Below are 113,412 nucleotides of genomic sequence, written 5' to 3' on the forward strand. Positions count from 1 at the left end.
TGACCACTGCCCAGGTGGCCATGCCACCCAGCTCGACGTCATCCAGGGTACCAAACCGTCCATCGGCACCGAGGTCACGGTTGGTGATCAGTTTGCCGGTCGCCACCGGGCCGTCCGGAGTCGAGACATAGGCGCGCAGGAACACCTGGTGCGACGGGTGCGAACTGTAGGTCTGGTTCTGGTCGACAAAGGGGCTGGTCAGGTTCAAGTGACGATGCACATCGTCAGCGGTGTTCATGATGCCGTCAGCGCCCGCGCCCACCGCCACATTGTCGGCACGGGTCAGCACCAGGAAATTGGTGGTTCCTCCAGGAACGAACAGCGGGTCATCCGGTTGCAACGGGATGAAGACCGTCCCTTGGTTACCCTTCTGCACCAGGTCCAGGCCATGGTCGAAGAACTGACCGAAGAAGGTGAACCAGGAGTTGAATGGCGCGGAAAGGCCCTCATCCGGCGTGGTGTTGGGGATGAAGAAGACTTCTTTGTCATCCAGCGTGCCGAACTGCCCATCGAGCCCGGGGCTGATCACGGGAAGCGCGCCACCATTGGCCTCTACCGCCGCCGGGTTGCTGGCGGTCTGATCGACGATCAGGTTGGAGATGATCCGCGGATCCGCATCCACCACATTGCCAGCGATCGGCCCCGTGGTGGCGTAGTTGTTGTTGGTCAGCAACCCACCGGGTGCAGGGCCATTGAGGTCGAAGCTGTCATCGCCTTCGTTGCGAAAGACCTGGTCGAGCATCAGCGGGAAGAATTCATCCGCTGCGCCAAAACCATCCTGCCCTGGGAGCAGGTGGTTGAAGGAGCCATCGATGGTTCTCAGGCCCCAGGGCACCTGGGCGTTTGGCAACAACGCGGAAAGATCCTGACCAGCCGCATGGGCTTCAGCGATGAGGATCTGCTGGAGAATGAACTCGAGGTCAGACTGAATGAAGTTGGCCATTTTTTGAATCCTCAGTTCCGACAGCAAAAAGTCAGGCTGAATCACATCCACGCGGGAGCGATTCCACGTTCGAAATGGAGATGTTGTTCAGAAGACCGGATCGAATCCGCGAACGAAGCCGCTGAACCCTTACAAAGGCTCAGGTGTCAGGGAGTGATTCGGATCGTTGGCGCGCCGCACTGCAATTGGTGGCGGCCTGGCTCAGGCAGAGGGAGGTCCGTGGACCCGGGCGGAAATGAATGCGTGCATCGGCGGGTGTGTCCCCCTCCAATGCAAAGACGAGTCGATAGCCATGACGACGTTCTCCCTAGCAGATCAATCAGGCTAAGGCTGCAACGTCCCTTTTCGGATGCAGTCTGCCAAAAAACAGTCACGCTCACTTACATCCTGACTAAAGTTCCGCCCCCAACCAGTGTCAAGTAATTGTCAATAAGTATTTCCAAATGTAACTGAATACTAAGTGCATGAAATTTGTAGAAAAACTTCATTTATCTGCGATGAACGGCTCGACACCCATCGTCCTCCCCCCTCCCAGCGCCTCGAGAAACACCTCTCGCTGGCACCAGAATGCCCGTTCTAGAGCGGCCCAGAACAACCCAATCCACTTATCACAGGAAAACAACCGTTAGCTCATATGGTCAAATCGAGCTAAGTGAAGGCATCGATCTTGCTTGTAGCGCAAACCAGCGCGCGTTCGATACGACGAAATGCTGACGCGTCGGTCGTTAGCAAGCTGGCAGGCAAGTAGCGAGGCAGAGCAACGGGGGGGAAACGCGGAAGGCTCCGTTCGCAAGCAAGAATTCAGTGTTCCATTGCTCGTACAGAGACTCTGGCCCAGTCCCAAACTTGACGCAGGCAGAGCCAGAAGAAACGGGGTGAAGTGCCTGGCACTTCACCCCGTCAGGGGAGCTAGAGCTGATCAACCCGCCAGGATGAAGTCGCTCTGGTTGATGGTAGCGGCATCGGCAATACCCACCAGGGTGATGCTATCGGCACCGATGGTGACCACGGTGCTGCCGGCTACTCCAGCGATGCCCACATTGGCGCCGAAGGTGGCCGCCGTGATCCCCAGGCTCTCGATATTGAGCCGATCCTGGCCCCCCAGCGGGTTGGCATCGAAGTCCGCGATCGTGTCCTGGCCGAAGCCCGCACCGAACACGAAGATGTCATTGCCAGCCCCGCCGACCATGTAGTCGTTGCCGCCCATGCCGAAGATGGCATCGTGGCCCGATCCGCCGACAATGGTGTTGTTCAGCGCGTTACCGAAGGCCATGTCGAAGTTGCCAGTGCCGCCGAAGAACAGCCCCTCGAGGTTCGCCCCCAGCTCGAACACCGACAGCGAGGTCGACACCGAGTCGATCCCGGCGCCGGCCAGCTCCAGGACCACATCCCCGGCCTCGGTCACCTCGTAGAGGTCGTTGCCCAGGCCACCGGCCATGAAGTCGGCCCCGGCGCCACCGATCAGCACATCATTGCCGGCGCCACCCACCATCAGGTTGTCGAGTTCGTTACCGATACCGAGGAAGTTGCCGCTGCCACCATAGAACAGACCCTCGAGGTTCGGCCCGAGGACATAGGTCAGCAGCGAGGTCGACACCGTGTCATGCCCGGCTCCGCTCAGTTCGTTCACCACATCCCCGGCGTCGGTGACTTCATAGACATCGTTGCCCAGACCGCCGCGCAGGGTGTCGGCTCCGCCACGGCCGATCAGCACGTCGTTGCCACTGCCGCCCACCATCAGGTTGGCCAGATCGTTACCGATACCGGTGAAGTTGGCGCTGCCGTCGAAGTACAGGTTCTCAACATTGGCCCCCAGCGTGTGGCTGGCCAGCGATGTCACCACCAGGTCCTGCCCGCCGCCGGCCGCCTCGAGCACCACATCCCCGAGGTTCTCGACGTTATAGCCGTCATTGCCCTGGCCACCGACCATCATGTCAGCCCCGACGCCACCGATCAGCACATCGTTGCCGGCGCCGCCTACGATGACGTTGTTCAGCGCATTGCCGGTGCCGACGAAGTTGCCGCTGCCGCCGAAGAACAGCCCTTCGACGTTAGCCCCCAGGGTGTAGCTGCCGAGCGAGGTCGACACCGTGTCATGTCCGGCACTGCCCGCTTCAACCACCACATCCCCGGTATCGGTGACTTCATAGATATCGTTGCCCAGACCGCCAATCATCGCATCGGCCCCGGCCCCGCCCATCATCACGTCGTCGCCGGCATCACCGTTGAGGGTGTCGTCGCCCAGCCCCCCGAACAGCGTGTCGTTGCCGTCGAGGGCATTGATCAGGTCGGCGCCGATGGTGCCGACCAGGTTGTCAACACCTGGCGTGCCAACGATCAGGGCGCCGACTACCGCCGTCGCAGCAGACGCGAGCGAGTTGATCGTGCCGAAATCATCGGTGAAGGTGGCGATGACCCGCAGTTGCTGGCCGACCTGCGTCGCAGTCGGCGTGAAGCCACGGTTGGTCGCCCCGGCGATGTTGGTGAAGGTCACGCCGTCGCTCGAGGACTGCCACTGGTAGGTGAAGATCGCGGTGGTGAGGCCATCCGGATCGTCGATGGTACCGGGCGAGGCCGCCAGCGACAGCGACTGGGTCGGCGACATGTCGCTGATCGCCGGAGCGCCGGTAGCCGCGTCCGGGGCTGGGTCAGCCAGGATCGCTGCGCTCGGTGCCGAGAACGCCGTTTCCAGCACACCATTGGCGTCCTTGTAGATCGCCTTCACGCGGATCGACAAGCCGGCCAGGTCAGCCGTGGGTTTGAACCGTTCACCACTGGCACGCGAGAACGCGCCAGCAGCAATCGAGGTGATGTCGGTGAAGATTCCGGAACCCGGCGCGGTCTCTACTTGCCAGTAGTAAGACACCGGCCCGGTAACGCTACCGCCTGGATTGTCGCCATCCGTGACCTGCGCAATGAAAGCCTTGAGACTTGAACCCACCTCAGGCGTCGCGTCATTGATCGTGACCTCACCCAGCGGTGAAGCATCCATTCCGGGAGTCAGGTCGAGCATGCCATCGGCAAACTGCAGTCGCTCGACATTGGTGAGACGGTCCACACCGTCACGGCCGGCTTGAAGGTCAGTCACGGTGACCGAACCATCGGCATTGAGGGCCACGTCGTACTCGGAGTTGAGTCCCGAGAAGACCGCAGTGTCGAAATCGGCCGCTCCCGTCAAAATCTCCCGCACGATGACCAACTGGCCGGCGTGGTAGGTGCCATTGAGCATCTGCGGCACCATCTCGGTCATGCTGTTGAAGCTGGCGATTTCCGGCCCGCTACCATCCAGGTTCTGACGAACGCTGATGCGCACGTTCAGCCATTTGTCACCGTCAATCAGGTCATCGCCGCCACGGCCCTCAAGGATGTCGCTACCGCTGCCGCCCAAGATAATGTTGCCGCCATCGTAGAAGGTGACGCCGGCTCCCAGGAACTCCTGCAACCCGGCTATCAGCGCGATGTTGGTCAGGACGCTGCCCTTGGCACCTGCAGTGGGTAATGTCGTGGCATTGGCATTATCGCCCTGCAAGATATCGGCGAAGGACGAACCGGACAGCCCTTCGACGAAGTCGAAGCGCGTCAGCACCGAGGCACCGGAGCCCGGCACCAACGGTTGGTCGAAGAAGATACCATTGATATCGATGGTCACACCCTTGGTGTCATTCTTGAACGTGGCCCAGTCGTAGCCGGAAGCACCGATGTACCGGTCTCCCTGACCCGTACTGCCGACCATGATGTCGTCGCCGCCTTCGGCATTGAACTTGTCGCCCTCACCGGCACCGATGTACACATCATTCCCGGCAATGGGGTCATTACCGGCAGGGTCGAAGTTGTCGCCCGGTGCCCCATCCGAGGTTCCGAACTCGATCCAGTCGTCGCCCTCGTTGCCCATGTCCTGCTCGTTGGCCTTGGACCCCAGGATGAAGTCGTTGCCCTGGCCACCGAAAGCCTCGCTGGCGTCTTCACCGGTGATGATGAAGTCGTTGCCGAAGCCGCCAAGGATCAGGTTGACACCGTTGCCACCGTGGATGACATCGTTGCCGTTGTCGCCCTTGATGTTGTCGTCCCCCCCAAGGTCCGTGATGATGTCGTCACCATCGCCCCCATTGAGGAAATCGTTGCCGTAGCCGCCATCGAGACGGTCATCGCCGCCGTCCCCGTAGAGAGTGTCGTCACCTTCACTGGCGCGCAGGATGTCATTGCCCGCAGAACCACCGAGTACGACATGGTCCGGTCCGGAGTACTGGAGGTAATTGGTATCGGCGCCTGGCGTAGCCGGGTTGTCGCGGCTCACCAGCGCTAGCAATGGATCGCCGCTGAGCGGGTCTGAATTACCGAGTATTCCGTCCGCGCCTGCCACGTCATCTGCAGTGCCCTGGATACCATCCAAACCTGGGTCATTGAGCCCTGTGTGTTGCAGGAGCGGATTGACCTCCAGCGTATAGGCCGGAGTCAGGAAGACGATGCCCGGGAGGTGGGTGGCTTGGGTATTCGCCATGATCAGCTTGGCGAAGGAGTTGCCTTCCAACTCAGCGTTGAAGTTCATGCCGGCGGTGCGCTCCAGGTAATAGAAGCGGTCACCATCCTGCAATTTCTCCAACTGGTTCTCGAACACGAAGTTGAAGGTCGAGCCGAGCATGCCGCCGAAGGGCGTGACCTGCTCGGCCAGGCCACCGATCCAGAAGTCGATGTTGTCGACCCCGGTCGTGGCTGCCGGTCCATTGAGGAAGTCCAGCCGGTCGGCTGGGGCACCTGCCCCGCCGAGAACGATGGCGGTCGCTGCCGCACGCTTGTCGGCCAGCGTCGTGGCGCTGGTGATGGACGCGTGCGTGCCATAGGCCGCGATGAAGTTGATCACGGATTCCGCGTGCTTGAGATGCAGCACCAGGTCAGCCCAACTGGTGTAGGGCTTGAGGTTGATGTCGCCGGTCGCCTCATAGAACTGCGCACGCGCGTGGTTCAGTGAAGCCACGCCGGTGTCGCGGCCGCGGGCAATGTTCAGCGCCGCCAGGTCCAGTGGCAGTCCCACCAGGTTATTGCGCAAGGCCTCGGTGACGAACTCATCGATCTCGTTACCCACCGTCCGGGTCACGCCACGCACGATGGCGCTGGTGGCGTCTTCCGGGGTCAAACCACTGGCCGCATAGGCCAGCGGGTTGAGGAAGGCAGCGATCAAACCCAGTTGCTGGTCGTTGGTCGGATGCAGCGGGTCGACCGTGATCGGATTGAAGCTGGCGTCGAAGCGGTCGACCGTCTCGGTCAGCATCGAGTGGCCAAAACGGTAAACCGTGTGGGCGAACTCAGCGACGATCGAGGGATCGAGGTTGACGTCGTATACCTGTGTCGGCGCGAAGAACGGGTCGATGTTCGGCTGTATGGTCCGCGCGAACTCCTCGAACACAAGGTGCTGGTACTGCATTTCGGTGCCGAACTTCGCGGTCTGGAACAACCGCTCGCCGTTCCACAGCAAGGCATTGATCTCGGCCTGGGTGGTTGGGAATGTGGTGACGGGCGTAAGCAGCCACTCGTTGATGAAGGCCAGATCATTGCTGGCCAGCACCGTGCTCTTGGTCTGCTCGACCAGGCGATTGTGCTCGGAGTGGAAGATCGCGTGCACGGCGGTCAGACCGATGTTCTCGTTGACCCGGCCGTCACCGGCCATGTAGTGCGCATCCAGCAGCTCGTTGTCATAGGTCCCCGCTGCCGGTGGGGTTCCGATGTTGATGATGGAGTCGACGTCTGCCGTCAGGCCACCGGAAGGATCGGCGCTGTGGGCAACGTCGATGAGGAACTGGTGGCCTGTACGCACTGCACTGGCCAGGCTGATACCCACGCCGCCATTGGCCGCCGGGTTGCCTTCCACCAGCACGTCATCAGCGGTGCCAGGCAATCCGTCCGGACCGACCATCACCACCTGCGGAAAGCCGTTCGGCCCCTTGATGAAGTTGCCGTAGGCATCGGTCGCCAGCAGCGGCACGTCGAACACGTCGTCGTCGGTCAGGTTGATCCCGAGGATGTCACGGGCCTGGGCCTTGACCACCGCCCAGGTAGCCATGCCACCGATTTCCACGTCATCAGCAGTACCGAACTGGCCGTCGGCTCCCAGATTGCGGTTGGTGATCAACCCACCGGTCGCCACCGGACCATCAGGCGTCGAGATATAGGCGCGGAGGAAGACCTGGTGCGACGGGTGCGAACTGTAGGTTTGGTTCTGGTCGACGAAAGGCGAAGTGGTATTCTCGTTCGCCCCGGGTACGCCACCAACCTGGGTCGCCCGGGTCAGGACCATGAAGTTGGTCGGGCTGCCCGCCACGAAGCGCGGATCGTCCGGTTGCAATGGGATGAATACGTTGCCGCTGCCGCCCTTGGTCACCAGGTCCAGGCCATGGTCGAAGAACTGGCCAAAGAAGGTCATCCAGGCGTTGAAGGGTGCGGTCAGCCCGGCATCAGGTGCAATGTTCGGGATGAAATTCACCTGTTGGTCATCCGCCGTACCGAACAATCCGTCCAGGCCCGGACTGGTCACCAGGGTCGAACCATCGGTGCCCAACGCCGCGGCCACTACCGCCGGATTGTTGTTGGTCTGATCGACAATCAGGTTCGAGATGGTGCGTGGATCGCTGTCCACCACGTTCGTCGAGGAGTTGTAGTCGGTGTTGGTCACGCCCAGGAAGGCGGCTTCGTCCTGCTCGTTGGTGAACTCCGGTGGCAACAGCCGCGGGAAGGTATTGTCCGCAGCGCCGAACTGGCTCTGATTGATACCGGAAAAGTCCAGCAGGTTGTTGAACTCACCGGTAACCGTGCGCAAACCGGCCGAGGCCCGCACGTTGGGCACCAGCGACAGCAGGTCGGCACCTGCGGCATGGGCTTCGGCAATGCGGATCTGGTCGAGGATGAAGTTCAGGTCGGCACGTACCAACTGCACGCCCCGCCCGCTTTGGGTAACCCCCGGCCCCGGGTCGATCGTCAGGGTCGGCGGTGGCGGAGTGAACGGATCGACCGCCGCGGTGGGGCCGGAGAACACCTGCTCGGTCACGCCATTGGCATCCTGATAGACGCCCTTGACCCGGATCGCCAACCCGGCAATGTCCGGAGTAATCCTGAAGCGTTCGCCGTTGGCGCTCTGGAAGGCCAGGTCGCCTGCCGGTGCAGCGACGATATCTTCAAAGATACCCGTGCCCGGCGTGCGTTCGACCTGCCAGACATAGGTCACGTTGGTGAGGGTGCCCCCCGGATTATCAGCATCGGTCACGCTCGCGCTGGATACGGTCAGGAAGTCACCGACCTGGAGCGTGCCACCATTGGTATCGGTGATCGTCAGCTGACCGACCGGCTCGGCATTCAGGCCCGGAACCAGCACCAGCGCACCATCGGCGAACTGGATGCGCTCGATGTTGGTCAGGCGATCCGAGCCATCGCGTCCAACCACCAGGTCGGTTACGGTGAACGAGCCATCACCATTGTCGACCACGTTGTACTCGGAATTGAGCCCGGTATAGTTCGCAGTGTCGAAGTCCGCATTACCGGTCAGCACTTCGCGTACAGCAACCAGTTGGCCGGGGTTGAAGGTGCCGTTCAGCATCTGCGGGATCAAGTCCAGCATGCTGTTGAAGGAGGCGATCTCAGCCCCGGTGCCATCGGCATTGGCGCGCACGCTGATGCGCACGTTCAGCCACAGGTCGCCATCGATCAGGTCATCGCCACCACGCCCTTCAATGATGTCACTACCGCTGCCGCCAAGAATGATATTGCCGGCGCCAAACTGGTCGTCAGCCGTTCCGGTGATGCCGTCCGCACCGGCGGCCGCCGCGCCGAGGAAAGCACGCAGCCCCGCGATCAGATCGAGGTTACTCAGGAAATTCCCGGTGATCGTGGTACCGGCAAGCAGCGCTGCGTCGGCATTATCGCCGCGCAGGATGTCGGCAAAATCGGAACCTGAAAGCCCCTCCACCTGAGCGAAGCGATCGAAGATCGAAGCCGGGGACTGAGCGACAGGGAAGGCGATGTGGTCACCCACTTCGCCAATGCCGAGGAAGTTCGCCAGGGTCAGGTCAACAGTAACGCCAATGTTGTCGTTCTTGTAGGTAACCCAGTCGAAGCCGGACATGCCATCCATCTTGTCCTGGGCATCACTGCCGACGAAGATGTCATCGCCACCCTCGCCGATGAACTCGTCAAAACCACCGCCTCCGATAAAGACGTCGTTGCCGACCACCTCGTCAGCCAACAACGGGCTGAAGTTGTCGCCCGGCGCACCATCCTGGGTGCCGTTCTCGATCCAGTCATCGCCCTCGTTACCGGTGGGCGGCAGGCTGGTCTTGGCGCTGTAGATGAAGTCGTCGCCGCGGCCGCCAAAGGTGGTGGACATGTCCTCGATGGTGACGATGAAGTCTTTGCCGTCGCCGCCAAGAATCAGGTTACCGGCGCCTGCCGCCATCATGTTGGCGACTTCGATCACGTCATTGCCTTCGCCACCTTCGATACGGTTGTCACCGCCCGCATCGGTGAGGATGTCGTCGCCGGCGCCGCCCATGATGACGTCGTTTCCGTAACCACCTTCCAGTTGGTCGTTGCCGCCGTCGCCGTACAGCGTGTCGTCGCCTTCGCTGGAAAGGATGATGTCATCGCCTTCGGTGCCAGCCAGCACCACATGATCAGGACCCGTATAGCGCAGGTAGTTGGTATCTGGCCCGACCGTATCCGGATTGTCGCGGATGACCAGCGGGGTCACCTCGACACCATTGATGAGGATGCCACCGGTGGGGTCTGCACGACCGTCGACACCGAGGCCGGTGTGCTGCAGCGCAGGGTTGACCTCCAGCGTCCAGGTGGGCGTCGAGAAGATGGCATTAGGCAGATGCGTGACATCAGTGTTGAGCATCACCAGCTTGGCGAAGGAGTTGTTTTCCAGCTCAGCACCGAAGTGCAGGCCAGCGGTCCGTGACAAATAGTAGAAACGATCGCCGTTCTGCAGACTTTCCAACTGGGTCTCGAAGACGAAGTTGAAGGTGGAACCGAGCATGCCGCCGAAAGGCATTTTTTCTTCAGCCAGCCCACCAATCCAGAAATCGACCTGGTCCAGGCCGGTGGTGGTCACGCCGTCCGCGCCGCTGGCCCAGGCGCCGGTGCTGTGCAGGAAGTCCATACGGTCCAGCGGCTCGCCGGCGCCGCCAAGCACCAGCAGGGTCGCTGCGGCGCGCTTCTCGGCCAGGGTAGTCGCATTGACAATGCTGGAATGGGTGCCGTAGGCGGCGATGAAGTTGATCAGCGACTCCACGTGCTTCAGGTGATCCGCGAAGTCCACCCAACTGGTGTAGGGCGTCAGCTGTTCATCACCGGTCATGCGGTAGAACTCACGACGCGCGGCGTTCAACGAAGGAACACCGGTATCGCGACCACGGGCGATGTTCAGCACGGCCAGGTCCAACGGCAGCCCCACCAGGTTGTTGCGCAAGGCCTCGGTGACGAACTCGTCGATCTCGTTACCGACCTGGCGGGTCAGCCCGCGAACAATGGCGCCGGCCGCTTCCTCTGCGGTCGGGCCGCTGGCGGCAAAGGCCAGGGGGTTGAGGAAGGCGGAGATCAGGCCCATCTGCTGGGCATTGGTCGGGTGGAGCGGGTCAGTGAGAACCGGATTGAAATTGACATCGAAGCGATCCACGGTTTCCAGCAGCATCGAGTGGCCGAAGCGGTAAACCGTATGGGCAAACTCGGCGACTATGGATGCATCGATGGTGGTGTCGTAGCCATTAGGTGCGAGGAACGCATCGACTTGCGGCTGGATGGTACGGGCGAACTCCTCGAACACCAGGTGCTGGTACTGCATCTCGGTGCCGAACTTGGCGGCTTGGAACAGACGCTCGCCGTTCCATTGCAGGGCGGCGATCTCAGCGGCGGTGGTGGGGAATACAGCCGGTGCGGTACCCGGCATCAACCAGGGGGTCAGCTCGGCCAGGATGCCAGAGGCGAGCAGTGTGCTCTTGGTCTGCTCGACCAGGCGGTTGTGCTCGGAGTGGAACACGTGGTGCACGGTGGTCAGGCCGATGTTCTCGTTGACCCGGCCATCGCCGGCGATGTAGTGCGCGTCCAGCAATTCGTTGTCGTAGGTTCCTGACGGTTGCGGACTGCCGGCGTTGATCACAGTGTCAGCGTCGGCCACCAGGCCACCGGTGGGATCGGCGCTGTGGGCGATGTCGATGAGAAACTGGTGGCCGGTGCGCACGGCATTGGTCAGGTCGAGCGGGGCCAGCCGGTTGCCTTCCACGAGAACATCATCGGCAGTACCGGCGATGCCATCGAACCCCTTCATCACCACCTGCGGCAAACCATTCGGGCCCTTGATGAAATTGCCATAGGGGTCGGTGGCCAGCAGCGGCAGATCGAATACGTCGGCATCGGTCAGGTTGATCCCGAGGATGTCGCGGGCCTGGGCCTTGACTACCTTCCAGGTGGCCATGCCACCGATCTCGACGTCGTCGGCCGTACCGAACACCCCGTCGGCACCGAGGTCACGGTTGGTGATCAGCTTGCCGGTAGCTTCCGGCTGGCCAGCCGCGTTCAGCTCATACGCGCGCAGGAATGCCTGGTGCGACGGGTGGGAGGTATAGGTCTGGTTCTGGTCGACGAAGGGCGAGGTGGTGTTCTGGTTCAGGCCCGGCCCGCCGAACTGGGTGGCGCGGGTCATCACCATGAAGTTGGTCGGGCTGCCAGGCACGAACAGCGGGTCGTCCGGCTGCAACGGAACGAACACGACATCGTTGCCGCCCTTGGTCACCAGGTCCAGGCCATGGTCGAAGAACTGCCCAAAAAAGGTCATCCAGGAGTTGAAGGGCGCGGACAGCCCGGCATCCGGCGCAACGTTCGGAATAAACAACGTCGAGGTGTCATCCAGAGTGCCAAAGATCCCGTCGAGACCGGGGCTTGCCACAGTACTGGAACCGGGTGTCTGCGCAGCTGCTGCCACAGCCGCCGGGTTATTGGCGGTGAAGTCGACGATCAGGTTGCTGATGATCCGCGGCTGCGGATCGAAAACTGTGCCACTGGTCTGCGCATAAGAGGTCGTCTGGACACCGGGGACGAAGGGGTTGTCACCCGCCGTTCGGAACACAGGATCGAGCAACCTCGGGAAAATGTTGTCTGCCGCACCAAACCCATTCTGGCCAAACAGCAGATTGTTGAATGAGCCATCGATGGTACGCAGTCCGAAGGGCACCTGGACATTCGGCAGGAGGTCAAGGAGGTCCTCGCCGTTCGCATGGGCCTCGGAGATGAGGATCTGCTGCAGGATGAAATCCAGGTCCGACAAGTTGAAGTTGGCCATTTTGCTGTTTCCTCATTTCCAAGCACACAAGGACCCACGCGTAGCTGCCGGCGGATGGCGCCACGTTTCGACAGTTCGATTCTTATTGGGGGATTCCAGGGCACCGGCTTTGCTGCTGCGAAGCTCACAAACGCAGGTTGATCAGCGCTGGCCAGGCTCTCCCCTGACGACACTGCTAGAGGTTCAGTGGTCCGGCGGCCCGTGAATGGAAGTGAGGTGACTGGTGGCTGGCGGGGAAGCCTTCCGGAGGGTCAGACGCAAGACGGTACTCATGGTGTTCTCCCTAGCTCTTATCCCCCCGGACCAATGCTGCAGTGCCCAAAAAATGCAGCCGACCCATCGTCGAAATAATTTCTTACATAAGTGACTAAAGATTCGCCAGAAAACACTGTCAAGAGACCGTCGAATCACCAAATTCAAGGCAATTAATGACCTTAAACCATTGATTAACAATGACTTGCATATGAAATATATACTTACAAAAATGATTAAATGTGAACTATTCCGCTCTCGAGAGGCCCGATCAATGGAGCAGGCCAACGCTGAAATACCCGAGATAGAGCCTTCATAAAAGACCAACCCCACTAGTCAGCCATTTGACACCGCCCGGAGGACGGAGCCAGAACTTGCCATTTTTTTGTCCGTGGTCTAGCAAAGCCGCCAAAAAGATGGCTCTCTGCCTGCTCTACAGGCCCCTTCATCCTGTCGGGGCGAAAGCGCTGGTCAAAGGGGATCGAAGATGGCTTGCCCGAAGGCGACTTGCTCGCGCCCTTCAATTACGGGCATAAAAAATGGCTCATCGCGGAATCTGGGGGAGATGCGAGTTGACAGCCGGATAGCCGGTACTCTCTCTGTAGGAGCCAGCTTGCTGGCGAACATGTGCCATTCGCGATTCGCCAGCAAGCTGGCTCCTACAAGGTTTCGCGCGCCTTCGATGTGTCACTCCGACCGACAAGTCCGCCAAGGTGGTGTTGCAGGCTGATGCGACAGAACGATTCGTGGTTCACGGACAGTCCCCATGCAGGGTGCCTTTTGGGGTTCATCATGCTTTCCGGGGAAGGCGGGAAGCCGGCGCCAGCCAGTCGATCCGCTCGGATACGCGTCCGCAGTACAGGCAGTCGACGCGACGCACCGGCAGTTGCAGCAGGACGCGCTGATCCTGCAGGTCACGATCCCGCACCTGGCGGATGTGCTGCTCGTGGATCAACGGGTTGGGTTTGGCCCACCGGCTGCAAATCGGTAAGCGCTCGGCTTGGGGTTCAAGACTGATCAGCAGGGTGTCGTGAGTGGATTGGCGACAGGCGACGACCTCGTAGCCCGGCCAGAAAGCGGCAAGATCAATAGGATGCACGGTGGCAGCAAGGTGTGGGGGATGGGATGTTTGGCGACTGCCAATCTACCCACTTCCCTGACTGTCAACTCGCATCTCCCCCAGACTTCGCGATGAACAAAAAATGCGGTGCTCCGCGGGCAGGCGGGTCACCGCAAGGGAGGAGACAGCAATCTGACGAAGTCGTTAGCAGTGAGCGTGATGTGCCCGACCCGGTCGATCTGGATATCTGCAGCAGTGTTGTTGACGTTACCCTCCACATGGATGTGATCGATTCCCCCAGTTACACCCTTGAAACCTGAAAACCTGAGCTTTGCCTGTTCGCAGAAATGTCTGCCAGTAGCATCTCAATCCTCCAGAAAGTTGAAGTCATGGTTGACGATCAAACCAGTTGCAGATTTCTGGACATCAGGTCACTGCCGACCCTACCAACCAAGACATCTCCGGCGGACCACTCGGGCACTACGTTCCAGGCTTAGTGCATTCATCGAGTCTGGCAAGCCAGCACGCCGCAAGCATTGGAGCCAGAGCGGCCGAACACCGCCCCACCATCCAACTCGTAGCCCGTGATGTGCAGGATCACAAACTGATCTGCTGCAGCAGCGAGCTAGTATCCTCCACATCAAACGCGAAGCTTCTCAGGCTATGCAGGCAGCTACCCCCTACCCTGATTCGGGCGGCTACATGGTTCGAGTAAAGCATCAAGGAGATCAGCGAATGCCCATAGATGCGAAGGTCGAACCAAATCAGCTGACTTGCGGCCGGGGCCCGGACCCGACCTTGGTCCAATCCCCCCCTGGACCAAAGCCGGGACGGAACAATAGCTGGTGGCGCCGCTTCTGCAATCGTGCAAGACGCCTGAAGCGCTCTACCCAATTCGTAATCGCGGCCAGCTTCATCCTGAGCCTGACCATGTCACTGGTCGGCAACCTGGTCGGCCAGCGCATCGAACGCGCCGCCGTGCAATCGGCAGCTGAGGCCGGTGCGCTTTACATGGAGAGTTTTCTGGAACCCTTTGTCCAGGACCTGGCTACCACTGGAACAATTTCCCCCGACAGCGCTGCCGCTATTGATCAATTGCTGCAGAACAGCTCTCTGAACCGCCATGTAGCCTCCGTGAAGATCTGGAGGCCCGATGGCACGGTTATCTACAGCACCGACAAATCGACGCTGAACCGCCAGTTCCCCACTGACGAGATTGACGAAGCCTTGCAAGGCCGGATCGTGACTGGGCTGGAGGATCTGGAGCAGGACGAGAACGTCTTCGAGCGCAGTCTCGACATGCCGCTTTACGAAATCTACGCGCCCTTGCGTGAACACGGAACGGGCAAGGTGGTTGCGGTGGGCGAGTTCTACGAGCGTGCCGACAGCCTGGAGCAGGAAATCGACACCGTACGCCTGCAGGTTTGGGCCGTGGTGGGGTCGGCCACCCTTGCGATGCTGGGTTTGCTGTTCTTCGTAGTACGCCGTGGCGAGCGCATCATCGACCAGCAGCAGATAGCACTAAAGCAACGGATGGTCGAACAGGCAATCCTGCATGCCCGGAACGCCCAACTGCAGCGCAGCATCACCAGTGCCAATCTGGAGTTTTCGCGAATCAGCGAGCTGACACTGCGGCGTCTCGGTGCAGATCTGCATGACGGCCCGGCGCAGTTGCTGACGCTGATCCTGGTGAGGATCGATGAACTGGCCCAACTCCGCGATCGCCTGAGGGAGCATGGGGAAGAGCTTGATGGCGATGCGTTGGAAACCATCAGGAAAGCCGGCCAGGATGCATTGCGTGAGATCCGTGACATTTCCCGTGGACTGGCCCTGCCGGAGATCGGAGATCTCAGCCTCGAGCAGTTGCTCCGCCTGCTGGTACAGCGCCATGAACAGCGTACCGGCACCTTTGTCGAACTGGAGTTGGAGCCACTACCGACACAGGCGTCCATGTCACTGAAGATCTGCCTCTACCGATTCGTACAGGAAGCCCTCAACAATGCCTTCCTGCATGCAGGAGGCAAGGGCCAGCGAGTCTCGGCACACCTGGCGAAAGGAGAGCTGGTGGTATGCGTGAAGGATGCTGGTGCCGGCTTTGCGCAAACGAGCACCGCCGAGGAGGAGCACGGCCGCAGGCGACTTGGCTTGGTGGGTATGCGGTACCGTGTGGAAGCCTTGGGCGGCACTTTCCAAATCGACTCCCGGCCCGGCGCAGGAACCCAGGTCACTGCACGCTTCAAGCTTCCCACCACTGAATCCGAAGCCCTGTAGCCGCTCTAGTCCGGCTTCTCCTGTGCATCGTGATCCGCCGACGGAGCACCTTCGACTTCCCACTGCCGGCGTGCGGCAGTAACCGCCTCCACGCGATTTCGTGCGTGCAGCTTCTGCATGACATTGGTCATGTAGTACTTGACCGTCTTCTCACTGAGACCGAGCTTGTTGGCCACTTCACGATTGGTCAGGCCCTGAGCCACCTCGCGGATGATCTGTTCCTCGCGATGGGTCAGCTCGATCCGGTGCCGCTCATGCTCTTGGAGCTGTCTCAGGCGGTTCAGCAAGCGGCTGGCGAAAGCCGGGGTTATGAAACTTTCACCTCCCGCGACTTTCCGGATTGCCTGTACCAACTCCGGCCCGCTAACGCCTTTAAGCACGTAGCCTTGAGCCCCCGCTTCCAGCGCTGCGTAGGCATCGTCCTCGCACTCGGATACCGTCAGCATCATGACCCGCACCCCAGGAGCGGCAGAGCTGATGGAGCGAATGGCGCCAAAGCAATCACCCGGCATGTTGACATCCATCAGCAGCACATCCGGGGCGAAGCGCACGGCAATGTCGACCGCATCATCGGCACAGCTACCTTGCTCCACCACCTGGAAGTCCGAAATGCGCTTGAGCGCCGATGCCACCCCCTGCCGCAGCAACGGATGGTCATCAACAATGCCGATCCTGATCTTGGCGGCCACTGCCAAATCCTCAAGGCTGAACAGCCATGCCCTCGCACTGACAAGAACGCATGGGGCGCTGATTCAGTATTAGCATCAACGCCGCCCACAAGCTGCGACCAAGCGGCACAACACGTCGGACGAGGCTCTTTTCCGACCAATCGCGCGGGCCATCGCGACCAAACGTCAGCCAGCCCTGAAAAAATCGACGAAAGCCCCTACGCCTGGCGCCCACCAACTGGTAAAACATCTCTCAGCACGCTCCGGAGACCGCGCTGACGCTATGTCCGGCCAAACGCACGACCGACTGATCGCCCCCTACCCGCCGCTGCTCGAACAGCCAGTTCAACTCACCCTCGCCGAATTGCACGCATCGCTCGACGCCACCATGGCGCAACACCGTGGCGGGCCAGTCTGGCTGTTTGCTTACGGGTCATTGATCTGGCGTCCGGAGTGCCCAGCCGTCGAAAGTCGCCGCGCGCGCATTCATGGCTACCACCGGGGCCTATACCTCTGGTCGCAGCTCCATCGTGGGACGCCGGAAACCCCCGGCCTGGTGCTGGGCCTCGATCGCGGCGGCTCTTGCGCTGGATTTGCTTATCGCCTGCCCGAAGAGGGACTGGAACAACACCTCTTCGCCCTCTGGCAACGCGAGATGCCCGACGCCGCCTACCAGCCCAAATGGCTCAACTGCCAGTTGGCTGGCGGGGCAAAAGTGCAGGCACTCGGCTTCGTCCTGCGACGTGAACTGTCCTGCTATGCCGGCGCCCTGCCCGACCATGTACTGCGCCTGGTCTTCACCCATGCCAGCGGCCATTACGGTAGCACTCGCGATTACGTCGAGAAGACCGTCAACAGCCTGCGCGCACATGCCATGCCGGATCGCAAGCTGGAAGATGCCCTTGTGCGCTGCTGCAAACAGGGCGTCTTCAGCTTCACTTGAATCGCACTCAACCTTCACTGGTGCGATGCGTGAGGATGTTCAGCACTACGCCGTAGGGATCGCGAACGAAGAAGCGCCGCACGCCCCAGGGTTCGTCGATGATCCCGTAGAGAATCTCCAGCTGCGCCGAACGTGCCCGCCGGTAGATCAGGTCGACGTTGTCGACCTCGATGGACAGGTCCGGCACCGGCGTGCCGGAGCCACCCTCTTCCGCCACATTGAGCTGCGGCACGGTGCTCGCGCCGGAGCCCAGGGTCATTATCCAGCCATGATCCATCACCAGATCGAGGCCAAGCAGTTTCTGGTAGAACTCGCGGGCGAGTTCCGGATCAGGGACGGCGATATTGGCCACGATGCGTAGGACGGTCATGGGCGCTCCGGCTTGTCGAAAGTGCTTGGACGGTCCAAGCATAGTCCAGCCCCTCGCCCGCTCCACGCCAGTCGTCGACCGCCCCCCTCAGGCCAGGTCGATCTCCACCGTCTCGCCGCGCAGGCGCACCGGCCAGACACGCAGGCGTTGCTCCGGGTACTCCAGGCAGGCGCCGTCATCCAGGCGGTAATGCTGCTTGTACAAAGGCGAGGCGATCACCAGCGCACCACCCAAGTGGCCGACGATGCCCCGGCCAATCACGTTGGCGCCTGAGAGCGGGTCGCGATTGTCCACCGCGAACAGGCGTTCGCCCTCCGCGTCATGCAGGTAGAACAGAGCCACTTGAGCACCGTCCACCCAGGCCACCACGCCGGAGTTCGGCACCAGGTCAGTACGGCCGCAAAGGGCCTGCCACTGGCCGCCCTGGGCCATTTGATAATCGATGCGTTGCGCGCTTACTTGGGCCATCAGACCACCTCCTCGGCTACCGGAATCAGGTTGAGCTCTGCCGCTTTCACCGGGCGGCGCTGCCCACGTTCGTTGACGAAATGGATGTCAGGGTCTCCGCGCTGGTCGTTGACGAAGGTGCGAAAGCGCTTGAGTTTTTCCGGGTCCTGGATGGCATTGGCCCACTCGCATTCGTAGCGGTCCACCACCGTCTGCATCTGCGCCTCCAGTTCCGCAGCCAGGCCCAGGCTGTCGTCAATGATCACCGCCTTGAGATAGTCCAGCCCGCCTTCCAGGCTCTCGCGCCAGACCGAGGTGCGCTGCAGCTTGTCGGCGGTGCGGATGTAGAACATCAGGAAGCGGTCGATGTAGCGGATCAGCGTTTCGTCATCCAGGTCCGTGGCGAACAGTTCGGCATGACGCGGGCGCATACCGCCGTTGCCACAGACGTACAGGTTCCAACCCTTCTCGGTGGCGATCACGCCGACATCCTTGCTCTGCGCCTCAGCGCACTCACGGGTGCAGCCGCTTACTGCGAACTTGAGCTTGTGCGGCGAGCGCAGGCCCTTGTAGCGATGCTCGATGTCGAGGGCCATCTTCACGCTGTCCTGCACGCCATAACGGCACCAGGTGCTGCCCACGCAAGACTTTACGGTACGGGTGGACTTGCCGTAGGCATGGCCGGTTTCGAAGCCGGCGGCGATCAGCTCGCCCCAGATGCCCGGCAACTCGTGGAGCTGCGCGCCGAACAGGTCAATGCGCTGGCCGCCGGTGATCTTGGTGTAGAGGTTGTATTTCTTCGCCACCTCGCCGATGGCGATCAGGCCCTCCGGCGTGATTTCGCCGCCGGGGATGCGCGGCACTACCGAGTAGGTACCGTTCTTCTGCATGTTCGCCATGAAGGTGTCGTTGGTGTCTTGCAACGGCACCAGCCAGGGCTCCTGGATCGGGCGGTTCCAGCAGGACGCGAGAATGGAGCCGATGGCCGGCTTGCAGATCTCGCAACCGACATGGCCGCGGCCGTGCTTGGCGAGCATCTCCTCGAAGGTCTCGATGCCTTCTACACGGACGATCCCGTACAGCTCCTGCCGGGTGTAGGCGAAGTGTTCGCAGAGGCTCTTGTCCACCGCCACGCCACGGGCAGCGAGTTCATGCTCGACGACCTGCTTGAGCAGCCCCGCGCAGCCGCCGCAGCCGGTAGCCGCTTTAGTGCAAGCCTTGACGCCGGCCAGATCCGTACAGCCGCCATCGATGGCGGAGCAGATCGAGCCCTTGCTGACGTTGTGGCAGGAACAGACCGTGGCGGTGGCCGGCAACGCGTCCGCGCCCAGGGCCGGGGCCGCCTCGCCCAGCGGCAGGATCAGGCTGGAGGGATCGGCTGGCAGCGTGATGCCGTTCTGCACGTATTGCAGCAGCGTGTCGTAGTAGCTGTTGTCGCCAACCAGCACAGCGCCCAGGGCCTGCTTGCCGTCGGCGGAAACCACCAGGCGCCGGTAGCTGGAGGTGGCTTCGTCGATGAAGCGGTAGCTGCGGGCGCCCGGCAGCGCGCCGTGGGCGTCGCCGATGGAGCCCACGTCCACACCCAGCAGTTTGAGCTTGGTGGACATATCGGCGCCAATGAAGGGATCGGCGGCTTCGCCGCAGAGTTGCGCGGCCACGCCGCGGGCCATCTGGTAGCCCGGCGCGACCAGGCCGTAGATGCTGCCGTTCCAGGCCGCGCATTCACCAATGGCGTAGATGTCCGGGTCGCTGGTCAGGCACTGCCCATCGATGGCTACGCCACCACGGGGTCCCAGCTCCAACCCGCATTGGCGGGCCAGCGCGTCCTGCGGCCGGATGCCGGCGGAGAAGACGATCAGGTCAGTTTCCAGAAAATCATCGCCGGCGAAGTTCATCCGGTAGCGGTACTCGCTGCCCGCGCTGATGGACTGGGTGCCCTTGGACAGGTGAACGCCCACGCCCAACGCTTCGATCCGCGCCTTGAGCGCCTGGCCACCCTGATCGTCGAGCTGCACCGGCATCAGGCGCGGGGCGAACTCCACTACATGGGCATCCAGGCCGAGGGATTTCAGCGCATTGGCCGCTTCGAGGCCGAGAAGGCCGCCGCCCACCACCACACCACGTCGCGCCTTGTTAGCAGCCGCGCGAATGGTGTCGAGGTCGGCCAGGGTGCGATACACCAGGCGCGAATCGCCCTCGGCGCCCTCGATCGGCGGCACGAAAGGATAGGAACCGGTAGCAAGCACCAGCTTGTCGTAATGCACGCAGCCCTCGGCGGTGATCACCTCGCGGCGCTCACGGTCGATCTCCAGCACCGGTACGCCCAGGTGCAGGGTGACGCCGGGGCGCTGATACAGCGCGGCCTCGCCCAGCGCCAGCGACTCGGCATCGCGCCCGGCGAAGTACTCGGACAGGTGCACACGGTCATAAGCGCGCAGCGGCTCTTCGCTGAATACATGCAACCGATAGCGGTCCAGTGCACCGCGCTCGATCAGTTGTTCGACGCAATGGTGGCCGACCATGCCATTGCCGATGACGACCAGCGTTTGCACATCATTGAAGGTAGCGACGTTGGAGTTCATAAGTAGCACCCGGACCAAGCCAATCACGTTTTCGGGGGCAAAAAAAAACGCCTGGAACCAAGGGGGTTCCAGGCGCCTTTGCCTGTTCGTTCTTGGGTGCCGCCGGGCCTCGCTGCCGGGCGCACCTTCAGGAGCCTGGGGTCCTGATGGGACCTGCGATCGCCATTGATCGTCCAGGCTGCCCAACCACCTGTTCGGGGTGGGCTCGATCAAGGCTATGCAGCGGTTGTGCCAGCTTTCGAAATACCTCGCCAATAGACCGGCCAGGCCCGTCTATTTCGGTACTTGCAGCACCAAATGACTCTATTTCAGGAAACAAGCAGCGCACCTCGGCGCGTCCACTGGCAGGCCCCAAAAAAGTGCGAGCACGCTGCCGACGCCCCAACCTTGCGCCGAACCCAGCAGCCAGATCTGGTCACAATGGGCTTTGGTTCAATGTAAGTTCAGTCGGCTAATCTGCATGGACCAATGAGTTCCGCGAGGGAACGCAATGTCATTCGTCGATGGGATAGTCGCCCAGGTTCTGATGCTGGAAACCGGGCTTTACCACGCCTACATGCGCCTAGCCGCCGGTACTGACGATGAAGCCCTGCATGACTTGCGAATCAATCTGCGCCGCTTGCGCAGCCTGCTTCGCCCGCTGCGCGGCAAGGACGACGTGACAGATCTAGACCAGGCCGCAGCCGAGGTCGGCAAAATGACTACGCCCGTGCGCGACCTGGAAGTGCTGATCCAGGAACTCCGCCGCAAGGGGCTCAACGGCCCCGCCAATGTGCGCCAGGACACCCTGGCTGCCAGCTACGCCGCGATTATCGAGAGTTCGACACTCCAGCAATTCTTTACCTGCCTGGATGAATGGCCGACGGCATTCCGTGCGGCTGAACAGGACGGGGAACTGCGCGGCATGAAGAAACGCGTACTCAATCGCCTGGAAAAACAGGTGGAATCGCTGAAAGCCGCTTTGTCAGATCCGGCCCATGACCGGCACCAGATACGCTTACGGGTCAAACGCACTCGTTATGCCGCCGACGCTTATCCTGATCTTTCGCCAATCTCGACCGAAACAGCAGCTGCACTGAAAACCCTCCAGTCGGCGCTGGGCACCTGGCATGACCACTTCCAGTGGTGCCTGAAGGCCAAACAGGAACCGGACCTTCACCCCCTGCTCCACCGCTGGCAGACGGAAGGCAATGCCGCATTGCTGCAGGCAGAAGCGGACCTGGTGCGCTTGGCCGAGTGCCTGGAATAATCCTGCCAGCTCAACCCAGACTGCCGGCGAACCGCTCGGCCAGGCGCTCGCGGGCGAATGTCTCGGTGACGAAGTCGATAAACGCGCGGGTCTTGCCCGGTAGCAAGGTGCGGCTGGCATAGTAGATCGAGATCGACCCGGCATCCGCATACCAGCGCGGCAACAGCCGCACCAGCTCGCCACGCTCCAGCCAGGGCAACACATCCGGCACCGCCAGCAGCGCGACGCCCTGATTCAGCAGCGCAGCCTCGCGCATGGCGGCAGGGTCGTTGAGCATGATGGTCTCGGGCAAGTGGGCGGCCATTTCCGCGCCAGCCACATCCCGCATCGTCCAGTGGCGCACACGGCCGGTGCGGGTCGAGCGCATCACGATACCGTCAAAGTCAGCCAGCTCCTCAGGGCTGGTCGGCACCGCACGGCCGGCCAGGTAAGCGGGCGAGGCGACGGCAATGATGTGAGCCGGTGCAACTGGCCGCGACACGACGCCCGAAGAGAGCTCGAAACCACCACCGATGGCCACGTCATAGCCCTCGGCGATCAGGTCCACCGAGCGGTTCTCCAGATGCCACTCCGGTCGCACCTGCGGATATCGCGCGCGGAACGCCGGCAGCAGCGGCAGCAGGTACGTCATGCCGAAGCTCGGCGCCATGCTCACCTTGAGCACGCCAGCCGGCTCTCCCTGATCGGCCCCCACGCTGGCAATGGCCGCCTGCAGCGCCTCCAGGTTGCCACCAATAGCTTCCAGAAAGCGCTCGCCCGCCTCGGTCAGGGTCAGCTTGCGCGTCGAGCGCTGGAACAGCCGCACGCCGATGTTGCGCTCAAGCATCGCCACATTGCGGCTCACTGCTGCCGGTGTCAGGGCGAGGCGGCGTGCCGCGGCGGAGAAGCTGCCGGTCTCGGCACTGCGGACGAAGGACTCCAGGTTGGCGAGGGTTTCCATGGGCTTCCTTAAACAAATGCTTGAAGATCATTCAATCCATTAGTGTCTAATCAAAGAGTAATCAACGAGCGATAGTGACTCCACCCCCAACCCATGGAGTTCATCGAAATGACCACTACCCTTCCCCTTGCCGGCAAGACCGCACTCGTCACCGGCGGCTCCCGCTCCATCGGCGCAGCCATCGCCAAGCGCCTTGCCGCTGATGGCGCCGCCGTCGTCCTGACCTACAGCGCATCGCCGGAAAAAGCCCTTGAGGTCGTACGCACTATCGAAGACGAAGGCGGCCGCGCCGTCGCCATTGCCGCCGACGCGGGTGATCCCTCCGCCGTACGTGCAGCTGTTGCCGCCACCGTCGAGACCTTCGGCGGCATCGACATCCTGGTCAACAACGCTGGCCTCGGCCTCGGTGGCCCCATCGAAGACATTCCCTTCGAGACCTACGAGCGCATGATCGCGGTCAATGTCACCGGCGTGTTCGTCGCCACCCAGGAAGCCGTGCGTCACATGAAGGCCGGAGGGCGGATCGTCCATATCGGCTCGTCCATGACCCACTACGCAGCCTTCCCCACCGCGTCGCTCTACACCCTGACCAAAGGCGCCGTCGCCGGCTTCAACCGCAGCCTGGTCCGGGACCTCGGCCCGCGTGGCATCACTGTCAACACCGTGCACCCTGGCCCGACCGACACCGACATGAACCCGGATGGCGGCCCGGTGAGCGAAATCGTCGGCCCCGGCATCGCGATCGGCCGCTACGGCAAGCCCCATGAAATCGCCAGCGTCGTCGCCTTCCTCGCCAGCCCGGAAGCGGCCTTCGTCACCGGCGCCGACATCATCGCCGACGGCGGTTTCACCGCCTGACCTACTGATCCCTGCCCCCACTGAAGGAGCATCACCATGAGCACCATCGGCATCATCGGCGCCGGCGCAATCGGTTCCGCCTTCGCCAAGGCCCTGGCCAATCAGGGCATCGCAGCAGTCATCGCCAATAGCCGCGGGGCGGAGTCCCTGGCGGACCTGGTTCGCGAACTGGGTCCGAGCATCAAGGCTGGAACACGTGAAGAAGCCGCCGCCCAGGACATCGTGCTGGTCGCGGTCAACTGGTCCAGGCTGCCGGAAGCCCTCGACGGCCTGCCGGACTTCGGCGGACGCATCGTGATCGACGCCAACAACCCGATCGAAGCGCCGCTGTTCAAACCCGCCGAGCTGAGCGGCCGGCTGTCCAGCGAAGCGTTCACCGACCTGGTGCCGGGCGCACGCGTGGTGAAGGCCTTCAACCACCTGCAACCACACCTGGTATCCGGTGACCCGAAAGCCGAAGGCGGCCGGCGCGTGCTGCTCTACTCCGGCGACGACGCCCACGCCAAAGCACAGGTGGGCGGGCTCATCGAGCAGCTGGGCTTCTTCGGCATCGACCTCGGGGCCCTCAGCGTCGGCGGCAGCCTCGTGCAGTTCCCCGGTGGCCCGCTGCCGGCCCTCAACCTGGTCAAGTTCGGCTGAAACCCGACTGCGCCACCCTCGGCAACTATGCTTAACCTGCTGCCTGGCAGCAGGTTGGGAGGCGCTCGACATGCAACTCATCTCCGTGAAGATCGACAAGCCGGACGACACCAATTTCGTCTTTGGCCAGACCCATTTCATCAAATCCATCGAAGACATCCACGAAGCGCTGGTGGGCGCCGTACCCGGCATCAAGTTCGGCCTCGCCTTCTGCGAAGCCTCGGGTAAATGCCTGGTGCGCTGGTCCGGCACCGATAGCGCGATGGTCGAACTGGCCCAGAAGAACGCCATGGCCATCGGCGCGGGGCACAGCTTCATCCTCTTCCTGGGCGACGGTTTCTACCCGCTCAACGTGCTGAACACACTGAAGATGGTGCCCGAGGTGTGCCGCATATTCTGCGCCACGGCCAATCCGACAGAGGTGATCCTCGCCGAAACCGGGCAGGGCCGCGCCGTGCTCGGGGTGGTGGACGGCCTGCGTCCTACAGGCATCGAAGGTGACGACGATATCCTCTGGCGCAAGAGCCTGCTGCGGCAGATCGGCTACAAGTTGTGAGGGCTGAGCCGAGCGACGGGATGTTTTTCCTGTAGGGGCGAAATCATTGGCCCTGTCTGCGCTAGCTGTTGCCAGGAATAGACCGTCGAGCGAAGCGTCTTGTAGGAGCAGGGGACGCCGAGTCCTTGCTCGCGAAAAGGTCCGATTCGCGAGCAAGCTCGCTGCTACAGCGAATGCAGCCAGTTGCAACACTTGGCTGGGACATAGCCAATTCATCCACCAAGCAGGCCTGCCCATCGCCCACCACAAACACAGCAGCCCCCTCCGGTTACGCGTAAAATGCCGCACGCTCTTCCACAGACAACGAACCATGACCCCAGAAGCTCTCGGCATCCTCCTGCAACATCTCACCACCGCGCTCAGCACCGCCCCCGACGATGTCCGCCGCCTCTTCCATGGTCGCGGCCGACGCTGGGAAGGCCTCGAACAGATCACAGCCGACTGGCTGCAAGGCGTCTTGCTGGTCTCCCTCTTTCGCGAACCCGCTGCCGACGAGTTGGCCGACTTGAAAGCCATGTTGCTGGCCTTGGCCAAATCGCCCGCCTGGCATCAGAGCAAGGCCCACACCCTGTTGCTGCAGCACCGCTACCAACTGGACAGCGCCACGGAATTTCTGGTGGGGGATGAGATCGAGGAGTGGCACATCACTGAGAACGGCCTGCGCTTCAAGCTCGACATCGGCAAGAAGCAGAACAGCGGCCTGTTCCTGGACATGCGCTACGGTCGTCGCTGGGTACAGCAGCAGGCTAGCGGCAAGCGCGTGCTCAACCTGTTCGCCTACACCTGCGGCTTTTCGGTTGCCGCCATCGCCGGTGGGGCCGAACACGTGGTGAACCTGGACATGGCCAGGGCTGCCCTTAGCCGTGGGCGCGACAACCATCGACTGAACCAGCACGACCTAGGCAAGGTTAGCTTCCTCGGCCACGAGTTGTTCAAGTCCTGGGGCAAGGTCAAGAAAGAAGGCCCTTACGACCTCGTCATCATCGACCCTCCGTCGTTCCAGAAAGGCAGCTTCGCCCTGACCCGCGACTACCAGAAGATCCTGCGACGGCTGCCGGAGCTGCTGAGTGAAAATGGCGTGGTGCTGGCCTGCGTCAATGACCCCGCCATCGGCCCGGACTTCCTCATCGCGGGCATGGCCCAGGAAGCGCCGAGTCTGCGTTTCGAACAGCGCCTGGAAAACCCGCCGGAATTCGCCGATGTCAGCTCCGACAGCGGCCTCAAGGCCCTGGTATTCGTCCAGGGCTGATCGCCTTTCCTTAAATGCAATCACTTTGCCTACCTGGCTGCATTGACAGCCGGGTAACGCCTAGCCACGCCTTCCCTCCCACCCCGTGAACGGGCGCACAGCCCTTTGCCCCCAGCCGTGCTTCAGCGCCCGGAAATTGTCCGATAAAATCCTCTTGATTATGGTTGTATAGACATGTTTATATGCGTCCATGCCCAAGCGGCAAATCCAACAACAACAGGCAACCAGTCTTCTCGGAGCCCACGATGAACAAGCCAACCCGTTTCCGTGATGTCGAAATCCGCGCCCCGCGTGGCAACCAGCTGAACGCCAAAAGCTGGCTGACCGAAGCGCCGCTGCGCATGCTGATGAACAACCTCGACCCCGAGGTCGCGGAAAACCCGAAGGAACTGGTGGTCTACGGCGGCATCGGCCGTGCCGCGCGCAACTGGGAGTGCTACGACAAGATCGTCGAGACCCTGAAAGAACTGAATGACGACGAGACCCTGCTGGTGCAATCCGGCAAGCCGGTCGGCGTGTTCAAGACCCACGCCAACGCCCCGCGCGTGCTGATCGCCAACTCCAACCTGGTGCCGCACTGGGCCAACTGGGAACACTTCAACGAACTGGATGCCAAGGGCCTGGCCATGTACGGCCAGATGACCGCCGGCAGCTGGATCTACATCGGCAGCCAGGGCATCGTCCAGGGCACCTTCGAGACCTTCGTCGAAGCCGGCCGCCAGCACTACAACGGCAACCTGACCGGTCGCTGGGTCCTCACCGCCGGCCTCGGCGGCATGGGCGGCGCCCAGCCGCTGGCCGCGACCCTGGCCGGCGCCTGCTCGCTGAACATCGAATGCCAGCAAAGCCGCATCGACTTCCGCCTGAAGACCCGTTACGTCGACGAGCAGGCCAAAGACCTCGACGACGCCCTGGCGCGCATCGCCAAATACACCGCCGAAGGCAAGGCGATCTCCATTGCCCTGCATGGCAACGCCGCTGAAATCCTGCCGGAACTGGTCCGTCGCGGTGTGCGCCCGGACATGGTCACCGACCAGACCAGCGCCCACGACCCGCTCAACGGCTACCTGCCGATTGGCTGGACCTGGGAACAGTACCGCGACCGCGCGCAGACCGAGCCGGCGGCGGTGGTCAAGGCCGCCAAACAGTCCATGGCCGTGCACGTGCAGGCCATGCTGGACTTCCAGAAGCAAGGCATCCCGACCTTCGACTACGGCAACAACATCCGTCAGATGGCCAAGGAAGAAGGCGTGGCCAATGCCTTCGACTTCCCCGGTTTCGTGCCAGCCTATATCCGCCCGCTGTTCTGCCGTGGCATCGGGCCGTTCCGCTGGGCCGTGCTGTCCGGCGACCCGCAGGACATCTACAAGACCGACGCCAAGGTCAAGGAACTGATCCCGGACGACACCCACCTGCACCGTTGGCTGGACATGGCGCGCGAGCGCATCAGCTTCCAGGGCCTGCCGGCACGTATCTGCTGGGTCGGCCTGGGCCAACGTGCCAAACTGGGTTTGGCCTTCAATGAAATGGTCCGCTCCGGCGAGCTGTCCGCACCCATCGTGATCGGCCGCGACCACCTGGACTCCGGCTCGGTCTCCAGCCCCAACCGCGAGACCGAAGCCATGCAGGACGGTTCCGATGCCGTCTCCGACTGGCCGCTGCTCAACGCCCTGCTGAACACCGCCAGCGGCGCCACCTGGGTCTCGCTGCACCACGGCGGCGGCGTGGGGATGGGCTTCTCCCAGCACTCCGGCATGGTGATCGTTTGTGACGGTACCGACGAAGCGGCTGAGCGAATCGCCCGCGTGCTGACCAACGACCCTGGCACCGGCGTGATGCGCCATGCCGACGCCGGATACCAGATCGCCATCGATTGCGCCCACGAGCAAGGTCTGAACCTGCCGATGATTGGCAAAGGAGCTTGAGAATGAACCAGCTGAACCTGAAACCCGGACACCTGACCCTGGCCCAGCTGCGCCAAGCCTACCTTGCGCCGCTGCAGGTAACTCTGGATGCCAGTGCCGCTGAGCCCATCGAGGCCAGCGTCGCCTGCGTCGAACAGATCCTGGCCGAAGGCCGCACCGCCTATGGCATCAACACCGGCTTCGGCCTGCTGGCTTCGACCCGCATCGCCCCGGCCGACCTGGAAAAGCTACAGCGCTCACTGGTGCTGTCCCACGCCGCCGGCGTGGGCGAGCCGCTGGACGATGCCATGGTGCGCCTTATCATGCTGCTCAAGGTCAACAGCCTGGCCCGCGGCTTCTCCGGCATCCGCCGCAAGGTAATCGACGCGCTGATCGCCCTGATCAATGCCGAGGTCTACCCGCACATCCCGCTCAAGGGTTCTGTAGGTGCATCCGGTGACCTCGCACCGCTGGCGCACATGTCGCTGGTACTGCTGGGCGAAAGCAAGGCCCGCTACCGCGGCCAGTGGCTGCCTGCCACCGAAGCCCTGGCCGTGGCCGGCCTGGAGCCGCTGACCCTGGCCGCGAAGGAAGGCCTGGCGCTGCTCAACGGTACCCAGGTATCCACCGCCTACGCCCTGCGCGGCCTGTTCGAAGCAGAAGACCTGTTCGCCGCCGCCACCGTCTGTGGTGGGTTGAGCGTCGAGGCCATGCTTGGCTCTCGCGCGCCCTTCGATGCCCGCATCCATGCCGCTCGCGGCCAGCGCGGACAGATCGATGTCGCCGCCGCCTACCGTGACCTGCTCACCGCCAGCAGCGAAATCGCCCGCTCCCACGAAAAATGCGACAAGGTGCAGGACCCTTACTCCCTGCGCTGCCAGCCGCAAGTGATGGGTGCCTGCCTGACCCAGCTGCGCCAGGCTGCCGAGGTGCTGCAGATCGAATCCAACGCTGTCTCGGACAACCCGCTGGTGTTCGCTGCCGAGGGTGATGTGATCTCCGGTGGCAACTTCCATGCCGAGCCGGTGGCCATGGCCGCCGACAACCTGGCGCTGGCCATCGCTGAGATCGGCTCGCTGTCCGAGCGCCGCATTTCCCTGATGATGGACATGCACATGTCGCAACTGCCGCCCTTCCTCGTGGAAAACGGCGGGGTCAACTCCGGCTTCATGATCGCCCAGGTCACCGCAGCCGCCCTGGCCAGCGACAACAAGGCTCTGGCACACCCGGCCAGCGTCGATAGCCTGCCCACCTCGGCTAACCAGGAAGACCACGTCTCCATGGCACCGAACGCCGGCAAGCGCCTCTGGGCCATGGCCGATAACGTGCGTGGCATCCTCGCCATCGAATGGCTGGGTGCCTGCCAGGGCCTGGACTTCCGCGAAGGCCTGAAGAGCTCGCCGAAGCTGGAAGAGGCCCGTGGTCAGCTCCGCGCCAAGGTCCCGTACTATCAGGAAGACCGCTTCTTCTCCCCGGATATCGAGACGGCCAGTGAACTGCTGGCCAGCGGCTGCCTGAACGGACTGATGCCGGCCAAGCTTCTGCCGAGCCTCTAATCCCAACTCAGTGAAACCCAGCCTGCTCCGGTGATGGATAAACCCACCGGAGCGGGATGGTGTCGCTCATCCATAAGAACAATGAGGAGAGCAGAAGGATGAAAGATCAAACAGGCCTGCAGCGTGGCCTGAGCGCACGCCATATCCGCTTCATGGCCCTGGGATCGGCCATCGGTACCGGGCTTTTCTACGGTTCGGCATCGGCGATCCAGATGGCGGGTCCGGCGGTTCTGCTGGCTTACCTGATTGCCGGCGCAGCGGTGTACATGGTGATGCGCGCCCTGGGGGAAATGGCCGTGCACAACCCGGTTTCCGGCTCCTTCGGCCACTATGCCAGCAGCTACCTGGGCCCTCTGGCCGGCTTTGTCACCGGCTGGACCTACGCCTTCGAGATGATCATCGTCGGCCTGGCCGACGTCACGGCGTTCGGCATCTACATGGGCTTCTGGTTTCCAGAGGTGCCCCGCTGGATCTGGGTGCTGTCGCTCGTATTCTTCCTCGGTGGACTCAACCTGTGCAGCGTGAAGGTCTTCGGCGAGCTGGAGTTCTGGTTGTCGCTGCTGAAGGTCGGCGCCATCGTCGCGATGATCCTCGCCGGATTGGGCATCATGGTGTACGGCTTCGGCATAGCCGATACCGGTGCGGCCACCGGTATTCATAACCTCTGGGAGCACGGCGGCTTCATGCCCAACGGCATCAGCGGCCTGATCGCGTCGTTTGCGGTAGTGGTATTCGCGTTCGGCGGCATCGAGATCATCGGCATCACCGCCGGCGAAGCCAAGGACCCGCAGCGGGTACTGCCCAAGGCGATCAACGCAGTGCCGGTGCGCATCCTGCTGTTCTACGTGCTGACACTCTTCGTGCTGATGGCGATCTTCCCGTGGCCGCAAATCGGCAGCAAGGGCAGCCCGTTCGTGCAGATCTTCGACAGCCTCGGCATCAGCTCGGCCGCTACGATTCTCAATATCGTGGTCATCTCCGCAGCGGTATCGGCTATCAACAGCGACATTTTCGGCGCCGGTCGCATGCTCTACGGGATGGCACGCCAGGGGCAGGCACCTGCCGGCTTCGCCAAGGTCTCGCGCCATGGCGTGCCATGGATGACCGTGGTGGTGATGGGTGTCGCCCTGCTGATCGGCGTGCTGTTGAACTACCTGATCCCGGAGAACGTCTTCCTGCTGATCGCCTCCATCGCCACCTTCGCCACCGTCTGGGTGTGGCTGATGATCCTGTTGGCCCAGGTGGGAATGCGCCGTTCGATGAGCGCTGACGAAATCGCCGCACTGAAGTTCCCGGTACCGCTGTGGCCGGCAGCACCAGCCGCGGCCATCGCCTTCATGCTGTTCATCTTTGGTGTGCTGGGCTACTTCCCTGATACCCAGGCAGCACTTGGGGTCGGGGCAGTCTGGATCCTTCTGCTGGTAGCCGCCTACTGGCTCTGGGTGCGCCCCAAGTACCAGGGAGTGCCAAGCGCCGTGGCAAATCTGGCGGACTGATGGCTAAGGCCCGGCGACGTCGCCGGGCCTTAGCCCCACCCAGGTCGAGAGCCTGGGAATGTCCTTCTGCCCGGGCAGGTCCACACTTCAATTGGTACGGCCCTCCTCTAGCGGAGGGCCTTGGCTCGAATCAAGAGACGATACATGCCATCCCACATCCACGCTTCCACGTTGCCGATCGCCAGAATGGCCAGGCAGCACTCGAGCCGGGAGAACTGAAATGAAGCATCTCTGGCATAACTGCCACGCCGTCACCATGAAGGACGGCAAGTACAGCATCATCGAGGACGCCGCGCTGGTGACCTACGCCGGCCGTATCGAGTGGATCGGCCCATACCAGCAACTGAAGTCCATCCCCTACGATGTGGAGGTCGACCTCGACGGTGCCTGGGTAACTCCTGGCCTGGTCGACTGCCACACCCACCTGGTGTTCGGCGGCGACCGTAGCGGCGAGTTCGAGCAGCGCCTGCAAGGTGTCAGCTACGCCGAGATTGCCGCACAGGGCGGTGGTATCGCCAGCACCGTGCGCGCCACTCGCGAAGCCCCCGAGGACGAGCTGCTGGCCAGCGCAACCCGCCGCGCAGAGCAACTGCTGCGCGATGGCGTCACCACCCTGGAAGTGAAGTCCGGCTATGGTCTGGACCTCTCCAGCGAGCGCAAGATGCTGCGTGTCGCTCGGCGCTTGGGCGAAAACCTGCCGCTGACGGTTCGCGCCACTTGCCTGGCTGCCCACGCGCTGCCACCGGAATACGCCGGTCGCGCCGATGATTACATCACCCACATCTGCGACGAGTTGCTTCCTGCCTTGGCCAGCGAAGGCCTGGTCGATGCCGTGGATGCCTTCTGCGAGCATCTGGCCTTTTCCCCTGCGCAAGTGGAACGGGTGTTCAAGGTCGCCAAGGGGCTGGGCCTGCCAGTGAAACTGCACGCCGAACAGCTGTCGTCCTTGCACGGCTCCAGCCTGGCCGCGCGCTACCAGGCGCTGTCCGCTGACCATCTGGAATTCATGACCGAGGAAGACGCCATCGCCATGGCTGCTGCCGGCACAGTTGCCGTGCTGCTGCCGGGCGCCTTCTACCTGCTGCGGGAAACCCAGCTCCCCCCCATCGAAGCCCTGCGTCGCCACAGCGTGCCCATGGCGGTCGCCAGTGACCTCAATCCCGGCACTTCACCCGCCCTGTCGCTGCGCCTGATGCTGAACATGGCCTGCACCTCATTCCGCCTCACGCCGGAAGAGGCCCTTGCCGGGGCAACACTGCACGCCGCACGTGCCCTGGGCTTGGCCGACAGCCACGGCAGCCTCGAAGTGGGCAAGACCGCCGACTTCGTCGCATGGGACATCCAGCGCCCAGCCGAACTGGCCTATTGGCTGGGCGGCGATCTGCCCAAGCGGGTGATTCGACACGGAAAGGAGATCAACTTTGGCTAAGGTACTGACCTTCAATCGCGGCCGAGTGCCGCTGCTGATCAGCATGCCCCATCCCGGCACCCAGCTCACCCCGGCAGTAGAGGCCGGCATGGTAGCGGCTGGCCTCGAGCTGGCCGATACCGACTGGCACATCCCGCGCCTGTATGAATTTGCCGCCGAACTGGGAGCCAGCACCCTGGCGGCCGAGTATTCGCGCTATGTCATCGACCTCAACCGCCCGGCTGACGACAAGCCGCTCTACACGACCGCCACCACAGGCCTCTACCCGGAAACCCTGTTCGATGGCGCACCGCTGTACCGCGAGGGACTGACCCCTTCTGCCAACGAGCGCGCTCGCTACCTGGCCGAGATCTGGACGCCCTACCACCAGACTATCGTCGACGAGCTGGCGCGAATGAAGGCCGAATTCGGTTACGCGCTGCTGTTCGATGCCCATTCGATCCGCTCGCTCATCCCCCACCTGTTCGAAGGCCGCCTGCCGGACCTGAACCTGGGCACCAACGCCGGCGCCAGTTGCGATCCGAGCCTGGCTGAAGCACTGGTGGCCACCTGCGGCGAAGCTCGGGACTACAGCCATGTGCTCAATGGGCGCTTCAAAGGCGGGCACATCACCCGTCACTACGGGCAGCCGGAGCAGCACATCCACGCCGTGCAGCTGGAGCTGAGCCAACGCTGCTACATGGAGGAAGCCCCGCCCTACCCCTACGTCGAAGACCGTGCACAGCAACTGCAAACTGTTCTCCGGAACCTGCTGCAAGCCATGTTGAGTTGGGGCCAGCAACGCTACGGCCGCTGATCCGCTACTCCCGGCAAACGCACTTCAACCGGCCGCCTGGCGGGTTGAAGTGCCGGGCCGTTTCAACCCGCCCCTCCATTCGGACTAGCCAGCCTGCATCAGGCGCGGAGCGGCGAGCTATGGCTTCATGACGCCCTATCGGCAGCTGGCACCGAGCGATCTCGCCCCAGCGGCCGCCACCACAAGGGGCGCCATGATCGACTTCCACACATCCAGAACCCAAGACCGCCTGCGCCAGGCCGCGCTGGACCTGTTCCTGGTCAACGGCTACCAATCCACCAGCCTGCGCGACCTCGCCAGTTCGATTGGTGTGCATGCCGGCTCCTTGTACAACCACATCGAGAACAAGCAGAGCCTACTCTTCGAGTTGATCGAAGAGTGCATGGACGACCTGCTCAACCTGACCCGGCGCCGCCTCAAACGCGCACTGCCTGGCCAATCACGGGTTCATCTGTTCATCCAGGCATTCATCGACTTCCAGGCCGGAGACAAGAAAAGACTGATTCTTCTGGGCCGAGAAAAGAACAATCTCTCCAAGGAGCAGCAGCAACGAATCTACAACCTGCGCGGTGACTACCTGGACTGCTTGAAGCGGGTGATCCATGCCGAGGCCGGCATCCCGGAACGGGAGGAGATCGAGCTGAGGTTCCTCGCCAGCAGCGTAATAGGCATGCTGGAGAGCTTCGTCCTGTGGGACCACAGCTTTCAGTCCCTGTCGAATCAGGAAGTGGTGGAGCGTTTTACCAACATGGTTGCCAGAGCGATATCCCCTCCTCGCGAACAGCGCTCTCACCTACCGGGCAACGAACCCACCAGGAAATCGCCTGCCTCCAGGCAGTTGCCGTCGCCAACGAGACACTATCCGCAAGCCGGCCCGCCGGGACGGGACGGCTGAACAGATCCCCCTGGAACGCCCGGCAGCCGTACGCCATCAGGAAGTCATCTGCTCCACGGTTTCCACGCCTTCGGCCACGACGCTCACGTTCAGATTGTCGGCCAGTGCCATGATGGTCCGCGTGATCGCCGCATCGTTCTCGTCCGTCGGCACGTCTCCGACAAAGGACTTGTCGATCTTCAACTGCTCCAGCGTCCTTGAGGAGCTCCACATTTAACGTCAGGCAAATCTCATTTCATGACAGATCGTTAACTCAGGATCATTGGGACCAATGCATTCACATCCGTTGCGCAATCCTACTTTTTCAGAGCAAACCAACGTCATCCACTACAAGCGCAAGTAAGCTCCAAACTCGAAGGAACCGCACGGCGGCTTTTCACCATCCATGATCGGGACCGTCTTGCCAAGACGGCCAGGTCGGAGCGAAAGTGCGCGCAAAAACATCGCGTAGAACCGCACACAGCGAGTATCTTCGCCAGCCTTTGGAATGTATGCGTTAAGGAAGTGTCGTCACATGATGAGAGCAACAATTCGAACCGCCATCATCTGCGCGATTGCACTTTGTTCGGCAACGGCTATCGCCAAGGTAGAAGTACAAGCCGTTCAGCATAAAACCATCGGCCTGGTACTTGCGGCCAAGATTTCCGAAGACATTGCCCCAGGTGACTATGAGGCACTGATCAGTGGCATCAGGGCCAACCCGGGCAAGTATGCGAAGAAGGTCGTGGTCCTGGACAGCATTGGTGGCAGCGTGCCCGAGGCTATCAAAATGGGTCGCCTGCTGCGTGAGACAGGTTTCGATGCCCTGGTTCCCTCCAGCAGCGTCTGCCAGGGCACCTGCATCTACCTGCTGGCCGCCGGCCGCGAGAAGACTGTACGCGGGTATGTCGGCCTGCACCGACCGTACTTCCCGAGCGGCGACTCCGCCCTCGCCGACCTCACCCACAAGGGCGTGCGCTACAACCCGACAGACTACTTCCGGGAAATGAACATTCCCACGAGTCTGGTTGAAGAGATGCAGGCGATCGAGCCATGGAAAATGCGCGTACTGACATCGGAGGACCTGGCCAGATATCGGCTCAACTAGGTTGCAGCCGGGCGGGCCAGCTTCCCCGAGGCCGACGCGCGCCTTTGCGCCGAAGTCTGCTGCCGCCGCTGTCCGTACCTATACTCGAAACACCGAGGTCGGACTTGCTGAGTGCTCCGCTGGAAAGATGGCTGCATCTCGTCTATCAGCGCACCGAGGCAGACTTCATCCCGTGATTCAACGGCGACTGGACTCAACTATGGCTGACCATGACGGTGGCTTGGTACAAGCTGAGCAACAGTGGAGGCAACTCCGCCCCTTCTGCCTCATCACTGCGCTGGTTGCTTCGCTGACGCTCCCTGGTTGCACACGCATTGGCCCCGACACTGTGACGCTGGATCGCTTCGACTACAGCTCAGCCATCGCCGACTCCTGGAAACAACAGACACTGCTCAACATCGTCAAGCTGCGCTACATGGACATGCCTGTATTCGTCGATGTCGCATCAATAGTTGCCGGTTATTCGCTGGAAACCGGAGGCAGCATCGGTGGGCAGATCTCGTCGGCCGATGCGATTCAAGGCAACAGCGTCGTGCTAGGTGCCAACGGCAAATACACGGATCGCCCCACGATTACCTACGTGCCGCTGACCGGTGAAAAATTCCTCATCGGGCTGCTGACACCCATCGATCCGAAGAATATTTTCTCCATGCTCCAGTCAGGCTATGCAGCGGATTTCATCCTGGGCCTGACTGTCGAGTCGCTCAATGGTGTACGCAATCGCTCGGCAATGGCGGGTGCCCTGCGCGAGGCTGAACCGGAATTCTTGCGTGCGCTGGAGTTGATTCGCGATATCCAGGCCGCCGGCGCCGTGGGCATGCGCGTAGAAGAGGACAAGGTCAAAGGCAGGACCGCTGTTCTATTCATGCGCCGCGATGATGTCGCTCCCGAGATTTTGGAAAAACAGAAAGAAGTCCGTCGTTTGCTTCACTTATCGGAAGGGCGCGAGCGGTTTGTGCTCAAGTATTCGCCGGCACGCGGAGAAGAGGACGAATTGGCGGTGAACAGCCGTTCGATGCTGCAAATCATGACGGCGTTTTCCAGTTATATAGATGTGCCCGAAGAGCACATCAACGATCAAAGTGCCGTGCCTACCGTCGAAAAGGGCAGTGTCGAGAATCGCGTGTCGCGAATTCTCATTCGCAGCGGCAAGGAAAAGCCCGAGCACGCATACACGACGGTGCATTATCGTGGTCACTGGTTCTGGATCGATGACACCAACTGGCAGGCGAAACGTGCACTGGCGGCCATCATGTTCTTCTTCACGCTGTCGGAGACCGGCAGCAATGACAAACTGCCTTTGATCACAATCCCAGCGCAGTGATTGGACGTGTCAGTACTGATTTATCCTGCGGTACGGCCAATAGGCTAAACCAGCACTTGGCGGGTGCTGGCAATCAGCTCATGGACCTGGCGCTCGACATGCGCCTCAATGGGTACTTCCGGACCACGGCCGCGGGGACATGGCAAGCTGGGGGTCGTTCCAAACAGTCGGCAGATCAGCGGGCGTTGATCGTACACTTCACAGCCGTGCGGGCCGAGGTGCACGCAGTTCCATTCGGCAAGCGCTGCGTCATGTTCAGCGTCGCTCTTCACGGGCAGTCGTGATAGCTCCTCGGACGACGCCGTTACCGGCCCGCAGCAATCATGGCAGCCAGGCACGCAGGCGAAGCTGGGGATCTGGCGGCGCAACTGGTCGATCTTTCGGCTGGTACAACCCATGGAACGGTCTCTCTTGTGATCGCCTGCATTCTAACTGACAGCTGACGAATGTCTTGCTCCATGTTGCCCCTGTGTGTGGGGCATCTATATGGCTTCGACCATCCTGCACCTACCTGCCCCACCGACTCACGCTGCCGCCGAGCGGTCTGCGCCTTGGGCGAACTATCGCAGTGACTTGTGGATGTACCCTTCCCACTGGTGCCGACGGCTCTGGTTGTAGCCCAGAGCAAACCAGCGATCGGTATCATCGAGCGCACGACTGAAGGTTTCGAGCACTCGCCGAATCTCGGCTTCCCAATCGCATTGATGCGACACCAGATCAGCTTCACGACGGTGTCGTTTGCGTCTGAACCCGAGTTCGTGAAGAACACCTTGCTCATCGGAACCGGCGCCATCTCGATCAATTGCTCTGCCAGCTCAATGCTTGGGCTATGCGCCTTGTGACTGAACAGGTGATAGAACGGAAGCTTGCGCAGCTGTTGCTCAGCCGCCTTGATCAGGCATTCGTTGCTGAACCCCAGCGCCCCCCCCCAAGCCCGACGTGGCCTCGATGCACTGCTTGCCTTGATCATCGTAGAAGTAGACGCCCTCCCCTCGTTCGATGATCAATGGGCCTACTTCCTGGTGCAGTCGAGCATCCGTGTAAGGGTGTAGCTGATACTCAACATCCTTCTGAGCGAGTGAGAGATCAGGCATGTTCATGATTGGGCACTCCCGTGAATTCGTGCCGACGGAGCAAGGCACTGTTGTCTATAGGCATGGCCTGCTCCTTACAGCTTGATCCACGTGGCCTTGAGTTCGGTGTATTTGTCGAACGCGTGCAGCGACTTGTCGCGACCATTACCCGATTGCTTGAAGCCACCGAATGGTGCGGTCATGTCACCACCGTCGTACTGGTTGACCCAGACGCTGCCGGCACGAAGCGCTTTGGCGACCAGATGCGCTTTGGAGATATTGCTCGTCCATACAGCAGCGGCCAGGCCATAGGGCGTGTCGTTAGCGATCTGGATCGCCTCTTCGGCACTGTCGAAGGTGATAACGGAAAGTACGGGGCCGAAGATTTCTTCTCGAGCGATCCGCATGGAGTTCAAGACGCCTTCGAAGATGGTCGGCTCGACATATACCCCGCCCGTTTCTTCCAGCGCCCGCTTGCCGCCGATCAGCAGCTTGGCGCCATCGGCATGGCCCGCCTCGATGTAGGAAAGGACGGTGTTGAGTTGCTGGGTATCGACCAGGGCACCGACATTGGTCTCCGGATCCAGGGGATTACCCGCCTTCCAGCTCTTGATCGCCTCGACAACCAGAGGCACGAAGTCGTCCTTGATCGAGCGCTCGACCAGCAGGCGCGAGCCAGCAGTGCAGACTTCACCCTGGTTGAATGCGATGGCCGCAGCTGCAGACTCCGCAGCTACCTGAAGATCAGGCGCATCGGCGAATACGATGTTGGGACTCTTGCCGCCGGCCTCGAGCCAGATGCGTTTCATGTTCGACTGACCGGCATACACCAAGAGCTGCTTGGCGACCTTGGTCGAACCTGTGAAGACCAGGGTATCAACGTCCATGTGCAGAGCCAGAGCCTTGCCGACCGTATGACCGTAGCCCGGCAGCACGTTCAGAACGCCTTTGGGGATACCAGCCTCTACGGCGAGCTGGGCAACTCGGATCGCGGTCAGCGGGGACTTCTCAGACGGTTTGAGAATGACGGAGTTGCCTGTAGCAAGAGCCGGCCCCAGCTTCCAACAAGCCATCATCAACGGGAAGTTCCAGGGAACGATTGCAGCAACGACTCCGATCGCTTCCCGAGTTACCAGACCAAGCTGGTCATGGGACGTGGGCGCCACTTCGTCGTAGACCTTATCAATCGCCTCACCACTCCAACGAAGAGCAGACGCCGAGCACGCCACATCAACATTCAGCGAGTCGCTGATCGGCTTGCCCATATCCAACGTTTCCAACAGGGCCAGCTCCTCGGCATGCGCCTCGACGAGCTCAGCAAACCGGATCATGACCGCTTTTCGACTGGCAGGTGCAAGCTGCGACCAGACTCCGGAATTGAAAGTGGCACGAGCACTCACGACAGCACGATCTGCATCCGCCTGGTCGCAGCTGGCGACCTCGGCGAGCAGACGACCATCCACCGGGCTTATGCAGTCGAACGTCTCCCCATCAGTCGCATTGGTGTACTCGCCATTGATGAATGCGCGACCTTCGATCTTCAGGGCCTTTGCTCTGGATTCCCAGTCGGTGCGGGTCAGGTTGATCATGTCGTCTCCTCTCGTCGTATTGCTGCAACGCATGGCGAATTCTGGATAAGCGCAGGCACAGGAGCTGATCCAGGTCCTTATTGAGGCAAGCCTCAGATGTTGTTCAAAAAGTCGCGCAGTAGCGCTTTGCAGTTGGCCTGGTTCTCGGGCTCTCGAGCCTGAATCTCGGCACGCATCCGCTCCGGCAGATCGCCAGCCGACGCAAGGAAGCGCTTGCCTTCTTCCGTCCCATGCCAATAAGCCGTCCAGGTGTCGAACATCTCCGCATCGATTTCCGGATGAAACTGGACCCCCATTGCCCGTCCTTTCCGATAAGCCTGGGGGGCGAGATCCGTCAGTCCCAGCAAGGTGGAGCCTGGTGGCGGAGTGAACGCATCGAAATGAAAGTTGAGCCATGGCCCTTTGTGTGCCCAGCCATCAGGCGTCTCAAGCGGCGTCCAACCAATCTCCGGAACAGCGTTTCGATAAACCTGTCCACCCAATGCTCGGGCCAGAAGCTGGCTGCCGAAGCAAATCCCTAATGTCGGAACACCCCTCGCCTGGACGGACTGGAGCCAAGTCAGTTCATTGGCCAGCCATGGCAACCGGTGATCGTAAGCAGACTCAGGACTGCCCATCACAACCGCCAGGCCGAGGCTATCTGGATCGGGCAAGCCTGCAGATACCGGAATGACCTCTAGCTGGACGCCTAGATCGGAAAACAGATCCGGAAGGCTCCCAAGGACATCGGTATCCGAGTGAGTGATGGCGACGGCACGTTCGGGTCTCATGGGGCGCTCCTGAGGGGCAAGCAAATACTTATGAAACCATATCTTAAAGCTAATTAACTGCCAATCCCTCTTCAGCCAGATGCCAAAACCGGGCCGAGTGATCACCGACGAGGGCAACAGAAAAGGTGGGCTAGAGACCGAATCGGACAAGCGGGCGTAAAAATACGGTTGAAAGATATGAAACCATATTTTAAATTGAAATCACCCCACTCCCTCGACAGGCGGCTACAGACAGCTTCCTCGGGAGAGACGAATGGCGTAGCGCTGGGCCTTGGGCTGTTGAGCCTCTGGCGAGATGTCCACTCAAGAAGCCTTTAACAAAAATCGGAGGTGTCTAAATGTCATCCAGTGTTCCAACTACGCTTGAGGCCGCCCCTTACCTAGATGTGGCTGACCCTTCATTTTCAATCCGCTCCCAGGCTGTAATCGATGCCCGTGAGGAAAGCTGGTTTGCGCGCACGCCCTACGGCATCGCGATTCTGCGATACGACGAAGTCAACGCTCTGATTCGCGATCAGCGACTGCGTCAGGGCAGTTACGCCTGGCCGGCGCACAACAAGGCGACCGGAAGCTTTGCGGACTGGTGGCTGAGAATGCTCCTGAGTCGAGAAGGCGCGGATCACTCCCGCCTTCGCCGCCTTGCCAATCCGGCCTTCTCCCCGAAGCTGGTCCGCAAGATGACCCCTGAATTCCAGGCAATGGCCAACGAGTTGATCGACAGCTTCATCGATGTCGGCCATTGTGAGTTTGTCTCCCAGTTTTCCGAACCCTACGCAACTCAGGTGATCTGCTCCCTGCTCGGCCTGCCTCGCAGTGAGTGGCGCGGGCTGGCAGAGCTCGCCGTCGATATGGGTCTGGCCTTGGGCGTCACGTTCAAGCAGGACGAGGCCAAGATCAACGCTGCGACCGACAAGCTGTTCGGCTATGCAGCAATGGCCGTCGAGAATCTCAAGAAGAACGGTCTGGGTGATGACTTCCTCAGCATGCTGGTCAAGGCCAACGAGGAAGACAAGGCAGCGCTGAGTGATCAAGAGCTGTACGACATGATTGTTCTCGCGATCTTTGGCGGGATCGACACCACGCGTAACCAGATCGCATTGGCAATGGACACCTTCATCCAGCATCCAGAACAGTGGAAGCTTCTGGGGGAACAGCCCGACCTGGCCCGCGCGGCGGTCGAGGAGGTCATGCGAGTTCGCCCGACTGTCACATGGGTAACCCGGGAAGCGCTCGAGGACTTCAACTTCCAGGGACTGGATATCAACAAAGGCACCACTGTCCACTTGTTCAGCCAAGCCGCTGGCACTGACCCCAAAGCCTTCGAGAACCCAGAGTTCGACATCACGGCCAAGCGTCAGCCGCACTTCGGCTTCGGCGCAGGCGCTCACCATTGCATCGGCCACTTCATCGCCCGAGGTGATATGACCGAAGCTCTTAGCCTGCTTGCCCAGCGACTGAAAAGCCCCTCCTACAACGGTCAAGTGACGTGGCTGCCTGATAGCGGCAACACCGGCGCCACTGCACTGCCGATCAAGTTCGACCGAGAGGTCCGATGATGGCGACTCCAACTGTGGCGATTGTGGGCACTGGCCCGTCGGGTTGCTACGTCGCGCAGGCGCTCAGAAAGGAGTGGCCTGAAGCAGAGGTCGTAATGATTGACCGACTTCCCGTGCCATACGGATTGGTGCGCTATGGAGTGGCCCCAGACCATCCGGGAACCAAGGCAGTGACGCGGCAGTTCGAAAGGTTGTTCGAACGGGAAAACATCCGATTCATCGGCAATCTCGAGATCGGAAAGGATCTTGCGCTGGATGAGTTGCGCCAGGCGTATGACATTGTCGTTCTTGCAACGGGGCTCTATGGAGACCGCAGACTCGGCATTCCGGGCGACGACCTCACGCATGTTTACGGTGCAGGTCAAATCACCCGACTGCTCAATGACCACCCTGACGAGGTCGACTTCGCTCCCCGGCTTGGCAAGCACACCGTCATTGTGGGGAACGGCAACGTCGCCATCGACCTGCTGCGTCTGATCGCCAAAACGCATGACGAGTTCGATGGGTCGGATATCTCGGACGAGTCCCTGTCACACCTGCTGGCCGACCCAGTCGAGACCATCGACATTGTCGGGCGCTCGCCCGCTGCACTGGCGAAGTTCGATACGGTGATGATCAAAGAACTGGCCAAGCTGAGCAATGTGCGGTTCAAGATCGGCCCGGACTCGTCGCTGACATCCGCCTCCAATCCGCTGGAGCACGCAAAAATCGAATCGCTTCTGGCTTTGCAAGGAATCCAAAGCGTTGCTGCAGGCCATAGGAAAATGGTGACCTTCCACTTCGGGTGGGCTCCCGAGGAGGTTCACGGCACGGATGAAGTCCAGTCGATTACCTTCGTTTGCGCTGACGGTACCGGGAAGCGCATTCAACTCAAAGCGGACAGCGTTATCACCGCCATTGGGTTCGAAGAGCGGAAAGGGACTGATCTGAGCAGGGATGCACTTACCAGCGCGGCATCACATATCGAAGCCGGCTATATGGACGCTGGTCTTTATTGTGCCGGCTGGTTCAGAAGAGGCCCGCGCGGAACAATACCTGAAAATCGAGCAGACTCTAAGCGTGTCGCGGACTCGATAGTTCAGGCAATTAGCGCCGGCACCCTCTCGATTGGCAAACCAGGATTTTCCGCAATCCCAACTGGAATAAAGGATCTCTTGGTTAGCTACGACGACTGGAAGCGTATCGATGCCAAAGAACTGCAAAGTGCTCCTGACGGAAGAGTTCGGCGAAAAACAAGAAGCAAACTTGAAATGTTGAGCATCGCTCAAGAGAACCCCCTGGGAGTCACCCAATGAAAATACAAGTACTTTTCGGCACCGAAACTGGCAACGCAGAAATGGTTTCCGATGACATCGTAGATGCTCTCGCTCATGAAATTGACATTTCTGCTGCAGACATGTCCAAGTTCCAGATCAGCGAACTGTCCCCTGAGAACTTCTACATTATCGTCTGCTCCACCTACGGCGACGGAGAGCTCCCGAACTCAGCGCAGCCTTTCTTCTCGGCCCTGGGAGCTCAAAAGCCCGACCTCACAGGTCTGCGCTTTGCCGTCTTTGGCTTGGGTGACAGCTTCTACGCTACCTACAACCGGGGCAGCGAAATCATCTCCGAGCAGCTTGTAGAACTGGGTGCGAATCAGATTGGGGAGCGTGGCCTTCATGATGCATCCAGTGGCGAACTGCCAGGCGATATCGCCATGCAGTGGGCGAAGGAAATCCTCTCGGAAATCTAAAACTCATCAAGTTAAGTGCCGCCTTGGATTCCAATCTCAGGCGGCATATTAATTTCTGAATCAACAGTCGGCGTCTGACCTCCCCTTGCCAAAGCTGCAATAAAGCCAAACAGCCGACAACCGATCAGAACTTCGCAGAAGGTAGAACATGAAACCTGAACCGCTCAAGATCTGCATCCTTGAAAATGGGCTGACGCCCGCCGACCTGATTGATGAGTTTGGATCTTATCCTGCAATGATTGAACGCTGGATTTCTCCGTTCTTGCCAGGAGCGGCCTTCACCTACATTTCCCCGGTGCGGGGAGAAGCACTCCCCAACCTTGAAGCGTTCGACGGCTACATCCTTTCAGGCTCCCGCTACAGCACTTACGAAAAAGCTCCGTGGATGTTGAGCCTTATTGACTTCCTGCAAGCGCTCAAGGAGAAACGAATCGCTGTATTTGGTATCTGCTTTGGCCATCAAATCATGGCTGATGCGTACGGTGGCCAGACGACAAAAGCCAAGAACGGCTGGGGTGTTGGGGCACAAGTCTATGAGTATGTGAACGGTGCGTCCCCTAAGGCAGCAGCCTCTTTCATTTTCCACCAGGACCAGGTCACAACCCTGCCTCCCGGTGCGTCGTGCATTGGAGGATCCTCCCACTGCACGAATGGAGTTCTCGCCTACGACTTCCCAGCCATCTCGGTTCAGTTCCATCCGGAGTTCACTACCGCGTACATTCAGGCCCTGGCAACCAAGTTCCGAGGCACATTGCTTCCGGAAGAAATCTCCAACAAGGCGCTGGATAGCATTGAGAGCCTGGAAGTCGATAACAGCCAAATCGCACACTGGGCTGCATCGTTCTTCAGGAAACATGCGTATAGCATCCCCGTCTCTTGATCCCCACTCCCTGAATCATTAAGCCTCCGCACCTTGCGGGGGCCCATCCCCGCCCACCTCCAACTGCCATTCCACCAGGCGGAATGGCCGCGCTCTGCCCCAACGCAGGACGCCAACCCAGCGATCTCAGCAGCCCCAACAGGGACCCCACCCATCGGGTTCCAGAAAAAAATCTGTTGAAAGATATAAAACCATATCTTAAATTTAATTTGTCCCTGCCAGGTGCTCACGGCAAGCCGTTAGAGCAGGGAGTAACAAGAATTAAGCAGCTGCAGAGCCTTGCGAATGCTGCGCCAGAGGAGAACTCGAATGACAGCGTTAGACCTTCACAGAGAACACAACACCAGCTCCAGCACTGCACAGGAGCTTTCCGCCCGAATTCGTGAAGCGGGTGTGGAGTACCTCTACTACCAGGTGGTCACCCTTTCCGGTCGCGTCATCGCCAAGGTTGTCCCGGCAAAGCACCTGCTCCGCAACCTGGAAAAAGGCGTTCAGTTTCACCGCACCGCCATCTCTGATCTGCAAACAACGCGCGCTGGCGAACTCCTGGGCGGCGGAGCCCAGGCTGCAGAATTCACTGCGATGCCGGATATCGACAGCTTCCACGTCCTGCCGTGGGATCGTTCCATCGGCTCATTCTTCTGCCGCCTGTATGAGCCGGATCACCGCCTGGAAAATGGCGGTGATCCGTTGGCAACCGACGCTCGTGGCCACCTGATTCGTACCCACAAAACGTTCATCGAAGAAACTGGCATGCGCCTGAAGTCGGGCTGCGAGCCCGAGATGACGTGGTTCGGCGAGAAGCTGGAAGTACAAGTCCGTCCTGGCGCCAGCCCTGCCTACCATCTGGGCAACCTGGAGCTGATGCGCCCGATCTACAAGCGCGTCATGGAGTACGCGAACGCAATGGGCCTCGACATGATCGAGGGCGATTACGAAGACCCGGGCCAGCTCGAGCTGAACTGGATGTTCGACTCCTGCGAGCTGACCGCTGATCGCCTGATGACTTATCGCCTGATCTGCCGCCAGGTAGCTCGCGAGTTCGGCGTCACAGCCAGCTTCATGCCGAAGCCGAGCACCGGCAGCATGGGCAACGGCTGCCACCACAACGTCAGCCTGTGGAAAGGCGACCGCAATGCCCTGGCCGAACCAGGCCGCCGTGAATTGCACCTGACCGATATAGGTTTGCACGCACTCGGCGGCATGCTTGCGCATGCTCCAGGTTCGATGATGATCATGGCGTCGACCGTAAACTCCTACAAACGCTTCTGGGACACCGGGCAGTTCGCTCCGACCCGCCTCAACTGGGGTATGGACAACAAGACCTGCACTGTCCGCCTCTCCGCGAACGGGCGCCTGGAATACAAACTCCCCGACGCCAGCGTGAACCCGTACCTGTCTCACTCCCTGTTGCTGGCCGCCATGCTCGATGGCCTGCGTAACAAGATCGACCCGGGCCCGTCCGAGAACAAGGACAGCTATGCGCAAGGTGGTAACTCGGCGCGCCTGCCGCTGACCCTTGGCGAAGCCGTCCAGGCTTTCGACGCCGACGAAGTCATCCGTGCTGCGCTGCCGCCGGAGATGACGTCGCTCTATCGCGACCTGAAGGCTGACGAGTGGGCCCGCTCCTGCGGCGTGGTCACTGATTGGGAACGCAAAATGTACCTGGATTACCTGCCATGAACCTGATCAACCAAGAAGCACTGCAGGAATTCCGGATCATCTGCGCCGACCTGCCTGCTCCACCCCTGTTCTGGAAGGATGGCGAGGGCTACCGGCATGGGTACGAGTCAGATCTCGGTCGCCTTCTGGCAAACACGCTGGGGCGCTCCTGCAAGTTCGCCTATCAGAACTGGGCTGACTTCTACCCTGCACTGCAGGCCGACCAAGGTGAAATGATTCTGTGTGGCCAGGGCATATCCGACTACCGGAAGACGCTCGCGGACTTCACCGAGCCCTATGCGGTCTTTGACGAGGCCGTGATGGTGCTGCGTGGCAGCCCGGTACGAAGCCCTGCTGATCTTGTCGGCAAAAAGGTTGGAGCCATCGCCAATAGCCTGAACATGGCACTGGCCGAAACCTTTACCGGCTGCATTTGCGTGCCGTTTGGCGGCGACAGCGATGACGTCCTGGGTGACATGGTTCAAGCCCTGCGCGAAGGCAAAATCGACGCGTTTGTCGACGATGACGTCGCGCTGGTACCTCTGGCTGAAGAAGCAGACCTGGGCATTGGTTTTAGCGTGCCGACCCAGAACAAGTGGGGTATTGCCGTGAAGAAGGGGAACGGGCAGTTGCTCGCAAGGGTCAACGACGCCCTGGCGACAGTGAAAGCCAACGGGCAGTTGGAACAGATCTGGCGCAAGTGGATGCCTTCCCTTAGCTACCCGTTCGGGAACAACTGACCGCAGCCCTCACCCTGCGCTCAGATGGTCAAAGCTCGCTTTGATCAGGCGGGCTTTTTGAGGCCGTTCCCGCAAGGGGCCGGCCTTTTTTCTTGCAAGTACAATCAAAACATCTGGAAAGAGGTTATAAGGGCGTGAGAGACGGCAAGTCTGATAAATTCCAACACGCTTCAGGCATACAGAGAACGAGGATTGGCGCGGGGGAATGGTCACCTGGTCACAGGTGAAAGCACTTCAGGCCAACAGAACAGGTATGAACGAAACTACGAGTGCACGTACAGCCTCTTTCATGCGGCTGCGTCAGGAAGGGCGAACCGAAGAGGTGGTACGCCGACTGATCGAGGTCATCGACCTTGGACTTTTCGCAGAGGGAGAGCAGCTACCCAGCGAGAACGAGTTGGCGATGCAATTTGGCGTCGCGACCGTAACGCTCAGGGAAGCATTGGCATACCTTCGGGAACGAGGCGTGATTGAAACCCGCCGGGGACGTAACGGCGGAAGCTTCGTCTGCCCTCCTGTCGAGATATCGGAAGACCTTCTGTTCTCTCGATTGAGTGAGATGAGCGCATTGGAACTGCGAGATCTTTGCGACGAGCACGTCGCTATCTCCGGTGCAGCTGCACGTCTTGCAGCAAGACGTTCATCAACGGAACACCACGCTCGCTTCGAGCACTACATCAAGGCACTAGGGGAAGCGACGACAAGACTGGAAAGGCGTCGCGCCGATGCGCGATTCCACATCGAAATCGCCGTAGCCGCCCAATCCGTGAGACTTACTCACGCAGAGATGAGCTTGCAAGCCGAGATTGGTGAGCTGCTATGGATTCCTGTCGAAGGCGCACAACGGCCCGAGGCCGTGCAGTACGAACATCGCGCGATAGCTGACGCGATCATTGCAGGTGATTCGAACCTGGCGGGAGCACTGGCCGAAGCTCACGTGACCCGTGGGATCAAACGTTTAATAGATCTGAGACTAAATCTTTTAGCGCAAGAAGAGGAGTGACTGGCACGTCACTTGCTCCCCGTTTCTTGAGCAAATCTGATCACGGTTTGTGTGTGAAACGTACCCACAATAACTAATATTCAACGACACGCAGCGGGACGCTAAGCCATGCCAGAAGATATTCTCCGAGACGAGCTTGATGAATGTGCAACACGCATCAACGCCTCGATCGGTAACGTATTTAGCCAACTGACCGCGCTCGCGGATGAGGTTGTCGACATCTGGCGGCGACTCAGCGCGGAAGGGAGGAAGCCTACCTCCAAGGATCTGGCCACGCTGAAGCCCAAGATCGACGCCCACCTCCAGGCCGAAAGAACCTCTGTTCATGGCACGGGGGTTGTGATCGAGCCGGGAGAACTGGCCGATCAAGAGATGTATCTGGAGTGGTGGCGAGTGGGGGCGTCGGGCAAAGTCGTTCCCATGACCCTCAACTTCAACCGTCGAAGCGAAAGCTATTACAACTATCAAAGCATGCCTTGGTTCGCCCGGCCGAGAGACACAGGGCACAATATTGTCGTTGGCCCCTATGTCGATCTGTACGGCGCCGACATGTATATCCTGACCTTCTCCATGCCTATCTATGTCGACGGCCGCTTTGTCGGCATTGCTGGAGCGGATATAGCCCTGCACCGGTTCGAGCGCGTTCTGCTCTCAAGCCTGATGAAGATGGAGCACGAAGCCCTGATCGTGACGGAAGAAGGGCGAGTCGTTGCAGCCAACACCGCCAACTGGACGGTCGGGGAAATGGCACATCATGCGTTCAACCGCGCAGAAGCGGACTGCAAGATAATCGAGCTCGGCGAAGCTGCGGCTCACTGGTCACTCATCCAGCGGCCCAATCGACGGAACATGACAGGGGCAGCATAAATCACTTTGGCTAGCTTGCGTCCGATGAGGGGCGAGGCTGCGATATAAGCACTTCGCCACGAAGCTTCGGCAGGCTATTGAACCGACTCTAACGATACCCATGCCGCTTTGAGCCCCCCCACTGATCCCTGGATAGTCTCTCCAGCAAATACAGCCCAGCTCTTTGCCTGGAACATCCAGATTCGGCAACAGCGCTATTGCCCTGATGATCTTGGGCAAGACTAGGAGTGAATTGCGTTGCCTTAGCATTTTGCACCGCATGTTTTGCCTCGAGCCTCGGCCTGTCGGTGCTGCCACGATCAAACTGCACAATGAAATATGCCCTTGAGGACAAGGGCATATCGGCATCCAAGAATAAGTGGAAGCAGGATCAGGCTTGGCGATCAGGCCGCATCCGCGCTCACCCCTCGAAAGGAACTGCCAGGAACGGCATCCCCATGCGGTGCATCGCTACGGTGATGGGGGCGAGATAGCGCCATGTAAACGAAGCCGATTGCAATTACGGCTGCCGCCGAGAGCAGGACTATCCAGTTATCGTACCAGGCTGCATCAGGAGTCCGAGGCCAGCAGATATTCACGATAGCTGCCACGCCGTACACCAGGGCACCAATATTGATCAGCAGGCCAAAGCGACCAAGCTGATATTCACCGGAGGGTTTCCATCCCTTCAGACGTGCTCGCAGGGACGCAAGGATGACCATCTGGAAGGCAATGTAGATACCGACTGACGAGAAGGAAATGATCTTCAGCAGTGCATCAGCAGAAATCATCGAGCCTACGACGATGATGCCTGGAACGATTGCAGACAGAAGCAGAGCGTAGGGCGGTACATGCTTCTCATGAGAGAACTTCGCCAGCAGAGTGCTACCGAACACCATCTTGTCGCGGGCATAGGCATAGACCAGCCGACTGGCGGCAGCCTGCAGGCTCATCGCGCAGGACAGGAAGGAAATCAGCACGACACCCAGTACCATCCAGGCGCCGACGGTGCCGAATGCAGACTTCAAGACACCCGTGACCGGGTCACCCGCAGTGCCATCGATCACAGCGCGGAAGTCCACAACCGAAAGGGTCAGCGCCAGGCACACAAAGGTTGCTGCAGCGCCACCGATGTAGATCGTGCGACGCATGGATTTGGGGATACGAAGCCCGGGATTCGGCACCTCTTCGGCGACGTCACCGCAAGCTTCGAAGCCGTAATACTGGAACACGCCAATCAAGCTCGCCGCCAAGAACGCGCTGAGGTAGGTGCCACTCCCTTCAGCACCGAACGAGTCGAAAAGGACACTGAAGTCATGATGGCGCTCGAAGATCAGCAAGTAGCCACCGACCACCAGAGCACCAAGGATCTCCGCCGTAAAACCAATGATGGCGGCCTGAGCCAAGATGCGAGTTCCCATCAAATTGATGATGGTAGCCAGCGCCAGCACAGCCAATGCACAAATTACCGTTGCTTCGGTGGTCGGCTCAAAACCAATGATTGACGCGGTGTAGGGGGCAGCACCATAGACCACACCCGCAATGGTCGAAAACAGCGCCATCACATAGACCCATCCGGTCATCCATGCCCACTTGCGCCCCCACAGGCGACGGGCCCATGGGTACACGCCACCCGCCAAGGGGTACTGGGAAACGATCTCGCCAAACACCAGCGCAACCAGCATCTGGCCAAAGCCGGCCACGAAAAGAGCCCAGATCATCGGCGGCCCTCCCAGTGCGAGGGAGGTGGCGAAGAGGGTGTAAATGCCTACGACTGGCGAAAGGTAGGTGAAGCCCAGCGCGAAATTCGCCCACAGACTCATGTCCCGCCGGAATTCAGATTTGTACCCAAGCGATGCCAGGCGTGCGGCGTCAGCATCACCGGGGATGTTCTTGTGGTGATCAGTCATCATGCTACCTCGTGTCTTTTTTGTGCTTCTAGGCAGTGACGTAGTGGATAGAGCCCTTTCTATCGATACGCAGGCTTCAGGAGATGCGCAGGTGTTTATTGCTGCACACCTCAGAAATATCTGCTTAAACATCTTATGTCAAATGAAATATCTTTTCTAACACCTAATCGCTTATGCCCTGAAAGGATAGAAATCCTGGAAAAATGACGCAAAACAGATGACCAACCTCCTGGAAAAGCCGAAAGATTACCTACCAAGCCCTCTAATCGACCTCGATTAATCATGTTATTTCATATTTTTATGACTGAGATGCCGGTTGCTTCCTAGCCGCCCTCCCCAACAAGCAGGCAGGCCACCAACTCGAGGCGTTTTATTAGCGCTGGTCTCGTCTCGCCCAATCGATTGGAGACGGCATTGCTGGATCCAGGTGCCTTCGCAGGGAGTGATTCTGGCCGCACCGGTGCCCCACGTTGACCTCGCCTCCGGTGATCTTGAAGACCACCGGCAATTTATGCGCATCCGATAGAGCCCCCCTCAACCGTCCTGCGCAGATCCGGCTTGTAGTGAATGAGTCGGCCCCAGCCATTTGCGACCATCCCAAAGCTGCCTGTCGTATCAGGCTGGAACCGGCCAGAATCCGACACACCTCTCAAACCGAAAATTTGTCCCCTTTGCGCGTGAACCTTACGTTGCGGCCCGCAGTCTTAGCCCGGCCTCGGAGTCCAGTTGCCAGCAACTCCAGCAAGACGCGTCTCCGGTTATTCCTCCGCACCTTCGACGCCAATGCCACCCATCAGAGCCGTTCGCCATCCATGCGCCAAACCGCCCGCACCTCCTGCTTTGTCTCGCTCTGCGTCATTCCGTTGCTCCCGCTGTTCGCCACCCCCGCCCATGCCAGCGGGGAAAGGCAATTGCAGACAGCAATCAACAGCTACCGTGCCCATCCCCAGCGCTGCGAGCGACGCACGGTCCAGGCGTTGGCGCCGCTGGCGCTGAAGTCGAGCCTGGCCTTGCCGGTCGGCTATAACGGCCGTTTACGGGAGGAGTTGAAGGCTTCCGGATATCAGGCCGTGACGGTACGCACCATCCGCCTGGTCGGGGCAGAGGACGCCGAGGCAGCCTTCACCCAGCTCCGGAGCGGATACTGTGGGGCCCTGCTGGATAAGCAGTTCACCGATATCGGCGTCAGTCGCAGAAGGAACGAGTGGCGGGTGGTGCTGGCGCGGCCCGTGCTTAATGAACATCTGGGTGATACGAGAGCTTCGGGCAAGGCCTTGCTGGCCCAGGTCAACGCGGCACGGGCGAAGCCACGCATGTGCGGTCGTCAGCGCTTCGCCGCCGCACGGCCGCTGGCCTGGAATTCCGCCCTGGGGGCGGCGGCGCAGGAACACAGTCGGGCAATGGCCAACGGCAACTACTTTGCACACCGAGGCCACGACGGTGACTCGCCTGCGGATCGGGCACGGGCCGCAGGCTACCGGGGCCGGCAAATCGGAGAGAACATTGCCGCCGGACAAGGCTCACCGAGCAAGGCAATGGAGGGCTGGCTCGCCAGCCCCGGGCATTGCGCGAACCTGATGAACCCGCGGTTTACCCAGGTTGGCGCGGCCTATGCGACGCAATCGCGTAGCGACGCGGGCATCTACTGGACGATGCTGTTCGGTGCGCCCTGAGTTGCGGCCACGGATATACCGCGTGCGGGCAATACCATAGTCGTTCGCGAGAACGGGACATTTTCCAGAAGGCTCATGTCGGGTCAGCTCCAGCCATTCACAACCGACAGCACCGGCCCAAATCTGCCGGTGCCGACCAGCCATTAACTGACATCCTGGTTATCAGGAGGCCGTTGACTCTTACAGTGCTTCCGCACTGAAGAAATCAGGCGTAATGTAGACCTCTCAACTTTTTATGTTTTGATCTCTACATGAAACATTGGCTTGCACTCGTCATCGGCCTGCCCACTGCCAACGCCACCGCACGCATGCGTGCCTGGCGTGCCTTGAAGGCCTGCGGCGCTGCCGTGCTGCGAGACGGCGTTTATTTGCTGCCGAATAACGCAACCTGTCACGAAGCCCTGGTAGCCATCGAACGAGACATCCTTTCCATCAAGGGCACTGCTTATCTGCTGCCAATCAACGATCCCAAGGGCGAACGCTTCATGGCTCTGTTCGACCGGGTCGAGGAGTACGCCGCGTTGCGGGTCGATATTGAAGAATGCCGTGAACAGCTGACTTCGGCGAATGCGCTGACGTCCACCAGGCAGATTCGCAAGCTACGCAAGGCGTTTGCCCAGCTCTGCGCCATCGACTTCTTCCCAGGAGACGCCCGGCAACAGACCGATGCGGCCCTGCAGGAGCTGGAGGCCGCCGTCAGCAAAGCCTTGTCGGCGGATGAGCCAAGTAGCCATGATCTGCCGATGAGGGTACTCAGCCGCGGGGACTTCCAAGGCCGTCTCTGGGCGACCCGAAAGCGCCCCTGGGTCGATCGCCTGGCCAGTGCCTGGCTGATCCAACGGTTCATCGACCGTGATGCGCGCATTCTCTGGCTCGATGCGCCCGGCGACTGCCCTGCCGATGCGTTGGGTTTTGATTTTGACGGCGCCACCTTCAGCCATATCGGCCATCGCGTCACCTTCGAGACCCTGCAAGCCAGCTTCGAACTGGAGATGCCTGGGCTGGACCGGGTCGCGGCCCTCGTCCATTACCTCGATGTGGGCGGAGCTGCGCCTGCGGAGGCGGCCGGTATCGAGCGGGTGCTGGCGGGGCTGCGTGAAACCATTGCCGATGACGATCAACTTCTGGCCGCGGCCGGCGCCATCTTCGATGGGTTGCTGGCCGCTTTCGTAAAGGATGAAAACTCCAATGAGTGAAACCACTGTGCCGCCAGCAGAGCAGGGCCAATCGAGCATCGCCCCTGTCAGCCTGCTCCAGGCGTTCCTGTTCTGGCTGAAGCTGGGATTCATCAGTTTCGGCGGCCCGGCCGGGCAGATATCGATCATGCACCAGGAGCTGGTGGAACGCCGCCGCTGGATCTCCGAGCGCAGGTTCCTGCACGCGCTGAACTACTGCATGTTGCTGCCCGGGCCGGAAGCCCAGCAGTTGGCCACCTACATTGGCTGGCTGATGCACCGCACCTGGGGCGGGGTGATCGCAGGCGCCCTTTTCGTCCTGCCTTCGCTGTTCATTCTCATCGCCCTGTCGTGGGTCTATATCGCTTACGGTGATGTGCCTGCGGTGGAAGGCTTGTTCTATGGCATCAAGCCGGCGGTGACCGCCATCGTCGTCCAGGCGGCCCATCGCATCGGCTCGCGTGCGTTGAAGAACAACTGGCTGTGGACGATTGCTGCAGCGTCCTTCGTGGCCATCTTCGCCCTCGATGTGCCGTTCCCGATGATCGTGCTGGGGGCTGCAGTGCTCGGCTATTTCGGCGGCCGGTTCGCGCCGACAAAATTCAGCGTCGGCGGTGGCCATGGTGCAGCGAAGCATTCTTTTGGCCCGGCGCTGATCGATGACGACACGCCGCCAGCGGCACATGTCCGTTTCCGCTGGTCACGCCTGGCACTGCTGCTGGTAGTCGGTGCAATCCTCTGGACCTTGCCCATGGGCCTGCTGACCGCGGCCTTCGGCTGGCAAGGCACCCTGACCCAAATGGGCTGGTTTTTCACCAAGGCGGCGCTACTGACATTCGGCGGCGCCTATGCGGTGCTGCCTTATGTGTACCAGGGCGCGGTGAGCCACTACGGCTGGCTGACCCCAGCCCAGATGATCGATGGCCTGGCGCTGGGTGAAACCACGCCAGGCCCGCTGATCATGGTCGTCGCCTTCGTCGGTTTCGTCGGTGGCTACGTGCAGCCGATGTTCGGTGCCGAGCAGGCCTTCCTGGCTGGCGCGGTGGCCGCGGCCCTGGTCACCTGGTTCACCTTTCTCCCCTCTTTCCTGTTCATTCTCGCGGGCGGCCCTTTGGTGGAGTCCACCCACAACGAGCTGAAATTCACCGCGCCGCTGACCGGCATCACCGCCGCCGTGGTCGGGGTGATCCTCAACCTGGCGCTGTTCTTCGGCTACCACGTGCTCTGGCCGGAAGGCTTCAGTGGTCGCTTCGACTGGCCCTCGGCGCTAATCGCGCTGGGGGCGGCCGTTGCCTTGTTCCGCCTCAAGCGGGGCGTAATCCAGGTGCTGGTCGGCTGTGCCCTGGTCGGGCTGGTGGTGCACTTGCTGCAAAACTGAGAGGTGGACGATGAGTCGTATCTCGATCTGTGAATTGGCGGAATGGCGGGCCGCCAGCCGAGCCTTCACCCTGCTGGACGTGCGCCGCGCGAATGCGCGGCAGGCCGACTCAGCCGAGATTGCCGGCGCGCAATGGCGTGACCCTGAGGCCGTGTTCAGTTGGAAAGATCAGGTTTTGCGCGACCGGCCAGCGATTGTGTATTGCGCCCATGGCCGCGAGATCAGCCAGGGGATTGCTGCCACACTGGAGGCACTGGGACTCGACGCACGCTACCTGATTGACGGATTCGCCGGTTGGCGCGATGCCGGCCAGCCCACCCAGAGCCTATCCACATAGGTAGCAGTTGCTTCACGAATGCTGCCCCGACGTCGCTCAATAAAGCCGCTGCGTTCGGTGCACTACACTACTGCGCGCAGCAGATGCAGGGCCATCAGGTGCCCCGGGTAGAACAAATACCCCCAGCGCTTCACGGGCCAGACGCTGAAGTTGGCCTGTTGGCGCAGCAGCCAGAGACCAAGGATAGGTGCCGCAAAAGCCGTGGTCAGGAGCAGCAGCGGGTAAAGCTGCAACTCCGCTACTCCAGTCAGCAGATGGCTCCGTGAGTTGCTCAGCACGCACAACACCGCGGGCAACAGCCATAGCCACCCAGGCTGTTTGATCGCCAACAGCAGTGCAGCAGGAATCAGCGCACCGATGAAGCCATACATCAGCGGGGCACTCAGCATATAGGCCAGGACGGCAGCAGCCGAGGCCATCACGGCGCCGGGCAAGGTCTGGTGATGGACGCCCCAGGCGATCACCAGCCCGAGTGCCAGGGTGGGTAGCACGTTGAGTGAGGCCGAATGGCTGGAGTAGATCCGGTAAGGCACCTCGGACAGTGCCGCAAATACCAACAGCCACCCCAGATAGCGCACATTTTGCGACGTGAAGAGATCGCCAACTTTTGAGCGAGCGACATTCGCAGCGATGGCCAGGCAAAAAAACGGATAGGCAATCCGCCCCGGTACGAACAGGCCGCTCAACTCGGGCCAGACGTAGCGCAGGTGATCCAACGCCATGGTCAACATGGCGAGCCACTTCACCAGATCGAGGGTGCCGTTTCGGCATTGGACCTCAAGCTGTCGATCTACCAGGGCGGTCATCCTGCCCAGCCCAGGGTCAGTGCGGTAAGCGCCAGGTAGCGCCCCCCCTTGGCGAGGATAACGATCATGAGGAAACTCCAGAGCGGCTCTCGCATGAGGCCCGCAACCACGGTGAGCGGGTCACCGATGATCGGCACCCAACTCGCCAATAGCGACCAACGTCCGTACCGGTGGTAAGCCTGCCGGGCTCTGTCCAGGTTGCTTTCGCTGACGGGAAACCAGCGTTTGTGGCGAAAGTGCTCCACATAACGGCCCAGCCACCAATTCACCATCGAACCCAGCACGTTGCCCGTGATCGCGACAGCCAGCAACACCTGGGCAGGATACTGGTCGGTAAGCAGCAGGCCGACCAGTACGGCCTCCGATTGCAAGGGCAACAGCGTGGCGGCACCGAATGCCGCCAGGAAGAGGCCGAAATAACCCGTTGGTTCCCACATTTGAAAGCAGTCCTGTGCGCTCAGCCCTATCCAGTCACGCGCGACTGTTTTCGATCATGGTGACGATGCAGCGCAACGGCCTTGTGTCCGACTTCGCCATTACGAGGGTGTTGATGGTCGTGTTCCTGACTATTAGCAGGCCGTGCCCTCTGTGCAAGGCTGCTGACGGCCGCACATTATCCGTCTGGGAGGACAGGATCAATTTCGCCGCCCCTCTCGTTGGCTTCCCGGGGCACCGAATGCCCTGCTGTCGGCCGACGCCCGAGCCCTGCACGAAGCAGCCTATGACCGCGCCCGGAAAAAAGGCCATCTGCAGAAACTGCCGCTATGAACATGCCGTAAGGCGACGTGCCACCAGGGCAGGAAGAACGATATACGCCGGTCATACGAGGGAAGGGGCAATCCGCGTAATGGCTTCTGCCAAAGCCACCCAAACTCAACGGAGGCTCTTTCCATCCAGTAATTGCTGGAGTTCGTCGGCGATTGGCATCGGCGCGAAAGCGCTGACCCGCGCGCGCCCCGTATTCCCGGCCGGCACCCAGATTCTGGAAAACAACAGGGCGGCAACGATACGGGGTAACTGGCCTGCCACCTCGCGGTAATCACGGGCCTGCCAGCCCAACTGCAACATCATCCAATGCGACTTTGCGTGCAGGTAGGGCCGAGTCTGCGTGAGGATGTGGGCCCGCTCCAGCCAGCGAAAGGCATCGTCGCTCTGCTGTTTGCGCATCGAATGCCCGGCTTGCTCGAATGCTTCGTCGATCGCGGAGTGCAGTGCATCTTTCATAGTTACCCCTCGGTTCAAAGGCTGCAGAGAGCGCTCAAGGCGAGCCCCTCACAGCAAAAGTAAAAACCCTGTAGTTACTAAAAGGTCAAGAGCCTGCCGCGAGGGGCCGCTTGCATCACGGCATAGCGATGCATACCCGCCTTAAGGTTTCTTCAGAGTCCCTTAAGACTTCCTCCAGATACTGCCCACATTCCCACTGTTGCCTGGAGGGCAGTCATGAACAGTGTCGAGTGGCACGAAGCGTTCCCCTTTTCTTTCGGACATGAGCCACAACAGCACTACCTTTCCCTGATGCAGCCTAGTGACCACGGGCGCACCAACGTCGAATCCTTCATTCAAAACCGTTTTCGGCACGTGCACGGCGCAGATGTGCGCCAGTTCATGCCTGAGCTGCTGGCCATGCGTAATCACCATGGTGCACTGAATGCGGCGGTGGGCATCCGTCTCGCCGACGGCAACCCGCTGTTCCTCGAGCAATACCTGGAGTCTCCCGTGGAGAACCGGTTGTCCGCCTTGGCATCCAGGCCGGTGGCACGTCATCAGGTAGTGGAAGTAGGCAACCTGGCGTCCATGAGTGCCGGCAATGCCCGGTTGATCATCGTCGCCGTGACCTGGCTGCTGGCCAGGCGCGGACTGGAATGGGTGGTGTTTACCGGTGCCACAACCCTCATCAACAGCTTCCGCCGTCTGGGTCTCGACCCATTGGTGCTCGGCCAGGCAGACCCGCAACGCCTCGGTCAGGAGCGCGAACTCTGGGGCACCTATTACGAGCAGCGGCCTCAGGTCTTTGCTGGCAACATCCTTTACGGCTACGCACAGCTGGAGCAGTGCGGGGTCTTCGACCGCCTGGGTTTCCCGCAAATCATGCTGGAGGCTGACCATGCGGCCTGAGCTTGAGCGCTTCCGTGAAACGCTGCATGAGCATGCACGCATGCGACCCAGCAGCCTGGCGCTGCGCGGCGAAACGGAGCGTTACGACTATGCCGCGCTGCTGGCCGAGGTCGAGCGGCGCGAACGTATGCTGCGCCAGGAGCCTGCAGGCGTATTCGCGCTGGGTCTGGAAAACGGCCCGCAAGCCGTGCTCTGGGACCTGGCCGCACTGCTGGCCGAGCGGCCTTGCCTGATCCTGCCGCCGTTCTTCAGCCCGGCGCAACGCGCCCATTGCCTGGAGCAAAGCAGGGCCAACCTGCTAATGGCGGGTCCGGAACTGGCCGACGAGTTGAAAGCCGCCGGCTACCAGCCCGACGGAGGCTTCTGGCGCAAGCCCGTTGAACTTGACGATGGGCTGCCAAGCGGCACTGCAAAAATCACCTACACCTCTGGCACCACCGGCCAGCCAAAGGGCGTCTGCCTCAGCGCCGAAGCCCTGCTGCGAGTGGCGCGTGAATTGGAGAATGTCAGTCGCCCGGCCCAACCCCAGCAATATCTGGCCGTACTACCTCTCGCTGTGCTGCTGGAGAATCTCGGGCTTTACGCCGCCCTGATCGCCGGCGCCACACTGACACTTTTGCCACAGCGGCAAGTAGGCATCCAGGGCGCCAGCGGTGTGGATTGGCAGCGTTTCCTGGGCACCCTGGTGCTCAGCGGTGCGCAGAGCATGATCCTGGTACCGCAACTGCTGCTCGGACTGGTCACCGCCCTGGAGCGCGGCTTGTTGCGTACTGACCAGTTCCGCTTCGTCGCCGTGGGCGGTGCGCGGGTATCGCCAGCGCTGCTGGCCCGTGCGGCCAAGCTGGAGCTGCCGGTATTCGAGGGCTACGGTCTCTCCGAGTGCGCCTCGGTGGTGTGCCTGAATCGCACTACTGCCAACCGCCCAGGCAGTGTCGGACAGCCGCTACCCCATGTGCGGGTGAAGCTGGCGAACGACGGCGAAGTGCTGGTCAACGGCTCGCACCTGCTGGGCTACCTGGGCGAAACCCCGTTCACGGGGGAATGGTGGCCGACCGGCGATATCGGCGAGTTCGATGCCGATGGCTATCTCTACCTCAAGGGCCGCAAGAAGTACCAGTTCATCACCAGCTACGGCCGCAATGTGAACCCGGACTGGGTCGAAGCCGAGCTGACCCAGCGCGGCGTGATCGCCCAGGCCTTCGTCCATGGCGAGGGCTTACCCGGCAACCTGGCGTTACTGCTGCCGCTGGACCCGACCTGCGATGACGACACCTTGGCTCAGGCCGTATCCCGCGCCAATGCCCAGCTTCCGGACTACGCCCGCGTACACGCCTGGCACCGGCTGAGCGAACCCTTCACTCCGGCCAACGGGCTGCTTACCGCCAATGGCCGACCCCGTCGCGAGGCGATCCTCGCGCGTTACCGAGACACCCTTTTCGAACTTGAAACCAGTGAGGTTGCACCATGAATTTCTTCGACGAACTGCAAGCAGCCACCGCCCGCGAACGGGAAGCGCTGTTCAGCGTCCCGGTGATCCGCGAAGCACTGGCCGGTGAGGTCAGTCTGGAGGGCTATCGCGCCTTCCTCGTCCAGGCCTACCACCACGTGCGCCACACCGTCCCGCTGATGATGGCCTGTGGCGCCCGCCTGCCCTCGCGCCTGGAATGGCTGCGTGGCGCGGTATGCGAATACATAGATGAGGAATACGGCCATGAGCGCTGGATCCTCAACGACATCGCCGCCTGCGGCGGAGACGCCGAACAAGTCGCCGGCAGCCAGCCCACGCTGCCCATCGAACTGATGGTGGCCTACCTCTACGACCTGATCGCACGCGGCAACCCGGTCGGCCTGTTCGGCATGGTCAACGTCCTTGAAGGCACCAGTATCGCCCTGGCCACCCAGGCTGCCGGCACCATCCAGAAAAGCCTTGGCCTGCCCGAGACCGCTTTCAGCTACCTGTCCTCCCACGGCAGCCTGGATCAGGACCATATGGTCACCTACCGGAAGCTGATGAACCGTCTGGAAGATGAAGACGACAAGGCCGCTGTGATCCACGCCGCCAAGGTGGTCTATCAGCTCTACACCGAGATGTTCCGTGGCCTGCCGCGCGCCGTGCCGGTGACCGTCAACGAGGTGCGCCATGCAACTTGCTGATTGCCGGGTATTGTTGACCGGTGCCAGCGGCGGCATCGGCCTGGCGCTGGCGGAAGCACTTTGCGCGGGGGGCGCGCGCGTGCTGACTGTGAGCCGCAACCGCGACGCTCTGGAGGACTTGCTGCGTCGCTACCCGGACGCGATGTCCTGGGTTGGTGCGGACCTGCGGGAAGCCCATGAGCGCAAGCTGGTGGTGGACGCTGCGCGCCGTCTGGGCGGAGTCAATTTGCTGATCAACGCCGCCGGGGTGAACCGCTTCGCCCTGCTGGAGCAGATCGAAGAGAGCGAAATCGAAGACATGCTGGCGCTCAACGTCTGCGCCACCTTGCAACTGACCCGCGCAATGCTGCCCATGCTGCGCCAGCAACCCCACGCACTGGTGGTGAATGTCGGCTCCATCTACGGCTCCATTGGCTATCCCGGCTATGCCGTGTACTGCGCCAGCAAGTTCGCCTTGCGCGGCTTCTCCGAAGCTTTGCGCCGCGAGCTGGCGGACACGACGGTGAACGTGCTCTACATCGCCCCCCGGGCTACGCGCACCAGCATGAACAGCAGCGCGGCCATGGCCCTGAATGCCGAGCTCAAGGTCGGCATGGACGAGCCGGCGTATGTCGCCCAGGCGGTCATCGCAGCCATCGAGAAAAACCTTTCCGAACTCTACCTGGGCTGGCCGGAAAAACTCTTCGTGCGCATCAACAGCATGCTGCCCGGGCTGATCGATCGAGCCCTGCACAAACAGCTGCCGATCATCCGTCGCTTCACCTCCCCTACTCATGCCAAGGAACACTCATGATGAAAAGACTGCTCTGCTCCCTGGGCCTCCTGCTGGCCCTCAGCGGCCCGACCTGGGCCCTCGACGGTGCAAACGGACAACGCCTGACGGAAATCCAGCAGCGTTGGGCCGAAATCCAGTACCAGACGCCAAAAAAGCAGCAAGCCGCCGAGTTCGAGAAGCTGGCTGCGCAATCCAGCGCCTTCACCCGTAGCGCACCAAATGCCGCCGAAGCCTGGATCTGGCATGGCATTGTCACCAGCAGCTGGGCCGGTGCCGATGGCGGCCTGGGTGCCCTGGGCAAGGTCAAGGACGCCCGCGCTGCGCTGGAGAAAGCCATCCAGCTCGACCCGAACGCACTGCAAGGCTCGGCCTACACCAGCCTCGGTGCCCTGTATGACCGCGTGCCGGGCTGGCCCGTAAGCTTCGGCGATGAAGATGAAGCGGAAAAACTGCTGCGCAAGGCCCTGCAGCTCAACCCCAACGGTATCGACAGCTTGTACTTCTGGGGCGACCACCTTTACCGTCAGGGCAATGACAAGGAAGCACGCGAAGCGCTGCTCAAGGCCAAACAGGCACCACCGCGCCCCGGCCGCGAACTGGCCGACCAGGGCCGGCGCCAGGAAATCGATGCTTTACTGCAGGAAATTCAAAAGTAAAAAAGGACTGCAATGCGACTCTTGCTCGTCGAAGACGATAACGCCCTGGGGGCCGGCGTTCGCGCCGGCCTGCGCCAGGAGGGCTACACAATCGATTGGTTGACTGATGGCGTCAGCGCCCTGCACGCGCTGCTCAATGAGAACTTCGACCTGGCGGTGCTCGATCTGGGGCTGCCCCGGCTCGATGGCGTCCAGGTGCTCCGGCAACTGCGCGCCAGCGGCTCGAACCTGCCGGTGCTGGTCCTTACCGCCCGCGACGCCACCGATGACCGCATCATCGGCCTCGATGCCGGGGCCGATGATTACCTGGTCAAGCCGTTCGACCTCAACGAACTGAAAGCGCGCCTGCGCGCCCTGCTGCGGCGCAGTGCCGGGCGCCCACAGCTGCTCATCGAGCACGCCGGCGTGACACTCGACCCCTCCTCGCAACAAGTTACCTACGACGGTCAGCCGATACAGCTGACGCCCAAGGAATATGTCCTGTTGCACGAACTGCTCTCGCAGCCAGGCAAGGTGCTGACCCGCGAGCGGCTGGTGCAGAGCCTCTACGGCTGGGACGAGGAGGCGGAGAGCAACACGCTGGAGGTGCATATCCACCACCTGCGCAAGAAACTCTTCAGTGAGCTGATCCGCACGGTTCGGGGCATCGGATACGTGGTGGAAGCGCGCCCATGATGTCATTGCAACGCCGCATTCTGTGGCTGGTAATGTGCCTGCTGTTGCTCGGCAGCCTGCTGATCGCCCTGTTCAACTACCTCGACAGCAGCCACGAGGTGGCGGAAATCTACGATGCGCAACTGGCCCAGAACGCCCGGATGCTGCAGGGCATGATGCACCTGCCCATGGCCAGTGCCGAACGTGAGCAGCTCTACGCCGCATTCAATGACGCCTTGAGCAAGGTCGGCCCACATGAAGTTGGCCACCCCTATGAAAGCAAGCTGGCCTTCCACATCTGGAGCCTGGATGGCCAGAGCCTGGTGCGCTCAGCCAGTGCGCCGGCTTTCGACGCACGGCCACAACGGCCGGGCTTCCACGATTACGCCCTGGGCAGCGAGCGCTGGCGCGGATTCGTCTTGCCGGACCCAACCAAGGGCTTACTCATCTGGGTTGGCGAGCGGGACGACGTTCGCCAGGAACTGGTGGAACGCATCGTCCTCCACACCCTGACGCCCAACCTGATCGGCGTGGTGATACTTGCCGCCCTGGTTTGGAAAGCCATCGGCTGGGGCCTGCGCCCACTGCAGAACATGGCGGAAGTCATCCGCAACCGCAGCGCGGACTCCCTCGCCCCACTGCAGATCGTGCCCCTGCCGAAGGAGCTTGAGCCCATGCAGGCTGCGCTCAACCGGCTGCTCGGGCAGATCGACCAGGTGCTGCAGCGAGAACGCCGCTTCATTGGTGATGCTGCCCATGAGATGCGCACGCCACTGGCCGTGCTGCGCCTGCATGCGCAGAATGCCCTGGAGGCCACCAGCGAAGAACAACGCAACGAGGCCCTGAAATTCCTGACCGTGGGTGTCGACCGCCTGGCACGGGTGTTCAACCAGCTGCTGACCATGGCACGGGTCGAGCCGGAACTGGCCTGGCAGAAATGGCAACCCATCGAACTGGGCTCAGTGGTACGCGAGCACCTGGCCGAGCTGACGCCGCTGATCTTCGACAGGGGCCTGGAGCTTTCCCTGGAAGTCCCCGAGCGAAACTTCAGGACGACCAGCGATGCCGCGGCCATCGGCATCGCCCTGCAGAACCTGATCACTAATGCCGCAAACTTCTCCCCACCCGGTGGGGAAGTAAAAGTCAGCCTGGCGGACGACGAGGCAGACCAGTTCGTGATCCGTGTCGAGGACCTGGGACCAGGTATCGACGAGAAGAAGATCGAGCGCCTGTTCGAGCGTTTCTACAGCCAGGACAACCCGCAAGGTGCTGGGCTTGGGCTGGCCATCGTCGAGATGATCGCCACTCGCCTGGGCGGCAGCATCAAGCTGCGCAACCGAGCCGAAGGCGGACTCTGCGCTGAACTGCGACTGCCGAAGCGGTCGCTCGGGTAGTAACGCGCCAGGAATGCAGGAAGCGGCTTGCCGAAATCCGGCGTCCCGCGCGGGCCTGCCTGGCCGAGGGCAAAGTGCGCCATGTGGCCCCGCAGGAATCAGGAGTGCTTGCTGCAGGTACTCCAACATATCGTCCGCAATCCCCCGAAGTTTTCGGGGTTTGCGCCGATCTGCTGAATGCCCGTTTGAATCGTTTCGTCACAATCACCCAACCCAGCATGACATTTTCTTCACACGCCATCTGGCAATGTTCCCCGCCGGCCCCGGTACCGACACATACCTGTAATATGTCCTGCCGTGAACCCTTCCGCCGTTCAGAGGTTTTCTCCCTCCGACAATGCTGGCATTTCGCTCGCCGGATTTTCTTCAGTTGCTTTATGGATGTTTGATCGCATGACTGCCAAGGAATCAATCACCTCTCGCCCGACGTTGGCCCGTCAGGGGATCCCGACCGTCAAGGGACACCTGACGTTCACCTTGCTCAGCGCTGCTGCGCTGATGGTGATGTACAGCCTGCTGCGCCTGGCCCTGCTGGTTTACAACCGCGAGCTGATCGGAGATAGCCCGGCTTCGGTATTCGTCGAGGCATTCCTCAACGGGGTGCGCTTCGACCTGCGCGTGGTGGTGTTCGCCTGCATTCCGCTGATGTTGTCGCTGCTGAGCACGCGTGCGATGGCCGCCCGCAACCTGCACAAGCTCTGGCTTACAGCCTTTGCCAGCCTCACCCTGCTGCTAGGCATCAGCGAACTGGACTTCTATCGGGAGTTCCACCAACGCCTGAACAGCCTGGTGTTCCAGTACATGCAGGAAGACCTGGGCACAGTCGGCAGCATGGTCTGGAACGGCTTCCCGGTAGGTCGCTACCTGCTGGCCTGGGCCGTTGCCACCTGGCTGCTGTACCAGATGTTCCGCGGCCTCGACCTGCTCAGCCGCCCGCAGTCCAAGGCTGCACCGCACCACGCTGCACACCATGCCCCCGCGCACTGGGCCGCACGTTCGGTCGTCTTCACCCTGTGTCTGGTGGTAGCCGTGGTCGCCGCCCGTGGTCACGTGCGCCAGGGTCCTCCGCTGCGCTGGGGCGATGCCTTCACCACCGAATCGATGTTCGCCAACCAGTTGGGTCTCAACGGCACCCTGACGCTGGTGGACGCGGCCAAGAACAGCTTCTCGTCCCACCGCGACAATGCCTGGAAGGCCACGATGCCCGATGAGGATGCACTGGTCGCCGTTCGGGAAATGCTGTTGACCCCCAACGATACGCTGGTGGACGCCGACACCGCAGCAATCCGCCGTGACTTCACCCCTCCGGTCGAAGCCACCCTGCCGATCCGCAACGTCGTGGTGATCCTCATGGAGAGCTTCGCCGGCCGCTACGTCGGCGCCCTCGGCAACACTGACAGCATCACCCCCAACTTCGACAAGCTGGCCAAAGAAGGCCTGCTGTTCGACCGATTCTTCTCCAATGGCACGCACACCCACCAGGGCATGTTCGCCTCCATGGCGTGCTTCCCCAACTTACCTAGCTTCGAGTACCTGATGCGCACCCCCGAGGGCGCACACAAGTTCTCCGGCCTGCCGCAGTTGTTGAGCGCGCGCGATTTCAACGACGTTTATGTCTACAACGGCAACTTCCAGTGGGATAACCAGTCCGGCTTCTTCGCCAATCAGGGCATGACCCGTTTCGTCGGCCGTGAAGACTTCGTCAACCCGGTATTCATGGACCCCACGTGGGGCGTATCTGACCAGGACATGTTCGACCGCGCAGCTGTGGAGTTGGACAAGTTGCCCAGCGACAAGCCCTTCTACGCCTTGCTGCAAACCCTCTCCAACCACACGCCCTACGCCCTGCCCAAGGATCTCCCTGTGGAGCCGGTCACCGGGCACGGCTCCCTGGATGAGCACCTGACCGCCATGCGCTACGCCGACTGGTCGCTCGGCCAGTTCTTTGAGAAGGCGCGTCAATCGCCTTACTTCAAGGACACCCTGTTCGTCCTGGTTGGCGACCACGGCTTCAGCAGCCCTCAACAGCTCACCGAGATGGACCTGTTCCGTTTCAACGTGCCACTGCTGCTGATTGGTCCGGGTGTGCAGGAGAAATTCGGCAGCCGCAACCATAGCGTCGGCACCCAGATCGACGTGGTGCCCACCATCATGGGCCGCCTGGGCGGCGACGTACGCCATCAGTGCTGGGGGCGTGACCTGCTGAATCTGCCGGAAGGCGATCCGGGCATTGGCGTGATCAAACCGTCCGGTAGCGACCAGACTGTTGCGATCGTCAGCAGTGACCGCATCCTGGTGCAACCGAGGGACTTGCCGCCGCGCCTTTACCAGTACCAGCTGGGCGCCGATGCCAAGGCCGAGCGCGTACCTGGCGACAGCGACCCACGCCTGCAGAAGTACCTGGAAGCGTTCCTGCAGACCGCGACCAAGAGCCTGTTGAATAACACCGCAGGCGTGGTGAACGGTGTGCCAGACAAGCAGTAAGGCCTGCGCGGCCCCTTGCGAGTGAATTGACCCTCAAGGTCGAGGCTGCTCCAGATGAAAAAGCCCCCGCTGCCTGACGGCACCGGGGGCTTTTCAATGGCCATACGCGCCGTTGCCAAGAGCCCCCACTCGGGTCGCACAACGCAAGGGGGGATGGTGACGCGTAACCCATACGGGCCTGGCCGCCCCCCCGCAGCCGCTCGTCCACGGGAGAATTGCCGCTGAGGACCCAGGGGTGGGGGGTGGTCAGAACACCTGCAACAAGCGGATATTCACCCGGCCATCCTCCCGAAATCCGTTCTCCACCTCAAAGTCCCGCCCGTAGGTGGCCGCCACCTGCGTCTGAGGCAGGAAGAACCAGGAGAAACCCAGCGACCACTTGCCGTTCTCTTGCCGGTCATCCAGCCATTGTCGATCGACCTGGTTCTCGCCGCCGTCGAGCCACGAGAGGCCCGCGCGCAAGTCCAGCGTCGGGCTGAGCTGATAGCGCAGAAACCCCTGGTACTGGTAGCTGGGCTTCTGCCGATGGGTCCAGCGACCGCTGCCGTAGTGGCGGTTGCGGCCGTAGAACATCGCATCAGCCGAAAGGTCCAGCGACAGCTTCTCGGTCAGCCCGGTTACATAGCCGGCCTGAAGATTGAACTTCCAGCGATTCTCACCAAGATTCAACGGGTCATCGGAGTCATACTCGCCCAAGGGCAGGAACAGGTACGGCGTGATACCGAAGTGGCGACGATTGTCGGGGTCGTTGACTAGCCAAAGCGGCATGGCGAGGATGGGGTCGGCCAGGCCCTCGGTATCTTCCAGGCCATTGCGCCCGTCGAGCCGGCCAAAGGGCACCAGCACCTGCGGCGCCACCCGGTAACCGGCAAGGTCGGTGTAATGGACCAGACGCAGGATGCCGATCTCCGAGTCCAACCCGGGCGAATCGGGAATGCGTTCTCCCTGCTGGTAGAGGTGGTCGCGTTCGGCGCCTTGAAGATAGAGCAGGCCCAGCGTGGTGCCGGCAGGTGCCGGGACGTAGTCGCCGGCATCCAGGTCCAGCGCACGGGCTGGCTGGAGGGCCGACAGGCAACACACCAGCAACCCCAGGCTCCAGGCTGCAACCCAGGTTCTGTTATCGACTGTGGACGGGCCAGCCAGGCTGGTCCCTTGGTAGACAGGCAGCATCGTGCATCCTCGTTTCTTGTTGTTCTACCCCGCCAGGGGGCCGGACAACCCTGGCGCAGGATGCGTGCCACGCCTTGCCCAACATATCTAACCGATTGAATTTCATCATTTTCCCAAGATTAATTCATGGAAAAAACCTGCCCATGAACATCATTGGAAGTTACAGGTGTAAGGCCAGCTGTAAGGCCGCTTTACAACCATCGGGCAGGTGACGACCACGGTCTAAACTCGTAAGGTGTGGTCGAACGTGCCAGCCCGCTCCGCCACGCGCTGCCGCCGAACAAGAACAAGATCGTCATCGCGGATACCGGGGACACCGCGTCGCCCGCTGTCCGAGGAGGCTGCATGAGCACCATTTCGACTCCGAGCCTGCATATCGACACCGTGTTGTCCTACGCCGCCGACGCCAACGCCACGCAGCCAGGCCCGGGCCGCGAGCCCATCATTACTCGCTCGTGGAAGCGCTGTATCCAGGACTACGGCCTCGATCCGTCCAAGCCTGCACCACCTCGCTTCGTTCCGCGCCAGGTGCTGCGCGAGCACCAGGACCAGGCCGACGAGTTGATCAACGTCGCCCGCGCTGGCGTCGAGCAGCTGTACCGACACATCGCCGAGTTGGGTTACGTAATCCTGCTCACCGACAACCGCGGCATCACCGTGCAGTTCCTGGGCGACCCGCTGGATGAGGCCAGTCACCGCAAGACCGGGCTCTACCTCGGTGCGGACTGGAGCGAAGACCACGCTGGAACCTGCGCCGTCGGCACCTGCATCAAGGAGCAGCAGCCGCTCACCTGCCACCACCACGATCATTTCAGCGCCCACCACATCGCCCTGACCTGCACCGCAGTGCCGATTTTCAACCCCCAGGGCCAGCTGCTGGCGGTACTCGACATCTCGGCGCTCAACTCGCCTCCCTCGAAGGACTCCCAGCAATTCGCCCTGCAGTTGGTCAAACAGTATGCGCGGATGATCGAGGATGCCTACTTCCTGCGGCGCTACCGCGAAAGCCACATCCTGTGCTTCGATCGCTCGCGCGAGTTCGTGCTGATCAATCGCCAATACCTGCTCGCGCTGGCCGGTGACGGTACGCTGCTCGCAGCCAATACCGCCGCCCGCAACCTGCTCGCCGAATGTGGCCTGGCACTTCCCGAACGCGCCTCGGCGCTGGCGCGTCAAGTGCGAATCCAGGACCTGTTCGACTGCGAGCCGGATGATATTTTCAGCATTCCCCACGCCAGCCCCGACCAGGTACGCGCCTTCCGCACCCACCGGCAGAATGCACTGTTCTTCGCCGCCCTGATGGAGCCCAGCCGGCAGCCGGTCGCGACTCTGGGCAACCCCGCGCAACAGGCGCTGTGCCCTCTGGACGAACTGGCCGATGACGACCCGGCCATGCGCAAGATGCTCGCCCGAGCCAAGCGCCTGTGCAGCGAACCACTCAACGTGCTGCTCAACGGCGAGACCGGCACCGGCAAGGAGCGCCTGGCGCGGGCGCTGCACGACAGCAGCAACCGCCGCAAAGCCCCCTTCATCGCCATCAACTGCGCGGCGATGCCCGAATCCCTGATCGAAAGCGAATTGTTCGGCTACCAGCCTGGCACCTTCACTGGTGCACGCAGCAAGGGCATGCGCGGACTGATCCAACAGGCCGATGGCGGCACCCTGTTCCTCGACGAAATCGGCGACATGCCGCTGCACCTGCAAACCCGCCTGCTGCGCGTGCTGGCAGAACAGGAGGTGATGCCGCTGGGTGGCGAGAAACCGATCAAGGTCGACATCCGCGTCATTGCCGCCAGCCACCGCGACCTGCGGCAGATGATTGAGGCCGGGCAGTTCCGCGAGGACCTGTTCTACCGGCTCAACGGCGCTACCCTTCGCCTGCCCCCACTGCGCGAACGCGCCGACAAGGGTTATCTGATCGAACGCGTGTTCAGGGAGCTCTGCGAGCAGCGTCAGCGCATTGCGAGGATTCGCGGCGATGCCATGAGCGCCCTGCTGGGGTATGGCTGGCCAGGCAATATCCGCGAACTGCGCAACGCCCTGCAGTACGCCCTGGCGACTGCCGAAACGGAAGAAGTCACAGTCAACGACCTGCCCGACGAGTGCCTGCCCAGCGTCAATCCCCGCCAGGCCGAACGCCCCCTGCCCCTCCAGGAACAGCAGGGCAGCCAGGCCCGCGACCTTGAGGACACCCTGCGCCGTCACCGCTGGAACGTCAGCGCCGCGGCCCGCGAGCTGGGGATGTCGCGGCCGACGCTGTATCGCTGGATGAAGGTCTTCGGCATAGTCGCGCCCAACGCTCAGGATTGATTTTGATGCGCGTCATATTGCGGCCGGTTGGCCGCTGCTAGGCTTCGCGCCGATGACGCAGGAGAACGCATGAACGACTCACCCGATCACCGCTCCGTAGACGTATTTCCCTACCTCCAGCAGCTTTACGAGCGCGGTGGGTCCGACCTTTTCCTCAGCGTCGGCGCTCCGCCGCACATGAAGGTTGAAGGGCACAGCCAGCCAGCGGGCGAAGAGGTGCTCAAGCCAGGCGAAGTCCAGCTGATGGCCTACCAGCTGATGACCCAGAAGCAGATCGCCGAATTCGAGCGCGACCTGGAGATGAACCTCGCCGTCAGCGTGCAGCGCAGCGGGCGCTTCCGGATCAACGTCTACTACCAGCGTGGCGAGGTCGCCATGGTGATCCGCCTGATCAAGAGCGACATCCCCAGCGTCGCCGCACTCGGCCTGCCGCCGATCCTGGAGAAACTGTCGATGCAGGACCGCGGCCTGATCCTGGTGATCGGCGCCGCCGGCTCCGGCAAGTCCACCACCCTGGCGGCGATGCTGGACTACCGCAACCGCCACCGCAGCGGCCATATCGTCTGTATCGAAGATCCGATCGAGTTCCTCCATTCGCACCAGAAGTCCATCATCGACCAACGCGAGATCGGCCTGGACACCCACAGCTTCTCCGACGCCCTGCGCAACGTGCTGCGCGAAGCCCCGGACGTGATCATGCTTGGCGAGATCCGTGACCTGGATACCATGCAGCACGCCCTGCACTACGCCGAAACCGGCCACTTGTGCCTGGCGACCCTGCACGGCACCAGCAGCAGCCACGCCATCGAGCGCATCGCCCGTTTCTTCCCTGAAGAGGCGCGGCGCCAGGTGCTGGCAGACCTGTCGCAGAACCTGCTGGCGATGATCGGCCAGCGCCTGGTGCCGGGCCTGGCGCAGAATCGGGTGGCGGCGGTGGAGCTGATGCTGGGCACACCGTACATCCGCGACCTGATCCAGCGCGATCAACTCGATGACCTCAAATCCGCCACCGAGCGGGCGCTGGAACAGGGCATGCAGACCTTCGACCAGCACCTCTACACGCTCTTCCAGACGGGGCGAATCTCCCTGGCCGATGCGCTGAAGTTCGCCGATTCGCGCACCGACCTGGGCCTGAAGATCAAGCTTGAGCGCGGCTTCGGTGCCGCCGACGCGGAAATGAAGGTTCTGCGCGACGGTTGAGCCTTGAGCTAAACAGCCATGCTGGGTCCTTGACTCGGGGCACATCTTGCCTGCTTCGGGTGTCCGCAATTCCATTGGTCGACCCGATGACCGGTTTTCACCTACGGCAGCAGGCAATGGGCACCCTGCTATCGTTTTTCAGGTAGTTCCATTGTCACGACTGCGGTCGTTGCCGGCCGTAGTCTTACCCGCAGCGGATCGCCGCCATGAAGCCAGCCCACCTCGCACACCCGGGTCCTTCAGCTACCCAAAGCGCGCCCATTTCTGACAGACACCGCCACACGACAGGCAAGTACGGAAGCATCATCGCCCTGCTGATGCTGTTCACGGTCGGCAGCGCCTGTGCCGATCTCAAAGCAGAGTCCGACGTTCAACGCGGCCGCTATCTGATCCAAGTCTCCGGCTGCAATGACTGCCACACCCCCGGCTACATGGAGACCGACGGCAAGGTCGACGAGAAACTCTGGCTCACCGGCAGCCAGCTCGGTTGGCGAGGCCCCTGGGGGACGACCTATGCCTCCAACTTGCGGCTGGTGGTGCAGAACCTCACGGAGCAGCAATGGCTGAGCCACGCACGCGGCCCGTGGCGGCCGCCCATGCCCTGGTTCAACCTGCGCAAGATGCGCGATGAGGACCTGATGGCGATCTTCCGTTACATCCGCCACCTCGGCCCCTCAGGCGCGCCGGCGCCCCTCTACTTGCCCCCGGACCAGATGCCGAAGATGCCCTACGCGCAGTTTCCGGGCGCGGTGCCCTGAGCGACGCTTGGACGATCGACATGCTCCAGGGCCTCCGATTTCGCTGCCGTCCGACGGCTCGAAAATAAAAAGGTTAGGCATTCCTCGAAAGCACAGGTATTGTGTCGGGCGCTGTGATGCATGTGTCGCCGGGAAATGGTCTGTACTCAAGCGGTCCCCTCTTCATCGGTTGCTGACCTTCTGCACTCAGTGACAGGCTGGAAAGATCCAGCCGAGCTTTAACTCAGTTTCTAGGAGACATTCCAATGTCCGAGCGCCAAACCGGCACCGTCAAGTGGTTCAACGATGAAAAGGGCTACGGTTTCATTACCACCGATAACGGTCCGGATCTGTTCGTTCACTACCGTTCTATCCAAAGCGCCGGCTTCAAAAGCCTGAAAGAAGGCCAGAAGGTCTCTTTCATCGCTGTGCAGGGCCAAAAAGGCATGCAAGCCGACGAAGTGCAAGTGATCTGATCACGCACAGAATGAAGAAACCGGCCTTCGGGCCGGTTTTTTTTTCCGGATACCTTCCAGGGCTGCCCCATCGCGGCGGGCCCGGAACGAGGATGTGACATGCGAATCAAGAACTCCCACAGCCGCACCCCGAAAGCACCGCCGGCAACGGCCACCAGCGAGTCGCTGGAAGCCCAGGTAGCAGCCTTCCTCAAGCAAGGCGGGGAAATCCAGGAAATCGCCAAGGGCGTCAGCGCCCAGGTGACCCCGAGCCGCCATATCCGCATCGGCAACAAGTAAGACGCTTGCGCGCCCCCGGGCGGAAGGGTGCAATGCCCCTCCGCCGGGCGCCAGGGCCGGGCTGAACCGGCCCACGTCTGCCGATGGGCAGGCGCCGCTTGACCAGCATCAGTCAGGGCTACACTTCCACGCTGGCCACATTGGCCGCAAAGGGACAAGCCAGTTGGGGGCTGGAAACAGCGAGATGAGAGGTGTGCCATGCAGCGGCATTACTACGTCAGCGACAACCTCAACGATCTGGAAAAGGTCGAAAGCGAACTCGAAGCCTGCGGCATCGATCACGAGCAGATCCATGTCCTCAGCGAACGCGACGCCGAAGTCGAAAAGCACCAGCTACACGACGTTTCGTCCGTCATGAAACGCGACCTTGTACATTCCAGCCTAATCGGCGTTGGCATCGGCCTGGCGCTGGCAGTACTGATGCTGCTGATGGCCTGGTTCAGTGGCTGAACCGAGACCTCCGTCGGCTGGGTTCCATTCGTTTTCCTGGCTGTGGTCCTGTTCGACTTCAGCACCTGGGAAGGTAGCCTGTTCGGAATCCAGACGCCCAATCCCATCGTCAAACGCTTCGAGCAGCTCCTGCGCGATGGCAAGCGCATATTCTTCGTCGATGTGAAGCCGACCCAGGAGGAAATCCTCACGCGCGAGGTCAGCCATCACCCAGTGCTGAAACGGGCGGGTACCGGGCAGGCCACGCCCGACTGGGCCGAAGGGTTGCAGCACAGGCTGCATCAGCTGCACCGGATGGTGTAGGCCTGGAGCGGATGACCGTCAGGCGCCGCCTTCCCCCTCTGACTCCGGCCCGGCGCTGGCTCGGGCTTCGGCCGCCAGCCAATCGATCAATCGGCGGACCTTCTCCGCTGGTGTCGTTTTGCGACTCCACGCCAGGCGGTACTCCCAGGGCGTGCGCAGCCTGCAGCGTTCCGCGAACGGCACCACCAGGCGGCCATTGGCGATGTCGTCACTGGCCAGCGCCGTGGTGCCCAGGGCGAATCCCTGGCCGCTTACGGCGCCCTGGATCGCATGGCCGATCAGGCCGAATCGCATCCCCCCCGCCTGAGGCTCTGCTTCACCGACATAGGCGGCAAACCAGTCATCCCATCCCGGTAACCTCAAATTCGCGGCATTTCTCCAGTGCGTGTGGATCAGCCGCGCCTTTAGCAGGTCGCGCGGTGCGTCGAACGGCCCGAATTGTTCAAGGTACGCCGGGCTGCACACCGGAAAGAAGGTTTCGCAGAACAGCCGCTCGCTGGCCTGAGCTGGGGAATCAGCCGTGGTGAAACGAATCGCCAGGGTGGCCTCTCCGCGTTCCAGGTCGGTGAGCTGCTCTGTGGCTTCGAGGCTGAGGGTGATGTCTGGATTATCGGCGGCGTACTGATTGAGCCGGCGCATCAGCCAATGGCTGGCAATGGAGGGTGCACAGGTGATGTGGATCGGCCCGTCGTCTTGGCCCCGCAGCTCATCGGCACCGCGAATCAGCAGGTCGAAGGCCTGGGAAACGGTAGCGGCCAGCTTTCGTCCGTTTTCGTTGAGGCTGACCGTATTGCGCGTACGGTCGAACAGGCTGACCCCGAGTTCGGCCTCCAACAGACGGATCTGCCGGCTTACGGCGCCAGGGGTGACGGACAACTCCTGGGCGGCTTCGGTGAAGTTACGGCGGCGAGCAGCCACCTCGAAGGTACGCAGGGCAATGAGCGACGGAAGACGCATGGCGGTTCGCTTTGAGTTTGGCTCAAAGCATAATGACAAAACATCGTTTGAATGCAAGGCACGGCAGCCCGATCCTGCGCACATTGGCCGCACCTGCGGTTTCCCTGCCTAGCGAGTTTGTTGATGAAAGCTTCCCGCCTGCCCCTGGACTGGTTCGCCTGTGGCTTGATGTTCCTCCTCTGTATCTGCTGGGGATTCCAGCAGGTGGCGATCAAACTGGTGCTGGATGACGTACCGTCGATCCTGCAACTGGCGATCCGCTCCGGCGGCGCGGCGCTGGTGCTCGGGGCGCTGGTCCTGTGGCGCGAAGGCCGCAACGCTTTCAACGACGGCACATTGCTGCCCGGCATCAGTGTCGGGGCGCTGTTCGCGCTGGAATTCCTTTTCATTGGCCAGGGCCTGAACCACACCAGCGCATCGCACCTCTCGGTGTTCCTCTACACAGCGCCAATGTTCGCCGCCCTGGGCCTGCACCTGATGCTGCCGGAGGAGCGTCTGTCACCCTTGCAATGGGCCGGCGTGCTGGTTGCGTTTGGCGGCATCGCGCTGGCGTTCCTGGGACAATCGACGGATGCGCCCGGCAGCATGCTGCTCGGCGACGCCTTCGGGGTGTTGGCGGCGCTGGCTTGGGGCGCTACCACACTGGTGATCCGTGGCTCGTCCCTGTCGGACGCCTCGGCGGTGAAGACGCTCTTCTACCAATTGTTCGGTGCTGCCTTGCTGCTGTTCGCCGTGGCTTTCGCCACCGACCAGACGCAGATGATCTTGACCCAGGACGCCTTGCTCAGCCTGGGCTTCCAAGTGGTGGTGATCGCCCTGGTCAGCTACCTGGCCTGGTTCTGGCTCTTGCGCAAATACCTGGCCTCGCGTCTTTCGGTGCTGTCCTTCATGACGCCGCTGTTCGGCGTGGCCTTCGGTGTGCTGGTGCTGGGCGAGAGCATCGAGCCCTCGTTCGCGATCGGTGCGGCCCTGGTGCTCGCCGGCATTCTCCTGGTGAGTGGCACCGAGCTTTTGCGTGAGCGCCTGGCGCGCCGGGCGGTTGTCGCATCCGAAGCCTGATGGCGCGATAGCCGCCGTAAGCCGGCTGGATATCCACGGGTGCCGTCCCTCCGCCGGAGCCAGCTTGCTGGCGAAGGCGCGGGTGGATTCGCGAGCAAGCGCGCTTCGACGCCAGTAGAGCCCTCAACGCCGCCGGATACGCTCCACCATCACCCTACCGTCAGCACCCAAACGCCCTCGCACTTCGACGTAATCACCCACACCAGAGGACTTGTCGATTCGGCTGCCTGGGCCGACCACCAGCGGCAGGCTATCGAGGGTCCAGCCCTCCCCCAGCATGCCCTGAAGACGCAATCGTGAGCCGACCGGGCTGGATGCAGGGCGGCCCTGGGCGTCGCGGGCGCCCTGGTCGATCCAGTCGACAATGAGCTGGATCTCCACCTCGCTGAGGTACGGTGGGCCGTCATAAGGCATCTGTGGCAGGGACTGCCCACGAATGCGTCGCACCAGCTCGCTGGCACCGGCCGAGCCCGGCACGATGCGCGCTCGCTCGCCGTGATCCAGGGCAGTTTCATAGGAGATCAGCAGGAAGCCTTCCGGCGCCGAGCCCATCAGGCCGTAACGCGAGTGGCACTTGGCGCAGCGCATGGCGAAGATCGGCGCGACATGCGCATAGGTGACCGGCTGCCCGGCCGCCGGGTGCTGCAACGGCTGCGTCTCGACAGTGCTGGACGAAGGCCGTGAGCCTGGTTGCAGGCCCTCGGCAATCCAGCGCTCGAACAGGGCGATTTCCGCATCACTGAGAAACGGCGGTCCGGTCATCGGCATCCGTGGCAGGCTGATGCCCTTGAGCCGCCGGATCAGCTCACTGCCCGACGGATCGCCGCTGACCACCACCGGGCGAACCTTGCTGCCCTTGAGGAGGTCATCGAGGTTGGTCAGCCGCAATCCCAGAGGCGCCGCTTCTCCCGCATGGCAAAGCACACAGCGACTTTGCAGGATCGGCTGGATATCGTCGAAGGTAGCCGCCGGCACTCGAGTGCCGCCAGCCAGGAGGGCAAGGAAAAACGGCAGCCACCGCAGTATCCGCCTGGTCATGTTGCCTCTCTCTCGCCCCCGAATATGCCGCTAAGCCTAGTGAAGCCATCCCATTCACGCAGATTCTCGGGAACCCTGCCCATGATCTCCCAGTCTGTCCTTCTGAGGCTGGCGGACGTCGGCCCCAAGCCCCGGGTTCGAATCAGTCGCCGCTGCGTACCCGGGGCTTGTCCCTGCCCGCCTTTCACGGAAACGTCTGCATACAGAATCCCAACCCTGGCTGGTTTTCCAGACGACAGGTCTAGGCAATGATGGCGACCGCGCCGGACAATGGCCGGTAGCTGAATGAGCTGCATACCGCATCACTGGAGAATCACTGCATGAAACCTGCTTCACGTCCTGTCGCCCTGGTCCTTGCAACGAGCCTGCTGGCAAGCCTCGCCGGCTGCGAGCTAGCTGAGGAATCTGCCGACAAGCTGGCGCGCAAGGCCGAGGAAGCCGCCCAGGACATCGCCCGGGAAGCGATCGGCGACGCCGTCAACGAGTTGAACAAGAAGGTCGATGAGGTCCAGGCCTCCGCCAAGGAGTTACTCAACGAGCCCCGGAAACAAGAGCAGCGCAGGGACGAAGAGCCGCGCACCGAGCAGCACCGCGGCCAGGAAGACGAGAACATGATGCCGCCGTCCGGCGTCGAGACCTGAACTGAATCACTCGCCGCGTAGCGCATCTACAGGATGCAGCCGCGCAGCGGCACGGGCCGGCGCAATGCCGGCCATCACACCAATCACCCCGGATAGCACCATTGCCAGGATCAGCACACCCGGGCTCAAGGCCAAGGGCAGCCCCGGCAGGGCGAGGTGCAGCCCGCCCAGTAAAATCCCCATCAGCACCAGTCCCAGGAGGCCGCCGGCCAGCGAAAGCAGGATTGCCTCCGCGAGGAACAGGCCCAGCACCTGTCGCGGGCTGGCGCCGACGGCCCGCAGCAGGCCGATTTCGGCGGTGCGCTCACCCACGGTGGTGGTCATGATGGTGAGGATGCCCACCGCCCCGACCAGCAGGGAGATGCCGCCCAGAGCGCCAATCGCGATGGTCAGCACTGAAAGGATGCGCCCGAGGCTGGCCAGCATGTCGTCCTGGGTGGTGATGCTGAAATCCTCCTCGCCATGGCGCTCGATGAGCGCGGCACGGATGCGTTCGGCCAGCTGGACCGAGCCGATGCCGGCGTTGAACACCACATCGATCTCCATCAGCCCTTCCCGGTTGAACAGGCTTTGCGCCCAGTCCACGGGAATGTAGGCGATGTCGTCGAGGTCGAAGCCGAGCAACTGCCCCTTCTTTTCCATGACTCCGATCACCCGGAAGCGCGTACCGCCGATGCGCACGAGCTCCCCCAGCGGATTGGCGTCCCCGAACAGTTCGGTCCGGAGCTTCTGGCCCAGCACCGCATAGGGAGGTGAGCGCCCGTCGCGCGCTGGCGGCAGGAACTGCCCCAACGCCAACTGGAAGCGCCAGGCCTCAGCGAGCTGGTGGCCGCCACCGATGATGTCGCTGCTACGGCTGAACTGCTGGAACTGGATGTCGCCGGTACCCTGGATGATCGGCACCACCGCTTCGACATGTGGTAGACGACCGAGCGCCTCCGCATCAGCCGGGGTCAGCGGGCGCACACTGCTGAGAATGCCACCCAGCCCGCCGGTCTGCGTCTTGCCCGGGTGGATGGCGATGATCCGTGTACCGAACTGCGAGAAATTATCCAGTACGTAGCCGCGCAGCCCTTCGCCAATGGCCGTGAGCAAGGCTACGGCGGCGATGCCGATGGCCACTCCAAGCATCGTCAGCAGGCTGCGCAAGGGCCGGCTGGTAAGCGCCGAGGCGGTCAGGGCGAAGCCATCCTGGAGGCGCATCATGGCCGTCATCGCCCCGCCTGCGGGCGCAAGGCATCTACCGGCTCCATCGCGGCGGCGCGGCTGGCCGGTAACCAGGCGAACAGCAGGGCCGTCACCAGGCTCAGGCCCAAGGCGCTGGCCTTGGCCCACCAGGGCGCGTGCAAGGGGAAGTCCCAGAGCTGGCGCCCCGCCCATAGCAGAACCTCCCCCAGCAGTAGGCCGCTCACTGCCCCTGCCAGGGCCAGCAAAGCCGCCTCGCCCAGGAACAGCAGGCGCACTTGGGCAGCGGTAGCGCCTATGGCCTTGAGCAGGCCGATCTCTGCCGTGCGCTGGTTCACCGATATCCAGGTCACGTTCATGATCAGGATTCCAGCCACCATCAGGCTGATGGCCGCGATGCCTGCCAGCGCCAGGGTCAGGGCGCGGAGGATGTCGGCAAAGGCCGCAAGCATGGAGTCCTGCCCGATCAGGGTGATGTCCTCCTCCCCTTCATGGCGCTCGCGGATGGTCGCGCGGATCTGCTGCTTGCCACTCTCCAGCAGGCCAGGTCCACGCATCTCGGCAAAGATGCGGAACAACCCCTCGCGGTTGAACAGGGCCTGGGCGCTGGCTACGGGAATGATGAGCATCTCGCCGAAATCCATGCCCAATGACTCGCCACGCTCAGCCAGGATGCCGACCACCCGGAAGCGCCGGTCGCCCGCGCGCAGCCAATGACCTAGCGCAGGCTGGGTGCCGAACAGCTCGCCGCGCAGCTTGGCGCCTATGACGCAGACCGCCTGCGCCTCACCGAAATCGAGCAGCGGCAACACTTGGCCCTGGCTGACCTCCAGTTGCCGAATGGCGAAGAAATCGTGGCTGGTTCCTAGTGTGAAAGCTTCGCGGTTGCGGCTGCCGACGTTGACCTCGACCTGCCCGGCCTGCAGCGGTGCTACCCGCAGCACTGACGGCAGGCGGGCGATGGCGGCTGCATCCTGCAGAGTCAGGTCGCGCGGCGCCAATCCGGTGATCGGGGGCATTCCACCACTGGTTTCCTTGCGCCCTGGCAGAACGATCACGGTGTTGCGCCCGAGCACCGAAAACTCACCCAGGATGTAGGTGCGCGCACCTTCGCCGAGCCCGGTGAGCAGACTTACGGCGATCACCCCGATGCCCACCGCCAGAAGCAGCATCAGGCTGCGTGAGCGGTGCCCGCGCAGCGCTCCGAGCCAGAGGCCAATCGCGTCGGCAGCACGCATCATTGCCGCCGATCCTCGACGATGCGTCCGTCACGCATCGCCAGCTGGCGGCTGGCCCGCGCCGAGAGCTCGGTGTCATGGGTCACCACCACCAGGGTCAGCCCTTCGCGGTTGAGCTCTTCGAGCAGGGCAATCACTTCGCCTCCGGACTGGCTGTCGAGGTTGCCGGTGGGCTCATCGGCCAGCAGCAGCGAAGGCGTCATGCACATGGCACGGGCAATGGCCACGCGTTGGCGCTGGCCTCCAGACAATTCGCCGGGGCGGTGAGCCAGGCGATCGGTCAGGCCCAGCCGTTCAGCCAGGACGGAACTGCGCCGGTGCCGCTCGACCGGTTCGATACCCGCCAGGAGCATGGGAAGCTCGATGTTCTCCCGGGCGTTGAGCCGAGGGATCAAGTGATAGGACTGGAACACGAAGCCGATCCAGCGGCTACGCAACTCGGCCCGGTGTACTTCGTCCAACCCAGCCGTGGCCTCGCCACGCAGCCAGTACTCACCAGCATCCGGCACATCGAGCAGTCCGAGGATGTTGAGCAGGGTGGACTTGCCGGAGCCGGAGGGACCCGTGACAGCCAGGTACTCGCCAGCCGCAACCTCCAGGTCGACGGCATCCAGGCCCATCACCCGCTGCTCGCCCAACTGGAAGCAACGCGTCACGCCGCTCAGGCGGATCATGGCTCGGGCTCCACCGCCTCCTCAGGGACCACTGCCAGGCCATCAGCGAGTTTCTCCACGTCGAGGCTGGAGAGGATCCGCTGGCCCGGCTCCAGGCCGGCGGTGATCTCGGTCCAGCGCCAGTTGCCGAGGCCGGTCTTGACCTTGGTCTCACGCAGTACGCCGGCCTCGGCGTCGTAGCGATAAACGCGGCGACCCTCGAATAGTGTCTCGGTGGGGATGCGCAGCACCTCGTCTTTGTGCTGCAAAAGGATTTCCACGTCGGCGCTGTAGCCCGTCAGCAAGGTGACGCCGGACGGCACGCTGTCGAATTGCACCTCGACGTCCACTGTTCGCGCCTGTTTTTCCAGATCGCGAACGAAGGGGGCAATGCGGCTGACCCGTCCTTCGAAGTGGCGGTTGCGGAAAGCGTCCAGGCTGATCCGGGCCGGCATGTCCAGAGCCACACGAGCAGCGTCCACTTCGTCGATCGGCGCCTCGACATACAGGCAACTGTCATCAATCAGGTCCACGGCGGGTGGCGTGGGAATACCCGGTGGCGAGGGGGTGACGTATTCCCCCAGCTCACCGTTGATCTGCGCCACGATGCCCGCGAAGGGTGCACGCAAGGTGGCTTGGTCGAGCAAGGACTGCTGCAGGGCCAGTTGCGCCTCAGCCTCATGGATCAGGACATCGCTTGCATCACACACCAACTGTGCCAGGTTGGCCCGGGTTTCGGCCTGGTCCAGTTGATCGGCGGCGGCCAGCTTGCGCTCGGCCAGGTGACGCAATCGTTCCAGGTCGCGACGGTTCAGCTGGGCCTGCTGGCAACGCTGCTCGCGGGCATTGCGCTGGCCCGCCAGGCGCGACCGTGCTTCAGCGACGCGCGCCTGTCGATCATCCTGGCGCAAGCGCAACAGGACCTCGCCTGCCTGGACGCGCTGGCCCTCGTCGATCAGCAATTCGGTCACCTGCCCTCCCAGATTGAAGGACAGTCGCGAGCGCCGGCAGGACTTCAATGTACCGGCACGGGTATTGGCCACCAGGGTTTCAACGGTTCCTTTCTCGACCGTTACCAGTCGCACAGGCAGGGGCTGCGGGCGACTCCACCACCAGAGCAGCAAGCCCAGAACCGCCAGCGCAGGCACCAGAATCAGGAGTTTGCGCATGCCCTCCTCCCACGAAGCTGATTCGATCAGCCTAGGTGCTGGGGCTGGGTATGCGCCAGAGAAGACGTCGAAGGAGAGGCCGGAACCTGTTGGTTTCCAGCCTCATTGGATGATGCGATGCGTCTCAGGCGCGCAGGTAACGCGGCAGTGGCTTGCGGTGCAGCACCTTGAGGGATTCAACCGGCGGCACCTCGCCAAACTCAAGCGCCAGGTCACGCTTCAGGGTGCTGATCAGCCAGTCCAGCTGGGCTGCGGCGCCGATGCGTGGCACGACCCGTTGAAAGGATTTGCCCTCCCGCTCCAGCGTCAGCACGTAGCCACCATCAGGGCGGGGCGCGGTGCTCAGCTCGTAGTCAGGAAAGGCGTTGGCAAGTGTTCCGATGTCCAGGTTCATGTGTTTCTCCCAGGAAATAAGTGCTCCTGCACCTCGCTGCAGCATGCATGCCTGCGGTATGACAACGGAATCGCCAAATAAATCAGTCGCTTGCAAAACTTTTAAACAAGTTTTGCCGTGCATTGCGCACGATTGAGGCTCTTGGCAGCGTGCAACCTGCAAGATCGAAACCTTGCAGGGCCACGCAAGATGCGCTCAGACCAGTTCGATTCGGTCTTCTTGGATACGGATCAGACCCTGCTTGTAGAGCCCGCCGATGGCCTTCTTGAAGTTGCCCTTGCTGACGCCGAACAGCTTGCTGATCAGCTCGGGCGGGCTCTTGTCGCTGATCTGTAGCACGCCGCCTTCGCTGCGCAGCTTGTCGAGGATCTGCTCGGCCAGGCCGGTGGTTGCGCGCTCGCCGATAGGCTGCAGGCTGAGGCTGATCTTGCCGTCCGGGCGGATCTCCTTGATGTAGCCCTGCTCGCGCATGCCGCTGCGCAGGAACTTGAAGACTTCGTTCTTGTGGATCAGGCCCCAGTGCAGGCCATCGATGATGGCCTTGAAACCCAGGTCTGTCGCTTCGACAACCAGCAAGTCGACCGCCTGACCGGGCTTGTAGCGTGGCGGGGTGTTGTCGAGGTAGCGGTCCAGTCGTGCAGTGGCGGTGATCCGGCGGGTGCGCTTGTCCAGATAGACATGCACGACGCAGTAGTCACCGACCTGGAGCGGGCGCTTCTCTTCCGAATGCGGCAGGAGCAGGTCCTTGGGCAGGCCCCAGTCGAGGAACAGGCCAACCCGGTTGATTTCCACCACCTTGAGGCTGGCGAAACTCCCGACCTGGACCTTGGGGGTGAGCGTGGTGGCGACGGGGCGGTCTTCGCTGTCCAGATAGAGGAACACATTCAACCACTCGCCGACCTCGGTGGGCTCGTCCTTGGGCACATAGCGCTTCGGCAGGAGGATCTCACCGTCCGGCCCGCCGTCCAGGTACAAGCCGAAGTCGGTGTGCTTGACCACCTGCAGTGAGTTGAAACGCCCGATCAGTGCCATATCCGCTACCTCTTTGAGTCGAGGCGGCATTCTACCCGTTGGCCACGTTCCAAGGGGACGGATGGTGCTTCCAGAGCAAAGAAATGCATTGAGGCGACGCGAATTTTCGCTCGGCGATGTGGTCTATCAACTCGGAGCACAATGATGTTTCAGTATCATGTCGCCATGCCGTGAAATTTAACCCGTGACCGTTATCGTCCGGATACTTACTGCCTGATTTCGGGAGTCCCTGTGCGCCCATCCAGCCGCTGGCTGCCACCATTCCTATCGCTAGCAAGCCTTGGCGTGCTCTTCCTGGTGATTCCCCTTGCCTGGCGCTATGCGCTTGGCTGGTCCGATCACTTTGGCTACCTGTCCGACCTTGTCGTGGGTAGCTTCCTGATCGCCCTGATCTACGGTCGCCCGTGGTGGCTGGGGCTGCCCGTGATGGTGGCGTGGAGCCTGATGACCCTGGGTAACGTCGAGCTGGTAGGTGCCGTCGGGCGTATGCCTGAGCCCAGCGACCTGACCTATCTGCTCGATCCGCAGTTCGTCAGCAACTCCACCCAAGGCGGTGGCGTAGGCCATCCGAAGCTGGCCATCGCCTTGGCCATCAGCGTTCTTGCCTGCCTCATCTGCTGGCGACGCTCGATAAAACCGCTGCCGCGCTATTGGTTCGGTGTACCAGCCGCCCTGCTGGCCGGGCATGTATTCCTGCAATACAGCCAGCCGAGCGACGCCGACCAGTGGCAGCAGTTCAACCTGCCGCACAAGCTCCTGGCCAGCGTCGCCAGCACGGGGCAACTGGCATTCGAAGACTGGCTGGACGGCGATCAGCCGGATACCCCGCCAGACATCAGCGGCCTTGCCCGCCTGGACCTCGACGGTATGCCACTCCTGCCCGGGCCGGGGCAGGCACGCAACGTATTGGTGATCACGCTCGAAGGCATTCCCGGCGCCTACCTGGCTGCCAACCGCGCAGCCATCAACAGCAGCTACGACGTCGCCATGATGCCCAAACTCAGCCAATGGGCAGAGCGCGCCATGACCACGCCGGACTACGTGCTGCATAGCCACCAGACCATCCGCGGTCTGTATGCCATGCTCTGCGGTGACTACAGCAAGCTCGACTCGGGCACACCGAAGGGCCTCGAATTGCTGAACAACCCGGCTCGCGCCAAAGCCTGCCTGCCCGCGCAAATGCGCCAGCACGGGTTCAGCACGCACTTCCTGCAGGGCGCTGGGCTGCGCTTCATGGCCAAGGACAAGATCATGCCGCAGATGGGCTTCGACAAGACCCTGGGGCGCGACTGGTTCCCTAACAAGGCCTATCTGGAGTTCCCCTGGGGCATGGATGACAAGGCGTTCTTCGAGGGCGCGCTCACTTATGTGAAGCGACTGCGCCAGCAGAAGAAACCCTGGATGCTGACGCTGCTGACGGTTGGGACCCACCAGCCCTACTCCGCCCCGGCCGACTACCTGGCACGCTACCCGGACGCGAAACAAGCCGCCATTGCCTACCTGGACGATGCCGTGGACAGTTTCCTGCAGGGCCTGGAGAAGCAGGGTGTGTTGAAAAACACCCTGGTGATCGTCACCTCGGACGAGTCCCACGGTATCGACAAGGTGCGCCTTGCCTCGGCCTGGGGCTTCAACCTGGTACTGGCGCCGGAGCAGGCCGCGCTCCCGCCAATCAAGGCCGGTGTCTACGGGCACGTCGACCTCGAGGCCTCGATCCTCGACTACTTCGGTTATGAGGTCCCGCAGAACCTTGCTGGCCGCTCGCTCTTCCGTGAGTACGCAAGCGGACGCGAGATCATGTCCTACACCAATGGCAAGCTGCGCCACCATGACGGAAAGGACACCTTCACCGAGTGCGACTTCCGCCAGGTATGCCGCCGTTACCAGAGCGAAGGCTTCATCGCCGACGAAGCTCGCTACCTCGGCAGTTTCAGCGGCAAGAAAGCCCGTCTGATGGCTCAGCGCGGTGCGCTGCTGGACCAATCGCTGCAGGGCGGAATGCTTGGCCAGGAGTACCAGTTCGCCACCCGCGAGCGCATCAAGCTGAAAGAGAAATCCCGGGACGATTGGGCGGACAACCTGATCGGCGCGCAGTATATGGAACTGCCGAAGAACAGCCGCACGCACGTGCAGCTGCAGATCCGCGTCCTGCGGATGGCGCGCGAGGGTGCCCAGATGCAGCTGAAAGCCAAGGAATTCGAGCGCGACGTTGCCCTCGCCATACCCGAGCTGCCCCGACTGGTGCAGGGCAAACCAGTGAAACTCAGCTTCTCGTTCGATAACCCCGAAGCCCGCAAGGCCTTTTCGTTCCACCTGCTGGCCGAGGGTCGTGGCGTAATCGAGATCAGCGACTTCCGTGTGACCACCGAAGCCTTGCCGCCGCCAAGCGTTGGGACAGGCGAGCAATTGGCGGAGCAGAAACGCCCACTGAATCCGATCAAGAGCATCTTCGGCATGCTGGCCCGCAAGCAGGGCGGTCGGGCGGACGACCTGGAAAGTCCCGACGAGGAGCACACCGCAATTCCGGAAGGTAGGGAACTGCGCCTGCCGCAGTACCACTAATCACCGTGCCACCCACGCTATCGACGCGCGGGTGGCACCATCCGCTCAGGGCAGCACCGCTCTCACAACATTGCGAGTGTGCGCACCGAAGTGCTGGAGGAGGCGCACCAGTGCTTCATCCAGGCGAGAGTCGCGCGATGCTGGCCGCAAATGATTGCCCTGGCTGAAGCTCATTGAGGGGCGGTTCGCGCTTTCCAACCATTCGCCCAGGCGCTGGTCAAGGTCATCAGCCCCTTTCGAAGCCTCCAGGGAAACCGCCCAGCGCAGGTAGCGACGGTCGTCGTAGGCAGGGTAATCACCATCACGCGACTGGTCGGCATAGGCGCGCATCAGCGGGCTCTCTGTGTTGCCATCACGCAGCAATTGGCGGAGTTCTTCCACCTGGTACTTCTCGAGCTCGGTGTGCCGCTTGGCGACCTGAGCCATGACCGCTTGCCGTTCGTGATCCAGGCCCACCACATCCTTCAGAGCTGCCCAGAGCAAGCGCGTGTCACTGTGCCCCGGCAGTGCCTTGGCATGGTAAGGCTGGGTGAGGTCCTGAACGTAGTGCAGCCCCCAGCCAAGGAAACGATAGCCCCAATAGGGATGACCACTTTCAAAGGCAAACCGGGCCAGACCGATGTACTGGAAAACGCGCATTTCAGGGTAGGTTCGTGCCAGGAATGGCGCACCACGATAGACCAGTTCTGACTCGTGGTAGTAACCCATGTGGAAAGGAGCCTGGGAGGAATACTCGTAACGCGAGTCACCGAACGGCTGTGGGCCGAAATTGTATCGGGCACCCGCCTCCCCCGGGTTGTCACTGAACAAGTTGATATCGTGGCCGTAATCAGGCTCATCCGAGGCACTAGCCAGCACCGCCAGTGCCGGTAATCGTTCGCCGGGCTCGACACGGTAGAAATGCCAGGCAGCCCAGAGGTTAGGCTTGCTGAACACCATGACTTCGGAGGCATCCAGCGGCGCCCGGCCCTGCCAGTCCATTCCCGGCAGCGCCTGAACGAAATACGCGAGCCTGGTTTCCGGGTTCGCCCGCAGCGCCATGAGGAATGCTCGACGCCGGTCGCCACGGTGCAGCGGCAGCCAATGCAGTTCATCGGGCCGAGCCGGGTAGCCTGGATAGGTCTCGCGCATGAATGCTTCTTGCTCATCCAGCAGCTGCTCCAACGCCACCCCCTCCTCCTCGAGAAAGGATTCCAGCGTCTCGACCTCAACCTGCGGAGCATCCTTGATCGACACCAGCTCGGCGAGTGCCAGGGCTGTTCCCAGAGCATGGTTGGACCAGGCGAGCGCAGCGACCGGCAAACCGGCCAGGCTCAAGCCAAGGATGAATAGCAGGTGCTTCATCGACCACTCCACTCAAGGTTCGGACAAGGCCGGCAGGCTACCAGCCGGGGCTGACATCTCCACTGTCCAGCCAGGACAGGCGGACTCACCAATCGAGCCGTCACAGTTGCCTTTAGTGCAAGCGCCAATGAGCCCCAGCTGAGGAGCGGTGCAGATCGCCCGATCAATGCAACCTGGGCAAGAACGCAAGCCCCACTCCTGCCGGGAGTGGGGTTGGTGTACGGGATGATGGGCTGTCGTGTGATAGCCCTGAGAGAACAGACGGCCGCCCACTGGGGGCGGCCCTTGGGTTCACTGGATGTCTTCGGGGGTCACCACCACCCAGTTCTTGTCGGCCGTCACCGGCAGACCCAGCTTGGCCTGGGCCTCGGCATTATCCTTCTGCATGCCGCTGATCTGGTCCATGTACTTGGGCTTGCGGTTGATCCAGAGGTTGATACCGCCTTTGCCGACGTCGGTACCGTGGAACATCATGTAGCCGTCGCTGATGGGCGTATCGCCTGCTACCAGGATGGGCTTCTTCCACTGATCGATGTAGGTGAGGACGGCAGCGTGCTTGCCCGACATCCAGGTCGCCGGGGTCCAGAGGTAGGGCGTCAGTTCAAGGCCCAAGTTGGCCTGGGGGTCATATTTGCCTTCTTCGATCTGCTTGCGACTGGTCGTCACTGCGCCGGTCTTGCGGTCCTTGAGCAAAGTAGTCACACCAATCACGTTCTCCGGTTTGACGTTGTAACCGTACTTCGGATCAGAGGCGACCATGCGTACCAGCTCCTCCAGCGCGGCAGTCATGATGTAGACCTCGATGCCGTTCTCACTGAGCTTGTTCATCAACTCCTTCTGCCCACTGAACACCTTCGGCGGGTTGATCTCGATGGTCTTGACCTTATCGCCTTCGTAATAAGTGCTGGGCACAGGCTTGCCATAGGCCATCAGCTCGTCAACGTAGCCCTTGAGCTCGCGCAGGGTGAAGCCGGAGAAGACCTGGGCAACCCAGGGATAGCAGATCAGGTCATCGATCTCGCAGAGCCGGAAGTAATAGCTGTTGAGGCTTTCCTTGTGCCCATTCACATCCTTGAAGGGAATCAGCTTCAGCGAAGGGTCGAGCTTCTCGCGGGTCAGCACCCCCTTCATCTCCAGAAAGGGCAGCAATGACTCCTCGAGGTCATAGCGGTAACTGGTGTTGTCCATGTCGAAAACCGCAAAGTTGCCTTGGTTGGCATGCTTGGCGATCATCGCGTCGAGTTGCTTGGCGGCCGGTTCCGGCCAGTGCTTCAGTTCGGTCGCGGCCTGGGCGGCTCCTATCATTCCCAGGCACAGCACAGCCGACATCAGTGTCTTGGCGATCTTCATCTTCTTGTTCCTTTAGGGTGTGAATGCATCCAAGGAAGCTCGCGACTCCAGCTTCGCCGCCGACCCTAGCAAAGGCCCTGCCCGCCATCGCCACCAATACGACCTCCGCCATTCTCTCTGCGCCATCTACCCCGTTGTGTAATCAGCCGGGTAAATAGCTCGCGATTCAGCCCATTGCGGGGTCAAGGCACTAGACTCATTCGCTTACCTGCCCAGGAGAAGCGCCATGCTCAAAGCCGAATACAGGACCCGCGGTCCGGTGCCGCAAGATGTGATCGAAGCCGTCGAGTTCCAACTGCCGCCGCTCAGCGCAGGTCAGGTTCTAGTGAAAGTGCTGGCCGCGCCAATCAACCCTTCGGATGTGCTGACCTTGACCGGCGAGTACGGCATGTTGCCGCCGCTGCCAGCCATTGGCGGCAATGAGGGCGTGGGCGAGGTCGTCGAAGCCTCTTCTGACGTGGCCCAGTTCAAACCCGGCCAGACCGTGCTGCTCCCCGTTGGCTGCGGTACCTGGCGCACGCACCTGATCGCCGAGGCCAAGCAGCTCGTCCCACTGCCCAGCGCTGATCCGCAGCAACTGGCGATGCTGAGCGTCAACCCGCCCACTGCTTACCTGATGCTGCGCGATTTCGTCGATCTGCAGCCGGGCGACTGGGTGATCCAGAACGCCGCCAACTCCGGCGTCGGCAGCTACCTGATCCAGCTGGCAAAAATCCGTGGCCTGAAAACCGTCAATGTGGTCCGGCGCGAATCCGCCGTGGCCGCCATACAAGCCGAAGGAGGCGACGTGGTGCTGGTGGATGGCCCGGACCTGCCAAAACGCGCCCGCGAAGCCACGGGTGGCGCAGCCATCAAGCTCGGCATCGACGCCGTGGGCGGTGCCTCGACCGACCACCTCGCCGCCAGCCTGGCGGAGGGTGGCGTGCTGGTGAACTACGGACGCATGAGCGGCGAGCCCTGCCAGGTGAACGCAGCTTCCTTCGTCTTCCGCGATGTCACCCTCAAGGGCTTCTGGCTGGCCCGCTGGTTCCGTCAGGCGACGCCACAGCAGCAGATGCAGCTCTTCGGTGAGCTGATCCAACTGATCGCCAGCGGAAAGTTGAAGGCCCGCATCGCGGCCACCTACAACATCAGCCAGATCAAAGAAGCCATCGCCGCTGCGGCCAGTGGCGAGCGCGATGGGAAGATCGTGCTGGTGCCGTGAAAGGAGGCGTCCCCGCTCTGTAGGAGTGATTTCGTTCGCGAAGGCAGGCCAGCGGCCTGCCCAGTCGCCCTCACCCAAAGCACCGCTCCCCGTAGAATCAGCCGAACAGCCAGTAGCCCAGCACGGATAGATGGACGGCCACGATCAGCCAGAACTTGAGTTGATATGAGAGCTTGCGGTTCTTGTGGCGGATGAGGCGTTGCGCCAATAGACCGCCGGGCCAACCGCCCAGCAGCTCCAGAAGGTGCAGCCGGGTCTCTGGAGTCCGCTGCTGGCCGGCGATGGCGAATCGCTTGTCCCGCCAGTACGCCACAAAGCACAGCAGGCTCATCAACGCGTACGCCAGCAGCAGGAGTTGCACAGCGCCAAAGCCGCTGAGCCAAGGCCCGAGCAACTGTTCAGGCCCCTGCCCCATGAGCTGGACAACGTGGGCGGCGAGGCCCTGACTTTCAGAAGCGAGCGGCTGCGATGCCTGTAGCGAGGCGCAGCCACGGTCGCTGAACTGCACGACGCCATCTGGCTGCACGCAACGGTAGACCTCAGCCCGGAGCGCCTCCGAGAAATACCAGGTCCCGGCCGCCAACCCGGCCTTGCGCATCGGCGACATTCCTCCGCCCGCTCCTTTATTCCGCAGCCGGCTTCTTGCGCTTCAGCGGCGCCAGGCCGTCGCTGCTCACCACCTGCGACTCTCCACGCGGCGCGCGGGAGGCGGCCGGCTTGCGCTTGGGCGCGGCGGACTTGGCGGACGGCTTCTTGTCGCCCTTCTTGTCGACCTTTTTCTTCTTCACGCCAGCGGCCTTGCCGGAAGCCTTCACCTTCTTCGGACCGCTGTAGCTGCCCTTGAGCTCCTTGATCACCCGGCGCTCGAAGCTCTGCTTGAGGTAGCGCTCGATGCTGGACATCAGGTTCCAGTCGGTATGGCAGATCAGAGAAATCGCCAAGCCCTCGCCACCGGCGCGGCCAGTACGGCCGATGCGGTGCACGTAGTCATCGCCAGAACGTGGCATGTCGAAGTTGATCACCAGATCCAGACCATCCACGTCAAGGCCGCGCGCGGCGACGTCGGTGGCCACCAGCACCTTCACGCCGCCCTGCTTCAGGCGGTCGATGGCCAGCTTGCGATCCTTCTGATCCTTCTCGCCATGCAGCACGAAGGCCTTGAAACCACCCGCCACCAGGCGACCGTAAAGTCTGTCCGCCAGGACACGGGTATTGGTGAAGACGATGGCCTTCTGGTAGGTCTCGTTCTCCAGAAGCCAGTGCACCAGCCGCTCTTTATGGGCCGGATCGTCGGCGGTGATGATCTGCTGGCGGGTGCCCTCGTTGAGCTCGGCAATTGCATTCAGGCGCAGGTGCAGCGGGTCACGCAGGACGCTGGCGACCATTTCGCGCAGACCCGCTCCGCCTGTTGTAGCGGAGAACAGCAGGGTCTGGGCCCGATTGGAACATTCGCCCGCCAGGCGCTGCACGTCCTCGGCGAAACCCATGTCGAGCATGCGGTCCGCCTCGTCCAGTACCAGTACCTCCACCTGTTTCACGTCCAGGTTGCCAGCGTTGAGGTGCTCCAGCAGACGCCCAGGCGTGCCGATCAGGACATCCGGCACCTTGCGCAGCATGGCCGCTTGCACCTTGAAGTCCTCGCCACCGGTGATCAGGCCCGACTTGATGAAGGTGAACTGGGAGAAACGCTCCACCTCCTTCAAGGTCTGCTGGGCGAGTTCGCGGGTCGGCAGCAGGATCAGCGCGCGAACACGCACGCGCTTCTCGGCATCACCGATCAGGCGATTCAGCAGCGGCAGGACGAAGGCAGCGGTCTTGCCGCTGCCGGTCTGTGCGGTGACACGCAGGTCGCGCCCTTCCAGGGCTGGCGGAATGGCCGCCACCTGCACCGGAGTCGGCTCGACAAAGTTCAGTTCGGCAACGGCCTTGAGCAGACGTTCGTGCAGGGCGAATTGGGCAAACACAGGACTACCTCGGATCGAAAACATAAATAGCTGCATAGGTTACCCGGTGTCGCGATGGAAAGCCCGATTTCCGCACAGAGTGCTGACCTGGCGCAGCTCGAAACTGCGGTTAAGCTAAACGCTTGTCCCGGAGAACAACGCCATGAAGCCGACTTTGATCTACTACGTCGCCGCCAGCCTGGACGGCTACATTGCCCGCCCGGACGGCAGCGTCGACTGGCTGGAGGCTGTCGAGAACACCGATGAAGACCATGGCTACCAGGCCTTCTACGACAGTGTCGACGGCTTGCTGATGGGGCGGGCGACCTATGAGTCGGTCCTCGGCTTCGGTGGCGACTGGCCCTACCCTGGCAAGCCCTGCACCGTACTAACCCGAGCGAAACTACCGCGCAAGGCTCCAGAAGTCCGGATCAGTCATGCCTCGCCGAGCGACGCCCTTGCAGCACTCGCCAGGAAAGACTGCAAGCGCGTCTGGTTGGTCGGGGGCGGTTCGCTGGCCGGAAGCTGCTACGCTGCCGGCCTGCTCGACGAGTTGGTGGTCAACGTTATCCCACACTTGCTGGGCGCCGGTATTCCGATGTTCGCAACCGGCCTCGAACGCCGTCTCCAACTCCGCGAGCAACGTAGTTTCAGCACCGGCGTGGTGCAACTGCACTATCAACTCCTCCCCGAAGCCGAGGTCCCATGACCACCCTGAACATTGCTGCCGCCTGCTTGCTCGACCCGCAAGACCGCCTGTTGCTGGTGCGCAAGCGCGGCACCCAAGCCCTGATGCTGCCAGGCGGCAAGCGCGAGGCGGGCGAAAGCGCCGTGCAAGCCCTGCTTCGCGAACTCTGGGAAGAATTGCAGTTGCGCCTGGATGCAGCGGCGCTGCAGCCACTCGGGCAGTTCCGCGCTCCGGCCGCCAACGAAGCTGGCACCTGGATCAACGCTGACATTTTCGTTGCTCGCCTGCCCCACCCGGTGGAAGCGGCGGCGGAACTGGAAGAACTGGCCTGGCTGGCACCCGGCCAAGTCCATCCCAGCAATCTGGCCCCGCTGCTGCGGGACCATGTGTTGGCGGCGTTAAAGCCCTTGCCGAGCCTGCTTGCGCAGTAACTTCGCACTGTCCCAGCCAATCAGCAACACGGCCAGCCAGATCGGCAGGTAGGTCCAGAGCTGAGCCGGATTGAATGCTTCGCCCAGGAAAATCACCGCCACGGCGAACAGCAGCACCGGCTCCACATAACTGAGGATGCCGAACAAGCCCAGCGGCAGCAGGCGGCTGGAGGCCATCATCGCGGCAAACGCCAGAGTGCCGAGTAGCCCCAGGCCAGGCAGCAGCCACCACAACTGCGGTGCCAGGGTGAAGGCGCCAGGCGGCGACCAGTTGACGATCATCCAGATCGCCAAGGGAGCCAGGACCGCCATCTCCAGGATGAAACCGGACAACGCATCCAGTCGCATCCAGCGGCGCAACATGAAGTACGGCGGATAACCCAACGCGGTAACCAGGGTCAGCCAGGAGAAGGCACGGGTCAGCCAGAGCTCGTGGAACACACCCAGCACGGCGCAGATAACCGCCAGCAGCTGCAGGGGGCGCAGGCGTTCGTTGTAGAACACCCTGCCGGCCAGCACCATCGCCAGCGGTAGGAGGAAGTAGCCAAGGGACACCTCGAGCATCCGCCCTTGCAACGGAGCCCAGAGGAACAACCCCCACTGCACGCCAATCAACACCGCAGCCAGCGGCAATGCTGCCAGCAACAAGGGTTCACTTCGCAAACGCCCGAGTACCCCAATGAACGCGGGCCATTGGCGCGTCAACAGCAACAGGGCCAGAACCGCCGGGACCGACCAGAGCACGCGCTGGGCGAATACCTGAACACCATCCAGCGGGGCCAGCGTTTTCACGTAGCCGGGCATCAGGGCGAACAGCACAGAGGCTATCAGGGACAGCGCAACACCGCGTCCGGACAATCTCATGGCTGCCTCGGTGTGCGGGTTTTGGAATGAAACTGAGTCATCTCGGACCTCGAAAAGCAGCCGGCGAAAATACGCCTTCCTTGCCGCGGGCGGAAGCTTAACAAGGGGAAAAACTGACCACCTGGGCAGGGACGCCTTCGACATTGCGGAAAACGGCAGGTCAGAAAACCCCTCTGATCTGCGGGAGCTGAATCATTCTCAAGGCGGGCTGCTCCGCGGCCATCAAGGTCACGTCACCAACAAAAAGACCGGCCTGAACCATCAGGCCGGTCTGGCGTGCGCGCTCAAGGAGCCACGGCGCGCAAAGGGGAGCATTGGAGCGGAGCTGGAGTCAGGCCACTTTGGCCAGTTGTGACTTGGCGGCGGCCAGGCCTTTTTCCTGGAACTCGGCGCCCATGTTCAGGCCCTCGGCATGAATGAACGTTACGTCATGGATGCCGATGAAGCTCATGGCCTGACGCAGGTACGGCTCCTGATGGTCGACCGGGCTACCGGCGTAGATGCCGCCGCGGGCCGTCAGGATGTAGGCGCGCTTGCCAGTGAGCAGGCCTTGCGGGCCGGTCTCGGTGTACTTGAAGGTGACCCCTGCACGCAGCACATGGTCCAGCCAGGACTTCAGGGTGCTGGGGATAGCGAAGTTGTACATCGGCGCCGCCATCACCAGCACATCTGCCGCCAGCAGCTCCTCGGTCAGCAGGTTGGAGAGCGCCAAGGCAGCCTTCTCGCTTTCGCTCTGCTGGTCTGCAGGCTTCATCCATCCACCCAGCAGGTCGGCATCGAGATGCGGCACCTGGTCGATCGCAAGGTCGCGAACCTGGATGTCATCGGCAGGATGGGCGGTTTGCCAACGGGCGATAAAATCCTGGGTCAGTTGACGGGACACGGAACCTTGCTGACGGGCGCTGCTTTCGATGACAAGAATGCGGGACATGGTGACTACCTCCATCGGGGGTTGTTGTGCGTCGATGGGAGGCAGATTAGGCGGTCACATATCGATAAAAAAGCGTAAATATCCGCTACAAAACATCAGGAAAGTTGATTTATCAAAAGCTCGGCACTAGGCTGTTTTCTGTGCCCAAAGCCCCTGCCCCTTCACTTGGGGTTGCAGGTCAACTTGATCCGCAGCTTGATCACGGCACGGTTGAACTTGGCGGTGAGATAAGCGCTCTTGCCACCGTCGATCACAGCCTTGCGTACCCTTGGAGTTTCCGGCCCGTTGATGAAACGCACCGTGCATTCAGCGCGGGCCTCACCCAGGTTCTGCAGGTTGATCGCCGCCATGTTGCCGTCGATATCAGTGGTGTCATAGACGATTTCGGCACCGTTGTACTGCTTCTCCACCTCGATAGGGTAGGCAAGAGCGACAGCAGGTAGTAGAGCGAGCAAGGCACAGCAAAACTTATTCATCGGTGGTCTCCAGCGCAGAGGTCGCCAGCTTAGCAGAGCGCTGCGGCACGCAGCACGCCACGGGGGCTTGGATCCTCGCGGCCCTGGCGACTAGAGGACCGAACTCGCATGAAAGCCCCCCGTGTCACGCTGGACCAGTGGCGAACCCTGCAGGCTGTGGTGGACCATGGTGGCTTCGCCCAAGCCGCAGAAGCGACGCACCGATCGCAGTCCTCGGTGAGCTACACCGTGGCCCGGATGCAGGAGCAACTGGGCGTGCCGCTGTTGCGCATCGAAGGCCGCAAGGCCGTGCTGACCGAAGCCGGTGAGGTGCTCCTGCGCCGTTCACGGCAACTGGTCAAGCAGGCCAGCCAGCTCGAAGAACTGGCCCACCACATGGAGCAAGGCTGGGAGGCAGAAGTGCGGTTGGTGGTGGATGCCGCCTATCCCAATGCGCGCCTGGTCCGCGCCCTCTCCGCTTTCATGCCGCAGAGCCGCGGCTGCCGCGTTCGCCTGCGTGAAGAGGTGCTGTCCGGCGTCGAGGAAGTCCTGCTGGAGGGATCGGCCGACCTGGCCATCACCACCCTGGACATTCAGGGCTATCTGGGCGCCGCGCTCTGTTCTGTGGAGTTCATCGCCGTCGCCCACCCGGACCACCCGCTGCACCGACTCAACCGCCAGATCAACTTCCAGGACCTTGAAAGCCAACTGCAAGTGGTGATCCGCGATACCGGCCGTACGCAGCCGCGCGACGTTGGCTGGCTGGGCGCGGAGCAGCGTTGGACCGTGGGCAGCCTGTCGACCGCCACCAACTTCGTCAGCAGCGGTCTAGGCTTCGCTTGGCTGCCGCGTCACTTGATCGAGCGCGAACTCACCGAAGGCGTGCTCAAGCCGCTCCCACTCGAGCAAGGCGGCAGCCGCCATCCATCTTTTTATCTTTATGCGAACAAGGAGAAAGCCCTGGGCCCGGCCTCGCAGATTCTGGTCGAATTGATCAGGACATTCGACTCCGCGCCCCTGGATGCCCCCTTCGCAGCACCGATGCCCAGTGTCTGACAGGAGGTCGTGCATGTCCTACTTCGATAACGACGGCTGCAGCTTGCATTACGAGGACTACGGCCACGGCACACCGTTGCTGCTGGTGCACGGCCTGGGGTCGAGCACCCGCGACTGGGAGTACCAGATTCCGGCCCTCAGCACGCGCCACCGCGTCATTGCGCTGGACGTCCGCGGCCACGGTCGCTCCGACAAACCCCGCGAACGCTACAACATGGGCACGTTCGCCGACGACGTCGCCGCGCTGATCGAGCACCTTGGCCTGGCGCCGGTGCATCTGGTGGGCATCAGCATGGGTGGGATGATCGGCTTCCAGCTGGGGGTCGAGCGCCCGGAGCTGCTGCGCAGCCTGACCGTCGTCAACAGCGGCCCCGAGGTGAAGCCGAAAACCCCGCGCGACTACGTGGAAATCGCCAAGCGCTGGAGCCTGTCGCGGTTGCTGAGCCTGGAAAGCATCGCCAAGGGTCTGGGCCGCCTATTGTTCCCTCACCCGGAGCAGGCCGCCTTGCGGGCGAAGATCGAGGAGCGCTGGCCGCAGAACGACAAGCGCGCCTACCTCGCGGCCCTGGACGCCATCATCGGCTGGGGAGTGCGGGAACGCCTGGCGCGGATCACCTGTCCTACGCTGGTGGTCAGCGCCGACCGCGATTACACCCCGGTCGCGCAGAAGCAAGCCTATGTGAATGAGCTGCCCAATGCGCGGCTGGTGGTCATCGAAAACTCCCGCCACGCCACTCCGCTGGACCAGCCGGACCGATTCAACACCACCCTGCTCGACTTCATAGAAGAAGTAGAACGTACCTAGGACCCATGCTCATGCTGAAAAAACTCGCCCTGACCGCCAGTGCCCTGCTGTTCTCCCTGAACCTGATGGCCGCCGACAACCCACATGTGCTGCTGACTACAAGCGCCGGTGAGATCGAAGTGGAGTTGGAAGCCGAAAAGGCCCCCGCCAGCGTGAAGAACTTCCTCGAATACGTGGATGCCGGCTTCTACAACGGCACCATCTTCCATCGCGTGATTCCCGGCTTCATGATCCAGGGCGGTGGCTTCGATACCGATCTGCAGCAGAAGGAAACCCGTGGTCCGATCAAGAACGAGGCTGACAACGGTCTGCACAACGTCCGCGGCACGCTGGCCATGGCCCGCACCCAGGAGCGCGACTCGGCCACCAGCCAGTTCTTCATCAACCACAAGGACAACGCCTTCCTCGACCACGGCAGCCGTGACTTCGGCTACGCAGTGTTCGGCAAGGTGGTGCGCGGCCTGGATGTTGTCGACCAGATCGCTTCCGTGCCCACCGGTAATCGCGGCATGTACCAGAACGTGCCGCTGAAGCCGGTGATGATTCTCTCAGCCAAGCGCCTCTGAGACCGCAGGCCCGGACAGGAAGTCCGGGCCATCAGCCTTCCTCGAAGGCGGCCTGTGCAAGGATGAGCCGCTATGCTGTTCCGACGGTTTGAACGCCTGATCGATATCTTTCGCCAGGTGCCCGACGAAACGCCCCCGCGCAGCGTGTTGCGCTTCTACGCCTACTACTTGCGCCAGGTCTGGCCGATCTTCAGTGCCTTGCTGCTGGTCGGTCTTATCGTCGCCTTGATCGAGGTGGCTCTGTTCAGTTTCCTCGGCCGAATCGTTGACCTGGCGCAAAGCACGCCCGCCAGCCAATTCTTCGAGCAGCACGGCCAGGAGCTGCTTTGGATGGCACTGGTTGCCCTGGTTCTGCGGCCGCTGTTCAACGGCCTGCACGACCTGCTGGTGCACCAGACCATCAATCCCAGCCTGACCAACCTGATCCGCTGGCAGAACCACCGTTATGTACTCAAGCAGAGCCTGGGCTTCTTCCAGAACGACTTCGCCGGCCGTATTGCCCAACGCATCATGCAGACCGGCAACTCCCTGCGTGACTCGGCGGTGCAGTCGGTGGACGCGCTCTGGCACGTGCTGATCTACGCGGTCAGCGCCCTGGTGCTGTTCGCGGAAGCGGACTGGCGCCTCATGGTGCCGCTGGCGCTCTGGATCGCTGGCTATCTCGCCACCCTCGGGTACTTCGTGCCCAGGGTCAAGCAACGCTCGGTGGAGTCTTCCGACGCGCGCTCACGCCTAATGGGCCGCATCGTCGACGGCTACACCAACATCACCACCCTCAAGCTCTTCGCGCACACCCGTGAAGAAGAGGACTACGCCCGCGAGGCAATCCGCGAACAGACCTACAAGACTCAGCTCGCCGCACGAGTGGTGACCTCAATGGACGCCACCATCACCGGCATGAACGGGCTGCTCATCGTCACCACCTGCGGCCTGGCGCTCTGGCTCTGGAGCCAGGGCCTGATCACCGTCGGCGCCATCGCCCTGGCCACCGGCCTGGTGATCCGCATCAACAACATGTCCGGCTGGATCATGTGGGTGGTCAACGGCATCTTCGAGAACATCGGCCAGGTGCAGGACGGCATGCAGACCATCTCGGTGCCACGCCAGGTAATCGATCGCACTGGCGCCCTGCCGCTACAGGTCAGGCGTGGAGAAGTACACTTCGAGCGGGTCAACTTCCACTACGGCAAGGGCAGCGGCGTGATCCAGGGCCTGGACCTGCGCGTGAGACCAGGCGAAAAAATCGGCCTGGTGGGCCCCTCGGGCGCCGGTAAGTCGACCCTGGTCAACCTCCTGCTACGCCTCTATGACCTGGAGGGCGGCCGCATCCTGATCGACGGCCAGGATATCGCCGAGGTGACCCAGGAAAGCCTGCGTGCGCAGATCGGCATGGTGACCCAGGACACCTCGCTGCTGCACCGCTCGATCCGCGAGAACCTGCGCTATGGTCGCCCCGGCGCCAGCGACGACGAATTGCGGGAAGCCGTGCGCAAGGCCCGCGCCGACGAGTTCGTCCCGCAGCTCAGCGATGCCCAGGGGCGTCGCGGCTTCGACGCCCATGTGGGCGAGCGCGGCGTCAAGCTGTCCGGCGGACAGCGTCAGCGCATCGCCATCGCCCGGGTGCTGCTCAAGGATGCCCCCATCCTGATCCTCGACGAGGCTACCTCGGCGCTGGATTCGGAAGTGGAAGCCGCAATCCAGGAAAGTCTGGAAACCCTGATGCAGGGAAAAACGGTCATTGCCATCGCCCACCGGCTTTCGACCATTGCGCGCATGGATCGGCTAGTGGTGCTCGACAAGGGCCAAATCGTGGAAAGCGGCACCCACAGCGAGCTGCTTGAGCGAGACGGGCTGTACGCGCGCCTCTGGCAGCATCAGACCGGAGGATTCGTAGGCGTGGAGTGAATGTTCGAGCTGCCGCTAGACCATCTCAGCCCATTTCGCCTGGAAATCTCACGACGTGCGACAAACGGTCGCACCACCTCAAGCACGGGTGATTGCGGGCAGCCAGCACCCGTTCGAAACAGCCCCTTCCCGGAGTGATGGTTGAACTAATCGCCTCAGTCCGGTCACATGAAGTCCCTTGAAAGCGATACCCAACAGAGGAACAAAAGCCTATGAAAATGGCCTCGGTTGTCAGCGCCGTGATCTCCAGTCTCGCGCCCAGCGTATTCGCCCAGGATGGCTTGCAAAACCACGGTGCGGGTCTACCCGTTGTGGAATACCACTACGGAATGGACATCGACGTTCAGAAGGTGCTGCACCGCACCGACACTTCCGACAAGACAGGCGTCGTGCCGGTCACCCTCGTCTATGAAGACAGCCAGGGCGAAGTGCACAAGATCCGCTTCCTCGAATGGGGCGGCACCACCACCGACACCAGCACACCGACCAGTATCGGCTGATCAGCCCTGGCGATAAGGAAGCAGGCCTCGCGCCTCCTCGGCGTAGGCCTGTATCCCATCACGCTCCTGGCGCAAGAAGTCATCTACCGCGGCACGTAACCCCGGGTGAGTCAGAAAGTGCCAGGAGCGCGTGATCACCGGCTCGAAGCCTCGAATCAACTTGTGCTCCCCCTGGGCGCCGGCATCGAAACGCTGAAGCCCACTGGCGATGGCCTGGTCGATGCCCTGGTAGAAACAGGTTTCGAAATGGAGTCGATCGAACTCCGCCAGGCTGCCCCAATAGCGGCCATAGAGCGTATCTCCACCTTGCAGTGAAAATGCCATGGCCACCGGCCGGGCACCTTGCAGCGCCAGCACCACGCGGATGGCCTCAGGCATACGTGCCGCCAACAGACTGAAGAAAGTTCGCGTCAGATAGGGCGCCTGGCCGCGCACGCGGTAGGTATTGGCATAGCAGGCATAGACGAAATCCCACTCTGCCTCGCTCAACTCACTACCGGCGCGCCAGTCGAACTCGATCCCCTGCCCCGCCACCTGTTCACGCTCCTTGCGCAATTGCTTGCGCTTGCGTGAACTCAGGGCGTCGAGGAAGTCCTGGAAATCCCGGTACCCCTGATTACGCCAGTGGAACTGGCAACCCAGGCGCTCCAGCCAGCCGCGGCGACCGCGCAGGTGAAGATCGGCAAAAGCATCAGTGAAATTGATGTGCACGCCCGACAGCCCATCTGCCGCCACGTCGCGCTCCAACGCATCAAGCAACTGAACGGCAGACGCATCGTCCACAGCCAATAGCCTGGCCCCACCGACCGGGGTGAAGGGCACCGCCGCCAGCAACTTGGGGTAGTAACCAATCCCGGCACGTTGGCAGGCATCAGCCCAAGCCCAGTCGAACACATACTCGCCATAGGAATGGCTTTTCAGGTAGACCGGCATGGCCGCCAGCAATTCACCACCCGCTCCACGCAACAGGTGATGCACAGGACTCCAGCCGCTGCGCCCACCCACGCTGCCGCTCTCCTCCAGCGCACTGAGAAAGGCATGGCGCATGAAGGGCTGGGCATCCGGCAACAGGGCATCCCATTGCAGCGGTGCAATATCGGAGAGACGAGCAAGGGTCTGGATTGGCATGTCGCAAGTCTGGCCTGCGGTGCCAAGGAAAGAAAGCATCCGAAGCCATTGCTGGCAGTTCAGGCGCACCCCGAATACCAGCAATATGGGCACGGTTTGCTTGAAAACCGTGCCCAGGAAACTCTGGGCTACGCCCGAAGGAAAACGAGCAAGAACTCGACGCCCCCAGTCCTACAAGGCTCTCAGCCCGGCCGTTGATTACTAGCAACAGCTAACGCAGACAGAGCCAATTCATTTGCCCCAACGTGCTCCTCAAAGCACCGCTGCGCGATGGGCTCGAACAGCGACTGGAAGCCTTTCCAGAGTGGTTCGACACCCGCCGCAGCGATGCCCGCCTTGAGCCGCCACGACCACCCGGACGAGGTGTTTGCCTAACCGCTTTCCAGCAAGTAGGGCTACCTCGGACAGACTGTACCGCCACCGCCGGTTTCGCCGCCGACCGCTAGGGCCTGTCCATCGTCATGTGGATGGGTTGCGTCGGTGCTCTTGCTCATAGCACGCAGCCAAGCATTGGAGCAGACACCACAAGACTTCTACAAAGCCCATTGACTTGTACAAAAATCGCGTTACGCTCCCCATAAAGTTGTACACATACGATTGTTGTACAAATATATGGGAGTGCCGAGATGCCTGCTTTCTTGCAACATTTTGCGCAGACGTTCTCCACACTGGATGCGAACCGCTTGGACGCTCTGGAGGCGTTGTACACACCTGATGTTCACTTCCGTGATCCGCTACACAGCCTGAACGGACTCCCCGCGATTCGGCGCTACTTCGGGCAGATGTACGCCAGCGTGCGGGATCTGCATTACGAATTCCAAGGCTTCGATGAAGTTGGTCCCGATCGAGGCTACCTTCGCTGGACCCTGCGTTTTCGTCACCCACGTTTGGCCGGAGGTGGAGTAATCCAATTGGAGGGCTGCAGTTACCTGCGCTGGCATGAACGGGTTTACCTGCACCACGACTACTTCGATGCCGGCGCTCTACTTTACGAACACCTGCCATTGATGGGGCGACTGATTGCGTGGCTCAAGCAGAGGCTCGCATGAGTCGCATATGGCTGACTGGCGGCAGCAGCGGCATAGGGGCTGCGTTGGCGGAAGTCCTGCTCGAAGAGGGCCATCAATTGGCACTGAGCGCCCGCCAGATCGCGCCACTGCAAGCAATGGCGGAGCGCTTTCCCACCCAGGTGCTGGTTGCAGCAGGCGATATCAACGATCGGTACCACGTCGCAGAGATCGGTCGGCGCATCGAACACATGTGGGGCGCCCTGGATCTAGCAATCCTCAATGCCGGCACCTGCGAGTATCTGGAGCCGGGGCGCTTCGACGCAGAACTGGTGGAGCGAGTGGTTCGCACCAACCTCCTCGGAGCCAGCCACTGCGTGCAGGTAGCGTTGCCTCTGCTTCGCCGCAGCGAGCGCCCGCATCTCGCAGTCGTTTGCAGTGCGGTGACCTGGCTGGCGCTACCACGTGCCGGGGCCTACGGCGCGTCCAAGGCGGCCCTGCGATATCTCATCGAGTCCCTGCGCATCGACCTTGCCGCCGAGGGCATCGACGTGACCCTGGTCAGCCCTGGCTTCGTCGACACCCCGCTCACGCGCCGCAACGACTTTCCCATGCCCATGTGCTGGTCAGCACAGCGCGCCGCCCGACGTATAGCAGCTCACCTGCGGAAACGGCCTCTTGAGATTGCCTTCCCGCTGCCCTTCATCCTTGCCATTCGCCTACTCGGTAGCCTTCCGGCGCGCTGGCGCCTGGCACTGGGCCGACGCCTGGCACGGCCCCAACAAACGGATTGAAGCGTGCGCATCGCAATCATCGGCAGCGGCATATCCGGCCTCACCTGCGCGTACCTGCTGGCGCGCCGCCACGAAGTGGCTGTATTCGAGGCCACGGACTGGATCGGCGGCCACACCCATACCGTCGATGTCGAATGGCAAGGCCGAAGCTACGCGGTGGACACCGGCTTCATCGTGTTCAACGACTGGACCTACCCGAACTTCATCCACCTCTTGAATCAGTTGGGCACAGCCTCACGGCCTACTGAGATGAGTTTCTCAGTACACGATCCGGCCAGTGGCCTTGAATACAACGGCCGCGATCTGAACAGCCTCTTCGTGCAACGCCGCAATCTGTTGTCGCCTGCCTTCTGGAAAATGCTGCGCGACATTCTGCGCTTCAACCGCGAGGCCATGGCCGACTTGCAGGAACAGCGCATCGACTTTGCCACGCGGCTTGGCGAGTACCTGCACATGCGCGGCTACGAGCAGCGCTTCATCGAGCACTACATCGTTCCCATGGGCTCGGCCATCTGGTCGATATCGCGGGCACAAATGCTTGACTTCCCACTGCAATTCTTCGTGCGCTTCTTCCATAACCACGGTTTGCTCTCGATCAACAATCGCCCGCAATGGCGGGTGATCGAGGGAGGCTCACGCAGCTACATCGAGCCGCTGTGCGCCGGTTTCCGGTCGGGCCTACGGCTTAACTGTGCGGTGCAGCGAGCTAGCCGGGATGTCGACGGAGTGCGCTTGCTCAGTGCTGCTGGATGGGAGCGCTTCGACAAAGTCGTATTCGCCTGCCATAGCGATCAGGCCTTGGCCCTGCTGGAGACCCCAAGCGTGCATGAGAGAAAGGTGCTTGGCGCCTTGACCTATGCCAGCAATGAGGTGCTCCTGCATACCGACGACAGCCTCCTGCCGAAGCGGCGAAAGGCTTGGGCCAGCTGGAACTATCGGCTAGGTGGCCCACCTGAATCTCCGGCCACGCTGACCTACAACATGAACATCCTGCAAGGCCTGGAGGCCCCGGTGACGTTCTGCGTCAGCCTAAACCAGGGCGCGGCGGTCGACCCAGCCAAAGTGCTGGCACGTTTCGAGTACGCACATCCTCAGTACAGCCAAGCGGCGATTGCCGCTCAAGCCTGCCGGGAAAGCCTGCAGGGCCACCAGCACAGTTACTTCTGCGGTGCTTACTGGGGCAATGGTTTCCACGAAGATGGCGTGGTGAGCGCTCTCAAGGTCGCAGCCCATTTCGGAGAATCTCTGTGAACAGCAGCCTCTGCGACGGGTGGGTCAGCCATCGGCGCTTCGCGCCCTGCCCGCACACCTTTCGCTACCCCGTCGGAATGCTCTACCTGGACCTGGCCGAACTAGAGCGGGTACTGCACATCTCGCGTCTGCTGCGGAGCTGGCGCTTGGCGCCGCTCTGCTGGTGTGAGCGCGACTACCTGCCGGCCTGGACGCGCTTCGGCGTTCCATTGGCCGAGGCTGTGCGTGAATTGCTGCGCGAAGCTTTGGGCGAGGCACCTCAGGGCGCCATCCACCTGTTGACCCAGCCACGCAGCTGGGGTCTGTCCTTCAACCCAGTGAGCTTCTACTTCTGCCATGACGACACAGGGCGCCTGGCGGCGATCCTCTGCGAAGTGCGCAACACCCCCTGGCGCGAACGCTACAACTACGTGCTGCCAGTACGCCCCGGAGAACCATCCGAGTTTCGGGTGGCCAAGGCCTTCCACGTATCGCCATTCCTGTCACAGGACATGGACTACCGCATGCGCTTCCTGGTCGAGGGCCCGCACCTACGCGTACACCTGGAGAACTGGCGCGAGGGGAAAAAGCTGTTCGAGGCCCACCTCAGCTTGCAGCGCCAGACACTCGACGCTGCAGGCCTGCGCCGGCACGTTCTGGCCTTCCCGTGGATGTCCCTGCGTACCTTGACCGCCATCTACTGGCAGGCCCTTCGGCTTCTGCTCAAAGGCACCCCCTTGCACGATCACCAGGCCAGCGAGCACCACCTAAGCGTCGGCCAACCCGCTAACGAGGACTCCAAGCATGTCCGATCCCACCCTGAGCGCTAGCAAAGCCGGCAACCTCGGCCCGCTCGCAGGCGGCCTTTTCAAGCAGGCCGTTCTCGCCCAATTGCGTCGCCTGCGCCATGGCCACTTACGGATACTGTTTCGCGGCGGGCAACTGGATTTCGGCGATCCAACCAGCTTGCAGCAGGCCCAAATCGAGGTCCTGGACGACGCGGCCTGGGGACTGGTCGCCAGCAATGGCTCGATCGGCGCTGGCGAGGCTTACATCCTGGGCTACTGGCGCAGCCCCGACCTGGCTGCTGTGACCCGCTTGTTCGTCGCTAACCTTGCCGTGCTCGACGCCATGGAGGGCGGCCTGGCGCGCCTGGGCCGCCCGATGCTGCGTTTGCTCCACTGGCTCAATCGCAACAGCCGAAACGGTTCGCGCCGTAACATCATGGCGCACTATGACCTGGGCAACGCGCTGTTCGAACGCTTACTCGATCCCACCATGATGTACTCCGCCGCGATGTTCGAAAGCTCCGAGCAGAGCCTGAAAGAGGCTCAGTTGAACAAGCTCGAACGTATTTGCCGCAAGCTCGACCTGCGCCCAGGCAACCACCTGCTGGAAATCGGCACCGGCTGGGGCAGCCTGGCACTTTACGCAGCCAGCCACTATGGCTGCCAGGTGACCACCACCACCTTGTCGGAGGCGCAATACGCACACACCGTAAAGCGTGTTGAGGCCCAGGGCCTGCAGCAACGTGTTCGCGTGTTGCGAGAGGACTACCGCGACCTCGAGGGGCGCTACGACAAGCTGGTATCCATCGAGATGATCGAGGCGGTCGGCCACCGCTACCTTCCGGAATACTTCCGCCGTTGCGCTGAGCTGCTCAAGGATGACGGCCTGATGCTGCTACAAGCCATCACAATCCGCGATCAGCGCTACGAACAGGCTCGCCGCTCGGTGGACTTCATCCAGCGCTACATCTTCCCTGGCGGTGCCCTGCCCTCGCTGACCGTGATGCTGCAGACCGCCAGCGCCGAAACTCAGCTCAACCTTCTGCACATGGAAGACTTCGGCCTGCACTACGCCCGCACCCTGCGGCTGTGGCACGACAACCTCCGGCAATCACGCCAGCCCTTGCTGGAGCTTGGCTACGACGAGACCTTCCAGCGCCTCTGGGAGTTCTACCTGTGCTACTGCGAAGGCGGCTTCGAAGAACGCTCCATTGGCGTCGCCCAGTTGCTCTGGGCAGGCCCGGCATCCCGAAGCGCTCCACTGCTGGAGCGACTATAGGCCGAGGTATGGACCGGGCCTGGCTGATAGGCAACGCGCTCTGGCTGCAACTGGGCTGGTGGGGTTGCGTGCTTGGCGCACAGATATCCTGGTTACTGTTCGCAGTCGCCGCCGGGCTGTTCGCACACTTGGTGCTATGTCCTCACCCTCGGGCGGAGGCCGGTGCATTACTGCGCGTGGCCCTGGGCGGCTGTGCGATGGACACGACACTCGGCGCGATCGGTGTATTCCGCTTTGACCAGTCCCCTCTTCCGATCTGGCTTTTCCTGCTCTGGCTGGTATTTGCCTGCGGCCTGCGCCACAGTCTGGCCTGGGCCGCGCGGCCAGCCTGGCGAGGAATATTACTGGGGGGGATCGGCGGGCCACTGGCATACTGCGCCGGCGCGCCATTGGCTGAGGTTTCACTGCCGCTTGGCATCGCCGGTACAACGCTGGTGCTGGCACCGCTTTGGGGGGCTTGGATGCCTCTAGCATTCCGCCTGTCGGGCACGCGCTGAGCGGCAGCAACGCTCCGAGCCGTAGCGAACTTCGTCCCAACAGCGCGCCCAGCGCCTGTGCCGAAAGAACGGGCGACCACACACCGGGCAAACTTTGCTCGGCAGTTAAGCCTTCTTCACAGGGCCTCCCCGGCGTCCAGCTGCGCCAGCAGTTCCTCGCCACGCAACCAGAGTGCCATGCGCCGCGGCTCATCCATGTTCAGCAAATTGCGGTAGACCATGGCCAGGCGCGGGTTTGACCCCAAACGATCGCGGTGGCGCATGAGGAAGTGCCAATACAACGCATTGAACGGACAAGCTCGTGGCCCCGTCGACTCGTCAACCCGATAGCGGCATCCCTTGCAGTAGTCCGACATTCGTTGGATGTAGCGACCGCTGGCGCAATAGGGCTTGGAGCCAAGGTATCCTCCGTCCGCGTGCATCGCCATACCCAGGGTATTCGGGAGCTCGACCCAGTCAAAGGCATCCAGGTAGACCGCTAGATACCACTCGCAGACAGCCTTGGGGGCGATGCCGGCGAGCAGCGCGAAGTTGCCGGTAACCATGAGCCGCTGGATGTGGTGGGCATAACCCAACTCGAGGGTTTGGCCAATCACCTGGGCCATGCAGCGCATGTCGGTGGTGCCTGTCCAGTAGAACTCCGGCAACGGACGGTGATTACCGAATGCGTTGAGTTCGGCGTATTCCGGCATGCGCAGCCAGTAGATACCGCGCACATACTCGCGCCAGCCGATCAGTTGGCGAATGAATCCCTCGGCAGCATTCAGCGGCACCCGCCCTCGGCGGTACGCCTCTTCCACATCCGCGCCCAGTTGGCGCACATCGAGCAGCCCAATGTTCAGCGCCGCACTGATTCTCGCATGGAACAGAAACGGCTCGTCGGTGGCCATGGCGTCCTGGTAATCGCCGAAGGCGGCCAGAGAGAAATCGAGAAAGTGCAACCACAGAGCCTGTGCTTCGGCGTGGGTCACCGGGTAGTCGAAGGACTCCAGGCTGCCGTAGTGGTCACTGAATCTTGCCCGCACCAGCGCCAGCACTTCTTGGGTGATGGCATCGGCTTCGAAGCGCCTGGGAAACGGGCCACGCAGGCCACGCGGCAGTGCCTTCCGGTTCTCCGCGTCGAGATTCCAGGCGCCTCCCAGCGGGCTGCCGTCGGGCTCCAGCAGGAGTCCGCTGCGTTTGCGCATCCCGCGGTAGAAGTGCTCCATCCGCAAGTGGCCGCGGCCGCCGGCCCAGCGCGCGAACGCCTCGCGAGAGCATAGAAAGCGGCGGTCGGGGTGCCACACCAGCGGCAGGCCGCAGCCCTTGAGCGCCTGCTCCAGGCGCCATTCACCACACTCTGTGATATGCGCCTCCTCAGCCCCCAAGGCCTCCATCCAACGACACAACTCACCGGGCAGGCTGCCGCTATTGTCTGCGTCGTCCAGGCGCACGTAGATCACCCGCCAGCCGCGCTGGCGCATGACCTCAGCGAAATGCCGCATGGCGCTGAATATCAGAGCGATCTTCTGTGGGTGGTGAGCAACGTAACGCGCTTCGGCATCCACCTCAGCCATCAGCAATGCGTCCTGTCGGGCGTCCAGGGCGTCGAACAAGCTCAGGTCGAACGACAACTGGTCGCCGAGCACCAGCCCAAGGCGGCAGGCGGGCATCGTCATTGGGGAACCGCCTGCTGCAGGCATGCCATATCGCAACCGGCAACCAGCGACGCCATCTCGGGCTTGTAAATCCTCGGCCAGGCGTTCAGGTTGGCCAGCGCTTTCAGATTCATACTTCCTCCACGCTTACCAGGGCAGGCGCTCACCGTCGTATGCAAAGAAACCGCCGCTCTCAGCAGGCCCGAGGCAATCGATAAGGTCCAGCAGATCTGCTGCTGCCTGCCGCGCCGGACGCGCCAGCGCCGCACCTCGGAAAGGCTCGGACAGTTTGGAAATCACTGTACCGGGGTGCAGGCTCAGCAGGCGCGCCTGAGGTCGTTGGCGAGCCAGTTCGATGGCAGCGGTCTTCACCAGCATGTTCAGCGCCGCCTTGGAAGCGCGGTAGGCGTACCAGCCACCCAGGCGATTGTCGCCGATGCTCCCCACCTTCGCCGAAAGCAGCGCCATCGCCCCCCTTGCATGTAGCAACGGCAGGAAGTGGCGCAGGAGTAGCGCCGGCCCAATAGCATTGACCTGGAACACTGCCTGCAAGGCGTCTGCTTCGATCGCGGCCAGGCACTTTTCCGGCTGCACGCCCGAACGGTGCAGCAAGCCGGCTGAATGCAGGATCAACTGATACGGCGCCTCGACTGAAAGCTCGGCCGCGGCCTGGGCGATGGTCGGCGGGTCTTCCAGATCAAGCCGAGGCAAGCTCCCGCGCCCTAATTCTCGCACTGCGATGCAGCGTGGGTCTTCTCGCAGCAGTTCGCAGAAGGCGGTACCCAATGCGCCACTCGCGCCAATCACTAGTGCACGGTAACCATCGTCCATCGACTGAAGACTCAGGGTTTCTCTCATACGCCCTGCCCGCCCGGCTGCCGGCGGAAGAACAGGGTCACCTGGCCTAGTTCTACACCGAGTTTGCTCATGCTCGATCGGTTGATGAGGGTGTCCTCGTTCATGAGGTACATCCAGTCGTCAAAGGTCACCTCGAGGGGCCGACCGTCCACAGGCAGATTCATTTGGTAGCGCCATCGCAACGCATTACCTGCTACTTCGCCGTAAGCCTCACCAATCACATCGGCGGCACGGCCACGCCAACGTCCAGGAGCTTCCGGAGTCAGGGTCCAGACCCTGCGCTGACGGACGCCGTCGCTGTAGAGGAAACGTTCATCGAGGATCAACTGGTCACCGTCCCGCCGGCTGGTGATCTGTGCCTGGAAGCGCTTGACCACCTCGCCCGACCGCGCCTGGAAGATGCCCCAGGCTTCCACCGGAACAGCGAAAAAATGCACCAAGTCCAGGGACGGCTGGTCGCGGGCGTAGCGTTCGACGCTGACGCCGGCGCAGCCGCCTAGGCACAGGCAGGCCAAGGACAGCAGCATGGGCCTCATGAGCAAGCGCTTCATTCGGCGGCTACCTCAAAACCAAGCAGCCGGCGGCGCAGCTCGGGGTTGCGAGTGCGCGGGTCCAACCAGATTGCAAAGAAGGCGCGGGCGAAGTCCGGGTCCGCCACCTCCCGCCTCAGCTGTCCATCCACATAAAAGCGGCAGCCCCGGCCTGGCAAGTACAAGCCAGTAATGCTCTGGCCGGGAACCACATCGACAAATGCTTCATGCATTTCAAACTTCCACTGCGCCAAGCGCTTCGGGTCGAGCCCTTCGCCACCGAGCCGGCGTATTTCCTCCAGGCTGACCTCGACCAAGGTGTCACGCTTGAACTCGCGGTGGTAGGTCAGCTCCAGGGCGAAGGGCTGGTCCAGCGCTGGACTCACCTCCCGGCTCCAGAGCCTCGCCTCGTAGATTGCAAAGCCGAACCATTTCAGCTCGCCGGTACCAACAGCACGCGCTCCTGGCAAATCGTCACGCCAGTCTGCCAGAGCCGCTGTCGTGCCCAACAATAGCGCCAGGGCGAGACCGCTCACCTTGGGGAGCATGTGCTCAAGCACCCAGCCTAGTGCCACCTTGCTCCTCCGCCTGCCCGGCCTTACAATCGCTACAAATAGTTGTACAACTGTATATCTTGTACAGTTTATAGCGCGACCAGACTGCGCAGTCCAGCTGTGGCTGCTCCCAACCGATGAAGCAGCCAATCACCAGGGAATAGTTGGATGACGCTGTGCCAAGCTGGCAAGGACGTCGATGCCTCGATCAACCCGAGCCATAGGCAGTGCCCAGCTTGACGAGGCGTTGCTTGGGAGGGTGAAACAGCTATCGAGCTTTCACACAGAATTCCTCGATGTGTAGTGGTCAACCCATCCCGGACACCCATTTAGGGCGAGAATGCTCGCCATAGAGAGGTGTCCGGGATCAGTAGACCACTACAAGTCGACGCGGTAACTGTCACGACAACGCGGTGGCAGAAAGCTTTTTCCAGTTGCTGAAACGAGAACGCATCCGAAAGAGAACCTACGGCACCCGCGAAGAAGCCCGCAGTGATGTGTTCGATTACATCGAGATGTTTTATAACCCCAAACGCCGGCACAGCAGCGCTATGCAGCTATCGCCAGTGGAGTTTGAAAAGCGCTATTTCCAGAGCTTGGAAAGTGTCTAGGAAAGCCGGGGCGATTCAGATTCTAGGTGTTTGGTAAGTCAGCTGACGCGCTTGCAGAGAATCCCAAGCACCTTGAGGAGTTACGTCTACAGTGCCGGGCAGATCAAGCGAAGCTGAGTGAAGCCCAATGCAATTGTGTGCTGTATACTCGATCAGAGAATTTGACAACGGAAGATTCTACTGGAGCTGCGGTTCACCAAAGACTCGCTGCTGGTGGTCTGAACGCTTCATTGATGGGTTGAAGATGTACTTCTCCCTCTCGATATTGTTCTCCTCTTGGCGGCGGCGTGACAAAAAGGGAATTCTTATGATCTCAATGGATGAGCTCTTGACTATGTCTGGGCTTGCATGTCGGCGGAGCTGGTTTGAAGCACTTAAGGCCAATACATGCACCTTGGGTTGCGATGGCCTTCTTTTCGCGTTGAAACAAAATAGCAATACCGACAATTTACAGGCAGTGCTATTGAGCGATTATTCGCAGACTTGGAGAGAGATCTACGACGCCAACGATTACTCTCGCATCGACCCAGTTGTCTCGCATTGTCTATCCTCGACGACTCCCATCGTCTGGAACGACAGTATCTTCAAGACGCATCAGCAGCTCAGGTTTCGAGAGGAGTCAAAGGGGCATGGCCTCGTGCAGGGTGTTAGCTTGCCACTGCATTGCGCGACAGGGCATGTAGGGGTGCTAAGCGTAAGGCTGGAGTCGGTTCCTCAGCGTCAATTGAAATATCATCTGGCGCGTATTCTCCCAGGGCTGGCACTGATCAGAGACTATGCGGTCGATACTTTTCTGTCGCTGGCCGGCGAGCAGGAGTCCGATAATACCGTCGAACTCACACACCGTGAGTTGGAAGTCCTCAAATGGAGCGCGTTCGGCAAAACGACTTGGGAAATCGCGCGGATACTGAGCTGCTCCGAGGCCAACATTAATTATCATTTCGCCAAGATCAGGAACAAGTTCAATGTCGGTTCTCGGCGAATGGCAATCGTCAAAGCCCTGCAAACAGGGTTGCTGGAATTCTGACCCCGGCTAGTCTATCGCGGCCGTTCTTTCCTCGATCTGCTGGAGCACCCGCTGGCGGAGTGCCGGCTCCCAGACTTCGTCCCAGTGACGTACATAGAATTTACGTTGCTCCAGGACAGTGCCGGCATTGAGGTCGAAGTCTACGTTAATCAGCTCAATTTGCCGGGCCTTGGTAAAGGTCATGAAGGGTGAACTGGAAAGACGATCAATGTCGGTCTTCACCCCCAGTTGCTGTGCACAGTGGAGCGCAGCTGTGAGCGACTCTTGTTCAGCATGGTGAAGGTCGAATATCTGCGACTGCACCCGTGCAGCGTTCCATACCGGCTCCTGGAAGATGTACTGACACATGTCGACAGCAATATCACAATGTTCGATTTCTTCGGCGAAATGATACGCCAGTAGGTAAAGAATTCCGATATTTCCCGACGATGCGCAAGTACGTTCGAAATTGGAACCTAAAAAAAGTTGTTCGAAAAAGATGAAACTGGATACGCAGTTCTTGCTTTCGAATACGGCAATCTTGAATAGTGCGTCTTTGAGGGCACTGGGTTTCCCTTCCGCTATCCCCTGCATGATGGGCTTGTAATGCGCCTCATGAAAAGACTGCAGATAGGGATAAATACGTGGATGAAAGGCGTCCTTGATGGCGGGTGCCGCACTCAGGAATGAATTTAAATGCTTGTGTGCCTTGGCATGATGCATCTCCTGGGTGAGGAAGGCCTGCTCATGGTTCAGCAGCGCTTGGTCGTCAATGTACGGTCGCGCGTACTTGCTGACGAAGTTGCAGAAATATTCGATGTATTCTAGGTAGAACGAATAACCCACTCCGACTAATGAGGTCTGCTCGTCATAGGCCCAGCGGAAGTCGAAGTCCACACCAATGCCCATGGCCTGCCCGATGTCGAACGGTATTCTTCGTATTTTCATAATGCACCCTGTTACGTCCTGGCGAGAAGGCAGGCCGCGCGAGCAGCCGCCTTCACGTGATTTGCTTTACAAAAACAGGATCCTGTCTTCCGTTTCCGCGGAGTAGATAGCCCTTGTTTGACCCAGCCCCTTCACCAGGAATGAAACGTGCTGGGTACGAATTTCTTCCGTTGTGTAGGGGTTATGTTCACCGAAGATTTGCTCCATCAACTGGGTCTTCTTCCTAACGATACGGTCAATCGCACCTTCTCCGCGCTTAGCCGGTAGGAAAAGTTGCATGAGCTTGTTCTGACCTTCAAAGTAGGTCTCGTGAACCATGGCATTGTGATAGGTCAGGCCCGTATCAATCACCGCCAGGGACCGTTCCAGGTGAGCCGGGTCAGACTTGACCAGTTCCTCGATCACAGCGGCCCAGGCCTGGGTATGTCTGGCCTCGTCCTTCATGATGTTGGTGATCACCTCCTGCAGCGCGGGGTGATGCACCTGGCTTCGCAGATCCCGGTACAGTTCGGTGTTGACGACCTCGCCGAATAGGTGAGCAAAGGTGTAGCTGTAGAGATTCCAGTATTTGCGATCTTCGTAACACCAGACGTACTTTTCGGTGTATTCGCGAGTCGACAGGGTGTTCACATAGTCCAGCTCACCGGTCGTCACGTAGTGATAGGCCGTGGAGAGGGCAATGCCATGGCGCATCTCCTCATAGGAGATGATGTTGATGTAAGCCAGTATCTGGCCCCAGTCGTTGGCAAGCACCTTGGGGTAACCATTGCGGATCTCGGTCAGCAGGAGATCGTGGAACTGAGTGGCGGAAGCCTGGCCCGAGTATTCGCCCTCCGAGAGGCAATCGATGAGCTTGACCAGGTCCCTGTCGTGATCGTCCAGCTCTTTGAGCCAACCCCAGTCATAGCGCTTGGCATCCCAGCGCTGTTCGTCTGACAGGCAGCCGAAGTTGACGATGGTACTGATTCCAGACATGCAGATACTCCATCTATGAGGCGGGTGGAAAGGGTAATGACGCCTAGTCAGCAGCTCATGCCGCCATCGATGACCAGCGTCTGGCCTGTGATGTAGGCCGCGCCATCGCTCAACAGGTAGTTCACCAGCGAGGAGACTTCGGCAGTAGTGCCCAGTCGCTTGAGCGGAATCCGCTTGCGCAACGCCGGCAGAGCGTCTTTCAACTGGCTGGTCATATCGGTTTCGATGTAGCCGGGCGCAATGCTGTTGACCCGTAGGTTGAATCGCGAGACCTCCAGCGCCAGCGACCGCGTCATGCCGATCAGCGCCGCCTTCGTTGCCGAATAGACGGTCTGCCCGACATTCCCCTTCACCCCGGAAACTGAGCTGATAGTGATCAGGCAACCATCGCCTGATCCCATCATGGCAGCAAGGAAACCTTGCGAAACGCTGAAGGCAGAGAACACGTTACTGCTGAACATCCGCGTGAGCTGCGCTTC

At 61.6% G+C, this 113,412-nt stretch carries 101 protein-coding genes and 3 pseudogenes (2 of these 104 only partly in view); 61 read left to right on the forward strand and 43 right to left on the reverse strand.

The features are described 5' to 3' along the window. From J7302_RS10130 to J7302_RS10140, 3 genes and pseudogenes are all read right to left on the reverse strand, one after another. Positions 1-943, reverse strand: the 5' portion of a protein-coding gene (locus J7302_RS10130) for a peroxidase family protein (RefSeq protein WP_215373449.1). 9,359 nt of this gene lie to the left of the window's left edge; 943 of the gene's 10,302 nt are visible here — the first part of the coding sequence; the start codon lies at positions 941-943; its stop codon lies off the left edge, out of view. A 919-nt stretch (positions 944-1,862) separates the two neighbouring features. Then, complete coding sequence (locus tag J7302_RS10135) at positions 1,863-12,263, reverse strand: peroxidase family protein (protein ID WP_215373452.1); 10,401 nt, start codon at positions 12,261-12,263, stop codon at positions 1,863-1,865. A gap of 1,048 nt (positions 12,264-13,311) precedes the next feature. Then, positions 13,312-13,614, reverse strand: a pseudogene (locus J7302_RS10140) (ISL3 family transposase); the annotation flags it as partial. A gap of 696 nt (positions 13,615-14,310) precedes the next feature. Between J7302_RS10140 and J7302_RS10145 the strand changes: the two are divergent. Next, positions 14,311-15,846 (forward strand): sensor histidine kinase, encoded by a 1,536-nt coding sequence (locus J7302_RS10145; RefSeq protein WP_215373455.1) that lies wholly within the window; start codon positions 14,311-14,313, stop codon positions 15,844-15,846. 5 nt (positions 15,847-15,851) lie between these two features. Here J7302_RS10145 and J7302_RS10150 read toward each other — a convergent pair whose 3' ends face one another. Further along, positions 15,852-16,535 carry a response regulator gene (locus J7302_RS10150; RefSeq protein ID WP_215373457.1) on the reverse strand — a complete coding sequence of 228 codons (684 nt, stop codon included), beginning with the start codon at positions 16,533-16,535 and terminating at the stop codon, positions 15,852-15,854. Positions 16,536-16,797: 262 nt separating this feature from the next. Between J7302_RS10150 and J7302_RS10155 the strand changes: the two genes are divergently transcribed. Further along, positions 16,798-17,457, forward strand: coding sequence for a gamma-glutamylcyclotransferase (locus J7302_RS10155; protein WP_215373459.1), 660 nt, complete (start codon positions 16,798-16,800; stop codon positions 17,455-17,457). 7 nt (positions 17,458-17,464) lie between these two features. Here the strand turns inward: J7302_RS10155 and J7302_RS10160 are convergent, their stop codons facing one another. From J7302_RS10160 to nirB, 3 genes are all read right to left on the reverse strand, one after another. Continuing rightward, positions 17,465-17,827 (reverse strand): VOC family protein, encoded by a 363-nt coding sequence (locus tag J7302_RS10160; RefSeq protein ID WP_215373461.1) that lies wholly within the window; start codon positions 17,825-17,827, stop codon positions 17,465-17,467. Between the two features lie 87 nt (positions 17,828-17,914). After that, complete coding sequence (gene nirD, locus J7302_RS10165; protein WP_215373464.1) at positions 17,915-18,295, reverse strand: nitrite reductase small subunit NirD; 381 nt, start codon at positions 18,293-18,295, stop codon at positions 17,915-17,917. Then, a complete protein-coding gene (gene nirB, locus J7302_RS10170; protein ID WP_215373466.1) occupies positions 18,295-20,856 on the reverse strand; it encodes a nitrite reductase large subunit NirB in 2,562 nt (853 codons plus the stop codon). Before nirB ends, nirD begins: the two co-directional genes overlap by 1 nt. 490 nt (positions 20,857-21,346) lie before the next feature. Between nirB and J7302_RS10175 the strand changes: the two genes are divergently transcribed. Then, on the forward strand, positions 21,347-22,105 hold the full coding sequence (locus tag J7302_RS10175; protein WP_215373469.1) for a CHAD domain-containing protein: 759 nt from the start codon (positions 21,347-21,349) through the stop codon (positions 22,103-22,105). A gap of 10 nt (positions 22,106-22,115) precedes the next feature. Here J7302_RS10175 and J7302_RS10180 read toward each other — a convergent pair whose 3' ends face one another. Next, a complete protein-coding gene (locus tag J7302_RS10180; RefSeq protein ID WP_215373471.1) occupies positions 22,116-23,045 on the reverse strand; it encodes a LysR family transcriptional regulator in 930 nt (309 codons plus the stop codon). 108 nt (positions 23,046-23,153) lie between these two features. Here J7302_RS10180 and J7302_RS10185 point away from each other — a divergent pair, with 108 nt between their 5' ends. The 10 genes from J7302_RS10185 (at position 23,154) to J7302_RS10230 (ending at position 34,423) form a co-directional block, all read left to right on the forward strand. Next, positions 23,154-23,903: an SDR family NAD(P)-dependent oxidoreductase gene (locus tag J7302_RS10185; RefSeq protein WP_215373473.1), complete on the forward strand. Its 750-nt coding sequence runs from the start codon at positions 23,154-23,156 to the stop codon at positions 23,901-23,903. A gap of 36 nt (positions 23,904-23,939) precedes the next feature. Continuing rightward, complete coding sequence (locus J7302_RS10190; protein WP_215373475.1) at positions 23,940-24,542, forward strand: NADPH-dependent F420 reductase; 603 nt, start codon at positions 23,940-23,942, stop codon at positions 24,540-24,542. Between the two features lie 70 nt (positions 24,543-24,612). Then, the gene (locus tag J7302_RS10195) at positions 24,613-25,098 is read left to right on the forward strand and encodes an adenosine-specific kinase (RefSeq protein WP_215373477.1); all 486 of its coding nucleotides are present in this window, start codon (positions 24,613-24,615) and stop codon (positions 25,096-25,098) included. Positions 25,099-25,408: 310 nt separating this feature from the next. Continuing rightward, positions 25,409-26,347 carry a class I SAM-dependent methyltransferase gene (locus tag J7302_RS10200; protein WP_215373479.1) on the forward strand — a complete coding sequence of 313 codons (939 nt, stop codon included), beginning with the start codon at positions 25,409-25,411 and terminating at the stop codon, positions 26,345-26,347. Between the two features lie 245 nt (positions 26,348-26,592). Then, a complete protein-coding gene (hutU, locus tag J7302_RS10205; RefSeq protein ID WP_215373481.1) occupies positions 26,593-28,272 on the forward strand; it encodes a urocanate hydratase in 1,680 nt (559 codons plus the stop codon). A gap of 2 nt (positions 28,273-28,274) precedes the next feature. Next, entirely contained in the window at positions 28,275-29,807 is a 1,533-nt protein-coding gene (hutH, locus tag J7302_RS10210; protein ID WP_215373484.1) for a histidine ammonia-lyase, read from the forward strand. A gap of 98 nt (positions 29,808-29,905) precedes the next feature. After that, positions 29,906-31,303: an amino acid permease gene (locus J7302_RS10215; RefSeq protein WP_215373486.1), complete on the forward strand. Its 1,398-nt coding sequence runs from the start codon at positions 29,906-29,908 to the stop codon at positions 31,301-31,303. A 220-nt stretch (positions 31,304-31,523) separates the two neighbouring features. After that, positions 31,524-32,732 (forward strand): imidazolonepropionase, encoded by a 1,209-nt coding sequence (gene hutI / locus J7302_RS10220; protein WP_215373488.1) that lies wholly within the window; start codon positions 31,524-31,526, stop codon positions 32,730-32,732. After that, on the forward strand, positions 32,725-33,528 hold the full coding sequence (gene hutG / locus J7302_RS10225) for an N-formylglutamate deformylase (protein WP_215373491.1): 804 nt from the start codon (positions 32,725-32,727) through the stop codon (positions 33,526-33,528). Before hutI ends, hutG begins: the two co-directional genes overlap by 8 nt. 193 nt (positions 33,529-33,721) lie before the next feature. Beyond that, the gene (locus J7302_RS10230) at positions 33,722-34,423 is read left to right on the forward strand and encodes a TetR/AcrR family transcriptional regulator (RefSeq protein ID WP_215373494.1); all 702 of its coding nucleotides are present in this window, start codon (positions 33,722-33,724) and stop codon (positions 34,421-34,423) included. Positions 34,424-34,459: 36 nt separating this feature from the next. On the opposite strand, the gene J7302_RS10235 is transcribed toward J7302_RS10230, so the two are convergent. Next, positions 34,460-34,636 carry an EAL domain-containing protein gene (locus tag J7302_RS10235; protein WP_215373497.1) on the reverse strand — a complete coding sequence of 59 codons (177 nt, stop codon included), beginning with the start codon at positions 34,634-34,636 and terminating at the stop codon, positions 34,460-34,462. A gap of 301 nt (positions 34,637-34,937) precedes the next feature. Here J7302_RS10235 and J7302_RS10240 point away from each other — a divergent pair, with 301 nt between their 5' ends. Together J7302_RS10240 and J7302_RS10245 are read left to right on the forward strand one after the other, a co-directional pair. Further along, positions 34,938-35,510, forward strand: a complete 573-nt coding sequence (locus J7302_RS10240; RefSeq protein ID WP_215373500.1) for a COG3904 family protein — start codon at positions 34,938-34,940, stop codon at positions 35,508-35,510. Positions 35,511-35,709: 199 nt separating this feature from the next. Then, positions 35,710-36,834, forward strand: coding sequence for a hypothetical protein (locus J7302_RS10245; RefSeq protein WP_215373502.1), 1,125 nt, complete (start codon positions 35,710-35,712; stop codon positions 36,832-36,834). A 44-nt stretch (positions 36,835-36,878) separates the two neighbouring features. On the opposite strand, the gene J7302_RS10250 is transcribed toward J7302_RS10245, so the two are convergent. The 5 genes from J7302_RS10250 to J7302_RS10265 all read right to left on the reverse strand — a co-directional run bounded on the left by J7302_RS10250 (position 36,879) and on the right by J7302_RS10265 (position 40,266). Continuing rightward, positions 36,879-37,232 (reverse strand): YkgJ family cysteine cluster protein, encoded by a 354-nt coding sequence (locus J7302_RS10250; RefSeq protein ID WP_215373505.1) that lies wholly within the window; start codon positions 37,230-37,232, stop codon positions 36,879-36,881. After that, a complete protein-coding gene (locus J7302_RS26445) occupies positions 37,139-37,804 on the reverse strand; it encodes an aminotransferase class III-fold pyridoxal phosphate-dependent enzyme (protein ID WP_251701984.1) in 666 nt (221 codons plus the stop codon). The genes J7302_RS10250 and J7302_RS26445 overlap by 94 nt, the downstream gene beginning before the upstream one ends. After that, the gene (locus J7302_RS26450; protein ID WP_251702016.1) at positions 37,716-37,934 is read right to left on the reverse strand and encodes a hypothetical protein; all 219 of its coding nucleotides are present in this window, start codon (positions 37,932-37,934) and stop codon (positions 37,716-37,718) included. The genes J7302_RS26445 and J7302_RS26450 overlap by 89 nt, the downstream gene beginning before the upstream one ends. A 68-nt stretch (positions 37,935-38,002) precedes the next feature. Continuing rightward, entirely contained in the window at positions 38,003-39,496 is a 1,494-nt protein-coding gene (locus J7302_RS10260) for an aldehyde dehydrogenase (RefSeq protein ID WP_215373508.1), read from the reverse strand. Between the two features lie 92 nt (positions 39,497-39,588). Then, entirely contained in the window at positions 39,589-40,266 is a 678-nt protein-coding gene (locus J7302_RS10265) for a type 1 glutamine amidotransferase (RefSeq protein ID WP_215373510.1), read from the reverse strand. Positions 40,267-40,604: 338 nt separating this feature from the next. Here J7302_RS10265 and J7302_RS10270 point away from each other — a divergent pair, with 338 nt between their 5' ends. The 8 genes from J7302_RS10270 (at position 40,605) to J7302_RS10305 (ending at position 48,706) form a co-directional block, all read left to right on the forward strand. Continuing rightward, positions 40,605-41,822 (forward strand): cytochrome P450, encoded by a 1,218-nt coding sequence (locus tag J7302_RS10270; protein ID WP_215373512.1) that lies wholly within the window; start codon positions 40,605-40,607, stop codon positions 41,820-41,822. Beyond that, the gene (locus J7302_RS10275) at positions 41,822-43,117 is read left to right on the forward strand and encodes an FAD-dependent oxidoreductase (protein WP_215373515.1); all 1,296 of its coding nucleotides are present in this window, start codon (positions 41,822-41,824) and stop codon (positions 43,115-43,117) included. Before J7302_RS10270 ends, J7302_RS10275 begins: the two co-directional genes overlap by 1 nt. Then, positions 43,114-43,554, forward strand: a complete 441-nt coding sequence (locus tag J7302_RS10280; protein ID WP_215373518.1) for a flavodoxin domain-containing protein — start codon at positions 43,114-43,116, stop codon at positions 43,552-43,554. Before J7302_RS10275 ends, J7302_RS10280 begins: the two co-directional genes overlap by 4 nt. A 148-nt stretch (positions 43,555-43,702) precedes the next feature. Continuing rightward, positions 43,703-44,434, forward strand: coding sequence for a type 1 glutamine amidotransferase (locus J7302_RS10285; RefSeq protein WP_215373520.1), 732 nt, complete (start codon positions 43,703-43,705; stop codon positions 44,432-44,434). Between the two features lie 309 nt (positions 44,435-44,743). Next, positions 44,744-46,117, forward strand: a complete 1,374-nt coding sequence (locus tag J7302_RS10290) for a glutamine synthetase family protein (RefSeq protein ID WP_215373522.1) — start codon at positions 44,744-44,746, stop codon at positions 46,115-46,117. Then, positions 46,114-46,836: a substrate-binding periplasmic protein gene (locus J7302_RS10295; protein ID WP_215373525.1), complete on the forward strand. Its 723-nt coding sequence runs from the start codon at positions 46,114-46,116 to the stop codon at positions 46,834-46,836. The genes J7302_RS10290 and J7302_RS10295 overlap by 4 nt, the downstream gene beginning before the upstream one ends. Before the next feature lie 253 nt (positions 46,837-47,089). Beyond that, positions 47,090-47,839 (forward strand): FadR/GntR family transcriptional regulator, encoded by a 750-nt coding sequence (locus J7302_RS10300; protein WP_215373828.1) that lies wholly within the window; start codon positions 47,090-47,092, stop codon positions 47,837-47,839. 108 nt (positions 47,840-47,947) lie between these two features. Beyond that, positions 47,948-48,706 (forward strand): cache domain-containing protein, encoded by a 759-nt coding sequence (locus J7302_RS10305; RefSeq protein ID WP_215373528.1) that lies wholly within the window; start codon positions 47,948-47,950, stop codon positions 48,704-48,706. A gap of 383 nt (positions 48,707-49,089) precedes the next feature. Here the strand turns inward: J7302_RS10305 and J7302_RS10310 are convergent, their stop codons facing one another. Continuing rightward, on the reverse strand, positions 49,090-50,595 hold the full coding sequence (locus tag J7302_RS10310) for an APC family permease (RefSeq protein ID WP_215373830.1): 1,506 nt from the start codon (positions 50,593-50,595) through the stop codon (positions 49,090-49,092). An 812-nt stretch (positions 50,596-51,407) separates the two neighbouring features. On the opposite strand from J7302_RS10310, the gene J7302_RS10315 reads away from it, so the two are divergent. The 4 genes from J7302_RS10315 to J7302_RS10330 all read left to right on the forward strand — a co-directional run bounded on the left by J7302_RS10315 (position 51,408) and on the right by J7302_RS10330 (position 55,158). Continuing rightward, the gene (locus tag J7302_RS10315) at positions 51,408-52,268 is read left to right on the forward strand and encodes a CAP domain-containing protein (protein ID WP_215373530.1); all 861 of its coding nucleotides are present in this window, start codon (positions 51,408-51,410) and stop codon (positions 52,266-52,268) included. A gap of 251 nt (positions 52,269-52,519) precedes the next feature. Further along, positions 52,520-53,464, forward strand: a complete 945-nt coding sequence (locus J7302_RS10320; protein ID WP_215373533.1) for a chromate resistance protein ChrB domain-containing protein — start codon at positions 52,520-52,522, stop codon at positions 53,462-53,464. Continuing rightward, positions 53,457-54,821 (forward strand): chromate efflux transporter, encoded by a 1,365-nt coding sequence (gene chrA / locus J7302_RS10325; protein ID WP_215373535.1) that lies wholly within the window; start codon positions 53,457-53,459, stop codon positions 54,819-54,821. The genes J7302_RS10320 and chrA overlap by 8 nt, the downstream gene beginning before the upstream one ends. Positions 54,822-54,831: 10 nt before the next feature. Then, positions 54,832-55,158 (forward strand): rhodanese-like domain-containing protein, encoded by a 327-nt coding sequence (locus J7302_RS10330; RefSeq protein WP_215373537.1) that lies wholly within the window; start codon positions 54,832-54,834, stop codon positions 55,156-55,158. A gap of 62 nt (positions 55,159-55,220) precedes the next feature. On the opposite strand, the gene J7302_RS10335 is transcribed toward J7302_RS10330, so the two are convergent. The 3 genes from J7302_RS10335 to J7302_RS10345 form a co-directional block, all read right to left on the reverse strand. Further along, on the reverse strand, positions 55,221-55,964 hold the full coding sequence (locus J7302_RS10335; protein WP_215373540.1) for a TraX family protein: 744 nt from the start codon (positions 55,962-55,964) through the stop codon (positions 55,221-55,223). Then, positions 55,961-56,401 carry a YqaA family protein gene (locus J7302_RS10340; protein ID WP_215373542.1) on the reverse strand — a complete coding sequence of 147 codons (441 nt, stop codon included), beginning with the start codon at positions 56,399-56,401 and terminating at the stop codon, positions 55,961-55,963. Before J7302_RS10340 ends, J7302_RS10335 begins: the two co-directional genes overlap by 4 nt. A 436-nt stretch (positions 56,402-56,837) precedes the next feature. Continuing rightward, positions 56,838-57,188, reverse strand: coding sequence for a DUF3703 domain-containing protein (locus J7302_RS10345; protein ID WP_215373544.1), 351 nt, complete (start codon positions 57,186-57,188; stop codon positions 56,838-56,840). A 216-nt stretch (positions 57,189-57,404) separates the two neighbouring features. On the opposite strand from J7302_RS10345, the gene J7302_RS10350 reads away from it, so the two are divergent. From J7302_RS10350 to J7302_RS10385, 8 genes are all read left to right on the forward strand, one after another. Then, positions 57,405-58,079 carry a thermostable hemolysin gene (locus J7302_RS10350; RefSeq protein ID WP_215373546.1) on the forward strand — a complete coding sequence of 225 codons (675 nt, stop codon included), beginning with the start codon at positions 57,405-57,407 and terminating at the stop codon, positions 58,077-58,079. After that, on the forward strand, positions 58,069-59,547 hold the full coding sequence (locus J7302_RS10355; RefSeq protein ID WP_215373549.1) for an AMP-binding protein: 1,479 nt from the start codon (positions 58,069-58,071) through the stop codon (positions 59,545-59,547). The genes J7302_RS10350 and J7302_RS10355 overlap by 11 nt, the downstream gene beginning before the upstream one ends. Continuing rightward, entirely contained in the window at positions 59,544-60,233 is a 690-nt protein-coding gene (locus J7302_RS10360) for a TenA family transcriptional regulator (protein WP_215373551.1), read from the forward strand. Before J7302_RS10355 ends, J7302_RS10360 begins: the two co-directional genes overlap by 4 nt. After that, on the forward strand, positions 60,220-61,026 hold the full coding sequence (locus J7302_RS10365; protein WP_215373553.1) for an SDR family oxidoreductase: 807 nt from the start codon (positions 60,220-60,222) through the stop codon (positions 61,024-61,026). The genes J7302_RS10360 and J7302_RS10365 overlap by 14 nt, the downstream gene beginning before the upstream one ends. Then, complete coding sequence (locus J7302_RS10370; RefSeq protein WP_215373555.1) at positions 61,026-61,664, forward strand: tetratricopeptide repeat protein; 639 nt, start codon at positions 61,026-61,028, stop codon at positions 61,662-61,664. Before J7302_RS10365 ends, J7302_RS10370 begins: the two co-directional genes overlap by 1 nt. A 12-nt stretch (positions 61,665-61,676) precedes the next feature. Further along, positions 61,677-62,339, forward strand: coding sequence for a response regulator (locus J7302_RS10375; protein ID WP_215373557.1), 663 nt, complete (start codon positions 61,677-61,679; stop codon positions 62,337-62,339). Further along, positions 62,336-63,712, forward strand: coding sequence for an ATP-binding protein (locus J7302_RS10380; RefSeq protein WP_215373559.1), 1,377 nt, complete (start codon positions 62,336-62,338; stop codon positions 63,710-63,712). The genes J7302_RS10375 and J7302_RS10380 overlap by 4 nt, the downstream gene beginning before the upstream one ends. Positions 63,713-64,105: 393 nt before the next feature. Then, positions 64,106-66,196 (forward strand): LTA synthase family protein, encoded by a 2,091-nt coding sequence (locus tag J7302_RS10385; protein ID WP_215373561.1) that lies wholly within the window; start codon positions 64,106-64,108, stop codon positions 66,194-66,196. A 246-nt stretch (positions 66,197-66,442) separates the two neighbouring features. On the opposite strand, the gene J7302_RS10390 is transcribed toward J7302_RS10385, so the two are convergent. Further along, positions 66,443-67,366, reverse strand: coding sequence for a transporter (locus J7302_RS10390; protein WP_215373563.1), 924 nt, complete (start codon positions 67,364-67,366; stop codon positions 66,443-66,445). A 345-nt stretch (positions 67,367-67,711) separates the two neighbouring features. Between J7302_RS10390 and J7302_RS10395 the strand changes: the two genes are divergently transcribed. The 6 genes and pseudogenes from J7302_RS10395 to J7302_RS10420 all read left to right on the forward strand — a co-directional run bounded on the left by J7302_RS10395 (position 67,712) and on the right by J7302_RS10420 (position 73,121). Beyond that, positions 67,712-69,676 (forward strand): sigma-54-dependent Fis family transcriptional regulator, encoded by a 1,965-nt coding sequence (locus J7302_RS10395; protein WP_215373565.1) that lies wholly within the window; start codon positions 67,712-67,714, stop codon positions 69,674-69,676. Between the two features lie 69 nt (positions 69,677-69,745). Next, on the forward strand, positions 69,746-70,876 hold the full coding sequence (locus tag J7302_RS10400) for a PilT/PilU family type 4a pilus ATPase (protein ID WP_215373567.1): 1,131 nt from the start codon (positions 69,746-69,748) through the stop codon (positions 70,874-70,876). 206 nt (positions 70,877-71,082) lie between these two features. After that, positions 71,083-71,634 (forward strand): cytochrome C, encoded by a 552-nt coding sequence (locus J7302_RS10405; RefSeq protein WP_251701985.1) that lies wholly within the window; start codon positions 71,083-71,085, stop codon positions 71,632-71,634. 245 nt (positions 71,635-71,879) lie between these two features. Beyond that, entirely contained in the window at positions 71,880-72,089 is a 210-nt protein-coding gene (locus tag J7302_RS10410; RefSeq protein ID WP_044871522.1) for a cold-shock protein, read from the forward strand. A 99-nt stretch (positions 72,090-72,188) separates the two neighbouring features. Continuing rightward, on the forward strand, positions 72,189-72,368 hold the full coding sequence (locus J7302_RS10415; RefSeq protein WP_215373569.1) for a hypothetical protein: 180 nt from the start codon (positions 72,189-72,191) through the stop codon (positions 72,366-72,368). Positions 72,369-72,566: 198 nt separating this feature from the next. Further along, a pseudogene (locus tag J7302_RS10420) lies at positions 72,567-73,121 on the forward strand (magnesium transporter). Positions 73,122-73,139: 18 nt separating this feature from the next. Here the strand turns inward: J7302_RS10420 and J7302_RS10425 are convergent. Next, a complete protein-coding gene (locus J7302_RS10425; protein ID WP_215373571.1) occupies positions 73,140-74,078 on the reverse strand; it encodes a LysR substrate-binding domain-containing protein in 939 nt (312 codons plus the stop codon). Between the two features lie 123 nt (positions 74,079-74,201). Here J7302_RS10425 and J7302_RS10430 point away from each other — a divergent pair, with 123 nt between their 5' ends. Next, the gene (locus tag J7302_RS10430; RefSeq protein WP_215373573.1) at positions 74,202-75,137 is read left to right on the forward strand and encodes a DMT family transporter; all 936 of its coding nucleotides are present in this window, start codon (positions 74,202-74,204) and stop codon (positions 75,135-75,137) included. A 123-nt stretch (positions 75,138-75,260) separates the two neighbouring features. On the opposite strand, the gene J7302_RS10435 is transcribed toward J7302_RS10430, so the two are convergent. After that, positions 75,261-76,175: a c-type cytochrome domain-containing protein gene (locus tag J7302_RS10435; protein ID WP_215373575.1), complete on the reverse strand. Its 915-nt coding sequence runs from the start codon at positions 76,173-76,175 to the stop codon at positions 75,261-75,263. Between the two features lie 320 nt (positions 76,176-76,495). Between J7302_RS10435 and J7302_RS10440 the strand changes: the two genes are divergently transcribed. After that, complete coding sequence (locus J7302_RS10440) at positions 76,496-76,816, forward strand: hypothetical protein (protein WP_215373577.1); 321 nt, start codon at positions 76,496-76,498, stop codon at positions 76,814-76,816. 6 nt (positions 76,817-76,822) lie between these two features. Here J7302_RS10440 and J7302_RS10445 read toward each other — a convergent pair whose 3' ends face one another. The 6 genes from J7302_RS10445 to J7302_RS10470 all read right to left on the reverse strand — a co-directional run bounded on the left by J7302_RS10445 (position 76,823) and on the right by J7302_RS10470 (position 82,487). Continuing rightward, positions 76,823-78,019: an ABC transporter permease gene (locus J7302_RS10445; protein ID WP_215373835.1), complete on the reverse strand. Its 1,197-nt coding sequence runs from the start codon at positions 78,017-78,019 to the stop codon at positions 76,823-76,825. A gap of 8 nt (positions 78,020-78,027) precedes the next feature. After that, on the reverse strand, positions 78,028-79,239 hold the full coding sequence (locus J7302_RS10450; protein ID WP_215373837.1) for an ABC transporter permease: 1,212 nt from the start codon (positions 79,237-79,239) through the stop codon (positions 78,028-78,030). Further along, positions 79,239-79,913, reverse strand: a complete 675-nt coding sequence (locus J7302_RS10455; RefSeq protein ID WP_215373579.1) for an ABC transporter ATP-binding protein — start codon at positions 79,911-79,913, stop codon at positions 79,239-79,241. Before J7302_RS10455 ends, J7302_RS10450 begins: the two co-directional genes overlap by 1 nt. Then, on the reverse strand, positions 79,910-81,061 hold the full coding sequence (locus tag J7302_RS10460) for an efflux RND transporter periplasmic adaptor subunit (RefSeq protein ID WP_215373582.1): 1,152 nt from the start codon (positions 81,059-81,061) through the stop codon (positions 79,910-79,912). Before J7302_RS10460 ends, J7302_RS10455 begins: the two co-directional genes overlap by 4 nt. A 124-nt stretch (positions 81,062-81,185) precedes the next feature. Then, positions 81,186-81,455 (reverse strand): DUF3509 domain-containing protein, encoded by a 270-nt coding sequence (locus J7302_RS10465; RefSeq protein WP_215373585.1) that lies wholly within the window; start codon positions 81,453-81,455, stop codon positions 81,186-81,188. Positions 81,456-81,650: 195 nt separating this feature from the next. Beyond that, on the reverse strand, positions 81,651-82,487 hold the full coding sequence (locus tag J7302_RS10470) for a CvfB family protein (protein WP_215373587.1): 837 nt from the start codon (positions 82,485-82,487) through the stop codon (positions 81,651-81,653). Between the two features lie 231 nt (positions 82,488-82,718). On the opposite strand from J7302_RS10470, the gene J7302_RS10475 reads away from it, so the two are divergent. After that, complete coding sequence (locus J7302_RS10475) at positions 82,719-85,049, forward strand: LTA synthase family protein (protein WP_215373589.1); 2,331 nt, start codon at positions 82,719-82,721, stop codon at positions 85,047-85,049. 45 nt (positions 85,050-85,094) lie between these two features. Here J7302_RS10475 and J7302_RS10480 read toward each other — a convergent pair whose 3' ends face one another. Together J7302_RS10480 and J7302_RS10485 are read right to left on the reverse strand one after the other, a co-directional pair. Then, positions 85,095-86,393: a phospholipase C/P1 nuclease family protein gene (locus tag J7302_RS10480; protein ID WP_215373592.1), complete on the reverse strand. Its 1,299-nt coding sequence runs from the start codon at positions 86,391-86,393 to the stop codon at positions 85,095-85,097. A 291-nt stretch (positions 86,394-86,684) separates the two neighbouring features. Next, positions 86,685-87,743, reverse strand: coding sequence for an HAD family hydrolase (locus J7302_RS10485; RefSeq protein ID WP_215373595.1), 1,059 nt, complete (start codon positions 87,741-87,743; stop codon positions 86,685-86,687). 226 nt (positions 87,744-87,969) lie between these two features. Between J7302_RS10485 and J7302_RS10490 the strand changes: the two genes are divergently transcribed. Continuing rightward, complete coding sequence (locus J7302_RS10490) at positions 87,970-88,947, forward strand: zinc-dependent alcohol dehydrogenase family protein (protein ID WP_215373598.1); 978 nt, start codon at positions 87,970-87,972, stop codon at positions 88,945-88,947. 97 nt (positions 88,948-89,044) lie between these two features. Here J7302_RS10490 and J7302_RS27015 read toward each other — a convergent pair whose 3' ends face one another. Together J7302_RS27015 and J7302_RS10500 are read right to left on the reverse strand one after the other, a co-directional pair. Next, a complete protein-coding gene (locus J7302_RS27015) occupies positions 89,045-89,554 on the reverse strand; it encodes a DUF1294 domain-containing protein (RefSeq protein ID WP_215373600.1) in 510 nt (169 codons plus the stop codon). 16 nt (positions 89,555-89,570) lie between these two features. Further along, entirely contained in the window at positions 89,571-90,911 is a 1,341-nt protein-coding gene (locus tag J7302_RS10500; protein WP_394359084.1) for a DEAD/DEAH box helicase, read from the reverse strand. Positions 90,912-91,053: 142 nt separating this feature from the next. On the opposite strand from J7302_RS10500, the gene J7302_RS10505 reads away from it, so the two are divergent. Then, positions 91,054-91,599: a dihydrofolate reductase family protein gene (locus tag J7302_RS10505; protein ID WP_215373602.1), complete on the forward strand. Its 546-nt coding sequence runs from the start codon at positions 91,054-91,056 to the stop codon at positions 91,597-91,599. Beyond that, a complete protein-coding gene (locus tag J7302_RS10510) occupies positions 91,596-92,009 on the forward strand; it encodes an NUDIX hydrolase (protein ID WP_215373605.1) in 414 nt (137 codons plus the stop codon). Before J7302_RS10505 ends, J7302_RS10510 begins: the two co-directional genes overlap by 4 nt. Here the strand turns inward: J7302_RS10510 and rarD are convergent. Next, positions 91,977-92,873 (reverse strand): EamA family transporter RarD, encoded by an 897-nt coding sequence (rarD, locus tag J7302_RS10515; RefSeq protein WP_215373607.1) that lies wholly within the window; start codon positions 92,871-92,873, stop codon positions 91,977-91,979. The genes J7302_RS10510 and rarD overlap by 33 nt on opposite strands. Here rarD and J7302_RS10520 point away from each other — a divergent pair. After that, on the forward strand, positions 92,872-93,228 hold the full coding sequence (locus tag J7302_RS10520) for a hypothetical protein (protein ID WP_215373609.1): 357 nt from the start codon (positions 92,872-92,874) through the stop codon (positions 93,226-93,228). The genes rarD and J7302_RS10520 overlap by 2 nt on opposite strands. Here J7302_RS10520 and J7302_RS10525 read toward each other — a convergent pair. After that, complete coding sequence (locus J7302_RS10525; protein ID WP_215373612.1) at positions 93,205-93,804, reverse strand: FMN-dependent NADH-azoreductase; 600 nt, start codon at positions 93,802-93,804, stop codon at positions 93,205-93,207. The genes J7302_RS10520 and J7302_RS10525 overlap by 24 nt on opposite strands. Before the next feature lie 161 nt (positions 93,805-93,965). Beyond that, positions 93,966-94,280 (reverse strand): 3-phosphoglycerate kinase, encoded by a 315-nt coding sequence (locus tag J7302_RS10530; protein ID WP_215373614.1) that lies wholly within the window; start codon positions 94,278-94,280, stop codon positions 93,966-93,968. A gap of 108 nt (positions 94,281-94,388) precedes the next feature. Between J7302_RS10530 and J7302_RS10535 the strand changes: the two genes are divergently transcribed. From J7302_RS10535 to J7302_RS10555, 5 genes are all read left to right on the forward strand, one after another. Further along, positions 94,389-95,315: a LysR family transcriptional regulator gene (locus J7302_RS10535; RefSeq protein WP_215373616.1), complete on the forward strand. Its 927-nt coding sequence runs from the start codon at positions 94,389-94,391 to the stop codon at positions 95,313-95,315. 13 nt (positions 95,316-95,328) lie between these two features. After that, the gene (locus J7302_RS10540; RefSeq protein WP_215373618.1) at positions 95,329-96,120 is read left to right on the forward strand and encodes an alpha/beta fold hydrolase; all 792 of its coding nucleotides are present in this window, start codon (positions 95,329-95,331) and stop codon (positions 96,118-96,120) included. 11 nt (positions 96,121-96,131) lie between these two features. After that, positions 96,132-96,686 carry a peptidylprolyl isomerase gene (locus J7302_RS10545; protein ID WP_215373620.1) on the forward strand — a complete coding sequence of 185 codons (555 nt, stop codon included), beginning with the start codon at positions 96,132-96,134 and terminating at the stop codon, positions 96,684-96,686. Positions 96,687-96,758: 72 nt separating this feature from the next. Then, positions 96,759-98,591 (forward strand): ABC transporter ATP-binding protein, encoded by a 1,833-nt coding sequence (locus J7302_RS10550; RefSeq protein ID WP_215373623.1) that lies wholly within the window; start codon positions 96,759-96,761, stop codon positions 98,589-98,591. A 212-nt stretch (positions 98,592-98,803) separates the two neighbouring features. After that, positions 98,804-99,091 carry a DUF2790 domain-containing protein gene (locus tag J7302_RS10555; protein ID WP_215373625.1) on the forward strand — a complete coding sequence of 96 codons (288 nt, stop codon included), beginning with the start codon at positions 98,804-98,806 and terminating at the stop codon, positions 99,089-99,091. On the opposite strand, the gene J7302_RS10560 is transcribed toward J7302_RS10555, so the two are convergent. Then, on the reverse strand, positions 99,092-100,219 hold the full coding sequence (locus tag J7302_RS10560) for a GNAT family N-acetyltransferase (RefSeq protein ID WP_215373627.1): 1,128 nt from the start codon (positions 100,217-100,219) through the stop codon (positions 99,092-99,094). It abuts the gene before it with no gap. A 626-nt stretch (positions 100,220-100,845) separates the two neighbouring features. Between J7302_RS10560 and J7302_RS10565 the strand changes: the two genes are divergently transcribed. From J7302_RS10565 to J7302_RS10590, 6 genes are read left to right on the forward strand one after another with little or no spacing between them, the layout of a single operon-like run. Next, positions 100,846-101,268: a nuclear transport factor 2 family protein gene (locus J7302_RS10565; RefSeq protein ID WP_215373629.1), complete on the forward strand. Its 423-nt coding sequence runs from the start codon at positions 100,846-100,848 to the stop codon at positions 101,266-101,268. Next, a complete protein-coding gene (locus J7302_RS10570) occupies positions 101,265-102,020 on the forward strand; it encodes an SDR family NAD(P)-dependent oxidoreductase (protein WP_215373631.1) in 756 nt (251 codons plus the stop codon). The genes J7302_RS10565 and J7302_RS10570 overlap by 4 nt, the downstream gene beginning before the upstream one ends. A 3-nt stretch (positions 102,021-102,023) precedes the next feature. Continuing rightward, positions 102,024-103,271 carry an NAD(P)/FAD-dependent oxidoreductase gene (locus J7302_RS10575; protein WP_215373634.1) on the forward strand — a complete coding sequence of 416 codons (1,248 nt, stop codon included), beginning with the start codon at positions 102,024-102,026 and terminating at the stop codon, positions 103,269-103,271. Then, the gene (locus J7302_RS10580; RefSeq protein WP_215373636.1) at positions 103,268-104,080 is read left to right on the forward strand and encodes a DUF1365 domain-containing protein; all 813 of its coding nucleotides are present in this window, start codon (positions 103,268-103,270) and stop codon (positions 104,078-104,080) included. The genes J7302_RS10575 and J7302_RS10580 overlap by 4 nt, the downstream gene beginning before the upstream one ends. Further along, on the forward strand, positions 104,055-105,317 hold the full coding sequence (locus tag J7302_RS10585; RefSeq protein WP_215373638.1) for an SAM-dependent methyltransferase: 1,263 nt from the start codon (positions 104,055-104,057) through the stop codon (positions 105,315-105,317). Before J7302_RS10580 ends, J7302_RS10585 begins: the two co-directional genes overlap by 26 nt. An 8-nt stretch (positions 105,318-105,325) precedes the next feature. After that, positions 105,326-105,814, forward strand: a complete 489-nt coding sequence (locus tag J7302_RS10590) for a DUF2878 domain-containing protein (protein WP_215373640.1) — start codon at positions 105,326-105,328, stop codon at positions 105,812-105,814. Here J7302_RS10590 and J7302_RS10595 read toward each other — a convergent pair. The 5 genes from J7302_RS10595 to J7302_RS10615 all read right to left on the reverse strand — a co-directional run bounded on the left by J7302_RS10595 (position 105,785) and on the right by J7302_RS10615 (position 109,387). Further along, positions 105,785-105,919 (reverse strand): DUF2256 domain-containing protein, encoded by a 135-nt coding sequence (locus J7302_RS10595; protein WP_251702009.1) that lies wholly within the window; start codon positions 105,917-105,919, stop codon positions 105,785-105,787. The two genes, J7302_RS10590 and J7302_RS10595, sit on opposite strands and share 30 nt — an antisense overlap. An 11-nt stretch (positions 105,920-105,930) precedes the next feature. After that, positions 105,931-107,472, reverse strand: coding sequence for a cryptochrome/photolyase family protein (locus tag J7302_RS10600; RefSeq protein WP_215373642.1), 1,542 nt, complete (start codon positions 107,470-107,472; stop codon positions 105,931-105,933). Positions 107,473-107,598: 126 nt separating this feature from the next. Beyond that, the gene (locus tag J7302_RS10605) at positions 107,599-108,309 is read right to left on the reverse strand and encodes an SDR family NAD(P)-dependent oxidoreductase (RefSeq protein ID WP_215373644.1); all 711 of its coding nucleotides are present in this window, start codon (positions 108,307-108,309) and stop codon (positions 107,599-107,601) included. After that, a complete protein-coding gene (locus J7302_RS10610) occupies positions 108,306-108,845 on the reverse strand; it encodes a DUF3833 domain-containing protein (RefSeq protein ID WP_215373843.1) in 540 nt (179 codons plus the stop codon). Before J7302_RS10610 ends, J7302_RS10605 begins: the two co-directional genes overlap by 4 nt. Positions 108,846-108,856: 11 nt before the next feature. Further along, entirely contained in the window at positions 108,857-109,387 is a 531-nt protein-coding gene (locus tag J7302_RS10615) for a chalcone isomerase family protein (protein ID WP_215373845.1), read from the reverse strand. 389 nt (positions 109,388-109,776) lie between these two features. On the opposite strand from J7302_RS10615, the pseudogene J7302_RS10620 reads away from it, so the two are divergent. Both J7302_RS10620 and J7302_RS10625 read left to right on the forward strand, forming a co-directional pair. Then, a pseudogene (locus J7302_RS10620) lies at positions 109,777-110,004 on the forward strand (IS3 family transposase); the annotation flags it as partial. Positions 110,005-110,248: 244 nt separating this feature from the next. Beyond that, positions 110,249-111,031 (forward strand): autoinducer binding domain-containing protein, encoded by a 783-nt coding sequence (locus J7302_RS10625; protein WP_215373646.1) that lies wholly within the window; start codon positions 110,249-110,251, stop codon positions 111,029-111,031. A 6-nt stretch (positions 111,032-111,037) separates the two neighbouring features. Here J7302_RS10625 and J7302_RS10630 read toward each other — a convergent pair whose 3' ends face one another. The 3 genes from J7302_RS10630 to J7302_RS10640 all read right to left on the reverse strand — a co-directional run. Then, positions 111,038-111,958 carry a metal-dependent hydrolase gene (locus J7302_RS10630; protein WP_215373648.1) on the reverse strand — a complete coding sequence of 307 codons (921 nt, stop codon included), beginning with the start codon at positions 111,956-111,958 and terminating at the stop codon, positions 111,038-111,040. A 66-nt stretch (positions 111,959-112,024) separates the two neighbouring features. After that, a complete protein-coding gene (locus J7302_RS10635) occupies positions 112,025-112,933 on the reverse strand; it encodes a ferritin-like domain-containing protein (protein WP_215373651.1) in 909 nt (302 codons plus the stop codon). A 47-nt stretch (positions 112,934-112,980) separates the two neighbouring features. Further along, positions 112,981-113,412: the 3' portion of an SDR family NAD(P)-dependent oxidoreductase gene (locus J7302_RS10640; protein WP_215373653.1), read on the reverse strand. The gene runs 303 nt beyond the window's last position; the window shows 432 of its 735 coding nt (coding positions 304-735); its start codon lies beyond the right edge, outside the window; it ends in the stop codon at positions 112,981-112,983.

Source organism: Metapseudomonas boanensis (genome assembly GCF_018704125.1).
Classification (GTDB): Bacteria; Pseudomonadota; Gammaproteobacteria; order Pseudomonadales; family Pseudomonadaceae; genus Metapseudomonas; species Metapseudomonas boanensis.

What these genes read in the sequence shown, in the direction of transcription:
- J7302_RS10135 (WP_215373452.1), bottom strand. Translation starts at nt 12,263, where the DNA reads ATGGCCAACTTCAACTTGTCGGACCTGGATTTCATCCTGCAGCAGATC.
- J7302_RS10145 (WP_215373455.1), top strand. Translation starts at nt 14,311, where the DNA reads ATGCCCATAGATGCGAAGGTCGAACCAAATCAGCTGACTTGCGGCCGG.
- J7302_RS10155 (WP_215373459.1), top strand. Translation starts at nt 16,798, where the DNA reads ATGTCCGGCCAAACGCACGACCGACTGATCGCCCCCTACCCGCCGCTG.
- J7302_RS10160 (WP_215373461.1), bottom strand. Translation starts at nt 17,827, where the DNA reads ATGACCGTCCTACGCATCGTGGCCAATATCGCCGTCCCTGATCCGGAA.
- nirD (WP_215373464.1), bottom strand. Translation starts at nt 18,295, where the DNA reads ATGGCCCAAGTAAGCGCGCAACGCATCGATTATCAAATGGCCCAGGGC.
- nirB (WP_215373466.1), bottom strand. Translation starts at nt 20,856, where the DNA reads ATGAACTCCAACGTCGCTACCTTCAATGATGTGCAAACGCTGGTCGTC.
- J7302_RS10175 (WP_215373469.1), top strand. Translation starts at nt 21,347, where the DNA reads ATGTCATTCGTCGATGGGATAGTCGCCCAGGTTCTGATGCTGGAAACC.
- J7302_RS10180 (WP_215373471.1), bottom strand. Translation starts at nt 23,045, where the DNA reads ATGGAAACCCTCGCCAACCTGGAGTCCTTCGTCCGCAGTGCCGAGACC.
- J7302_RS10185 (WP_215373473.1), top strand. Translation starts at nt 23,154, where the DNA reads ATGACCACTACCCTTCCCCTTGCCGGCAAGACCGCACTCGTCACCGGC.
- J7302_RS10190 (WP_215373475.1), top strand. Translation starts at nt 23,940, where the DNA reads ATGAGCACCATCGGCATCATCGGCGCCGGCGCAATCGGTTCCGCCTTC.
- J7302_RS10195 (WP_215373477.1), top strand. Translation starts at nt 24,613, where the DNA reads ATGCAACTCATCTCCGTGAAGATCGACAAGCCGGACGACACCAATTTC.
- J7302_RS10200 (WP_215373479.1), top strand. Translation starts at nt 25,409, where the DNA reads ATGACCCCAGAAGCTCTCGGCATCCTCCTGCAACATCTCACCACCGCG.
- hutU (WP_215373481.1), top strand. Translation starts at nt 26,593, where the DNA reads ATGAACAAGCCAACCCGTTTCCGTGATGTCGAAATCCGCGCCCCGCGT.
- hutH (WP_215373484.1), top strand. Translation starts at nt 28,275, where the DNA reads ATGAACCAGCTGAACCTGAAACCCGGACACCTGACCCTGGCCCAGCTG.
- J7302_RS10215 (WP_215373486.1), top strand. Translation starts at nt 29,906, where the DNA reads ATGAAAGATCAAACAGGCCTGCAGCGTGGCCTGAGCGCACGCCATATC.
- hutI (WP_215373488.1), top strand. Translation starts at nt 31,524, where the DNA reads ATGAAGCATCTCTGGCATAACTGCCACGCCGTCACCATGAAGGACGGC.
- J7302_RS10230 (WP_215373494.1), top strand. Translation starts at nt 33,722, where the DNA reads ATGATCGACTTCCACACATCCAGAACCCAAGACCGCCTGCGCCAGGCC.
- J7302_RS10235 (WP_215373497.1), bottom strand. Translation starts at nt 34,636, where the DNA reads ATGTGGAGCTCCTCAAGGACGCTGGAGCAGTTGAAGATCGACAAGTCC.
- J7302_RS10240 (WP_215373500.1), top strand. Translation starts at nt 34,938, where the DNA reads ATGATGAGAGCAACAATTCGAACCGCCATCATCTGCGCGATTGCACTT.
- J7302_RS10245 (WP_215373502.1), top strand. Translation starts at nt 35,710, where the DNA reads ATGGCTGACCATGACGGTGGCTTGGTACAAGCTGAGCAACAGTGGAGG.
- J7302_RS10250 (WP_215373505.1), bottom strand. Translation starts at nt 37,232, where the DNA reads ATGGGTTGTACCAGCCGAAAGATCGACCAGTTGCGCCGCCAGATCCCC.
- J7302_RS26445 (WP_251701984.1), bottom strand. Translation starts at nt 37,804, where the DNA reads ATGATCAAGGCAAGCAGTGCATCGAGGCCACGTCGGGCTTGGGGGGGG.
- J7302_RS26450 (WP_251702016.1), bottom strand. Translation starts at nt 37,934, where the DNA reads ATGAACATGCCTGATCTCTCACTCGCTCAGAAGGATGTTGAGTATCAG.
- J7302_RS10260 (WP_215373508.1), bottom strand. Translation starts at nt 39,496, where the DNA reads ATGATCAACCTGACCCGCACCGACTGGGAATCCAGAGCAAAGGCCCTG.
- J7302_RS10265 (WP_215373510.1), bottom strand. Translation starts at nt 40,266, where the DNA reads ATGAGACCCGAACGTGCCGTCGCCATCACTCACTCGGATACCGATGTC.
- J7302_RS10270 (WP_215373512.1), top strand. Translation starts at nt 40,605, where the DNA reads ATGTCATCCAGTGTTCCAACTACGCTTGAGGCCGCCCCTTACCTAGAT.
- J7302_RS10275 (WP_215373515.1), top strand. Translation starts at nt 41,822, where the DNA reads ATGGCGACTCCAACTGTGGCGATTGTGGGCACTGGCCCGTCGGGTTGC.
- J7302_RS10280 (WP_215373518.1), top strand. Translation starts at nt 43,114, where the DNA reads ATGAAAATACAAGTACTTTTCGGCACCGAAACTGGCAACGCAGAAATG.
- J7302_RS10285 (WP_215373520.1), top strand. Translation starts at nt 43,703, where the DNA reads ATGAAACCTGAACCGCTCAAGATCTGCATCCTTGAAAATGGGCTGACG.
- J7302_RS10290 (WP_215373522.1), top strand. Translation starts at nt 44,744, where the DNA reads ATGACAGCGTTAGACCTTCACAGAGAACACAACACCAGCTCCAGCACT.
- J7302_RS10295 (WP_215373525.1), top strand. Translation starts at nt 46,114, where the DNA reads ATGAACCTGATCAACCAAGAAGCACTGCAGGAATTCCGGATCATCTGC.
- J7302_RS10300 (WP_215373828.1), top strand. Translation starts at nt 47,090, where the DNA reads ATGAACGAAACTACGAGTGCACGTACAGCCTCTTTCATGCGGCTGCGT.
- J7302_RS10305 (WP_215373528.1), top strand. Translation starts at nt 47,948, where the DNA reads ATGCCAGAAGATATTCTCCGAGACGAGCTTGATGAATGTGCAACACGC.
- J7302_RS10310 (WP_215373830.1), bottom strand. Translation starts at nt 50,595, where the DNA reads ATGACTGATCACCACAAGAACATCCCCGGTGATGCTGACGCCGCACGC.
- J7302_RS10315 (WP_215373530.1), top strand. Translation starts at nt 51,408, where the DNA reads ATGCGCCAAACCGCCCGCACCTCCTGCTTTGTCTCGCTCTGCGTCATT.
- J7302_RS10320 (WP_215373533.1), top strand. Translation starts at nt 52,520, where the DNA reads ATGAAACATTGGCTTGCACTCGTCATCGGCCTGCCCACTGCCAACGCC.
- chrA (WP_215373535.1), top strand. Translation starts at nt 53,457, where the DNA reads ATGAGTGAAACCACTGTGCCGCCAGCAGAGCAGGGCCAATCGAGCATC.
- J7302_RS10330 (WP_215373537.1), top strand. Translation starts at nt 54,832, where the DNA reads ATGAGTCGTATCTCGATCTGTGAATTGGCGGAATGGCGGGCCGCCAGC.
- J7302_RS10335 (WP_215373540.1), bottom strand. Translation starts at nt 55,964, where the DNA reads ATGACCGCCCTGGTAGATCGACAGCTTGAGGTCCAATGCCGAAACGGC.
- J7302_RS10340 (WP_215373542.1), bottom strand. Translation starts at nt 56,401, where the DNA reads ATGTGGGAACCAACGGGTTATTTCGGCCTCTTCCTGGCGGCATTCGGT.
- J7302_RS10345 (WP_215373544.1), bottom strand. Translation starts at nt 57,188, where the DNA reads ATGAAAGATGCACTGCACTCCGCGATCGACGAAGCATTCGAGCAAGCC.
- J7302_RS10350 (WP_215373546.1), top strand. Translation starts at nt 57,405, where the DNA reads ATGAACAGTGTCGAGTGGCACGAAGCGTTCCCCTTTTCTTTCGGACAT.
- J7302_RS10355 (WP_215373549.1), top strand. Translation starts at nt 58,069, where the DNA reads ATGCGGCCTGAGCTTGAGCGCTTCCGTGAAACGCTGCATGAGCATGCA.
- J7302_RS10360 (WP_215373551.1), top strand. Translation starts at nt 59,544, where the DNA reads ATGAATTTCTTCGACGAACTGCAAGCAGCCACCGCCCGCGAACGGGAA.
- J7302_RS10365 (WP_215373553.1), top strand. Translation starts at nt 60,220, where the DNA reads ATGCAACTTGCTGATTGCCGGGTATTGTTGACCGGTGCCAGCGGCGGC.
- J7302_RS10370 (WP_215373555.1), top strand. Translation starts at nt 61,026, where the DNA reads ATGAAAAGACTGCTCTGCTCCCTGGGCCTCCTGCTGGCCCTCAGCGGC.
- J7302_RS10375 (WP_215373557.1), top strand. Translation starts at nt 61,677, where the DNA reads ATGCGACTCTTGCTCGTCGAAGACGATAACGCCCTGGGGGCCGGCGTT.
- J7302_RS10380 (WP_215373559.1), top strand. Translation starts at nt 62,336, where the DNA reads ATGATGTCATTGCAACGCCGCATTCTGTGGCTGGTAATGTGCCTGCTG.
- J7302_RS10385 (WP_215373561.1), top strand. Translation starts at nt 64,106, where the DNA reads ATGACTGCCAAGGAATCAATCACCTCTCGCCCGACGTTGGCCCGTCAG.
- J7302_RS10390 (WP_215373563.1), bottom strand. Translation starts at nt 67,366, where the DNA reads ATGCTGCCTGTCTACCAAGGGACCAGCCTGGCTGGCCCGTCCACAGTC.
- J7302_RS10395 (WP_215373565.1), top strand. Translation starts at nt 67,712, where the DNA reads ATGAGCACCATTTCGACTCCGAGCCTGCATATCGACACCGTGTTGTCC.
- J7302_RS10400 (WP_215373567.1), top strand. Translation starts at nt 69,746, where the DNA reads ATGAACGACTCACCCGATCACCGCTCCGTAGACGTATTTCCCTACCTC.
- J7302_RS10405 (WP_251701985.1), top strand. Translation starts at nt 71,083, where the DNA reads ATGAAGCCAGCCCACCTCGCACACCCGGGTCCTTCAGCTACCCAAAGC.
- J7302_RS10410 (WP_044871522.1), top strand. Translation starts at nt 71,880, where the DNA reads ATGTCCGAGCGCCAAACCGGCACCGTCAAGTGGTTCAACGATGAAAAG.
- J7302_RS10415 (WP_215373569.1), top strand. Translation starts at nt 72,189, where the DNA reads ATGCGAATCAAGAACTCCCACAGCCGCACCCCGAAAGCACCGCCGGCA.
- J7302_RS10425 (WP_215373571.1), bottom strand. Translation starts at nt 74,078, where the DNA reads ATGCGTCTTCCGTCGCTCATTGCCCTGCGTACCTTCGAGGTGGCTGCT.
- J7302_RS10430 (WP_215373573.1), top strand. Translation starts at nt 74,202, where the DNA reads ATGAAAGCTTCCCGCCTGCCCCTGGACTGGTTCGCCTGTGGCTTGATG.
- J7302_RS10435 (WP_215373575.1), bottom strand. Translation starts at nt 76,175, where the DNA reads ATGACCAGGCGGATACTGCGGTGGCTGCCGTTTTTCCTTGCCCTCCTG.
- J7302_RS10440 (WP_215373577.1), top strand. Translation starts at nt 76,496, where the DNA reads ATGAAACCTGCTTCACGTCCTGTCGCCCTGGTCCTTGCAACGAGCCTG.
- J7302_RS10445 (WP_215373835.1), bottom strand. Translation starts at nt 78,019, where the DNA reads ATGCGCCTCCAGGATGGCTTCGCCCTGACCGCCTCGGCGCTTACCAGC.
- J7302_RS10450 (WP_215373837.1), bottom strand. Translation starts at nt 79,239, where the DNA reads ATGCGTGCTGCCGACGCGATTGGCCTCTGGCTCGGAGCGCTGCGCGGG.
- J7302_RS10455 (WP_215373579.1), bottom strand. Translation starts at nt 79,913, where the DNA reads ATGATCCGCCTGAGCGGCGTGACGCGTTGCTTCCAGTTGGGCGAGCAG.
- J7302_RS10460 (WP_215373582.1), bottom strand. Translation starts at nt 81,061, where the DNA reads ATGCGCAAACTCCTGATTCTGGTGCCTGCGCTGGCGGTTCTGGGCTTG.
- J7302_RS10465 (WP_215373585.1), bottom strand. Translation starts at nt 81,455, where the DNA reads ATGAACCTGGACATCGGAACACTTGCCAACGCCTTTCCTGACTACGAG.
- J7302_RS10470 (WP_215373587.1), bottom strand. Translation starts at nt 82,487, where the DNA reads ATGGCACTGATCGGGCGTTTCAACTCACTGCAGGTGGTCAAGCACACC.
- J7302_RS10480 (WP_215373592.1), bottom strand. Translation starts at nt 86,393, where the DNA reads ATGAAGCACCTGCTATTCATCCTTGGCTTGAGCCTGGCCGGTTTGCCG.
- J7302_RS10485 (WP_215373595.1), bottom strand. Translation starts at nt 87,743, where the DNA reads ATGAAGATCGCCAAGACACTGATGTCGGCTGTGCTGTGCCTGGGAATG.
- J7302_RS10490 (WP_215373598.1), top strand. Translation starts at nt 87,970, where the DNA reads ATGCTCAAAGCCGAATACAGGACCCGCGGTCCGGTGCCGCAAGATGTG.
- J7302_RS27015 (WP_215373600.1), bottom strand. Translation starts at nt 89,554, where the DNA reads ATGTCGCCGATGCGCAAGGCCGGGTTGGCGGCCGGGACCTGGTATTTC.
- J7302_RS10505 (WP_215373602.1), top strand. Translation starts at nt 91,054, where the DNA reads ATGAAGCCGACTTTGATCTACTACGTCGCCGCCAGCCTGGACGGCTAC.
- J7302_RS10510 (WP_215373605.1), top strand. Translation starts at nt 91,596, where the DNA reads ATGACCACCCTGAACATTGCTGCCGCCTGCTTGCTCGACCCGCAAGAC.
- J7302_RS10520 (WP_215373609.1), top strand. Translation starts at nt 92,872, where the DNA reads ATGGCTGCCTCGGTGTGCGGGTTTTGGAATGAAACTGAGTCATCTCGG.
- rarD (WP_215373607.1), bottom strand. Translation starts at nt 92,873, where the DNA reads ATGAGATTGTCCGGACGCGGTGTTGCGCTGTCCCTGATAGCCTCTGTG.
- J7302_RS10525 (WP_215373612.1), bottom strand. Translation starts at nt 93,804, where the DNA reads ATGTCCCGCATTCTTGTCATCGAAAGCAGCGCCCGTCAGCAAGGTTCC.
- J7302_RS10530 (WP_215373614.1), bottom strand. Translation starts at nt 94,280, where the DNA reads ATGAATAAGTTTTGCTGTGCCTTGCTCGCTCTACTACCTGCTGTCGCT.
- J7302_RS10535 (WP_215373616.1), top strand. Translation starts at nt 94,389, where the DNA reads ATGAAAGCCCCCCGTGTCACGCTGGACCAGTGGCGAACCCTGCAGGCT.
- J7302_RS10540 (WP_215373618.1), top strand. Translation starts at nt 95,329, where the DNA reads ATGTCCTACTTCGATAACGACGGCTGCAGCTTGCATTACGAGGACTAC.
- J7302_RS10545 (WP_215373620.1), top strand. Translation starts at nt 96,132, where the DNA reads ATGCTGAAAAAACTCGCCCTGACCGCCAGTGCCCTGCTGTTCTCCCTG.
- J7302_RS10550 (WP_215373623.1), top strand. Translation starts at nt 96,759, where the DNA reads ATGCTGTTCCGACGGTTTGAACGCCTGATCGATATCTTTCGCCAGGTG.
- J7302_RS10555 (WP_215373625.1), top strand. Translation starts at nt 98,804, where the DNA reads ATGAAAATGGCCTCGGTTGTCAGCGCCGTGATCTCCAGTCTCGCGCCC.
- J7302_RS10560 (WP_215373627.1), bottom strand. Translation starts at nt 100,219, where the DNA reads ATGCCAATCCAGACCCTTGCTCGTCTCTCCGATATTGCACCGCTGCAA.
- J7302_RS10565 (WP_215373629.1), top strand. Translation starts at nt 100,846, where the DNA reads ATGCCTGCTTTCTTGCAACATTTTGCGCAGACGTTCTCCACACTGGAT.
- J7302_RS10570 (WP_215373631.1), top strand. Translation starts at nt 101,265, where the DNA reads ATGAGTCGCATATGGCTGACTGGCGGCAGCAGCGGCATAGGGGCTGCG.
- J7302_RS10585 (WP_215373638.1), top strand. Translation starts at nt 104,055, where the DNA reads ATGTCCGATCCCACCCTGAGCGCTAGCAAAGCCGGCAACCTCGGCCCG.
- J7302_RS10590 (WP_215373640.1), top strand. Translation starts at nt 105,326, where the DNA reads ATGGACCGGGCCTGGCTGATAGGCAACGCGCTCTGGCTGCAACTGGGC.
- J7302_RS10600 (WP_215373642.1), bottom strand. Translation starts at nt 107,472, where the DNA reads ATGACGATGCCCGCCTGCCGCCTTGGGCTGGTGCTCGGCGACCAGTTG.
- J7302_RS10605 (WP_215373644.1), bottom strand. Translation starts at nt 108,309, where the DNA reads ATGAGAGAAACCCTGAGTCTTCAGTCGATGGACGATGGTTACCGTGCA.
- J7302_RS10610 (WP_215373843.1), bottom strand. Translation starts at nt 108,845, where the DNA reads ATGAGGCCCATGCTGCTGTCCTTGGCCTGCCTGTGCCTAGGCGGCTGC.
- J7302_RS10615 (WP_215373845.1), bottom strand. Translation starts at nt 109,387, where the DNA reads ATGCTCCCCAAGGTGAGCGGTCTCGCCCTGGCGCTATTGTTGGGCACG.
- J7302_RS10625 (WP_215373646.1), top strand. Translation starts at nt 110,249, where the DNA reads ATGTACTTCTCCCTCTCGATATTGTTCTCCTCTTGGCGGCGGCGTGAC.
- J7302_RS10630 (WP_215373648.1), bottom strand. Translation starts at nt 111,958, where the DNA reads ATGAAAATACGAAGAATACCGTTCGACATCGGGCAGGCCATGGGCATT.
- J7302_RS10635 (WP_215373651.1), bottom strand. Translation starts at nt 112,933, where the DNA reads ATGTCTGGAATCAGTACCATCGTCAACTTCGGCTGCCTGTCAGACGAA.